111 protein-coding genes, 1 other RNA gene and 1 other annotated feature (2 of these 113 cut by a window edge) are annotated in these 115,343 nt (G+C 45.2%); of the genes, 93 read left to right on the top strand and 19 right to left on the bottom strand.

Annotation, left to right across the window (positions count from 1 at the left end; genetic code table 11):
• From dnaK to glyA, 6 genes are all read left to right on the top strand, one after another.
• Positions 1-377, top strand: partial view of a molecular chaperone DnaK gene (gene dnaK, locus ACSYSK_RS05550; protein WP_491714165.1) — the 3' portion only. It extends 1,486 nt beyond the left edge of the window; only the last 377 of its 1,863 coding nucleotides appear in the window; the start codon falls outside the window, past its left edge; it ends in the stop codon at positions 375-377.
• A gap of 137 nt (positions 378-514) precedes the next feature.
• Positions 515-1,639, top strand: a complete 1,125-nt coding sequence (dnaJ, locus tag ACSYSK_RS05545) for a molecular chaperone DnaJ (protein WP_491714164.1) — start codon at positions 515-517, stop codon at positions 1,637-1,639.
• 162 nt (positions 1,640-1,801) lie between these two features.
• The gene (locus ACSYSK_RS05540; protein WP_491714163.1) at positions 1,802-2,296 is read left to right on the top strand and encodes a nucleoside 2-deoxyribosyltransferase; all 495 of its coding nucleotides are present in this window, start codon (positions 1,802-1,804) and stop codon (positions 2,294-2,296) included.
• A gap of 32 nt (positions 2,297-2,328) precedes the next feature.
• Complete coding sequence (locus ACSYSK_RS05535) at positions 2,329-2,886, top strand: GNAT family N-acetyltransferase (protein WP_491714162.1); 558 nt, start codon at positions 2,329-2,331, stop codon at positions 2,884-2,886.
• A gap of 137 nt (positions 2,887-3,023) precedes the next feature.
• Positions 3,024-4,754, top strand: a complete 1,731-nt coding sequence (locus ACSYSK_RS05530; protein ID WP_491714161.1) for a pyruvate oxidase — start codon at positions 3,024-3,026, stop codon at positions 4,752-4,754.
• A 122-nt stretch (positions 4,755-4,876) separates the two neighbouring features.
• Positions 4,877-6,136, top strand: a complete 1,260-nt coding sequence (glyA, locus tag ACSYSK_RS05525) for a serine hydroxymethyltransferase (RefSeq protein ID WP_491714160.1) — start codon at positions 4,877-4,879, stop codon at positions 6,134-6,136.
• Here glyA and ACSYSK_RS05520 read toward each other — a convergent pair.
• Positions 6,126-6,623 (bottom strand): GNAT family N-acetyltransferase, encoded by a 498-nt coding sequence (locus ACSYSK_RS05520; RefSeq protein ID WP_491714159.1) that lies wholly within the window; start codon positions 6,621-6,623, stop codon positions 6,126-6,128. The genes glyA and ACSYSK_RS05520 overlap by 11 nt on opposite strands.
• Positions 6,624-6,714: 91 nt before the next feature.
• Here ACSYSK_RS05520 and ACSYSK_RS05515 point away from each other — a divergent pair, with 91 nt between their 5' ends.
• The 12 genes from ACSYSK_RS05515 to ACSYSK_RS05460 all read left to right on the top strand — a co-directional run bounded on the left by ACSYSK_RS05515 (position 6,715) and on the right by ACSYSK_RS05460 (position 19,261).
• Positions 6,715-7,554, top strand: a complete 840-nt coding sequence (locus ACSYSK_RS05515; protein WP_491714158.1) for an aldo/keto reductase — start codon at positions 6,715-6,717, stop codon at positions 7,552-7,554.
• A 417-nt stretch (positions 7,555-7,971) separates the two neighbouring features.
• Positions 7,972-8,592: a guanylate kinase gene (gene gmk, locus ACSYSK_RS05510; protein WP_491714157.1), complete on the top strand. Its 621-nt coding sequence runs from the start codon at positions 7,972-7,974 to the stop codon at positions 8,590-8,592.
• Positions 8,589-8,804 carry a DNA-directed RNA polymerase subunit omega gene (gene rpoZ, locus ACSYSK_RS05505; RefSeq protein WP_491714156.1) on the top strand — a complete coding sequence of 72 codons (216 nt, stop codon included), beginning with the start codon at positions 8,589-8,591 and terminating at the stop codon, positions 8,802-8,804. The genes gmk and rpoZ overlap by 4 nt, the downstream gene beginning before the upstream one ends.
• Before the next feature lie 93 nt (positions 8,805-8,897).
• Positions 8,898-10,100, top strand: a complete 1,203-nt coding sequence (gene coaBC / locus ACSYSK_RS05500) for a bifunctional phosphopantothenoylcysteine decarboxylase/phosphopantothenate--cysteine ligase CoaBC (protein ID WP_491714155.1) — start codon at positions 8,898-8,900, stop codon at positions 10,098-10,100.
• The gene (priA, locus tag ACSYSK_RS05495; protein WP_491714154.1) at positions 10,097-12,478 is read left to right on the top strand and encodes a primosomal protein N'; all 2,382 of its coding nucleotides are present in this window, start codon (positions 10,097-10,099) and stop codon (positions 12,476-12,478) included. The genes coaBC and priA overlap by 4 nt, the downstream gene beginning before the upstream one ends.
• A 56-nt stretch (positions 12,479-12,534) precedes the next feature.
• The gene (gene fmt / locus ACSYSK_RS05490; protein ID WP_491715868.1) at positions 12,535-13,491 is read left to right on the top strand and encodes a methionyl-tRNA formyltransferase; all 957 of its coding nucleotides are present in this window, start codon (positions 12,535-12,537) and stop codon (positions 13,489-13,491) included.
• Positions 13,478-14,824: a 16S rRNA (cytosine(967)-C(5))-methyltransferase RsmB gene (rsmB, locus tag ACSYSK_RS05485; RefSeq protein WP_491714153.1), complete on the top strand. Its 1,347-nt coding sequence runs from the start codon at positions 13,478-13,480 to the stop codon at positions 14,822-14,824. Before fmt ends, rsmB begins: the two co-directional genes overlap by 14 nt.
• A 24-nt stretch (positions 14,825-14,848) precedes the next feature.
• Complete coding sequence (locus ACSYSK_RS05480) at positions 14,849-15,577, top strand: Stp1/IreP family PP2C-type Ser/Thr phosphatase (protein ID WP_491714152.1); 729 nt, start codon at positions 14,849-14,851, stop codon at positions 15,575-15,577.
• Positions 15,577-17,010: a Stk1 family PASTA domain-containing Ser/Thr kinase gene (pknB, locus tag ACSYSK_RS05475; protein ID WP_491714151.1), complete on the top strand. Its 1,434-nt coding sequence runs from the start codon at positions 15,577-15,579 to the stop codon at positions 17,008-17,010. Before ACSYSK_RS05480 ends, pknB begins: the two co-directional genes overlap by 1 nt.
• Before the next feature lie 44 nt (positions 17,011-17,054).
• Positions 17,055-17,933 (top strand): ribosome small subunit-dependent GTPase A, encoded by an 879-nt coding sequence (gene rsgA / locus ACSYSK_RS05470; protein WP_491714150.1) that lies wholly within the window; start codon positions 17,055-17,057, stop codon positions 17,931-17,933.
• 27 nt (positions 17,934-17,960) lie between these two features.
• Positions 17,961-18,602, top strand: coding sequence for a ribulose-phosphate 3-epimerase (rpe, locus tag ACSYSK_RS05465; protein WP_491714149.1), 642 nt, complete (start codon positions 17,961-17,963; stop codon positions 18,600-18,602).
• Entirely contained in the window at positions 18,602-19,261 is a 660-nt protein-coding gene (locus ACSYSK_RS05460; RefSeq protein WP_491714148.1) for a thiamine diphosphokinase, read from the top strand. Before rpe ends, ACSYSK_RS05460 begins: the two co-directional genes overlap by 1 nt.
• Before the next feature lie 109 nt (positions 19,262-19,370).
• Here the strand turns inward: ACSYSK_RS05460 and rpmB are convergent, their stop codons facing one another.
• Positions 19,371-19,556, bottom strand: coding sequence for a 50S ribosomal protein L28 (gene rpmB / locus ACSYSK_RS05455; RefSeq protein WP_491714147.1), 186 nt, complete (start codon positions 19,554-19,556; stop codon positions 19,371-19,373).
• Between the two features lie 235 nt (positions 19,557-19,791).
• On the opposite strand from rpmB, the gene recG reads away from it, so the two are divergent.
• The 33 genes from recG (at position 19,792) to ACSYSK_RS05290 (ending at position 51,968) form a co-directional block, all read left to right on the top strand.
• Positions 19,792-21,828, top strand: coding sequence for an ATP-dependent DNA helicase RecG (gene recG, locus ACSYSK_RS05450; protein ID WP_491714146.1), 2,037 nt, complete (start codon positions 19,792-19,794; stop codon positions 21,826-21,828).
• Between the two features lie 20 nt (positions 21,829-21,848).
• Positions 21,849-22,871 carry a phosphate acyltransferase PlsX gene (gene plsX, locus ACSYSK_RS05445; RefSeq protein ID WP_491714145.1) on the top strand — a complete coding sequence of 341 codons (1,023 nt, stop codon included), beginning with the start codon at positions 21,849-21,851 and terminating at the stop codon, positions 22,869-22,871.
• 16 nt (positions 22,872-22,887) lie between these two features.
• The gene (gene acpP, locus ACSYSK_RS05440; RefSeq protein ID WP_491714144.1) at positions 22,888-23,130 is read left to right on the top strand and encodes an acyl carrier protein; all 243 of its coding nucleotides are present in this window, start codon (positions 22,888-22,890) and stop codon (positions 23,128-23,130) included.
• Positions 23,131-23,197: 67 nt separating this feature from the next.
• Positions 23,198-23,893, top strand: coding sequence for a ribonuclease III (gene rnc / locus ACSYSK_RS05435; protein ID WP_491714143.1), 696 nt, complete (start codon positions 23,198-23,200; stop codon positions 23,891-23,893).
• A gap of 20 nt (positions 23,894-23,913) precedes the next feature.
• On the top strand, positions 23,914-27,462 hold the full coding sequence (smc, locus tag ACSYSK_RS05430; RefSeq protein ID WP_491714142.1) for a chromosome segregation protein SMC: 3,549 nt from the start codon (positions 23,914-23,916) through the stop codon (positions 27,460-27,462).
• Positions 27,463-27,480: 18 nt separating this feature from the next.
• Positions 27,481-28,794, top strand: coding sequence for a signal recognition particle-docking protein FtsY (gene ftsY / locus ACSYSK_RS05425; protein WP_491714141.1), 1,314 nt, complete (start codon positions 27,481-27,483; stop codon positions 28,792-28,794).
• Positions 28,795-28,808: 14 nt separating this feature from the next.
• The gene (locus tag ACSYSK_RS05420) at positions 28,809-29,153 is read left to right on the top strand and encodes a putative DNA-binding protein (RefSeq protein WP_491714140.1); all 345 of its coding nucleotides are present in this window, start codon (positions 28,809-28,811) and stop codon (positions 29,151-29,153) included.
• Positions 29,153-30,595, top strand: a complete 1,443-nt coding sequence (gene ffh / locus ACSYSK_RS05415; protein WP_491714139.1) for a signal recognition particle protein — start codon at positions 29,153-29,155, stop codon at positions 30,593-30,595. The genes ACSYSK_RS05420 and ffh overlap by 1 nt, the downstream gene beginning before the upstream one ends.
• 85 nt (positions 30,596-30,680) lie before the next feature.
• A complete protein-coding gene (rpsP, locus tag ACSYSK_RS05410) occupies positions 30,681-30,956 on the top strand; it encodes a 30S ribosomal protein S16 (protein WP_491714138.1) in 276 nt (91 codons plus the stop codon).
• A gap of 9 nt (positions 30,957-30,965) precedes the next feature.
• Positions 30,966-31,214 (top strand): KH domain-containing protein, encoded by a 249-nt coding sequence (locus tag ACSYSK_RS05405; protein ID WP_491714137.1) that lies wholly within the window; start codon positions 30,966-30,968, stop codon positions 31,212-31,214.
• Between the two features lie 105 nt (positions 31,215-31,319).
• A complete protein-coding gene (gene rimM / locus ACSYSK_RS05400; RefSeq protein ID WP_491714136.1) occupies positions 31,320-31,835 on the top strand; it encodes a ribosome maturation factor RimM in 516 nt (171 codons plus the stop codon).
• Positions 31,832-32,563, top strand: a complete 732-nt coding sequence (trmD, locus tag ACSYSK_RS05395) for a tRNA (guanosine(37)-N1)-methyltransferase TrmD (RefSeq protein WP_491714135.1) — start codon at positions 31,832-31,834, stop codon at positions 32,561-32,563. The genes rimM and trmD overlap by 4 nt, the downstream gene beginning before the upstream one ends.
• A 105-nt stretch (positions 32,564-32,668) precedes the next feature.
• Positions 32,669-33,025: a 50S ribosomal protein L19 gene (rplS, locus tag ACSYSK_RS05390; protein WP_491714134.1), complete on the top strand. Its 357-nt coding sequence runs from the start codon at positions 32,669-32,671 to the stop codon at positions 33,023-33,025.
• 152 nt (positions 33,026-33,177) lie between these two features.
• A complete protein-coding gene (gene pyrH, locus ACSYSK_RS05385; protein ID WP_491714133.1) occupies positions 33,178-33,897 on the top strand; it encodes a UMP kinase in 720 nt (239 codons plus the stop codon).
• A gap of 2 nt (positions 33,898-33,899) precedes the next feature.
• The gene (gene frr / locus ACSYSK_RS05380; RefSeq protein WP_491714132.1) at positions 33,900-34,457 is read left to right on the top strand and encodes a ribosome recycling factor; all 558 of its coding nucleotides are present in this window, start codon (positions 33,900-33,902) and stop codon (positions 34,455-34,457) included.
• A gap of 105 nt (positions 34,458-34,562) precedes the next feature.
• On the top strand, positions 34,563-35,345 hold the full coding sequence (uppS, locus tag ACSYSK_RS05375) for an undecaprenyl pyrophosphate synthase (RefSeq protein WP_491714131.1): 783 nt from the start codon (positions 34,563-34,565) through the stop codon (positions 35,343-35,345).
• Complete coding sequence (locus ACSYSK_RS05370; protein ID WP_491714130.1) at positions 35,342-36,133, top strand: phosphatidate cytidylyltransferase; 792 nt, start codon at positions 35,342-35,344, stop codon at positions 36,131-36,133. Before uppS ends, ACSYSK_RS05370 begins: the two co-directional genes overlap by 4 nt.
• A 27-nt stretch (positions 36,134-36,160) precedes the next feature.
• A complete protein-coding gene (gene rseP, locus ACSYSK_RS05365; RefSeq protein WP_491714129.1) occupies positions 36,161-37,432 on the top strand; it encodes an RIP metalloprotease RseP in 1,272 nt (423 codons plus the stop codon).
• Positions 37,433-37,465: 33 nt separating this feature from the next.
• On the top strand, positions 37,466-39,169 hold the full coding sequence (locus ACSYSK_RS05360) for a proline--tRNA ligase (protein ID WP_491714128.1): 1,704 nt from the start codon (positions 37,466-37,468) through the stop codon (positions 39,167-39,169).
• 36 nt (positions 39,170-39,205) lie between these two features.
• Positions 39,206-43,552 (top strand): PolC-type DNA polymerase III, encoded by a 4,347-nt coding sequence (locus ACSYSK_RS05355; protein WP_491714127.1) that lies wholly within the window; start codon positions 39,206-39,208, stop codon positions 43,550-43,552.
• Positions 43,553-43,614: 62 nt separating this feature from the next.
• Positions 43,615-43,689, top strand: a sequence feature (ribosomal protein L21 leader region).
• Positions 43,690-43,704: 15 nt separating this feature from the next.
• On the top strand, positions 43,705-44,013 hold the full coding sequence (gene rplU, locus ACSYSK_RS05350) for a 50S ribosomal protein L21 (protein ID WP_491715867.1): 309 nt from the start codon (positions 43,705-43,707) through the stop codon (positions 44,011-44,013).
• Positions 44,014-44,015: 2 nt separating this feature from the next.
• Entirely contained in the window at positions 44,016-44,342 is a 327-nt protein-coding gene (locus ACSYSK_RS05345) for a ribosomal-processing cysteine protease Prp (RefSeq protein WP_491714126.1), read from the top strand.
• Between the two features lie 2 nt (positions 44,343-44,344).
• Complete coding sequence (gene rpmA / locus ACSYSK_RS05340; protein WP_491714125.1) at positions 44,345-44,626, top strand: 50S ribosomal protein L27; 282 nt, start codon at positions 44,345-44,347, stop codon at positions 44,624-44,626.
• 88 nt (positions 44,627-44,714) lie between these two features.
• The gene (gene efp, locus ACSYSK_RS05335; protein WP_491714124.1) at positions 44,715-45,272 is read left to right on the top strand and encodes an elongation factor P; all 558 of its coding nucleotides are present in this window, start codon (positions 44,715-44,717) and stop codon (positions 45,270-45,272) included.
• A gap of 15 nt (positions 45,273-45,287) precedes the next feature.
• The gene (gene nusB, locus ACSYSK_RS05330; protein WP_491714123.1) at positions 45,288-45,686 is read left to right on the top strand and encodes a transcription antitermination factor NusB; all 399 of its coding nucleotides are present in this window, start codon (positions 45,288-45,290) and stop codon (positions 45,684-45,686) included.
• 230 nt (positions 45,687-45,916) lie between these two features.
• Positions 45,917-47,272, top strand: coding sequence for an exodeoxyribonuclease VII large subunit (gene xseA, locus ACSYSK_RS05325; RefSeq protein WP_491714122.1), 1,356 nt, complete (start codon positions 45,917-45,919; stop codon positions 47,270-47,272).
• Positions 47,253-47,489, top strand: coding sequence for an exodeoxyribonuclease VII small subunit (locus ACSYSK_RS05320; protein WP_491714121.1), 237 nt, complete (start codon positions 47,253-47,255; stop codon positions 47,487-47,489). Before xseA ends, ACSYSK_RS05320 begins: the two co-directional genes overlap by 20 nt.
• A complete protein-coding gene (locus tag ACSYSK_RS05315; RefSeq protein ID WP_491714120.1) occupies positions 47,486-48,376 on the top strand; it encodes a polyprenyl synthetase family protein in 891 nt (296 codons plus the stop codon). The genes ACSYSK_RS05320 and ACSYSK_RS05315 overlap by 4 nt, the downstream gene beginning before the upstream one ends.
• Complete coding sequence (locus ACSYSK_RS05310) at positions 48,377-49,192, top strand: TlyA family RNA methyltransferase (protein ID WP_491714119.1); 816 nt, start codon at positions 48,377-48,379, stop codon at positions 49,190-49,192.
• Between the two features lie 17 nt (positions 49,193-49,209).
• The gene (locus ACSYSK_RS05305; RefSeq protein WP_491714118.1) at positions 49,210-49,668 is read left to right on the top strand and encodes an arginine repressor; all 459 of its coding nucleotides are present in this window, start codon (positions 49,210-49,212) and stop codon (positions 49,666-49,668) included.
• Between the two features lie 12 nt (positions 49,669-49,680).
• Positions 49,681-51,396 (top strand): DNA repair protein RecN, encoded by a 1,716-nt coding sequence (gene recN, locus ACSYSK_RS05300; RefSeq protein ID WP_491714117.1) that lies wholly within the window; start codon positions 49,681-49,683, stop codon positions 51,394-51,396.
• An 11-nt stretch (positions 51,397-51,407) separates the two neighbouring features.
• Complete coding sequence (locus ACSYSK_RS05295) at positions 51,408-51,653, top strand: DUF896 domain-containing protein (RefSeq protein WP_491714116.1); 246 nt, start codon at positions 51,408-51,410, stop codon at positions 51,651-51,653.
• An 84-nt stretch (positions 51,654-51,737) separates the two neighbouring features.
• Positions 51,738-51,968 carry a YneF family protein gene (locus ACSYSK_RS05290; RefSeq protein ID WP_491714115.1) on the top strand — a complete coding sequence of 77 codons (231 nt, stop codon included), beginning with the start codon at positions 51,738-51,740 and terminating at the stop codon, positions 51,966-51,968.
• Between the two features lie 111 nt (positions 51,969-52,079).
• On the opposite strand, the gene ACSYSK_RS05285 is transcribed toward ACSYSK_RS05290, so the two are convergent.
• Positions 52,080-52,715: a lysophospholipid acyltransferase family protein gene (locus tag ACSYSK_RS05285; protein WP_491714114.1), complete on the bottom strand. Its 636-nt coding sequence runs from the start codon at positions 52,713-52,715 to the stop codon at positions 52,080-52,082.
• Positions 52,716-52,803: 88 nt separating this feature from the next.
• On the opposite strand from ACSYSK_RS05285, the gene ACSYSK_RS05280 reads away from it, so the two are divergent.
• On the top strand, positions 52,804-53,553 hold the full coding sequence (locus ACSYSK_RS05280) for a tRNA1(Val) (adenine(37)-N6)-methyltransferase (RefSeq protein ID WP_491714113.1): 750 nt from the start codon (positions 52,804-52,806) through the stop codon (positions 53,551-53,553).
• Positions 53,546-53,815 carry a GIY-YIG nuclease family protein gene (locus ACSYSK_RS05275; protein WP_491714112.1) on the top strand — a complete coding sequence of 90 codons (270 nt, stop codon included), beginning with the start codon at positions 53,546-53,548 and terminating at the stop codon, positions 53,813-53,815. The genes ACSYSK_RS05280 and ACSYSK_RS05275 overlap by 8 nt, the downstream gene beginning before the upstream one ends.
• A gap of 250 nt (positions 53,816-54,065) precedes the next feature.
• Here the strand turns inward: ACSYSK_RS05275 and ACSYSK_RS05270 are convergent, their stop codons facing one another.
• On the bottom strand, positions 54,066-55,439 hold the full coding sequence (locus tag ACSYSK_RS05270) for an ISNCY family transposase (protein WP_491715866.1): 1,374 nt from the start codon (positions 55,437-55,439) through the stop codon (positions 54,066-54,068).
• 312 nt (positions 55,440-55,751) lie between these two features.
• Here ACSYSK_RS05270 and rpsB point away from each other — a divergent pair, with 312 nt between their 5' ends.
• Entirely contained in the window at positions 55,752-56,543 is a 792-nt protein-coding gene (gene rpsB, locus ACSYSK_RS05265; RefSeq protein WP_491714111.1) for a 30S ribosomal protein S2, read from the top strand.
• A gap of 87 nt (positions 56,544-56,630) precedes the next feature.
• The gene (gene tsf / locus ACSYSK_RS05260; protein ID WP_491714110.1) at positions 56,631-57,509 is read left to right on the top strand and encodes a translation elongation factor Ts; all 879 of its coding nucleotides are present in this window, start codon (positions 56,631-56,633) and stop codon (positions 57,507-57,509) included.
• 210 nt (positions 57,510-57,719) lie between these two features.
• Here the strand turns inward: tsf and ACSYSK_RS05255 are convergent, their stop codons facing one another.
• Positions 57,720-58,994 (bottom strand): ISL3 family transposase, encoded by a 1,275-nt coding sequence (locus tag ACSYSK_RS05255; protein ID WP_491714109.1) that lies wholly within the window; start codon positions 58,992-58,994, stop codon positions 57,720-57,722.
• Between the two features lie 211 nt (positions 58,995-59,205).
• Complete coding sequence (locus ACSYSK_RS05250) at positions 59,206-60,084, bottom strand: hypothetical protein (RefSeq protein ID WP_491714108.1); 879 nt, start codon at positions 60,082-60,084, stop codon at positions 59,206-59,208.
• Between the two features lie 131 nt (positions 60,085-60,215).
• On the opposite strand from ACSYSK_RS05250, the gene lysA reads away from it, so the two are divergent.
• Genes lysA through ACSYSK_RS05230 form a run of 4 tightly spaced genes read left to right on the top strand, consistent with a single transcriptional unit; the run spans position 60,216 to position 64,197 of the window.
• Entirely contained in the window at positions 60,216-61,496 is a 1,281-nt protein-coding gene (gene lysA / locus ACSYSK_RS05245; RefSeq protein WP_491714107.1) for a diaminopimelate decarboxylase, read from the top strand.
• A 35-nt stretch (positions 61,497-61,531) separates the two neighbouring features.
• On the top strand, positions 61,532-61,852 hold the full coding sequence (locus ACSYSK_RS05240; RefSeq protein ID WP_491714106.1) for a metal-sulfur cluster assembly factor: 321 nt from the start codon (positions 61,532-61,534) through the stop codon (positions 61,850-61,852).
• Between the two features lie 18 nt (positions 61,853-61,870).
• On the top strand, positions 61,871-62,824 hold the full coding sequence (locus ACSYSK_RS05235; protein WP_491714105.1) for an ABC transporter permease: 954 nt from the start codon (positions 61,871-61,873) through the stop codon (positions 62,822-62,824).
• Positions 62,821-64,197, top strand: coding sequence for an RsmB/NOP family class I SAM-dependent RNA methyltransferase (locus tag ACSYSK_RS05230; protein WP_491714104.1), 1,377 nt, complete (start codon positions 62,821-62,823; stop codon positions 64,195-64,197). The genes ACSYSK_RS05235 and ACSYSK_RS05230 overlap by 4 nt, the downstream gene beginning before the upstream one ends.
• Before the next feature lie 52 nt (positions 64,198-64,249).
• Here the strand turns inward: ACSYSK_RS05230 and fni are convergent, their stop codons facing one another.
• Genes fni through mvk form a run of 4 tightly spaced genes read right to left on the bottom strand, consistent with a single transcriptional unit; the run spans position 64,250 to position 68,314 of the window.
• Complete coding sequence (fni, locus tag ACSYSK_RS05225) at positions 64,250-65,278, bottom strand: type 2 isopentenyl-diphosphate Delta-isomerase (RefSeq protein WP_491714103.1); 1,029 nt, start codon at positions 65,276-65,278, stop codon at positions 64,250-64,252.
• A gap of 21 nt (positions 65,279-65,299) precedes the next feature.
• A complete protein-coding gene (locus tag ACSYSK_RS05220) occupies positions 65,300-66,376 on the bottom strand; it encodes a phosphomevalonate kinase (protein WP_491714102.1) in 1,077 nt (358 codons plus the stop codon).
• A complete protein-coding gene (gene mvaD / locus ACSYSK_RS05215) occupies positions 66,373-67,368 on the bottom strand; it encodes a diphosphomevalonate decarboxylase (protein ID WP_491714101.1) in 996 nt (331 codons plus the stop codon). Before mvaD ends, ACSYSK_RS05220 begins: the two co-directional genes overlap by 4 nt.
• Positions 67,349-68,314, bottom strand: a complete 966-nt coding sequence (gene mvk / locus ACSYSK_RS05210) for a mevalonate kinase (RefSeq protein ID WP_491714100.1) — start codon at positions 68,312-68,314, stop codon at positions 67,349-67,351. Before mvk ends, mvaD begins: the two co-directional genes overlap by 20 nt.
• Positions 68,315-68,489: 175 nt before the next feature.
• Between mvk and ACSYSK_RS05205 the strand changes: the two genes are divergently transcribed.
• The 6 genes from ACSYSK_RS05205 (at position 68,490) to nth (ending at position 75,809) form a co-directional block, all read left to right on the top strand.
• Entirely contained in the window at positions 68,490-71,255 is a 2,766-nt protein-coding gene (locus ACSYSK_RS05205; RefSeq protein ID WP_491714099.1) for a helicase C-terminal domain-containing protein, read from the top strand.
• A 60-nt stretch (positions 71,256-71,315) separates the two neighbouring features.
• The gene (locus ACSYSK_RS05200; RefSeq protein ID WP_491714098.1) at positions 71,316-71,807 is read left to right on the top strand and encodes a cell wall elongation regulator TseB-like domain-containing protein; all 492 of its coding nucleotides are present in this window, start codon (positions 71,316-71,318) and stop codon (positions 71,805-71,807) included.
• A gap of 18 nt (positions 71,808-71,825) precedes the next feature.
• On the top strand, positions 71,826-73,013 hold the full coding sequence (locus tag ACSYSK_RS05195) for a pyridoxal phosphate-dependent aminotransferase (RefSeq protein ID WP_491714097.1): 1,188 nt from the start codon (positions 71,826-71,828) through the stop codon (positions 73,011-73,013).
• An 11-nt stretch (positions 73,014-73,024) separates the two neighbouring features.
• Positions 73,025-74,326 carry an asparagine--tRNA ligase gene (gene asnS / locus ACSYSK_RS05190; protein ID WP_491714096.1) on the top strand — a complete coding sequence of 434 codons (1,302 nt, stop codon included), beginning with the start codon at positions 73,025-73,027 and terminating at the stop codon, positions 74,324-74,326.
• A gap of 117 nt (positions 74,327-74,443) precedes the next feature.
• On the top strand, positions 74,444-75,151 hold the full coding sequence (locus tag ACSYSK_RS05185; RefSeq protein WP_491714095.1) for a DnaD domain protein: 708 nt from the start codon (positions 74,444-74,446) through the stop codon (positions 75,149-75,151).
• A 4-nt stretch (positions 75,152-75,155) separates the two neighbouring features.
• The gene (nth, locus tag ACSYSK_RS05180) at positions 75,156-75,809 is read left to right on the top strand and encodes an endonuclease III (protein ID WP_491714094.1); all 654 of its coding nucleotides are present in this window, start codon (positions 75,156-75,158) and stop codon (positions 75,807-75,809) included.
• Positions 75,810-75,975: 166 nt separating this feature from the next.
• Here nth and ACSYSK_RS05175 read toward each other — a convergent pair whose 3' ends face one another.
• On the bottom strand, positions 75,976-78,264 hold the full coding sequence (locus ACSYSK_RS05175; RefSeq protein WP_491714093.1) for a transglycosylase domain-containing protein: 2,289 nt from the start codon (positions 78,262-78,264) through the stop codon (positions 75,976-75,978).
• A gap of 18 nt (positions 78,265-78,282) precedes the next feature.
• Complete coding sequence (gene recU / locus ACSYSK_RS05170; RefSeq protein ID WP_491714092.1) at positions 78,283-78,906, bottom strand: Holliday junction resolvase RecU; 624 nt, start codon at positions 78,904-78,906, stop codon at positions 78,283-78,285.
• Positions 78,907-78,992: 86 nt separating this feature from the next.
• Here recU and ACSYSK_RS05165 point away from each other — a divergent pair, with 86 nt between their 5' ends.
• The 18 genes from ACSYSK_RS05165 (at position 78,993) to iolG (ending at position 95,027) form a co-directional block, all read left to right on the top strand.
• A complete protein-coding gene (locus ACSYSK_RS05165; protein ID WP_491714091.1) occupies positions 78,993-79,538 on the top strand; it encodes an SLOG family protein in 546 nt (181 codons plus the stop codon).
• 80 nt (positions 79,539-79,618) lie between these two features.
• On the top strand, positions 79,619-79,957 hold the full coding sequence (gene gpsB / locus ACSYSK_RS05160) for a cell division regulator GpsB (protein ID WP_491714090.1): 339 nt from the start codon (positions 79,619-79,621) through the stop codon (positions 79,955-79,957).
• 10 nt (positions 79,958-79,967) lie between these two features.
• An RNA gene (gene rnpB, locus ACSYSK_RS05155) (RNase P RNA component class B) lies at positions 79,968-80,336 on the top strand.
• Between the two features lie 71 nt (positions 80,337-80,407).
• Entirely contained in the window at positions 80,408-81,538 is a 1,131-nt protein-coding gene (locus ACSYSK_RS05150; protein ID WP_491714089.1) for a THUMP domain-containing class I SAM-dependent RNA methyltransferase, read from the top strand.
• Positions 81,538-81,921: an EbsA family protein gene (locus tag ACSYSK_RS05145; RefSeq protein ID WP_491714088.1), complete on the top strand. Its 384-nt coding sequence runs from the start codon at positions 81,538-81,540 to the stop codon at positions 81,919-81,921. Before ACSYSK_RS05150 ends, ACSYSK_RS05145 begins: the two co-directional genes overlap by 1 nt.
• 10 nt (positions 81,922-81,931) lie before the next feature.
• The gene (locus tag ACSYSK_RS05140) at positions 81,932-83,677 is read left to right on the top strand and encodes a formate--tetrahydrofolate ligase (RefSeq protein WP_491714087.1); all 1,746 of its coding nucleotides are present in this window, start codon (positions 81,932-81,934) and stop codon (positions 83,675-83,677) included.
• 22 nt (positions 83,678-83,699) lie between these two features.
• Complete coding sequence (gene lspA / locus ACSYSK_RS05135) at positions 83,700-84,143, top strand: signal peptidase II (protein ID WP_491714086.1); 444 nt, start codon at positions 83,700-83,702, stop codon at positions 84,141-84,143.
• On the top strand, positions 84,140-85,033 hold the full coding sequence (locus ACSYSK_RS05130; protein WP_491714085.1) for an RluA family pseudouridine synthase: 894 nt from the start codon (positions 84,140-84,142) through the stop codon (positions 85,031-85,033). The genes lspA and ACSYSK_RS05130 overlap by 4 nt, the downstream gene beginning before the upstream one ends.
• A gap of 80 nt (positions 85,034-85,113) precedes the next feature.
• Positions 85,114-86,079, top strand: coding sequence for a LysR family transcriptional regulator (locus ACSYSK_RS05125; protein WP_491714084.1), 966 nt, complete (start codon positions 85,114-85,116; stop codon positions 86,077-86,079).
• A 43-nt stretch (positions 86,080-86,122) separates the two neighbouring features.
• Entirely contained in the window at positions 86,123-87,046 is a 924-nt protein-coding gene (locus tag ACSYSK_RS05120) for a manganese-dependent inorganic pyrophosphatase (protein ID WP_491714083.1), read from the top strand.
• Between the two features lie 212 nt (positions 87,047-87,258).
• Complete coding sequence (locus ACSYSK_RS05115) at positions 87,259-88,017, top strand: DeoR/GlpR family DNA-binding transcription regulator (RefSeq protein ID WP_491714082.1); 759 nt, start codon at positions 87,259-87,261, stop codon at positions 88,015-88,017.
• Positions 88,018-88,031: 14 nt separating this feature from the next.
• A complete protein-coding gene (locus ACSYSK_RS05110) occupies positions 88,032-89,186 on the top strand; it encodes an aminotransferase class I/II-fold pyridoxal phosphate-dependent enzyme (RefSeq protein WP_491714081.1) in 1,155 nt (384 codons plus the stop codon).
• A gap of 20 nt (positions 89,187-89,206) precedes the next feature.
• Positions 89,207-89,980, top strand: coding sequence for a glutamate racemase (gene murI / locus ACSYSK_RS05105; RefSeq protein ID WP_491714080.1), 774 nt, complete (start codon positions 89,207-89,209; stop codon positions 89,978-89,980).
• Positions 89,981-89,992: 12 nt separating this feature from the next.
• Positions 89,993-90,508 (top strand): GNAT family N-acetyltransferase, encoded by a 516-nt coding sequence (locus tag ACSYSK_RS05100; protein WP_491714079.1) that lies wholly within the window; start codon positions 89,993-89,995, stop codon positions 90,506-90,508.
• Positions 90,509-90,803: 295 nt separating this feature from the next.
• Positions 90,804-92,183 carry a sugar porter family MFS transporter gene (locus ACSYSK_RS05095; protein ID WP_491715822.1) on the top strand — a complete coding sequence of 460 codons (1,380 nt, stop codon included), beginning with the start codon at positions 90,804-90,806 and terminating at the stop codon, positions 92,181-92,183.
• Between the two features lie 48 nt (positions 92,184-92,231).
• Positions 92,232-93,041, top strand: a complete 810-nt coding sequence (locus ACSYSK_RS05090; protein WP_491715821.1) for a sugar phosphate isomerase/epimerase family protein — start codon at positions 92,232-92,234, stop codon at positions 93,039-93,041.
• Between the two features lie 19 nt (positions 93,042-93,060).
• Positions 93,061-93,969, top strand: a complete 909-nt coding sequence (iolE, locus tag ACSYSK_RS05085; RefSeq protein ID WP_491715820.1) for a myo-inosose-2 dehydratase — start codon at positions 93,061-93,063, stop codon at positions 93,967-93,969.
• A gap of 44 nt (positions 93,970-94,013) precedes the next feature.
• Positions 94,014-95,027, top strand: a complete 1,014-nt coding sequence (gene iolG / locus ACSYSK_RS05080; RefSeq protein ID WP_491715819.1) for an inositol 2-dehydrogenase — start codon at positions 94,014-94,016, stop codon at positions 95,025-95,027.
• A gap of 370 nt (positions 95,028-95,397) precedes the next feature.
• On the opposite strand, the gene ACSYSK_RS05075 is transcribed toward iolG, so the two are convergent.
• Positions 95,398-96,177, bottom strand: a complete 780-nt coding sequence (locus tag ACSYSK_RS05075; RefSeq protein ID WP_491715818.1) for a DeoR/GlpR family DNA-binding transcription regulator — start codon at positions 96,175-96,177, stop codon at positions 95,398-95,400.
• A 220-nt stretch (positions 96,178-96,397) separates the two neighbouring features.
• On the opposite strand from ACSYSK_RS05075, the gene iolB reads away from it, so the two are divergent.
• The 6 genes from iolB to ACSYSK_RS05045 are packed head-to-tail and all read left to right on the top strand — an operon-like array spanning position 96,398 to position 102,858.
• Complete coding sequence (gene iolB, locus ACSYSK_RS05070; protein WP_491715817.1) at positions 96,398-97,216, top strand: 5-deoxy-glucuronate isomerase; 819 nt, start codon at positions 96,398-96,400, stop codon at positions 97,214-97,216.
• Between the two features lie 11 nt (positions 97,217-97,227).
• Positions 97,228-98,196: a 5-dehydro-2-deoxygluconokinase gene (gene iolC, locus ACSYSK_RS05065; protein ID WP_491715816.1), complete on the top strand. Its 969-nt coding sequence runs from the start codon at positions 97,228-97,230 to the stop codon at positions 98,194-98,196.
• A 14-nt stretch (positions 98,197-98,210) separates the two neighbouring features.
• Positions 98,211-100,124, top strand: a complete 1,914-nt coding sequence (gene iolD / locus ACSYSK_RS05060) for a 3D-(3,5/4)-trihydroxycyclohexane-1,2-dione acylhydrolase (decyclizing) (protein WP_491715865.1) — start codon at positions 98,211-98,213, stop codon at positions 100,122-100,124.
• 13 nt (positions 100,125-100,137) lie between these two features.
• Entirely contained in the window at positions 100,138-100,998 is an 861-nt protein-coding gene (locus ACSYSK_RS05055; protein WP_491715815.1) for a class II fructose-bisphosphate aldolase, read from the top strand.
• A gap of 3 nt (positions 100,999-101,001) precedes the next feature.
• Positions 101,002-101,391 (top strand): tautomerase family protein, encoded by a 390-nt coding sequence (locus ACSYSK_RS05050; protein WP_491715814.1) that lies wholly within the window; start codon positions 101,002-101,004, stop codon positions 101,389-101,391.
• A 12-nt stretch (positions 101,392-101,403) separates the two neighbouring features.
• On the top strand, positions 101,404-102,858 hold the full coding sequence (locus ACSYSK_RS05045) for a CoA-acylating methylmalonate-semialdehyde dehydrogenase (protein WP_491715813.1): 1,455 nt from the start codon (positions 101,404-101,406) through the stop codon (positions 102,856-102,858).
• 51 nt (positions 102,859-102,909) lie between these two features.
• On the opposite strand, the gene ACSYSK_RS05040 is transcribed toward ACSYSK_RS05045, so the two are convergent.
• Positions 102,910-104,610 carry an NFACT RNA binding domain-containing protein gene (locus tag ACSYSK_RS05040; RefSeq protein ID WP_491715812.1) on the bottom strand — a complete coding sequence of 567 codons (1,701 nt, stop codon included), beginning with the start codon at positions 104,608-104,610 and terminating at the stop codon, positions 102,910-102,912.
• A gap of 131 nt (positions 104,611-104,741) precedes the next feature.
• Here ACSYSK_RS05040 and ACSYSK_RS05035 point away from each other — a divergent pair, with 131 nt between their 5' ends.
• The 3 genes from ACSYSK_RS05035 (at position 104,742) to ACSYSK_RS05025 (ending at position 107,337) form a co-directional block, all read left to right on the top strand.
• A complete protein-coding gene (locus ACSYSK_RS05035) occupies positions 104,742-105,155 on the top strand; it encodes a MarR family winged helix-turn-helix transcriptional regulator (RefSeq protein WP_491715811.1) in 414 nt (137 codons plus the stop codon).
• A gap of 153 nt (positions 105,156-105,308) precedes the next feature.
• A complete protein-coding gene (gene lepB, locus ACSYSK_RS05030) occupies positions 105,309-105,902 on the top strand; it encodes a signal peptidase I (protein ID WP_491715810.1) in 594 nt (197 codons plus the stop codon).
• A 631-nt stretch (positions 105,903-106,533) separates the two neighbouring features.
• Positions 106,534-107,337 (top strand): 2-keto-4-pentenoate hydratase, encoded by an 804-nt coding sequence (locus tag ACSYSK_RS05025; protein ID WP_491715809.1) that lies wholly within the window; start codon positions 106,534-106,536, stop codon positions 107,335-107,337.
• Between the two features lie 67 nt (positions 107,338-107,404).
• Here the strand turns inward: ACSYSK_RS05025 and parC are convergent, their stop codons facing one another.
• Together parC and parE are read right to left on the bottom strand one after the other, a co-directional pair.
• Positions 107,405-109,846 (bottom strand): DNA topoisomerase IV subunit A, encoded by a 2,442-nt coding sequence (gene parC / locus ACSYSK_RS05020; protein ID WP_491715864.1) that lies wholly within the window; start codon positions 109,844-109,846, stop codon positions 107,405-107,407.
• Positions 109,843-111,831, bottom strand: coding sequence for a DNA topoisomerase IV subunit B (gene parE, locus ACSYSK_RS05015; protein ID WP_491715808.1), 1,989 nt, complete (start codon positions 111,829-111,831; stop codon positions 109,843-109,845). The genes parC and parE overlap by 4 nt, the downstream gene beginning before the upstream one ends.
• Positions 111,832-111,989: 158 nt before the next feature.
• Between parE and plsY the strand changes: the two genes are divergently transcribed.
• Entirely contained in the window at positions 111,990-112,613 is a 624-nt protein-coding gene (gene plsY / locus ACSYSK_RS05010) for a glycerol-3-phosphate 1-O-acyltransferase PlsY (protein ID WP_491715807.1), read from the top strand.
• A gap of 66 nt (positions 112,614-112,679) precedes the next feature.
• Here the strand turns inward: plsY and hslU are convergent, their stop codons facing one another.
• The 3 genes in view from hslU to xerC are tightly spaced (at most 45 nt apart) and all read right to left on the bottom strand, a layout consistent with a single transcriptional unit that may run on beyond the window.
• Positions 112,680-114,092, bottom strand: coding sequence for an ATP-dependent protease ATPase subunit HslU (hslU, locus tag ACSYSK_RS05005; protein ID WP_491715806.1), 1,413 nt, complete (start codon positions 114,090-114,092; stop codon positions 112,680-112,682).
• Between the two features lie 45 nt (positions 114,093-114,137).
• Positions 114,138-114,680: an HslVU peptidase proteolytic subunit gene (gene hslV / locus ACSYSK_RS05000; RefSeq protein ID WP_491715805.1), complete on the bottom strand. Its 543-nt coding sequence runs from the start codon at positions 114,678-114,680 to the stop codon at positions 114,138-114,140.
• 23 nt (positions 114,681-114,703) lie between these two features.
• Positions 114,704-115,343: the 3' portion of a tyrosine recombinase XerC gene (xerC, locus tag ACSYSK_RS04995; RefSeq protein WP_491715804.1), read on the bottom strand. It continues 257 nt past the right edge of the window; only the last 640 of its 897 coding nucleotides appear in the window; the start codon falls outside the window, past its right edge; its stop codon occupies positions 114,704-114,706.

Below are 115,343 nucleotides of genomic sequence, written 5' to 3'. Positions count from 1 at the left end.
ACGATAAGAAACGCAAAGAAGAAGTCGATTTGAAAAACGAGGTCGACCAGTTGATCTTCCAAACTGATAAGACCTTAGATGAAGTTAAGGACAATAAAGTAATTACTGAAGACGAAACTAATAAGATCAAAGAGGCACGGGACGCTTTGAAGAAGGCGCAAGAAGCTAATGACGTCGCTGACATGAAAGCTAAAAAGGACGAATTGAATAAATTAGTCCAAGATATGTCGGTTAAGTTGTACCAACAAGCACAACAGGCGCAACAAGCTAACGGCGATGCAGCAGCAAAAGGCGACAACGCTAGCCAAGCAAACGATGGCGACGGTCAAACTGTCAATGGTGATTTCAAAGAAGTCGACCCAGATGATCAAAAATAAACCTGTCACTGACTAAATCTAGTTACTGATAGGGATAACAATAAAGGGACCGGGACAAAATTAGTTTTGGCCCGGTTCCTTTGTTTCATGTTTTTGTGCTAAACTTAAAGGCAGGAAAATCAGTTTGGAGGATAGAGATGGCAGAGCAAAAAGATCCATATCAAGTTTTAGGGGTCAGCAAAGACGCGTCTGAAGCTGAAATCAAAAAAGCTTACCGTAAAATGTCTAAAAAATACCACCCAGACTTAAATCACGAGCCGGGGGCGGATGAAAAATTTAAGGAAGTTAACGAAGCTTACGAGATTTTGAGTGACCCGCAAAAAAAGGCGCAATATGATCAATTCGGTGCGACCGGACAGCAAGGTGGCTTTGGTGGCGGCGGTTTTGGCGGCTTTGACCAGGGCGGTTTCGGTGATTTCGGTGGCTTTGATGATATTTTCAGCTCTTTTTTCGGTGGCGGTGGTCGCTCTCAGACACAAAATGCCCCCCGTCAAGGCAGAGACCTCCAGTATTCAATGCATTTAACCTTTGAAGAGGCGGTCTTTGGTAAGAAATCAACGATCGAATATAGTCGTGCGGCTTTGTGTAAAACCTGTAATGGGAGCGGTGCTAAACCGGGAACGAGTCCCCAAACGTGTTCTAAGTGTAACGGTCGCGGCTATATTCAAGCGCAGCGCCAAACACCACTGGGCAGGGTTTCGACGCAACAGGAATGCCCGCAGTGTCACGGAACCGGTAAGGAGATCAAGGAAAAATGTCCGACTTGTTACGGTTCGGGTCACGTCAAGGAAAAACACGCAGTGGAAGTCAATGTCCCTGCAGGGGTAGAAGACGGTAACCAGATGCGTTTGCAAGGACAAGGAGAGGCCGGAACTAACGGTGGCCCTTACGGTGATTTGTACATTGTCTTTACCGTGGCGCCAAGCAAGACCTTTAAGCGTGATGGAGCGGAGATTTATTTGACCCAGCCGATTTCTTTTGTGCAGGCGGCTTTGGGAGCTGAGATCCAAGTGCAAACACTGCACGGTGACGTCAAACTCACGATTCCGGCTGGCACGCAGACCAATACGACCTTTAAGTTACGGGGCAAGGGTGCGCCTAAACTGCGGGGTAGTGGAAATGGTGATCAGCGGGTAACGGTCAAGGTGGTTACGCCGCAAAAGTTGAATCATAAACAAAAAGAAGCTTTGCGCGAGTTTGCGGTAGCTTCGGGCGAGAAGGCCAACGGCGATAAGTCGATTTTTGACCGCTTTAAAAAATAAAGTTACCGAGTGTAATTAAAAATAGTATCACGGAGTGTTAATTAGGGCTTAAGGCAAACAATGTTTTGTCTTGAGCCTTTTTGTTTTGAAGTTATGACTAGTGCTTGTTTTTACTATTAAACTTCCGTAGAATAGTAATTAATTTATTGAGGGGTGAAATTAATGACCAAACAAACTGAAATTCCAGTTGCACCAGTAAAAGCCTATATTGGCTGTTCGTGGTTTAACGATATTCAAGTCCAGCACATGAATGCGGGGTTGGCGGCAATTGAAGCTAACCCGACCGTCAACCGCCAGTTTTCTCATTATCCACTCGACTTTCAGTATAATGACCTCGATGTTAACGAGCATCCGGAGCTGATGGATGATATTGAGTGGCAGGTTCAAACTTACCGGGCCGATATTGCGGGGATCGAGGGAACAGATCTAGGTATCATGTTGTACAACCCGTCATTTCCGGACGACGGGATCGCCTACGAATGTGGCGTGTTGACCGCATTGCATAAGCCGGTAGTTTTAGTGGTGCCAGATAACGATAGCGCAGCGCTTAATTTGATGTTGGCTCACGGCGTAACAAGGATCATCAAGTTAGCGCAACTGGCTACGTTTGATTTTCGTCACGTTTCGTTAGGGACTTATCACGGTAAGGTAATTTAAGAAGTTGGTTTTGTTTTTTACTAAGGAGTTTAATGATGGTTAAATTAGTTGCTAGTCGACCGGGAGAAGCAGAGTTTGAACAGATTTATCAGTTGTATTTAGCATCTTTTGCTAAAATTGAACGTTATCCGACTAAAATTTTCTTGGAACGGATCGGGACGCCACAAGTCCAGTGTTGGGGAGTTTATGACGATCAAACGGCTGCTTTTGTGGGCTTAGCGTATTGTATGTCTTATGCGGATCTGACTTACGTGGGCTTCTTAGCGATCGTGCCGCAATTACGGGGAGCGGGTTACGGCAGTGCCACTTTAACGGCATTAAAACAACAGTATCCTACTCAGCGTTTGTGTTTACTGATCGAAGAAGTTGCCCCGCACTATGCTGACAATGATACGCGGCAACGGCGGTTAGACTTTTACCGGAAAAATGATTTTGAATTAGCGCCTTTCAAGATCAAAGAAGAAGGCGTGCGTTACGATTTCTTGCTTTTACACGGACAGTCGGTTTGTTCTCAGGAATATTTACAACTGATAGCCGACTACGCGGGACCGGAATACGCACAAAAACTGCAGTCGCGAGTAATTGACTAATTAAAGAAATTTTCAATTGATTGTGAAAATTAACTGAAAATTTAGTGACGGCGCAGGCTAAACTTTTGAAAATACTAATCATTTGCGCTAGAATACATTGTGCACAATTCTTTTTTATTTAAGGAGAGAGAAATTACATGAAAAATGGTGCTGATAGGTTAGTAGAGGTCTTAACATCATGGGGAGTAGACCACGTTTATGGTATTCCCGGCGATTCGATCGACACCACTGTCGATGGGATCCAACGGCAAAAAGATAAGATCAAGTTTATTCAGGTCCGCCACGAAGAGGTTGGGGCGTTGGCCGCAGCCGCTGAAGCTAAGTTGACCGATAAGTTAGCTGTTTGTTTGTCGATCGGTGGTCCCGGGGCTATTCACATGCTGAATGGTTTGTATGATGCTAAGATGGACCACGCTCCCGTGTTGGCTTTATTGGGCCAAGTGGAGTCCCACTTACTGAACACCGATTATTTCCAGGAAGTTAATACGCAAAACGTTTTTGAAGACGTGGCGGTATATAACAAGTTAGTCACTTCGGTGGATCATTTGGCAGAAACCGTCGATGAAGCGATCAAAACGGCTTACGCTAAAAAGGGAGTTGCCGTATTGACGATCCCAGACGATATTCCGCAGCAAAAACTAACGACCGCCTTTAGTGCGTCTGCAGCAGATTTTAAGGTCAACAAGCCACAAGTTGATGCTGACCAAGTTGCCGCTGCCGTTAAGTTACTCAATCAAGCTAAACACCCGATCGCTTTATTTGGTACGGGGATCAAGCATGCTGGTAAAACGATGCAAAAATTCGTGGAAGAATACCAGATACCATTCGTGCAAACCTTGCCGGCTAAAGGAAGCATCGCAGACGATCACCCGAATTCTCTGGGACAGGTCGGTAAGTTAGGCACCAAGCCAGCTTACGAAGCGATGAAAGCTGCCGATCTAGTACTGTTAGTCGGAACTAACTATCCTTATGTCGCATATTTGCCGAAACCGGGTCAGGCTAAGAGTATTCAAATCAACCTAGAAGCTAGTCATCTGAACAAACGCTATCCCGCTGATGTAGCCATTTGTGGTGACGCTAATGACGTCATTGCTGATATTATGGCAGCAGGATTGCAGCCAAGCGATGGTAAATTTTTAGCAAGTTGTCAGGCTAAAATGTCCCAGTGGAATTCTTGGATGCAACCGAAAAAAGAAATGGATGGCGCTAAATTAGCTCCTGAAGCTTTATTTGCTTACGTACAAGAGACAGCTGCAGCCGACGCAGTCTTTTCGATCGACGTGGGGACCGCAACTTCGTGGAGTTCGCGCTTTTTGCCAGTTAGTCAACAGCAAAAATACGTGATCTCGGCTTGGTTGGGGACCATGGGCTGTGCACTTCCTGGTGCGATCGCCGCTAAGCAAGTTTATCCGGACCGCCAAGCAATTGCGATCAACGGTGACGGTGCGTTTGCGATGGTGATGGAAGACTTTGTCACTGCCAGCAAGTACAAGATGCCGTTAATCGACATCGTGTTGAATAACCAGAAATTAGCATTTATTCAGTACGAACAACAATCTGCAGGACAGTTGAACTATGCGATCGATTTGGCGGACATGGATTATGCTAAGTTTGCAGAAGCTGCTGGCGGCGTCGGTTTTAACGTCAGCACGTTAGCTGAGTTCAAAGATGCATTGCAACAAGCCTACAAGATCACCGATCGTCCGGTTTTGATCAATGCTTATGTGGCCGACGATGCTCCGTTACCGGGAAAAATCGTGACTAGCGAAGCCAAGGGTTACATGAAATTTGGTACTCAGTACCTGCAACAAGAAAAAAAAATTCCTAGTTTACCACCGATGAAAGACATCATGCGTCAATTCATCTAGAAGTGAACGTTAAGTGATGAGGGAGTTGTGGCGATGATTTCGCTGCAGCTCCCTTTTTTTACTGTTAATTAATGTATAATTTGTTATCATATGTTAATAACGGCGTAAAAGGAGTTGGACAGATGAATAATTACCAAGAGGCGGATCCAAAATTATGGCAGGCGGTGGCGGCCGAACAGCGGCGCCAGGCACAAAATATCGAATTGATTGCTTCGGAAAACATCGTTTCGCCAGCGGTGCGGGCAGCACAAGGCTCGGTGTTGACTAATAAATACGCCGAAGGTTACCCGCAGCACCGTTATTACGGTGGCAACGAGTACGTCGATCAAATTGAACAGCTAGCGATCACAAGGGCTCAAAAATTGTTTGGTGCGCAATACGTTAACGTTCAGCCGCATTCGGGCTCCCAGGCTAATCAAGCAGCCTACGCGGCATTTTTACGGCCCGGAGATAAGATCTTGGGAATGGACCTAAATGCCGGCGGGCACCTTTCTCACGGGGCCCGGGTCAATTTTAGCGGCAAGCTTTACCAGGCTTATTCTTACGGGTTAGACGCTCAAACTGAACTGTTGGATTATGCTGAAATTTTGCGGATAGCACGTGAAGTCCGGCCGCAAATGATCGTCGCCGGTGCTTCGGCATATAGTCGGATCATCGACTGGCAGCAGTTTCGCCAAATCGCAGACGAAGTGGGCGCTTATTTGATGGTCGATATGGCACACATTGCGGGGCTGGTAGCGACGGGGTTACATCCTAGTCCGGTTGGGATCGCTGACGTGGTAACGACAACTACGCATAAAACATTACGCGGGCCGCGCGGCGGGATGATCTTGTCCCAAACAAAATACGCTAAAAAAATCAACTCGGCGGTATTTCCCGGTATCCAAGGCGGTCCGCTAGAACACGTGATCGCAGCTAAGGCCGTGATGTTAGGCGAAGATCTGCAACCCGCATTCAAACAGTATTGCAAACAAGTGATCAAAAACGCACAAGCGATGGCTGCGCAGTTTGCAGCTTCACCACTTGTGCGGGTAGTATCGGGTGGAACGGATAATCATTTATTGACGCTCGACCTAACTAAGACGGATTTAAACGGCAAACAAGCCCAGGAATTACTAGATTCGTTAGGGATCACTACCAATAAGGAGGCATTACCCAACGAAACACTCAGCCCCACGCAGACTTCGGGTATCAGGTTAGGGACACCGGCGGTCACTACGCGCGGTTTTGACGAACAGGATAGTCAAAAAACGGCGCAACTGATCCTGACGGCGCTTAAATACCATGACCAGCCGGAAAGATTAGAACAGGTAAGAGCAGGGGTCGCACAACTGACGAGCGCGCACCCGCTGACTGATTTTTTAGCACCAATTATTTTTTAAAATGGCGGCCCAAAATCGCGAGGTCTAAGTACTGATCGTCAATTTCAGCGACTTGAGGCAACAGTCCCCAGCGCTCAAAGTGATACTTACTAAAAAGTGCGATACTGGGTTTGTTTTGGGCAAAAATAAAGGTCACTAAATTTTGCAGTCCTAAATTGGGTAACTGAGAAAAAACAAATTCTAGTGCTTGCGAACCGATTTTTTGGTGGCGAAAGGCCTCGTCGAGGTAAATGCTGAGTTCGGCGGTCTGGTGATAGGCTACGCGCCCGTAAAAGGCTTCGAGGCTGATCCAGCCGACTGTTTGTTTGCGGTCATTGGTGATGACCCATAGGGGGTATTTGTCAGCTGAGAACTGTGCGAACCAGGGCTTTCGTTGTGCCACGCTCACTGGGGTAATGTCAGCCGTAATGTTATGGGCAGGGATCGCCTGGTTGTAAATTTCTACTATCCGGGGTAAGTCCGTTGGTTGTGCAATCTTAAATTTCATCGTTTTTCTCCTTTACTGTTAATTATAGCGGACTGGTAAACAATTGCTAGTGTAATGAGAGTATAATAGGGGAAACGAAAGGAGAGATTTTATGACTGTTAAAAATTTGACGTTAAACGACGGCTATCAGATCCCGGAAATCGGCTTAGGGACTTATCAGTTAAAGGGCGCCGTGGGCTGTCACCAAATCATGGCCGCGATCCAAGCGGGTTATCGCAGTTTGGACAGTGCGACTAATTATGATAATGAAGGAATCGTCGGGCAGGCTGTCCGCAGGTCGGGGATCGCGCGGTCACAATTTTTTATTTCGTCTAAACTTCCCGGTAAATATCATCACTACGATGACGCGTTAAACGCGATCAGCGAATCACTCGCTAGGATGGGGCTGGAGTATTTCGATTTGTTTTTGATCCACTGGCCACTACCTAAGCGTGGTTTATACGTCGAAGCGTGGCAGGCGTTGGTTACCGCTCAGAAGTTGGGCTTGATCAAATCGATCGGTGTTTCTAATTTTGAACCGGAACACCTAGACAAAATTTACGACAAGACCGGCGTGATGCCTGCCGTTAATCAAGTCGAAGTTCATCCTTACTGGAATAACGAAAGGATGCTTGTTGCCGACCAAAAACGGGGGATCTTAACGGAAGCTTGGAGTCCGTTAGGTCGCGGTAGTCAGGCATTAACGGAAGGCGTGGTGCAAAAATTAGCTGCTAAGTACCATAAAAATGCCGGGCAGGTAATTTTACGCTGGCACTTACAGCGCGGGATCGTGCCGTTGCCTAAAGCCGCTAGTTTACCGCATCAAAAAGCCAATTTAGCGGTCGACGATTTTGCTTTGACCGGAGATGAGATGAGTGCCCTTAACGCGTTGAGTAAAGCTGACGGGCGAATCGACGGTCAGGATCCAAACGAATACGAAGAGTTTGATTAAAGTTGGAAAAATCCTGATAAATCAGCATTTATTACGTGATAAAATAATTTGACCTTAAAAATGACTCAAACAGGTACTAATTTTCCATATATTTGGCAAAATTAATACCTGTTTTTAATATTATCACGGGTAAGCCAATTAAGTTCGGCTTTACTTCCCAGCTAGGTTAGTGCTTGTTGACTCCGCAGCTTTCATAATTGCGCTCCGTCAAGCCAGCAGTCTAGGTCCTAAGGACATCTCACAACAAATCCAAGTGCAGGATTTGCTGTTCAGTTCCACTTAGTCCACGACTGCTAAGCGGCTTGACTCCGCAGCTTGGTTGTGAAAATACTTTTATTTCTTAGTCGCATTGCTTGAAAAAAAACTGAAAAAAGTTCATTATAGTAGTTAAATACTTAAACTAAGGAGTTTTCATGCATGTCTAAACGAGGAATGTTGATCGTCCTTTCGGGACCATCAGGAGTGGGGAAGGGAACCGTGAGAAAGGAGATCTTTTCTCAGGCGGGAAATAAATTTGACTATTCGATTTCAATGACTACCCGGAAGATGCGCCCCGGTGAAGTTAACGGACGGGATTACTATTTTGTTTCTAAAGAAGAGTTTGAACGAGAAATCGAACAAGGAGACATGCTAGAGTACGCTTCTTATGTTGACAACTATTACGGAACTCCGTTAAAATATGTTAATGAAAAGCTGGATAACGGCAAGGACGTTTTTTTAGAGATCGAGGTCAAAGGAGCCATGCAAGTCCGGCGTAAGGTTCCCGATGGCTTGTTCATTTTCTTAACGCCGCCGGACTTGATGGAACTGCGCCAGCGGATCATTCACCGGGGGACCGATGACATGGAAACAATTAATAAACGCATGAAAACGGCCGTGAAAGAGATCGAAATGATGCAAAATTATGATTACGCGGTGGTTAACGACGAGGTCGAGCGCGCCGCCGAAAAGATCAAAACGATCATTCGCGCTGAACGCTGGCGGGTAAAACGCTTTTTACCAGACTATAAAAAACAATTAGGAGATGCTTTCAAATGATTCTATATCCTTCTGTTGATAAATTATTGGAACAAGTTAATTCACGTTACTCGTTGGTGATGTTGGCGGCCAAACGGGCTCATGCCTTGGATGCAGGTGCGATGCCGCTACTTAGTAAGTATACTTCCGATAAAAACGTCGGCCGTGCTTTAGAAGAAGTGGAGGCGGGTAATTTGAAAATTGCTGACCCGCAAAAAGACGACATTAAATAGAAATTAGCTGGTTGTAAGATTCGCGTGCGGCGGATCTTTTTTTATTATGCTAAAATTGTGCTGTACTAACTAAATAAGTGAAGGAAAATTTTTATGGATAAACCAAAAAAGGTTGCTGTTTATTTGACAGGCGGGATCGCGGCTTACAAAGCAGTTGAATTTATCAGGATACTGGTGAAAGAAAAAATTGCTGTGCGCGTCGCAATGACCCACGCGGCTACTGAATTTATCAGTGTGCAGACCGTTGCGGTTTTGAGTCAACACGAAGTCGCTACGGATTTTGCCGCTAGTCAACAAGGAGTTGTTGGCCACATCGAATTAGCGCGGTGGGCCGATTGTGCGGTGGTGGTCCCCGCGACAGCCGACGTAATTGCTAAAATGGCACTGGGACTGGCTACTGATTTTGTCACGACCACGTTACTAGCCACCGCTAAACCTAAATACGTGATCCCGGCGATGAACGACCAGATGTGGGCTGATCCCGCGACACAACGCAATTTAGCGACACTACGCGCCGACGGAATCGCCGTGATGGACCCGGCCCGTGGCTTTTTGGCCGAAGGTTATGCAGCAAAAGGCCGGCTGCCAGAGCCAGCAGAAATTTGGCAATGGTTACAAGCGCACTTTGAGCAAGACCAAGATCTAGCTGGCACTCAAATTTTAGTGACGGCGGGACCGACGATAGAACCGCTCGATCCGGTGCGTTATTTAAGCAATCGTTCCAGTGGCAAGATGGGCTATGCCTTGGCAAGAAAGGCCGCTTCACGGGGAGCACAAGTGACCTTGATCAGTGGACCGACCGCGCTGACGCCACCTGCTGGCGTTACCGTAGTGAATGTAACTAGTGCAAACGAAATGCAACGCGCACTTGACGTTCGTTTTGCCGCTAGCGACGTGGTGATCATGGCAGCCGCTGTGGCCGATTACCGCGTAGCGACAGTTGCCAATCACAAAATTAAGAAAAATGAAGAGACGCTGCAGCTGAATTTGATCAAGAATCCCGATATTTTGGCACAGTTAGGAAAACAAAAAACTAACCAGCTGATGGTCGGTTTTGCGGCGGAAACTAACGATTTACTGGCTAACGGCGCACAAAAGTTGCGGGCTAAAAACTTGGATCTGCTGGTATTAAACGACGTTTCTCGGGCCGACATCGGTTTTGATGCGGACCAAAATGAAGTTTATTTACTGACACAAAAGCAAAAGCCGCAACTGGTAGCGAAGGATAGCAAGGACCAAATTGCTGCGCGGGTGTTAACTAAAGTCACAGAATTAATGCAAAGAGGAAATTCATGAAGTACGCACAAGTGATCGTCGATGTTGCCACCATGCAGACTAATAAACCTTATACTTATGCGGTTCCGGCGAAGATCAAAGTGATGCCGGGGATGCGGGTAGTGGTGCCGTTTGGTAAGCGTGATGTTTTAGGCTTTGTAATTCAGCTGGGAAATGAGCAGCCGGAATTTGCCGTCAAAGAAATTAAGATGGTGCTGGATTTTGCCCCGGTGTTAAACGCTGAAATGTTGAGTTTGGCGCGTTGGTTGGCACAGTGGACGTTTTCGTTTATGATCACCTGTCTGCAAGCGATGCTGCCTTCCGCGTTAAAAGCCAGTTACGTTAAAACCGTGCGCCTCTTGACTGATGAAGTCAGTCCCGCGCTCCACCAACTTTTTGCGGGCAAAAAAGAAATCGTGGTCAAAAACTTGTCACTGGCGCAATACCAAGAGATCCTCCGGCTTGTCAAGGAGCACAAAGCGGAGGTATTGCAGCACGTAGCCAGTAAAGCGCGGGCCAAAAAAGTTTCAGTTTTGACCATTAAACTAAGTGATGAACAAAATTTGGCGGCTCAAGAAAAGTTGCCGGCCAATGCGGTCAACTTGCGTAAGATCTTACAGTTTTTTCACGACTCAAACGTACAGCAAGTGGAACAAAGCCAGTTGCTTAAACAACTACACGTTTCTAACGCGGCGATCAATAACGCCGTGACTAAGGGCTGGCTGGCTAAAAAGCAGGTAGAAAAATACCGTGAAGTGGCGACAGCGGGACCGAGAACCGCGCCGCAAAAGTTACAACCCGCGCAGCAAAAAGCGGTCACAGCGATTTTAGCAGCGGTCAGTGCAAATCAAGCGGCGACTTTTTTATTGCAAGGAGTGACGGGCAGCGGCAAGACCGAAGTTTATCTGCAAGTCATGGCGGCGGTTTTGCAGCAGGGTAAAACTGCGTTGATGCTGGTACCAGAAATTTCACTGACCCCACAGATGGTTCAACGAGTGAAGTCGCGTTTTGGTACGCAGGTCGCAGTTTTGCACAGTGGTTTGTCTCAAGGCGAGCGCTACGATGAGTGGCGGAGAATAGAGCGGGGGCAAGCTAGCGTGGTGGTCGGCGCGCGTTCCGCCATTTTTGCACCGCTGACCAAGATCGGCGTGATCATTATGGACGAAGAACACGAGACCAGCTATAAACAAGAAGATATGCCCCAGTATCACGCACGGGATGTGGCGTTAAAACGGGGACAGTGGCACCATTGTCCGGTAGTTTTAGGCAGCGCGACTCCTTCTTTAGAATCCCGGGCACGCGCGCAAAAGGGGGTTTATCGTTGGTTACGCTTGGATACCAGGATCAACGGCGCACCGTTACCACAAGTCAAGTTGTTAGATATGCGTCAAGAGCTCAAAAAAACACAGGCAAGTGATATTTCCCAACCGTTATTAGGTGCGATCAAAACGCGGCTTGAACGCCACGAACAGGTGGTCTTGATGCTTAATAAGCGGGGTTATTCTGCCTTTGTAATGTGCCGGCAGTGTGGTTTTGTTTTGAAGTGTCCCAACTGTGATATTTCGTTGACCTTACACATGGATACGCATTCGATGAAGTGTCACTATTGCGGACACGAAGAGCCGTTGTTACAAGAGTGTCCGAGTTGTGGCAGTCACAAGATCCGTTCTTATGGAACTGGTACCCAAAAAGTAGAAGAAGAGTTGCACCGTTTGTTACCGGGTGCGCGTATTTTACGGATGGACGTTGATACCACTAAACGCAAGGGGGCCCATGCGGCGTTGTTAAAAAAATTCGGTGAACACCAGGCTGATATTTTGTTAGGAACGCAGATGATCGCTAAGGGATTGGATTTTCCTGCGGTGACTTTGGTGGGGGTGTTAAATGCCGACACGAGCTTGAACTTCCCTAATTTTCGGGCTAGTGAACGAACTTTCCAGTTGCTGACGCAGGTCAGTGGTCGCGCGGGGCGGGCCGATAAGGAAGGCGCGGTCTTGATCCAGACTTTTAATCCCGAGCACTACGCGATCCAACTGGCACAAAAACAGGATTACGAACGATTTTTTGTGACCGAGATGAATATCCGCCACAGGATCGGTTACCCGCCGTATTATTTTACGATCCAGCTGACTACTAGTCACCCGACAGAAGAAGTGGCGGCTAAGAAGATTTTTGAAATTTACGGTCAGTTGCAACGAATCCTGTCGCCCCAGGCACGGATATTAGGGCCGACGCCCAAGCCGATCGCGCGCATCAACAATCGGTTTTATTATCAGTTAGTGATCAAGTATAAAAAAGAGCCACGGTTAGCTGAGTTTTTGCAGCAATTGCTGGTCAAAAATCAAAAGCAGCGCCAATTACAACTAAAAATTGACCGTGACCCACTAGATTTCATTTAGGATAATGAGGTATATTGAGGTTACTTGTTAATTCAGTAGTAGAAATGAGGAAAATGATGACATCAATTGTTTTTATGGGGACCCCGAAGTTTGCCGTTCCCATCTTAGCGGGGTTACTCGCACAAAATTACGAAATTAAAGGGGTAGTCACGCAACCCGATCGGCTGGTAGGACGTAAGAAAAAACTGCAGGCTTCGCCAGTCAAACAGCTCGCGCAAAAGCATGACTTACCAGTATTACAGCCGGAAAAAATCGGTGGTAGTTCGGAAATGGAACAAATTATTGCGTGGCAACCGGATCTGATAATTACCGCGGCTTACGGGCAGTTTTTGCCGGAGCGACTGCTAAAGAGTGCTAAAATTGCGGCGGTCAACGTTCATGGTTCACTATTACCTAAGTACCGTGGGGGTGCTCCCGTTCAATACGCGTTGTTAGACGGAGCTAGTGTTACGGGGGTCACTTTGATCTACATGGTCAAAAAAATGGATGCCGGCGCGATGTTGGGGCAAGCCCAATTACCGATCATGCCTAGCGATGATACCGGTACGTTATTTGCTAAACTCAGCGTGCTTGGCCGTGATCTCTTATTAGAAAAATTGCCACCGCTGATTGCCGGTCAGCTGACTGCTAGCCCGCAAAACGAAGCAAAGGTGACTTTTGCACCGACGATCAAATCCGAACAAGAAGAATTGACCTTAACGTTAACGGCCCAACAAATCGACTGGCATACTAGGGCGTTGCGGCCACAGCCGGGGGCCTATTTTAGTAATTTCAACGGGCAGCGCACGAAGTTATGGCAAGTTGAACCGCTGAACTCAAAGACCGACTTGCCTAGCGGTACGGTGGTGACGGTGACTAAACACGAATTGCAACTGGCGGCCGGAGATCACAGCGTTTATCGCGTATTAGAGTTACAACCGGCTGGTAAACAGCGCATGCCGATCACCGCTTATTTAAACGGCAGCGGGCACGGAATCAAGCAAGGGCAGGTATTGATCAGTGACGAAAAATAACTGGCAGAATAATCCGCGTTACTTAGCGCTCGAAACGTTGCTCAAAGTGCAGCAAAAAAAAGCCTATTCTAACCTATTATTAAACCAAACGATCGCGCAAAGTCAGCTATCGTTTCAAGATAAGCATTTATATACAACATTAGTTTACGGCGTTTTGCAAAATAAACTAACGCTGGAATTTGACTTGCGTCCTTACATTAAAAAGCCGCAAAAAGTGCTGTTATGGGTCAAAATTTTGTTGGCCATGGCCGTTTATCAAATGCAGTACTTAGAACGGATCCCGGACCGAGCCGTTTTTAACGAAACCATTGAGATCGCTAAACACAAAGGACACGAGGGGATTCGCCGGTTTGTGACGGGGGTGTTACACGCGATTCAGCGCAACGGCTTGCCTGAGATCACGCAAATTGCCGATCCGCTATCAAGGATCAGCGTAGCTACGAGTACACCTTTATGGCTAGTCCAACGGTTAAGTGCTGCTTACGGGCAGGAACAAACCAACTTACTGTTGCAAAAATCATTACAGCCACCCAAACAAAGTGTGCGTGTTAATTTAGCTAAAGCAACCGTGCAAGAGGCCACCGCGGCTTTGACTAAAGAGGGATTCCAAGTACGACCTAGTGTCGTAGCTAGTGCCGGATTATTGGTTAGCGGCGGTTTTGTCCCCCACAGTGCGGCTTACCAGCAAGGGTTGGTGACCGTGCAAGACGAAAGTGCGATGCTCAGCGTGGAAACGATGCAAGTTGAACCGCAAGACCGGGTATTAGATGCTTGTGCTGCTCCCGGGGGAAAAACGACACAGGTTGCAGCTCAGTTAGCAGCAACTAACCACGTTTGTGCGTTAGATTTACACGCACATAAGGTCAAACTGATCGAGCAAAATGCTCAGCGCTTGGGTTTGGCTCAGCAAATTGCAGCTCAGGCCTTGGATGCTAGGCAGGCCGCTACTCGCTTTGCTCCTGGTAGTTTTGACCAGGTATTAGTAGATGCTCCTTGTTCTGGAATCGGTCTTTTGCGCCGTAAACCAGAGATCAAGTACGAAAAAAGTGCTCAGGATGTAGCTAATTTAGCCCGGGTACAATTAGAGATCTTATCTGCTGTTGCCGATTTGGTCAGTTCCAAGGGACGCTTGACTTACAGCACTTGTACGATCATGCCGCAGGAAAATCAGGAAGTGATCACCCAATTTTTAGCACAACATCCTGATTTTACGCAGGTCAAAACGGTAACTACTAAAAAACTAAAGGATGATCGTGAGGAATTAGCTTTAACGGTCTTGCCGCAAGATTTTGATTCGGATGGCTTTTTTATCGCGACATTATTAAAAAAATAGGGCCTAACAATTGGGGAGTTAGCTATGAAATATGCTTATCGCAGTGACATCGGCCGGGTACGCCACAAAAATGAGGACTACGTCGGCTTTTTTCAAAATTCTCAGGGAATGATCTTGGGATTAGTGGCCGACGGGCTAGGGGGACATTTAGGCGGAGAAGTTGCGTCTGAAATGGCGGTTTCACACATCGGTGCGCAGTTTGAAAAAACTACTTGGCACGCCGTCAGGGATGCTTTAGTTTGGATGCAAGACCAAGTAGCGCAGGAAAATAGTCTGATTTTGGCCTCTGCGACCCAGAAATTAGCGGGCATGGGGACCACGTTAGTTTGCGCGTTGCTCTTTGAAGAAAAATTACTGATCGCAAACATTGGTGATAGTCGGGCTTATTTATTTACGGCCGGCAAGCTACGGCAATTGACGCAAGATCATTCGTTAGTCAACGAAATGGTGCAGCGTGGAGAGATCAGCGCGGAACAAGCCAAACACCACCCGCAAAAAAATTTGGTGACACGCACCTTAGGTGTTTCCGCCGATGCGCGTTTAGACCAACAGGTGCTTGATTTGCCGACCGGCCAGTTGTTGTTGTGTACCGATGGCTTGACCAATATGGTAACAGACGAACAGATCGCACGAGTTTTAAGCGGATCGCAGAGTTGTGATCTTAAGTGTCAGCAGTTAATAGATTTAGCAAATCAAGCTGGCGGCCACGATAATATCACCGTATTATTATTAGAACTTGAGGTGACGCACTGATGTCGCCGGGATATGTTTTAAGTGGTCGTTACCGGATCGATGCCAATCTGGGTGAAGGTGGAATGGCTAATGTCTTTTTAGCCTATGACTTAATTTTGCACCGCAATGTGGCTGTGAAATTATTGCGCTTGGATATGAACGACGATCCGGCTGCAATCAGACGTTTTCAGGGCGAGGCGATGTCTTTGACCGAACTCAGCGACCCCCACATTGTTGATATTTATGATATTGGTGCTAGTCAAGGAATGCAGTACTTAGTGATGGAATACGTTCCCGGGATGAATCTCAAACAGTACATTAAGCAAAATTATCCCTTTGAGCTGACGTGGGTAGTTGAAATCATGGAACAACTGTTGCAAGCAGTTGAGGTTGCCCACAGTCACGGGATCATCCACCGCGATCTCAAACCCCAAAACGTCTTATTATCGGCCGAAGGCAACGTTAAGGTGACCGACTTTGGGATCGCGGTCGCGGTGGCGCAATCGACGATGACTAAAACCAATACCGTTTTAGGTTCGGTCCATTATATTTCGCCCGAGCAGGCCCGTGGTAGCCTGGTCAACCAGCAGACTGATATTTATTCACTAGGGATCATTTTATTTGAGTTGTTGGCCGGACGCGTGCCGTATCAGGGGCAATCTGCGATTTCGGTGGTGATGAAACACTACCACGAAAAGATGCCGTCGGTAAAAGAAATTCGCCCGGAGATCCCCCAAGCGTTAGAAAATGTTATTTTACACGCTACGGCTAAGGAATTACGGGATCGTTATCACAGTGCAAGCGAGATGGCTCGTGATTTGAGCAGTGTTTTTGCCGCTAGCAGGCGAGATGAAGCTCCCTGGCAGCCTACGCCCAGTAGTACTGCAGAAGAGGAAACTAAGGTTTTAACTAAAATTGCGGATGAACCCGCACCCGGATCACAAGTGAAGCCGAAACATTCTAAGAGAAAAAAACTGTTATTAGTACTGTTGTTATTTTTAGTATTACTAGTCGGTACCAGTGCGGCCCAGTTGTTAGCCGTCCGCAACGTGATAGTTCCTGATCTGCGGGGAGTCAGTAGGCAAACGGCAATCGCTGACTTACACAGTAAGAAACTAAAAGTAGGTCATATTAGGTATTTAAAAAATAACCGCTATTACCGGGGACAAGTGATCCGGTCGGTCCCACCGGCTAAAGATGAGGTGCGCGAGGGTACTAAAGTTGATCTGCTGATAGCGGCGGGGCCCCAGAAGGTCCGTTTTAAAAATTATACCGGTGAATCGTACGAAGAGGTCAAAAAAGAATTGACTAGGCGTGGGGTGACCGTGCGTTATGAAAATGAATATTCGCTGTATACCACCCCAGGTAAGATCATTAGCCAGAGTATTCCTGCGGGTAAAAAAGTGCTCTTACCTAAGACGACGGTCGAATTTGTGGTTGCTGAGCGGTATTAATAACGGCAAATGTCATTAAATTGAAATTAAAAGCGAGGTAGCTAGTGAAAACAGGGAGAATTATTCAGTCTTTGAGCGGTTATTACGATGTTTTAGTGGACCAGCAAGTTTATCGGACCCGTGCACGCGGCAATTTCCGCAAAACAAAAGTGACGCCGCTAGTCGGTGACCTAGTAGAATTTAAGGCGGCAAATCAACGGGAGGGGTATTTGTTACGGGTCTTGCCCCGGCAAAATCAGTTAGTTCGCCCACCGGTAGCTAATATTGATTTTGCGATCGTCGTTACCGCTTGTAAGGAACCGACACTGACGACTAATTTGTTGGACAGACAGTTATTGAGCTTGCAGGCCCAAAAAATCACTCCGTTATTATACTTTTCCAAGGTGGACTTGTTGAGCGTAGCAGAGGCTGAGCACTTAGAAAAACTGGTCAATTATTACCAAAAGTATTACTCTTGTTATAGTGCCAGTCACCCGGTAGCAGCTAAGATCAGTGAGTGGCTGAGCGGATGTGGCATGACCGGAGTGGTAATGGGGCAAACGGGTGCGGGCAAATCGACGTTTCTCAATTTGTTAGTGCCCCAGTTAAAATTAGCGACGGCACCGATCTCACAGGCGTTAAGTCGGGGAAAGCATACCACCAGAAAGGTGAGCTTGTTTCAAGTCGGGCACCAATTATTAGCGGATACTCCCGGCTTTTCGTCTTTTGAACTGAGAGATGTGACTAAAGAACAGCTCCCCGAATTGTACCCGGATTTTACCGCGCTGCAGTCGCAGTGTCGTTACCGTGGTTGTTTGCATTTAAAAGAACCTCAGTGTGCTGTCAAACAGGCGGTGGCAGCTGGTAGTTTGTTAAAGAGTCGTTACGATAATTACGTCGCATTACAAACACAGCTGGCACAACAAAAGCCTAAATATCGCTGAAGATCAATCATTTAAGGAGTTGTTATCATGAAAATTGCACCATCGATTTTAAGCGCCGATTTTGCTAACCTAGCTCGGGATGTGAGCGCTGTTGCTACGGCCGATTACTTGCACATCGATATCATGGACGGCCATTTTGTGGCGGACCTGACGTTTGGCCCTAACGTAGTGGCTGCGTTGCGTCCGCACTCCCAGTTGCTATTTGACTGTCATATGATGGTAGCTGATCCCGCCAAATACATTAAGCCTTTAGCGGCTGCGGGAGCTGATATGGTTGGCGTTCATGTAGAAGCAACGCATCATTTACATGCGGTACTGACCCAAATCAAGCAGTCTGGGATGAAAGCTAAGGTAGTTATTAACCCGGCAACTAGTGTAGCCGCGATCGTTGAAGTGTTACCGCTAGTCGACGAAGTTTTGGTGATGACCGTCGATCCCGGACTAGGGGGGCAGCAATTTTTGCCGGAAACGGTTCACAAGATCGAACAGCTCGCACATTACCGCCAAAAATTTAATTTCGAGATCCAAGTCGATGGGGGCATCAACGACCAAACGATCGTGACTGCTAAACGAGCCGGTGCGACTGTTGCCGTTGCGGGCTCTTACATTTTTGGTGCTGATAAATCGCCTCAAGAACAGCTGGCAACGTTAAGAAAAGCGGCCGAGTAATGGGGGCGGTTAATTTATTAGTTGGCGGTCCGCCCGATCAGTGGCCGGTTGATTTGGAGCAGCATTTACGCACTGCTAAGGCAGATGAGGTCTGGGTCGGCGCGGATTACGGCGCGGTCCGTTTGGTGCGCGCTGGTATCAACCCCGTGTTAGCGGTGGGAGATTTTGACTCGTCCACTAAAAAAGAGGTCGAATTAGTTCAAGAAAAGAGCAAGCATAGTGTGGTCTGTCCTAAAAAAGAAGACATCACCGACACGATGCTCGCGTTGCGTTATATTAAACAGGAGCTTAAGTTTGATCAGATCGTGATCTACGGGGCGACCGGAGCACGTTTGGACCAATTTTTAGCGAACCTGTACTTTGTTTTTATGCCTGAATTTGAACCGCTAGCTCCTAAAATCAGTTTACGGGATCGCTGGAATGATATTTCCTTTTTTACTCCCGGAGTACATACGCTGCAAAAATTACCGGCGACTAAGTACTTAGCGTTTGTTGCTTTGAGTCCGGTGGCGGAGTTAACGTTAAAAAACGTTAAGTACGAAGTGACTAAACAAAATTATCCCACGCCGATCGCCTTGTCGAGTAATGAATTCGTGACGGATACGGCGCAATTTTCGTTTACTAAGGGAATGATCGCGGTTATTCAAAGTCACGACTAAAAATTGGTGCCAGGGCCGCTTGAGGTAACAGGATCAAGTGATAGTTGAGAAAGAAGACACAAAAAAGGACCGAGACAAAATTACTTTTGCCCCAGTCCTTTTTTGTGTGTTAAACGCGGGTAACCTTGCCTGATTTTAAAGCACGGGTCGAGACCCAAACTCTTTTAGGCTTACCGTCTACTAAAATACGGACTTTTTGTAAATTAGGTTTCCAACTTCTGCTAGTTTGGTTTAAAGCATGAGAACGCTTCTTACCAAAAGTGGTTTTACGACCAGTAACATAATCTTTAGCCATTAGATAATCCTCCCTCCGAAAACGTAAATCACTAGAATAAATTATCATAATTGCTGTTAAATTGCAAGAATTTTGTGTAAAGTAAAATTACTTGGCAACCTTAAAGACCAGCTTCTAGCTAATAGTAAAAGCGTATGGTAAAATGAAAAGATGAATATTTAAAGACGAGGTGACTGGCGCGGTTAAAAATAACTGTTCACCGCAACAACAAGGATAATTTTAGTGAACACGGGAGATGGGTAGCGTGGTAGATTTGCAGGATTCCCCTGCGGTATTAAAGGGGGTCGGTCCTAAAAAGTTAACGGCCATCAATAAATTAGGAATTAATACGATCGATGACTTACTGACTTTTTATCCCTTTCGCTATGAAGATTTCAGTACTAAAAAGCTTGGTGAATTAGCACCACAACAAAAAGCGACCGTCAAAGGAACGGTGGTTTCCGAACCGATTTTGACCCGGTTTGGCTACCGCAAGAGTCGCTTGAATTTTCGCTTACTGGTAGAAAAAGACGTCGTTTTAGTTACTTTTTTTAATCAGCCGTATTTAAAAAAACAAGTCGTGGCCGGTTGTCAGGTTGCAGTTTACGGGCAGTATAATGCTAAACGCCAGGCTATTAATGGGATCAAATTATTTACTAAACAGACGACGCAAGATTTTGCTGGGGTTTACCGGTCCAACCAAGAAATTAAACCAAGTGCGATCAAGCAGTTAGTTAAGCAGGCTTACGCTCAGTACCAACAACTATTAGTCGATATTGTTCCGCCTGGTATCGAGCAGAAATTTCGCTTGGAATCCAGGCGCCAACTGATTCACGATATGCATTTTCCGGCTACCGCCAAAGCGGCACAATTAGCCCGTCGTTCCGCAATTTTTGAAGAGTTTTTCAAATACGAATGTGCGCTGCAGCTGCTCAAAAGAAATGATCGCGCTAAGCCGGGACAAGCGCTGATTTACGACAACGACGCTTTAAGTAAATTCATTGCGACGCTGCCGTTTGAGTTGACGACGGCTCAAAAGAAAGTGGTTAATCAGATTTGTCGGGACTTACGTCAGCCGGTGCAAATGAACCGGCTTTTACAAGGCGATGTTGGTGCGGGCAAAACGGTCGTGGCCGCGATCGCGATGTACGCGACGATCAGTGCGCAGCTGCAGTGTGCGTTAATGGCGCCGACCGAAATTTTAGCGCAGCAACACGCTGAAAAATTAGCGCGCCTGTTTACTCCTTTTGGCATTAACGTGGCTTTGCTGACCGGCTCGAGTACTAATAAAAGTAAAGAAGAGCTACTAAGGCACCTGGCAAGCGGAGAGATCAACTTGGTGATCGGAACCCAAGCGCTGATCCAGCCTAACGTAACTTTCCACGACCTGGGATTAGTGATCACAGACGAGCAACACCGCTTTGGCGTGCGGCAGCGCGAGGCGTTGCAGTTCAAGGGGAAAAATCCCGACACCTTAGCGATGACGGCGACCCCGATCCCGCGGACCTTGGCGCTAACGACTTACGGGACGATGGATATTTCCGTGATCGATGAGTTGCCTAAAGGAAGGCGCCCGGTCGTCACGAAGTGGTTTTTAAAAAAGCAGGAAAATAACGCCTTACATTTTTTGGAACAGCAGTTACACGAAGGGGTTCAGGCTTACGTAGTCTCACCTTTGATCGCTGAGTCTGAAATGATGGACTTGCAAAACGCCCAGGAAACTTACCAACAATTAAGTGCTTACCTGGCACCGCATTTTAAGGTGGGGTTATTACACGGACAAATGAAGAGTGCCGATAAACAGCAGGTAATGCAGGATTTTAAGGAGCATAAATTTTCCGTGTTGGTAACGACCACTGTGATCGAAGTCGGCATTGACATTGCCAATGCAACCGTTATGTTGATTTTAGACGCAGAGCGTTTTGGTTTAGCGCAGTTGCACCAACTAAGAGGTCGCGTTGGGCGGGGCAGCCAGCAATCTTATTGTTTACTGGTAAGCGACGCTAAAAGTGATTATAGTAAAGCGCGGATGGAAACGATGGTCGCGACTAACGACGGGTTTAAAATCGCCCAAAAAGACTTGGAGTTGCGTGGTCCAGGTGAAGTAATGGGGGCTAAGCAATCTGGTTTACCCGATTTTAAGGTCGGCGATCCGGTGGCTGATTTAAATATTTTACAGGCTGCTAATCAAGAAGCACAAACGCTGTTAGCCGCACCTGATTTTTTACAAGACCCGGCCAACGGACCATTATTGCAGTACTTAAGACGCACACTACCTAGTGATTTTGATTAATGATAAAAGGAAATGATAAGATGAAAATAGCAATTGATGCCATGGGCGGCGACAACGCACCTGCAAGTGTAGTTGCAGGTGTCGAACTAGCCCGCGATGAATTTTTGGACGTAGAATTTGTATTATTTGGTGATAAACACCAAATCGACCCGTTATTGCACCACACGGAGCGGATCACGTTGGTACAAGCCGACGAAAAAATTGAGATGAACGATGAACCCGTCCGGGCCATCCGGCGCAAGAAAAAGTCGTCGTTAGTGATGGCGGCGCAGGCCGTTAAAGAAGGACAGGCCGATGCACTATTTTCGTGTGGTAATACGGGGGCATTACTAGCAGCGGGACTGTTATTAGTGGGGCGGATCAAGGGCATCATTCGTCCCGGGTTAGTTTCCACTTTGCCGGTGATTGCGGGCGACCAGGCGGATTCATTTAACCTGCTAGATAGCGGGGCTAATGCGGATAGTAAACCCGAACAGCTGTACCAGTACGCCTTATTAGGTAAATATTACGCGACCAGCGTTCGGGGGATTAAAAATCCGCGGATCGGGCTACTCAACAACGGGACGGAGCCGCATAAGGGCAGCAAATTGACCTTAGCGGCTTATCAGATGATCGCCGCAGAAGAAACGATCAATTTCGTTGGTAACGTGGAAGCCCGCGACCTGTTGACCGGGGTGTGCGATGTCGTGGTGGCCGATGGTTTCACCGGCAACGCGGTGCTAAAAGCAATCGAAGGGACTGCTTCTGCTATTATGCACTTGTTTAAAAACACCTTGCTAAGCGCCAGTCCGACCGGGAAATTAGGAGCACTGCTACTGAAAAAAGACTTAAAGAGCTTGCTCACGACAGTCGATCAGTCACGTTATGGCGGAGCGGTGCTGTTAGGAACTAAGGCTCCGGTAGTTAAGGCTCACGGGGCAAGTGATGCCAAAACGATCTATTATACGTTAAAGCAGATCAGAAGTATGTTGGAAAATGAAATGGTGCCGCGTTTTAGTACTTATTTTGCCCAACAACAGGCTAAAGCAGACGATAACCAGTAATTAAGGAGTGACAGAAATGACTAAACAAGAAATTTTTACCAAAGTTGCACAAATTATTGCGGACCGTTTTTCGTTGCCCGCTGAAAAGGTAACTAACGAACTGAACTTTCAGGCTGATTTAGATGCGGATTCGATCGACATTGTCGAGTTGGTGTTGGAATTAGAAGACACTTTTGGAGCGGAGATCTCCGACGAAGACGCCGAGAAATTAACGACCGTCGGGCAGGCAGTTGATTTTATCGCCCAACACCAAAAGTAAGCAAGAAACTGGCTGTTAGTGCCAGTTTTTTTAACAGGTGAACTAAAGGAAAAAGGAAGTAGTCGAATTGATAATTGGTTTAGAGCGCCATTTAAAAGAAAATTTTGGGATCGATTTTGCCGATCCTGCGTTATTAGACGAAGCTTTTACGCACGCTTCTTACGCTAACGAGCACCCACAAAAAGATTTAAAATACTACGAAAGAATCGAGTTTTTAGGCGACGCAGTCATGCAGTTGTGCGTTTCCGAATACTTATATAAACGTTACCCGATGATGCATGAAGGACAACTGTCGCGTTTACGGGCGGCGATCGTGTGTGAGGATAGCTTTAGTAAATTTGCCAAGGAATGCCACTTTGACGAATACATCCGGCTGGGCAAGGGCGAAGAAAAGGCCAATGCTAGGCAGCGTCCTTCTTTATTATGTGATATTTTTGAAGCGTTTATCGGCGCGTTGTATTTGGACCAGGGGAAAAATAGTGTAGTCACTTTTATCAGTAAAGTGGTGTTTCCTAAATTGGACTTAGGTTGGTTTGATCACTTCTTTGACCACAAAACCGAGTTGCAAGAACTGCTGCAGCAACACGGTAAGTGCGAGATCAAGTATGAATTACTGGGGCAAACGGGGCCGGATAACGCTAAGATTTACCAGATGGCGGTTTATGCTAACGGTAAAAAGTTAGGCACGGGTAGCGGTTCGGCTAAAAAAGCGGCGGAACAAGCTGCGGCTAACGAAGCCTTACACCGGCTGCAAAATAAGTAAGCATTAGGGAGGAACTCTGTTTGAAACTAAAGGCGTTAACGCTGACTGGCTTCAAATCTTTTGCAAACCCCACCAAAATAGAGTTTAAAGAGGGATTGACTGGGATCGTTGGTCCCAATGGTAGCGGTAAAAGCAATATCGTCGATGCTTTGCGGTGGTGTTTAGGTGAACAGTCTAGTAAAAGTTTACGCGGGTCTAAGATGGCCGATATTATTTTTAGTGGCTCGCAGACTAGAGCCGCTTTAAACCGGGCTGAAGTTGTTGTGGAATTTGATAATCAAGACCACACTTTAAGCAAACAACCGCCCGTAGTGACGGTCACTAGGCGTCTTTATCGCTCCGGAGAAAGCGAATTTTTGTTGAATCAGCGTAAGGTCCGCTTAAAAGATATCAACGACCTGTTGTTAGATACCGGGATCTCCCGGGATTCTTTTGCGATCATCTCACAGGGCAAAGTTGAAGCAATTTTTAACAGTAAGCCTGAGCAACGGCGCTTTTTGGTCGAAGAAGCGGCGGGGATTTCTAAGTATAAAATTAAAAAGCAACAGGCTAAACAACAATTAGTACAGACCGAAGACCACTTGCAGCGCAGTAATGACATTATCGTAGAATTGGCGCGGCAAAAAGAACCGTTAGAAAAGCAGGCAAGCATTGCGCGTGATTATTTGGCACAAAAAAAGCAATTCGCGCACTATGATCTAAGTCAGACCGTATTGCAACTCGAACAGCAGCGAAAACAGAGACAAGAAAACCAACAACAGATTCACCAACTGACTGCTGACTTGCAGCAACAAACTGACTTGCAGCAGGAAAAAAAGCACCAAGTGCAACAATTAACTGACCAGCAAACGCGCTTAGAACAACAATTAAGCACCTTACAGGCAAGGTCATTACAGTTAGCGCGTGAACAGGAAAGAATGACCGGACAAACCGAAATGACGCGTCAGCAAAAAAGTTTTCATCACCAACGCCAACAGGAATTACTGACACAGATCAGGGAAAATCAAAGTGATTTAGCCGCTAGTCAAAAACATTGCTTGCAGTTGCAAAAAAAGATACAGGCAACACAAAAACGACTCCAACAGTTGACCGCTAGTCAGGCTGCGTTGAACGTGGTGGACGACCAGGATGCTTTGCAACGAGAAATTACTGAATTGCAACAACAAAATGGCACACAGCTGCAAGAGCAAGCTGCGTTAGCTAGTAAGGTAGAGTACTTAACACAGCAAAAGCAGCAACAAAAAGCCGAACAGGTACAAACGACTACGGCTTACCGGCAGCAGCAAAAACAATTGGCTGCTAGTCAAAAACGCCTTACCGCTAGTCAAAAAGAAGCTGCGACTGCGCAGCAACAAAGTACACAATTGGCTGCTGACTTACAACAGCTCAACCAAAAATACCAAGAGCAACAGCAACAACTGACGACGCACCAAAAACGCCGGGAACAAGCGGAAGCCATTTTGCAACAGGCAACGGCCCAGCTCAAGGCGCTGCAGCAAATTTCTGCTAATTATTCGGGGTATTACGAGGGTGCTAAAAATATTTTACGGGCTAAAAAACAACTGAACGGCATCATCGGTTCCGTAGCCGAGGTGCTAACGGTCCCCGCTAAATACGCGCTGGCGGTTGAAACGGCGTTAGGCGGACAGCTGCAACAGATCGTCACGACCGATGAACAGGCGGCTAAAGAAGCCATTGGTTATTTAAAAAAGAACCGGCTGGGCAGGGTGACCTTTTTACCCCGACAAACTATTCGTCCCCGGCATTTATCCGCTAGTCAGCGGCAATTATTAACTGGACTGCCGGGCGTTTGTGGTATCGCTAGTCAGTTAGTGACGGTAAGTGCGGGTAACGAAAACGTTTTGGCTTATCTGTTGGGGGCCACGGTCGTTACGACTGATTTAACCGCCGCGATCAAGACCGCTGCGGTGTTGCATCATCAAGTCAGGATCGTGACTTTGACCGGTGAGTTGTTAAACGTCGGCGGCTCGCTGGCAGGTGGCAGTAATAAGCAGCGTCGTTTAGGCTTATTAGAGCAAAAACAACGCCCCCAAAAGTTGCAAACTGAAATTGCGACGATGCAACAAAAAATAGTACCGCTCAGGGAAACTACCCGTAAAATGACCGCGCAACTGGCGGAGTTAGCCCAAAGAATAGCACAGTTGCAACAACGACAACAGCAACAACGTCAGCAACAACAGGAGACAAAAGAACGGCTGTTGCAGGCTCAAGCCGATGGGCAACACCAAGAAGAAAAATGCCAAACACTGATCCAAAAAAGCAAACAGCAACGACAAGCTAGCCAGCAACAACAACAAGAATTGCGCCAACTAAAATACCAACAAGAGCAGGTTAAGCAGCGGTTAGAACAACTGCAACAACAATTAAAGCTCAAGCAAAAGGCAAGTTTGACGGCTCAAAGTTCGCAGCAATATTATCACGAACAACAAGCGCAGTTAAAACAAAGTGTGGCACTGGAGCAGCAAAAACAAGCTGCGCTGCAGGTGCAAGAAAAAGAAGTTCAAAACCAACAGACTAGGTTACAACAGCTGCTGGCAAAGCAGCAGTCTACCTTGCATAAATTGCAGACCCAAACAGATGCCAAGCAACAACAAGGACGTGATTTGGTTGCTAAGTTGGCCAAGATCAAAAAGCAATACCAAACCGCACAGCACCAAACGCAGGAATTGGAAGAGCAAAAACAGGAAAATAAGCAGCAGATTGATACAAAACAGCGGCAGCTAGAACGGGCTAGTCAGCAACGACAAGTCACGCAAAATCGGCTAAATGACGTGCAAGTAGCGCAAAGTAAGGTGGAAACGCTACTCGATCAAGCAATAGAAAAACTCGCACAAAAATACCAGTTGACTTATGAAGCGGCCCGCCAGCAAGAATTAGCAACTGACGAACAAGAGATTGCCCGCCAGTTAAAACTATTGCGATTAGGAATAGCCGATTTAGGAGAAGTAAATGTGGGTGCAATTGACGAATACTCACGGGTAAAGGAACGTTTTGAATTCTTGCAACGGCAACAAAACGACCTTTTAGTGGCTAAAAAACAGTTGGAACAAAGTATGGCAGAAATCGACGTGACGGTCAAACGCAAATTTAAGCAGGCATTTGATCAGGTAGCGGCGGCCTTCGCGCAGATTTTCCCGGTGATGTTTGAAGGGGGGGCCGCGCACTTAACGTTGACGGAGCCGACGGACCTCTTGCAAACTGGCATCGAGATCACCGCACAACCGCCTGGTAAAAACGCCCGCCAGCTGAGCTTACTTTCGGGAGGCGAAAAGACGCTGACGGCGATCACGTTATTATTTGCCGTTTTGCGAGTCAAGCCCGTGCCTTTTGTGATTTTGGATGAGGCCGAAGCGGCGTTAGACGAGGCTAATATTGACAGGTACGCGCGTTATTTGCAAAAATTAGACCAGCAAACGCAATTCATCATTATTACCCACCGCAAGGCAACGATGATGCAAGCGGACACCTTGTATGGAGTCACGATGCAAGAGTCTGGGGTTTCACAGGTAGTCTCGGTGGCAATCAAAGATATCATAGCAGACAAGTAGGTAAGGGAGGTTTTTTAAATGGGACTTTTTGATAAGCTAAAGAAAGCCTTTGGTGGGGGTAAACAAGACGAAAAACCGGTTACCACCAAAGAGCAGCAAGTACCAGTTGAAAAACAAGAAGAACAAAAAACACCTCAAAATGATGTGCCCAAAACGGCACCGGCACAACTGCAGGAAACTGAAGCTGACCAACAACCAGCAGCAGTGGCAAAATTACAAAGTACGCAAAAACCAGCAGAGCCCAAGGAAGTGACAACTAAGCCGGAACAACCGCCAGTAAGTGAGACCGTGACCCGGCAGGCTGAGCCAGTTACTAGTACAAAAACGGCGCCAGCAGATGAAGTATCACCAGAAACGGCACAGCGGTCACAAGAAGAAACGACTGCCGGGACTGATGAACTTTACGATCAAGGACTGACTAAAACGCGTCAGGGTTTTGGGGCGAAGATCAATGCGTTACTGGCTAATTTTCGTCACGTCGACGAGGATTTTTTTGAGGATTTAGAGGAAACTTTGATCGAAGCCGACGTGGGATTTGACATCGCACTTAAGATCAGCGGGGAACTCCAAGACGAAGTTAAGTTGCGCAACGCTAAGACAAAGGCTGAAGTTTCCGACGCGATCGTGGAAAAATTGGTCGATCTCTACGAAGAAGACGGTAAAAACGAGGATAACGCGTTACAGTTTGCAACCAGCGGACCTACCGTGTTTTTATTTGTCGGAGTCAACGGGGTCGGAAAGACTACCACGATCGGTAAATTAGCTTATAAGTACCGTCAAGAAGGCCAAAAAGTTTTGGTAGCGGCGTGTGACACTTTCCGGGCCGGGGCGATCGAACAGTTGGCTGAGTGGACCGAAAAAGTGGGAGTCGACATCGTGCAAAAACCGGCGCAAAGCGATCCTGCTGCGGTTGCTTTCGATGCGGTCCAAAAAGCACAACGAGAAAATTACGACATTTTACTGATCGACACGGCTGGCAGGTTGCAAAACAAGGTCAACTTGATGAACGAGTTGGCTAAAATCAAACGGGTAGTCAAACGGGAATTACCGGATGCACCCCAAGAAGTTTTGCTGGCATTAGACGCGACGACGGGGCAAAACGCTTTGACGCAGGCCAAACAATTTAAGGAAGTTACCCAAGTTACCGGGATCGTCTTGACCAAACTGGACGGTACCGCGCGCGGCGGGATCGTGCTTGCAATCAGACACGAATTGCACTTACCGGTCAAACTGGTAGGATTAGGAGAGCAAATGGAAGACTTACAGCTATTTGTTCCCGAAAAATTTGTCGTCGGTTTATTTAAAGATTTGATCGCGCACCCAGCAGATTAGTGGGAGATGGTGGCATGGAACTTGCAAAAACTAACCGGATCAACGCGTTGTTTGACTTTTACCAGCCATTACTGACGCAAAAACAGTTAGCTTACTTAGATGAATATTACCGTAATGATTACTCGTTAGGCGAAATTGCCGCCAATTTTGCGGTTTCACGCCAAGCCGTTTATGATAATATTAATAGGACTGAGAAAATACTGGAGTCTTATGAAGCAAAATTGCACTTATACCGTGATTTTTTGCGGACCAATCAGCGCTTAGACCGGTTAGTTAAATACGCACAGCAAACTTATCCGACCGACCATAAACTATTAGCACTGATCACTAAATTGGATTCAGAAAGCGAGGAAGACTAATGGCATTTGAAGGACTAACTCAACGACTGCAAGATGCGTTGGGCAAATTACGGCGGAAAGGTAAGATCAGTGAAGCTGACGTTAAAGAAGTAATGCGTGAGATCCGCTTGGCTTTGCTCGAAGCCGACGTTAATTTCACGGTCGTTAAGGATTTTATCAAAAAGATCCGAACACGGGCGGTGGGCGCCGAAGTCCTAGAAAGTTTGACGCCCGCACAACAGATCGTCAAGATCGTCAACGAAGAACTGATCAATGTCATGGGCCAAGAAGCGGTCCCGTTGAACCAGGCGCCTAAAATCCCGACGATCATTATGATGGTGGGGTTGCAAGGGGCAGGTAAAACGACCACGGCTGCTAAATTAGCGTACCGGTTACAAACCGAAAAACAAGCCCGCCCGTTACTGGTAGCCGGTGACGTTTACCGTCCGGCCGCTATCGACCAGTTAAAGCAATTAGGCGAACAGCTCTCTATCCCTGTTTTTGAAATGGGCACGACTGTCAGTCCGGTCGAGATCGTTCGTGAGGCCTTAAAACAAGCACAGGCGGATAAAAACGATTACGTCCTATTGGATACGGCGGGGCGCTTACAGATCGATGCTAAGTTAATGCAAGAGTTAAGCGAGATCAAAGAGCTGGCGCACCCGACCGAAATTTTGCTGACCGTTGATGCGATGACCGGGCAAAATGCGGTCGAAGTGGCGAATGGCTTTAATGAACAACTAGATGTTACGGGCGTCGTTTTGACTAAATTAGATGGCGATACCCGGGGCGGTGCCGCCTTATCTATTCGGGCTGTGACTGGTAAGCCGATCAAATTTATTGGTCAGGGCGAAAAAATGACCGACCTCGATGTCTTTTATCCCGAACGGATGGCTTCACGTATCTTAGGGATGGGCGACATGTTGACCCTGATCGAAAAAGCGCAAAAAGATTATGACGAGCAAAAAGCGCTAGACCTGCAAGAAAAGATGAAGGCCAACTCGTTTGATTTTAATGACTTTTTGGAACAGCTAGACCAGCTCAATAAAATGGGACCGTTAGAAGACGTCGTCAAGATGATCCCAGGGATGGCCAATAATCCGGCGTTAAAAAACGTGAAGGTCGATCCTAAAGACATGGAACACACCAAGGCGATCGTTTATTCGATGACCAAACAGGAACGCGAAGATCCTGATATTTTGAAACCAAGTAGGCGGCGGAGGATCGCTGCTGGTTCGGGGCGTCCCGTTCAAGAAGTCAACCGGCTGATCAAGCAGTTTAAGCAAATGCGCGATATGATGGCTAAGGTTTCTAATGGCAATTTTGCCGGCTTAGAAAATGTCTTAGGCAACGGAATGTCGGGCAAGATGGCCAAGATGTCGATGAGTAAAATGGCACGCAAGAATAAAAAACGTAAATTAAAGAAATTAAAAAAGGCACGTAAGGGTAAGAAACGAAAGTAATTTACGGCTGTCAAGAAATTTTACTTTACAGGATAGCAAATTGCTGGTATGATTATTTTTGTTAAATTAATTTGGAGGTAATAGTATGTCAGTTAAAATTCGTTTAAAAAGAATGGGTTCTAAAAAACGCCCTTTTTACCGGATCGTAGTCGCTGATTCACGGGCACCACGTGACGGCCGTTTCATCGAAAACGTGGGAACTTATAATCCGTTACAAGATCCTGAAGCAGTTACTTTAAAAGAAGAACGGATCATGAATTGGTTACAAAACGGCGCACAACCATCAGATACGGTGCGCAATATTTTGTCACGCCAAGGGATCATGAAGAAGTTCCACGAAAGTAAATTAGCTAAGAAATAGGGTTATTAAATGAGCGAAGCAGACGTGAAACAATTGTTGATTACGATCATTAAGCCTTTGCTGGCTCAACCAGATGCAATTCAAATCACGACGCAACATGAGGGTCATTTTGTCGATTTTAGGTTGGCCGTAGCGCCGGCAGATGTCGGGCGGATCATCGGCAAACACGGGCGGATCGCGCAGGCGGTGCGAGCTGTTTTATACAGCGTACGTTTGCGTGGCACGGACCGCATTCGTTTAAGCATTATTGACCACTGATTGTGTGTTTTGAGGTGCACTTAGTTATTATTGACGAACACAATAAAGGAGCCGAGACAATTTAGTGTTGTCCCAGCTCCTTTTAGTATTTCGCGGGAGGTTAAAATGGATTATTTTGACGTGGGACGAATCGTGAACACGCACGGGATCCGCGGCGAGGTCAAAGTTTTAGCGACGACCGATTTTGTGCGCGAGCGTTTTAGCGTGGGACAGGTAGTTTACGCGCGACAAAAGGGGCTACCGTTAGTTAAACTGACCATCAAATCTTGGCGGTCGCAACGCCAGTTTGAAATGCTGGCCTTTAACGAGATCACGGATATCAATGAAGCCGAAAAATACAAGGGTGCCACCTTGCAGATCGCTGCTAGCCAACAACAGCCGCTAGGACAAGGCGAATATTATTATCACCAGATAGTAGGCTTAACGGCGGAAACCGTAGCGGGCAAACAATTGGGAGTAATTTCCGATATTATGCGTACGGGTGCTAATGACGTGTGGATCGTTACCACCCCTAATCATAAACAAATTTTACTACCGGTGATCAAAGACGTGATCAAAGACGTTCAGTTAGCCCAACAAAAAGTGATCGTTGAGTTAATGGAAGGAATGGATGAACAGTGAAGATCGACATTTTAAGTTTGTTTCCGGAATTATTCACGCCTTTTTTAATCTCATCGATCGAAGGTAAGGCGCAGGCTAAGGGAATCGTTGACGCCCAAGTCACTAATTTTCGCGACTTTACTAACGATCGGCAAAATCACGTTGATGATTATCCCTACGGTGGCGGGGCTGGCATGTTGTTGCAAGTCCAACCGATTTTTGCGGCGTTAGATGACGTAGCGGCCAAACGCGGTGGTTTGGGACGGGTGATTTTATTAGATCCGGCGGGAAAGAAGTTCGACCAAAAAGAGGCCGAAAAATTAGCGACCGCAGAGCAGTTGACTTTTATTTGTGGCCATTATGAAGGTTACGATGAGCGGATCAAAACCCGGGTGACCGACGAGTATTCGCTGGGAGATTTTATTTTGACCGGCGGCGAGATCGCGGCAATGGCGATGATCGATGCGATCATTCGGTTGTTACCTCAAGTCTTAGGCAACGCGGAATCAAAAAACGAAGAATCTTTTTCGATGCAGTTACTGGAATATCCGCAGTATACGCGACCAGCCGACTTTGCGGGAATGAAGGTGCCCGAGGTGTTGTTATCGGGTGATCACGGTAAGGTGGACGCCTGGCGGCAAAAAGAAGCGCTACGGAAAACCTATTTACGCCGGCCGGATCTTTTAGCCAACTATCAGCTGTCGGCTCAGGAAGAAAAATGGCTGCGTGAATTTGAAACGGAAAAATGAATTTACAAATCAGCTGGCTTATGCTATGATAAAACGTGGCTGTTGCCATAAAAAACGATATTCCGCTGCAACTGACATGAATATCGGTGAAGGGAAGAAAAATCAATGTCAGTAGTTAGTCCATTAATTACAGAAATTACTAAGTCACAATTACGTGATGATATTCCTGCTTTTCGTCCGGGAGATACGGTCAGAGTGCATGCGCGGATCGTCGAAGGCAAACGGGAAAGAATTCAGATGTTTGAAGGCGTTGTGATCAAACGCCGCGGCGAAGGCATTTCTGAAACTTATACTGTTCGTAAGATCAGTAGCGGTGTTGGCGTGGAACGGACATTTCCAGTTCATAGTCCCCGTGTTGACCAGATCGAAGTCTTACGTCATGGTCGAGTACGTCGTGCTAAACTGTATTATTTGCGTGACCGTCAAGGTAAAGCTGCGCGGATCTCAGAACGCCGGCGTTAATAAAGAGATTGGCCCCTTGGTTGACAAGGGGCTTTCTTTTTGCATAAAACTGATTTGTCACAATTTAATTTAGCGGCGAGAACCCGCGGTACAATTTAAGGTTAAACTATGCTAAAATTGACATAATAATTTGGACGTTTAGGAGGAACAAGATGGCAGTTAAATATCAACGGGTAATTATTAAACTTAGCGGCGAGGCTTTAGCCGGCGAACAAGGCAGGGGAATTAATCCGCCCGAGATCCGCAAGGTTGCCGAAGAATTAAAGGAAGTTTATGATTTGGGAGTTGAGATCGCGATCGTGGTCGGCGGCGGTAACATGTGGCGCGGAGAAGCCGGTGCACAAATGGGCATGGAACGCGCGCAAGCCGATTATATCGGAATGCTGGGGACGATCATGAACGCGTTAGCTTTGCAAGATAACTTAGAAAAAATAGGAGTTCCAACGCGGGTACAGACCGCAATTGAGATGCGTCAGATTGCCGAGCCTTATATTCGCAGAAAAGCGATCCGGCACTTAGAAAAAAAGCGGGTCGTGATCTTTGCGGGCGGAACTGGTTCACCGTATTTTTCTACGGATACCACGGCTGCATTGCGGGCTTCTGAGATCAACGCCGACGTTATTTTGATGGCTAAAAATGGGGTCGACGGGATCTATTCAGCTGATCCGCGGACCGATGAAACTGCGCATAAATATCAGAAGTTGACCCATATGGACGTGATCAACAAGAACTTACAGGTCATGGACACTACGGCGTCTTCTTTGGCCATGGATAACGACGTTCCGTTAGTCGTATTTAATATGAACGAACACGGTAATATCAAACGCGTAGTATTAGGTGAAGAGTTAGGAACTACAGTGGAAGGAAGATAGTAATGAGTAACGAAGTGATCACGGCCGGTCGCCAGAAAATGACTAAGGCAGAAGAAGCATTACAACGAGAATTAGGTAGTATTCGTGCGGGACGCGCCAATGCTAGTTTACTTAATCGGATCACGGTGGAATATTACGGCACCCAAACGCCACTAAACCAATTAGCGCAGATTTCGGTGCCAGAAGCACGGGTGTTAATGGTCACACCATACGATAAATCAGCACTAAAGGAGATCGAACGTTCGATTTTGGCTTCGGATTTGGGTATTTCTCCGGCTAACGATGGCAGTGCGATCCGGTTAGTGATCCCTCAATTGACCGAAGAGCGGCGCAAGGAACTGGCTAAAAAAGTCAAGGCCGTTGCTGAGACCGGCAAAGTGGCAGTGCGTAACGTTCGGCGAGAAATGATGGATACTTTGAAGAAACAACAAAAAAATGGTGATTTGACCGAAGACGAACTGCGTAATTTGGAAAAACAGGTCCAAAAAGCAACAGATGACTCGATCAAAAACGTAGAAGAGATCACAGCTGCTAAGGAAAAAGAAGTTTTAGCACAATAAAAACTAGTTAAGCAATCAAGAGGCTAGCCTAGAAAAACTAATTTTTCTGTAGACTGCCTCCTTTTTGTTTTTGTGATAATCTACCTAACAGTAGGAGGAAAATTTTTGTTTAGTAAAAAATTATCACCCACGAACTCACCGGAAGTGGAGCTAACGACCAAAACGCTTCCCGCACACGTCGCGATCATTATGGACGGCAACGGACGCTGGGCACAAAAGCGGCACTTGCCAAGAATTGCCGGGCACAAACGCGGGATGGAAGTAGTCGAAGTGATCGCTAAGGCCGCTAGTCAAATTGGCGTTAAAGTGTTAACTTTGTACGCATTTTCGACCGAAAATTGGCAACGTCCCGCCGCTGAAGTCAATTTTTTAATGGACCTGCCCGTTAAATTTTTTAACCGGTTCGTTCCCGAATTGATTGCTCATAACGTCCGGGTGACGGTGATGGGAGACACTACACAATTACCGACTAAAACGCAAACGGCCGTTAGTGAAGCAATCAGACAGACTAAAGATTGTACGGGAATGATCTTAAATTTCGCTTTAAATTATGGCGGACGTACGGAAATCGTGCGGGCCGCGCAAAAAATTGCTACCCAAGTTGCTGCCGGAAAATTAGCGCCAGAGCAGGTCGATGAGACTGCTTTCGCGCAGCAGCTGGATACGACCTTTTTGGGTGCCTACGCCGAACCGGACCTGGTGATCAGGACGAGTGGGGAAAAACGGATCTCTAATTTTTTACTGTGGCAGATCGCCTACAGCGAATTAGTTTTTACTCCTGTTTACTGGCCTGATTATCAGCCGGCAGACCTCACCGCTAATATTGCAGAATACCAACAAAGAAACCGCCGCTTCGGTGGTTTACAGAAAGGGGCCAACTCTAAATGAAACAACGCGTAATTACGGCCGTGATCGCGCTGATTATCTTTATTCCCTTACTTTTACTCGGGAAAACACCTTTTGAACTTCTAGTAGTGTTACTCGGTTTAGTGGGGATTTCTGAAATCTTGATGATGAAAAAAAAGCTCTTGGTTTCGTGTGCAGCCTTGTTAGCCTACTTATTATTGTTAGTACTGATCGTCCCGCAGTCATGGCTGAGTTTTTTGCCTTCCGGTTTTTCGAGTTTAAATCTCAGTTACTTGTTAATGCTAGCGATCTTATTACTAAGTGTTTTTACGCGCAATCGTTTTACTTTCGACGATGCAGGGGCACTCGTTTTAGGGGCCCTTTACGTTGGCTGGGGCTTTCATTACCTGATAGTAGCCCGGGCTGCTAGCCTGTGGCTGGTGTTATTTGCTTTACTGACAGTTTGGATCACCGATAGTGGTGCTTATTTATTTGGCCGTCAATTCGGCAAGCATAAGTTAGCTCCTCATATCAGTCCGAATAAAACCTGGGAAGGTTCGATCGGTGGGACTTTAGCTGCGGTAATTTTAGTGGGACTTTATGCTTATTTCTTACGAGCTGATTTTAACTATCATTTTGGAATTTTACTGTTACTGATCTTGGTATTTTCTGTTGCCGGTCAGTTGGGCGACTTAGTCGAATCCGCGTATAAACGTTTTTACGGCGTCAAGGATTCCGGTAAGATTTTACCCGGTCACGGTGGCATATTAGATCGGTTTGATTCACTGTTATTTGTATTACCATTGATGCATTTTTGTGGTTTGATTTAAATTCTGATCAGGATAGGAGCAAATGCGATGATTCTCACAATTGTGGTTTTTATTATTGTTTTTGGTGTGATCGTGACTGCCCACGAATTTGGCCACTTTATCAGCGCCAAAAAAGCGGGGATCTTGGTGCGCGAATTTGCGATCGGAATGGGACCTAAGGTTTTTGCTTACCATAAAAATAGTACGACTTACACGATCCGGATCCTGCCGTTAGGCGGTTATGTACGCATGGCGGGACTAGAAGACGACGATGAAGTGTTACAAAAGGGGATGCCCGTTAAGTTGCTTTTGGACGAGCAGGGTAACGTGCAAAAAATCAATACCAGTCAAAAAGTCACGCTGGTCAGCGGTATTCCGCTTGCAGTCACCGAATGGGACTTACTAGATCAACTATATGTTTGTGGCTACGAAAATGGTGACGAAGAGCAATTAAAGCGTTTTACAGTCAACCGGGATGCTTTGATTATCGAAAAAGACGGTACGGAAGTCCAGATCGCACCGCGAGATGTTCAGTTTCAGTCCGCCAGTTTACTTAAAAGGATGATCACTAACTTTGCCGGACCGTTGAATAATTTTATCTTGGCGATCTTAGCTTTTATCGTGATCGCTTGCCTGCAGGGAGGAGCGGTCAGTACGATCAACGGCGTCGGTAGCGTAGTCTCTCATTCCGTGGCGCAAAAAGCGGGTTTAAAAGCGGGAGACCGGATCGTGAAAGTTGCCGGGCAGACGACGAATACTTGGGAACAGGTCGCTACTAAGATTAGTGAGCGTCCGGGACAAAAAACCAAACTGACGCTTAAACGTGCTGGTACTACCAAAGAGGTCACGTTGGTCCCACAGGCTAAAAAAGAAAACGGACAAAAGACCGGTGTGATCGGGATCACTGCCGGGCAAAAAGTAGACCATTCGTTAGGGGCGATCATCGGTTACGGTTTTAGCCAAACTTACGTGGTAATGAGCTCTGTTTTTCACGCACTGGTAAATATGCTACATGGTTTTAGCCTCAACGATTTAGGTGGCCCGGTAGCGATGTATTCGTTTACCAGACAGGCGGCCCAGTACGGTACGATCAGTGTGATCAACTTACTGGCATTTTTGTCGATTAACCTGGGGATCATCAACCTGTTACCGATCCCGGCGTTAGATGGTGGCAAAATATTGCTTAATATTATCGAAGCCGTGCGGGGCAAACCACTTGATCCTAATAAGGAAACCTTGATCACGTTAGTTGGTTTTGGTTTCATGATGATCTTAATGGTTTTAGTTACGTGGAACGACATTCAGCGTTACTTTTTCTAGCAGTAACGAGCGACGAGAGGAGAATTATTAAAGATGAAACAATCACAGTTATTAGTGCCGACATTAAAGGAAGTTCCTAGCGATGCGGAGGCCGTTAGTCACCAGCTATTATTGCGGGCGGGCTATATCAAACAGGTGACGGCAGGGATGTACGCTTATTTGCCCTTAGCTCAACGGGTATTACAACGACTTTCTGACATCATGCGCGAGGAAATGGAAAAGATCGGTGCGGTTGAAATGCTGCTACCGGCGGTGATCCCAGCCGAATTGTGGCAGGAAAGTGGTCGCTACGAAACTTACGGGCCGACGTTATTTAAATTAAAAGACCGGCACGAACGCGACTTTATCTTGGGACCGACGCACGAAGAAACGTTTACCATGCTGATCCGCGATTCCATTAAATCATATAAAAAATTACCACTGATACTTTATCAGTTGCAGATGAAATACCGGGACGAAAACCGACCTCGTTTTGGCTTGTTACGGGGACGGGAATTTTTAATGAAGGATGCTTACTCGTTTAATATCGATCAGGAAAGCCTCAACGTTAGCTTTCAGCAAATGGACCAGGCTTATATCCAAATTTTTAAACGGATCGGCTTAAACTTTAGGAGTATCGTGGCCGATTCGGGAACGATGGGCGGCAAGGGCTCTAAAGAGTTTATGGCGATCGCTGACATCGGGGAGGATACCGTGGTTTACTCCGATACCAGTGATTACGCGGCTAACTTGGAAATGGCTAAGAATTTGCGGGTACAAAAAAAGTCGCACGAAACTCCTAAGGAGTTGCAAAAAGTGGCGACTCCCGGGGCAAAAACGATCGATGAAGTGGCGCAGTTGTTACAGCTCGATAGTCAAGAAGAGATCAAGACCTTGTTATATATTGCGGACGAAAAACCAGTAGTCGTTTTGTTGCGGGGTAACGACCAGTTAAACGAAGTCAAATTAAAAAATTACTTGGACGCCGATTTCTTGCGCCCAGCAGAAGAAAGTGAAGCCGTTCAGTACATGGGTGCTAGTTTTGGTTCGCTGGGTCCCGTAGGCATTGACAACCAGTTGTTGGTGTTAGCGGATCTGGACGTGCAAGGAATGGCAAACGTGGGTGTTGGTGCTAACGAGGACGGCTACCACTACTTAAACGCCAATCCTAAGCGTGATTTTCAGGTCAGCGAATACGTCGATTTACGTTTAGTGCAAGAAGGCGATTTGTCTCCAGACGGCGAAGGAGTCTTAAAATTTGAACCGGGAATTGAAATTGGACACATCTTTAAGTTAGGCGACCGTTATTCGCAAAAATTGCAGGCCACTGTGTTAGACCAAAATGGTAAGCAGGTCCCGGTCCAAATGGGTTCTTATGGTATCGGAGTTTCACGGGTGTTAGCGGCGATCGTAGAACAGCATCATGATGAACACGGGATCATTTGGCCCCGCAGTGTTGCCCCGTTTGACGTGCACGTGATCCCAGTTAACGTTAAAAATCAGACCCAAGCTCAACTTGCTAAGGAGATCACGCAACAACTGCAAGAAGCAGGCTACCGGGTATTAGTAGATGACCGCAAGGAACGCGCCGGGGTCAAATTTGCGGACGCCGATTTGATTGGGATCCCGGTCAGAGTAACGGTCGGTAAAAAGGCGCAAGAAGAAATCGTTGAGCTTAAAATGCGCCAGAGTGGTGAAACTTTGGAAGTCAAGCAAGCAGAATTGCTAAATTCGTTAGCAATTTTGTTGAAAAAATAGTTAAGTTTTACTAGGTTTAATCAAAGGAGTTTGACCGTGGAACTTGCACAAGAAGAATTATTTACTAAACTGTTACAGCAGTTAAAATGGCAGCCAACGCCACAGCAAAAAAAATACTTTAAGCAAGCGGCGATCACTAAAGTTCAGGTGCATACGAAATCTAAAAGGTGGGACTTTTTTATCACATTACCAGAGATCTTGCCTTTTGCACTGTTCACGGAATTTAGCGAACGATTAGATACGGCATTTAAAGACATCGTCGCTACTAAATTGTATTTGCAAGTCGAAGATCCGGTAGTTACCGATCAGAATTTGGGCGATTACTGGCAGTGGGTCGTTTTGCATAGCGGGATCAAGTCTAACTTAGTTAATAGTTTGTGTCGCGGCAAAGTCCCTTACTTACAGGATAAACGAGTGATGCTGCTGGCCGAAAATGAAGTGATCAAACAGTTTTTGGTGACCCAAGCGCTGGGGCCGATCGAAGCGACTTACCAGCAAGTTGGTTTTCCCCGCCAGCACCTAACTACTTTGATCGATGAAACCGCGGCGCAGGCTAAGATTGCTGAGTACCAGGAAAAAAAGGAACAAAATGACGCGCAGTTGACCCAAAAGGCGTTAGCGGCGATCCAAAAACAAAGTCAAGCACACCCTAAGAAAAAAAGTGCGTCTGCTCCGGTGACGGGGCTGGTGCAACTCGGCAAAAAAATCGCCGATAACGTGACTGTTCGCCAGATGGCAGACATTACGGAAGAAGAGCGTTCTGCAGTCATTGAGGGTTATGTTTTTTCTAAGGAAGTCCGTGTTTTACGTTCTGAACGGCAGTTACTGATCTTAAAGGTGACTGATTATTCTTCGTCGTTTGTGGTGAAGAAGTTTTCGCGTGACGAAAACGACGAAGCCTTGTTTGCCGCTTTAGCCGAGGGTGATTGGGTCAAGATCCGGGGAAGCGTGCAAGAAGATAACTACATGCATGAGCTGGTGGTCAATGCCTATGATATCAATCAGGTCAATCATCCGGTGCGTCAAGATCAGGCTGCAAAAGACCAGAAAAGAGTCGAATTACACCTGCATACTAATATGAGTTTGATGGATGCGACCAATAGTATTACCGATTACGTGGAACAGGCGGCTAAATGGGGGCAACCTGCCATTGCGGTCACTGATCACGGAACGTTACAGGCGTTTCCGGAGGCTCACAGCGCGGGACAAAAAAACGGAGTTAAGATTTTATACGGGGTCGAAGCTAACGTGGTCGATGATGGGACTCCGATCGCGTATAATGAAGCCCACCAGGAATTAAAACACGCCACTTACGTAGTGTTTGATACCGAAACGACGGGCTTGTCCGCGCGCTACGACAAGGTGATTGAATTATCTGCCGTCAAAATGAAAGACGGTGGGGTGATCGATCAGTTTGAGGAATTTATCGATCCCGGTCACCCGTTGTCACAAACGACGATCAACTTGACGAGTATTACCGATGAAATGGTGCGCGGCTCTAAGAGTGAAGCCGAGGTTTTTCGGCTATTCCAGGATTTTTGTCAGGATACGATCATCGTCGGGCATAACGCCACTTTTGACGTGGATTTCATGAACACGGGGTATGCGCGGCATAACTTACCGTTGATTTCTCAGCCGTGGGTCGACACGTTGCCGCTGGCTCGTTTTTTATACCCGGAAATGAAAAGATTTCAATTAAATACGCTAGCTAAGAAGTTAAATGTCAGTCTGGAACACCATCACCGGGCGATCTATGATGCCCAGGCGACCGGCTTTATTTATTATGCGATGCTCAAAGAAGCACAAAAGAGATTTCAGATCGAATATCACGATCAGTTTAACGAACACGTCGGAGAAAACGATGCGTATAAAAACGAACACCCGTTTCACGTGACGATCTTAGCGCAGACCCAAGCAGGACTGAAAAATTTGTTCAAGGCCGTTTCTGCGGGGATGACGGATTACTTTTACCGGGTGCCACGGATCCCTCGTTCGGTGTTAGATAAATACCGTGAGGGGCTATTGTTGGGCTCTGCTTGTGCGGACGGTGAAGTTTTTACGGCAATGATGCAAAAAGGCTACGATTTCGCTAAGCAAAAAGCTCGTTACTATGATTATTTAGAGATCCAACCCAAGCCGCTGTACGCGCCGTTGTTAGAAAGAGAATTGGTCAAAGATAACGCTAATTTGGAAGAGATCATTTCTAATATGGTGGAGCTGGGCCATGAGCTGAAGTTACCGGTAGTAGCGACCGGCGACGTGCATTATTTAAATAAAGAAGACGGTATTTACCGTAAAATTCTGTTGCATTCACAGGGGGGCGCGAACCCCTTAAACCGGCTGCAACAGTTACCGGATGCTCATTTTAGGACAACCGATGAAATGTTAGCCGAGTTTGCTTTTTTGGGCGAGAAAACCGCTCAAGAAGTCGTCGTGACCGCGCCGAATAAACTCGCGCAGTCTTGTGACGAGATTTCTCCGGTCAAAGATAAATTGTATACTCCTAAAATTGAGGGAGCCGAAGAAGAATTACAGTCGCTAACGATGAATAAGGCCCACGAATTGTACGGTGAACAGTTACCTGAAGTGGTAGAACAGCGCTTAAAAAAGGAATTGAATTCGATCATCGGTAATGGATTTGCGGTCATTTATTTGATCTCACAAAAATTGGTGTATAAGTCTAATAAAGACGGGTATTTGGTAGGTTCTCGGGGGTCAGTTGGTTCTAGTTTAGTAGCGACGATGTCTGGGATCACCGAAGTTAATCCCTTACCGCCTCATTACCGGTGTCCTAAGTGTTGTTTTAGTCAGTTCTTTACTAAGGGTGAGTATGGTTCCGGTTTTGATCTGCCCGATAAGGATTGTCCGCAGTGTGGAACAGAACTGGTCAAAGACGGGCACGACATTCCCTTTGAGACCTTTTTAGGATTTAAGGGCGATAAGGTTCCGGATATCGATTTGAATTTTTCCGGGGATTACCAGCCGATCGCGCATAACTATACCAAGGTCTTGTTTGGTGAAAAAAATGTTTACCGGGCCGGCACGATCGGCACCGTGGCGGATAAAACCGCTTATGGTTACGTGAAGGCCTACGAACGTGATACGGAACAGAGTTTGCGAGGAGCCGAAGAAGACCGTCTAGCTAAGGGGGCTACCGGGGTCAAACGAACTACCGGGCAGCATCCCGCGGGTATCGTGGTCGTGCCGGATTACATGGACATTTACGATTTTACTCCGATCCAGTACCCGGCAGACGATGTGACTGCCGCTTGGAAAACGACTCACTTTGACTTTCATTCGATTCACGATAATATTTTGAAACTCGATATTTTAGGTCACGATGATCCGACGATGATCCGGATGCTCCAAGACCTGTCTGGTATCGATCCTAAAACGATCCCGACCGATGATCCCGGAGTAATGGCACTGTTTTCGGGAACCGAAATTTTAGGGGTGACGCCCGAGCAGATCCAGTCCAAAACGGGTACGTTGGGGATTCCCGAATTCGGGACCCGCTTTGTTCGTGGAATGTTAGAAGAAACCAAACCGACGACTTTTTCCGAATTACTGAAAATTTCTGGTTTGTCGCACGGCACGGATGTTTGGCTGGGAAACGCCGAAGAACTAATTAAAAATAAGGTAGTCGAAATGTCCGATGTCATTGGTTGCCGGGACGATATTATGATGGATCTGATCCATATGGGGTTAGAATCCGATTTAGCGTTTAAAGTCATGGAACACGTTCGTAAGGGTAAAGGGATCCCTGATGACTGGCAAAAAACGATGCGTGATACTAAAGTACCTGAATGGTATATCGGAGCTTGTTTGAAAATCAAATACATGTTTCCTAAAGCTCACGCGGCGGCTTACGTGCTGATGGCGCTGCGGATCGCTTATTTCAAGGTCTATTTTCCGTTGCTGTATTACGCAGCTTATTTTTCGGTGCGTGCCGATGATTTTGAAATCGTCGCGATGGCTCACGGTAAAGCTGCCGTTAAAGAGCAGATGCACGAGATCAATGCCAAGGGTAACGATGCGACCGCGAAAGAAAAGAACTTACTGACGGTACTAGAAATTGCCAACGAGATGTTGGAACGGGGCTACGAATTTAAAATGGTAGACTTAAAACATTCAGCCGCGGCCGACTGGCTGATCGTTGACGAGCAAACTTTACTGGCTCCGTTTTCGGCGCTTCCAGGATTAGGAGTTAACGTGGCCCAGCAGATCGTTGCGGCACGCGAGGAAAAAGAGTTTTTATCTAAAGAAGATTTAGCTACGCGGGGCAAAGTTTCTAGTACGCTGATCGACTATATGACGGAAAATCACGTTTTAGACGAACTGCCCGACGAAAATCAGTTGAGCCTGTTTGATAATTTATTTTAAACGTTAGGTAATTGACTTATGACTTGCTTTTTGGTAACATAAGAGCGTTGTATTTGTGCATGTCACAACTGCAACCGCACGGCTTTCAGTTTAAGTACGGTGAAACGTCACTGAAAACGGCGAGTCTAGGTTTAAAGGGAGGTGCACTATCGATGTACGCTATTATTAAAACTGGTGGTAAACAATTTAAAGTTGAAGCTGGTAGTACTATTTACGTAGAAAAATTAGCAGTTAATGCGGGTGACAAGGTGACTTTCGACCAAGTAGTAATGCTTGGTGGTGATAAAACAGTGATCGGCACACCATTAGTTACTGGTGCGACCGTCACGGGAACTGTTGAAAAACAGGGTCGTGCTAAGAAGGTCGTTACCTTTAAGTATAAACCAAAGAAGCATAGTCATACTAAGCAAGGTCATCGTCAGCCTTATACCAAGGTTGTCATCGATGCGATCAACGCTTAAAGATGATCAAGGCGCATTTTAGTTACCACCAGCAATCTATTTCAGGTTTTGACTTGACAGGACATGCTGGCTCCGGTCCTTACGGTTATGACATCGTTTGTGCCGCGGTTTCTGCTTTGGCGATCAATGCGGTCAATAGTCTAGAACAGTTGGCTCAAGCCAAATTACAGGTGGTAACGGATGAGAAAAATGGTGGTCTCCTGCAGGTAACAGGAATTGCTGGTGATAATCAGGCGGCGCAGTTATTGGTACGCAGCTTGTTGTTGGGTTTACGTGCAATTGCTCAAAATTATCAGGACTACTTTGAAATTGACACTGGAGGTGTTTAGTAATGTTAATGAACTTACAATTTTTCGCCCACAAAAAAGGCGGTGGCTCGACCGCTAACGGGCGTGATTCCCAGTCTAAACGACTAGGTGCTAAAAGAGCCGACGGTCAAACCGTTACGGCTGGTTCCATTTTGTACCGGCAACGCGGGACACGGATCTACCCGGGAGTTAATGTTTCGATTGGTGGCGACGACACTTTATTTGCTACAAGTGCTGGCGTTGTTAAATTTGAGCGTAAAGGCCGCGACAAAAAGAAAGTTTCCGTTTATCCGGTGGCTGAGTAATTAACGATTGTAAGCCGGGATTCCGTGAGGGGTCCCGGCTTTTTGTGAAATTTGTGCGGTGAATCAGGTAAATGCAGGAGGAGTAAAAATGATTTCAGTAAATGATTTTAAAAATGGTTTAACGATCGAATTTGATGGTGGCTTGTGGCGAGTAGTTGAATTTCAACACGTTAAGCCGGGAAAGGGTTCCGCATTCGTTCGTTCAAAGCTTAAGAATTTGCGGACTGGTGCTGTTCAGGAAAAAACTTTCCGTGCGGGCGAAAAAGTACAACAGGCTCAGATCGACCGCAAAAAGATGCAGTATTTGTATGCCGATGGTCCTAGCTACGTTTTCATGGACACAGAGACTTACGAACAATTAGAATTGCCGGCGGAAAAAATCGAAAACGAACTGAAGTTTATGAAAGAAAACATGGTAGTCAGCATTATCATGTTTGGTTCCGAAACTTTGGGCGTTGAATTGCCAAACGTGGTAGAACTAGAAGTAACGGAAACGGAGCCGGGGATTAAGGGCGACACGGCTTCGGGTGGTTCCAAGCCAGCAACGATGGAAACAGGTTTGGTTGTTCAAGTTCCATTTTTCATCAATGAAGGCGATAAATTGACGATCAATACGACGGATGGAACGTATATTTCTCGGGCATAGTAAAGGGGAAATTTAATGATTACGCGACATGCGATCAGGCAGGCTGCTTTTCAGGCTTTATTTGCTTTGCAAAGTAATCCCGAAGCCGCGGTTGCGGTAGTTTGCGCCCAAGTGGCACAAACTAGTTTGCACACGGATGAAGTGCCGGAGTATATGCTGCAATTAGTGGAAGGCGTGACTGCTAAGCAAACGCAGTTAAATGAGTTGCTTACCCGTTATTTAAAACCGGGCTGGCAGTTAGCACGGTTGAGTAAAACGGATTTAGTGATCATGCAGTTAGCGGCTTACGAAATGACCGAGGTGGCAGAAGTGCCTCCTAAAGTGGCGCTCAATGAGGCTTTGGAATTAGCGAAGACATTTAGTGATGAACAGGCGCGCCGTTTTATTAATGGTGTTTTATCCAATTTAATGTAGTTAAGGGAAGTTGTGATGAAAGTTAATTTGTCACAATTTCCTTTTTTGCTGGAGTAATTTTCACATTAATTGTTGGTGTGCGAGAAGCAACTACCAATTGCGTATTGGGACAGACGAGTTACAGAATTTTTGGGCTAGCGTGTTTCCCGGGCAGTTTGGCTATTAAAGTTGAACGGCAATGTGCTAAAATTAAAGTAGTATTTATCTGTACCAGTCGAAGGAGTAAAGCGATGGAATCGAAGTACTTAACGGTTACTGCCCTAACTAAATATTTACACCGCAAATTTAGTGGTGATCCTTACTTACGGCGGGTCTTTTTAACGGGGGAGATCTCGAATTTTCGCTTGCGGCCGCGACACCAGTATTTTAGTTTGAAAGACGATCATGCTAAGATCGACGTGGTCATGTTTCAGTCGAGTTTTAGTAAAGTCAAGTTTAAACCCGAAGAAGGAATGAAGGTCCTAGTTAGCGGGAGGATCGACCTGTACGAACCTAACGGCACGTACCAGATCATCGTGGAAAGTATGCAGCCTGACGGTGTCGGGGCACTTTACCAGGCTTACGAGCAGTTAAAAAAGAAACTGGCACAAGAAGGACTGTTTGCGGCGCCTAAAAAAAAGCTGCCTCGTTTTCCGCGGCGGATCGCGGTCATTACCAGTCCTTCAGGAGCTGTCATTCGCGATATTATTACTACTACTAAACGCAGGTACCCCATCGTTCAGTTAGTGTTATTTCCGGCGGTCGTACAGGGAAATCAGGCTGCCGCTTCACTGACCGCGCGCTTAAAAGAAGTTGCGGCGAAAGGAAATTTTGACGTGATCATCATTGGTCGGGGGGGCGGTTCGATCGAAGACTTGTGGCCGTTTAACGAAGAGCAGGTCGCCCGGCAGATTTTTGCTAGTCAGATCCCGGTGATCTCTTCGGTAGGCCACGAGACCGACACGACGATCGCTGATCTAGTGGCTGACGTCCGGGCAGCGACACCGACGGCCGCTGCGGAATTAGCGACTCCGGTATTGAGCGAAGAAATTTTAAAATTAAAACAGCAGCGGTTGCGGTTGATTCAGGCTTTACGTAGCTTATTGCAGCGGGCCCAACAAGACGTAAACAGGTTACAAAATTCGTATATTTTTAAGACTCCGGCACACTTATACGAAGGCTACGTCCAAAAGTTAGACTTCTTACAAACTAGGCAAAATCAGGCCTTGCAACAAAAAATCAAGCAAGCTCAAAGTGATTTGCTGCAGTTAAAGCTGCGGTTGCGGGCAGTTAGCCCAGCCAAAGACGTCACGCTAAAACAGCAACGCGTATTTGAGCTGAGTGAACGCTTAAAAAAGGCGCAAAAGACAATTTTAGTTACTAAAAATAACCTAGTAGCTCAAAAAGTACGGCAATTAAACTCTTTAAGTCCGTTGGCAGTAATGGGGCGGGGATACGCGTACGTTAATGTTAGCGGTCAGCTAGTTAAGAGTACGGCTCAGCTACAGCTCGGACAGCAAATCAAAATCAATTTGAGCGACGGTTCCGTTTTAGCCCAAGTGTTAGAGATAAGTGAGGAAAAAAAGCATGGAAAACACGCAGAATAAGGCATCTTTTGAAGATAATCTAAAAAAATTAGAACAGATCGTGACCAAATTGGAGACGGGCGATGTTCCCTTAGAAGAGGCACTGGCTTCGTTTCAAACGGGGGTCGCTTTAAGTCAAGAACTGCAAAAAACGTTGACCGATGCGCAAGAAACGTTGACTAAAGTGATCAGTGAAAATGGTGACGAACAAGTGTTTGAACAGGAAGAAACTAAATGACACAATTAAAAAAATTGCAAGAACAACATTTACCGATGTTAAATCACTTATTAGCGGAGTACTTGGCTGGTTTAAAGTGTACCTCTAAGTTAAAAGAAGCAATGACTTACTCGGTGATGGCTGGTGGCAAACGAATCCGTCCGCTGATCATCTTTGCGGTTTGTGCTGCGCTGAAAAAAGAAGTGACGACTCCGGTCTATGTGACTGCGGGAAGCTTAGAATTACTGCATACCTATTCGTTGATCCACGATGACCTGCCGGAAATGGATAACGATGATCTGCGCCGGGGCAAACCGACTAATCACAAGGTTTTTGGGAGCGCTATGGCGGTGTTAGCCGGCGATGGGCTGTTGACGGCCGCGTTTGGTTGGTTGGCTCAAGCCGAAATTGCGCCGCAAACTAAAAATCAATTATTATCTCTGTTAGCGCAGGCTGCTGGACCCGAAGGAATGGTCGATGGGCAGGCCAGAGACATTGAAGGTGAACAGCAAAAATTAAGTTTAGCCCAGTTAAAGGTAGTACACGCGCATAAAACCGGTGCGTTACTGCGCTATGCGTTCACTGCCGGGGCGATTTTAGCCCAAGCGACAGCCGTCCAGCAAAAGCTATTAGCCGCATTTGGTACCAGTTTTGGCCTTGCTTTCCAGATTTACGATGATATTTTGGACGTCACGTCAACGGCGGAGCAATTAGGTAAGGCCGTGCATAAAGACCAGACCGAACATAAAAATACTTATCCGGCTTTGTTGGGTTTGTCGGGAGCTAAAGAGCAGTTGCAACAAACGCTAACGCTAGGACGCCAGCAACTGCAACAATTACAGCGGTCAGGCGTAGATACGACTGTTTTGACGGAATTATTATTATATTTTGACACGGGTAAAGGGTAAATGAAAAAAGAACGAATAGATGTATTATTAGTACAGCAAGGTTTATTTGCTAGTCGCGAGCAGGCTAAACGCGCGGTAATGGCTGGCGAGATCTTAGGTGCTAACGAAGAACGCTTAGATAAACCGGGAATGAAAGTTGCTAGTGACACCAAGCTGCATTTTAAGGGGACTAAGTTGCCTTACGTTAGTCGCGGTGGCTTGAAACTGGCTAAGGCTCTGCAGGTATTTAAGTTGAATTTAACTGATCAGATCGTATTAGATATCGGCGCTTCGACCGGCGGTTTTACCGACGTAGCCTTGCAAAACGGGGCAAAACTAAGTTATGCATTAGACGTGGGGACGAACCAGTTGGCGTGGAAATTGCGTCAGGACCCGCGGGTCATAGTGATGGAAAATACTAACTTCAGGTACGCACAACTCGCTGATTTTACGGCGGGACAGCCGACTTTTGCGACGATCGATGTTTCCTTTATCTCTTTACGGCTGATTTTGCCGCCGCTCAAGCAGATCATCGCTGCGGGAGGAACAGTCGTGGCGTTAGTCAAACCTCAATTTGAAGCGGGCAGGACTCAGGTGGGAAAACACGGTCTAGTCAAAGATCCGGCGGTCCACCAAAGCGTACTTACCCAGATCAGTGACTTCGCTATTCAGACCGGGTTTGACGTGTGCGGTTTAGATTTTTCACCGATCACTGGCGGAACTGGTAATATCGAATTTTTACTATCCTTAAAAGAAGCGCCGATCCCCGGAAATAACTTACTACAGGTCAGGGCCTCTCAGGTAGTAAAACGAGCACATGAAGTCTTAAAACACTGAAGAAAAGCGTGGGTTTAATGAAGAAACAACAACGTCAACAGCTATTGCGGCAAATTTTGACCCAGATGACTGTTTACCGGCAAGAAGATCTGGTACGACTCTTAGCGCAACAAGGGATATCTGTGACTCAAGCGACCGTTTCGCGAGACGTACAAGAAATGCACTTACTTAAAGTCCCGGTGGCTACGGGCGGTTACCGTTATACTTTGCCTCACGATGAAAATGTTAGTATCGAAAAAAAATTAGCTAAAATATTGCGCACCGTTTATTTGAATTCTGCTTTTCAGGAGCATCTCTGCGTACTAAACGTCCAGTCTGGCAACGGCCCCGCGATTACGGGGTTGATCAAAAAGCTAACGTGGCCGGAAATTTTTGCGTGCATTGGTGACGATGAAACTATTTTGGTAGTCGTAAAAGAAGGGCACAATGCAAGTGAGCTGCACGATAAATTTTTAACTTTGATGCAAACAAATTAGGGGGAAAACGGGATGCTAAAGAGTTTAACGATCCATAATTTTGCGATCATCGAGAAGATGCAAGTTGATTTTCAGTCTAAGATGACGGTCCTGACCGGTGAAACCGGTGCGGGCAAATCGATTGTGATCGATGCTTTAGGTTTACTAGCGGGCGGACGGGGCTCCGCGGATTTTATTCGTAAGGGTGAAAAGAAAGCCCTGATCCAAGGACTGTTTAGTTTACCGGCGGCTGCCCCGGCGTTTAAGATCCTGACTGAGATCGGCATTGAATTTACCGATGAAGACCTGATCTTGCAGCGAGAAATCACGCGCAACGGGCATAACGTTTGTCGAATTAACGGCGAACTGGTCAACTTGACGATGCTCAAAAAAGTAGGCGAGACCCTGATCGATATTCACGGACAAAACGAGCACCAAGAACTGATGCACCCGGAAACGCACATTGAATTACTGGACAGTTTTTTACCCCAAGTTGCGCAGTTAAAACAACAGTACCAAGAACAATACCGTGCTTACCGTAAACAACAAGAGATCTTAACGCGCCGCGAAGAAAACGAAAAACAGTGGGCGCAGCGTTTGGATATGTTACAATACCAAGTAAACGAAATTGCAGCCGCCCAACTAAAGGTAGACGAAGAGGAAAGTTTGACCGCGGAAAAAGAACAACTAGATAACTACCAGACGATCCACGATGCCTTAGAAAGTAGCTATCAGGCTTTGACCGGTGGGGAATACGATGCGTTGGGGCAAGCTGGCGTAGCGATGGAAGAAATGACCAAAATCAGTGACTTGGCGGATTCTTTTCAACAGATCGCACAAAAAGCGACCGATTCATATTACGGGTTGTTTGACGTGGTCCACGATATTTCTAACCAGTTAAGTGTTATGGAATGGGACGACGAACGTCTTGATCAAATCGAGCATCGTTTAGCCGATATTTATCAGCTGAAGAGAAAATACGGTAATTCGATCGCCGAAATTTTGGAATATTACGAGAAAATCAAACAAGAGCTAGAGCGGATGCAAGACACCGAAGAAGACGCTACCCAGCAAAAGCAAAACGTGGCACTCTTACGGCAAAAAGCGCAGGCGACCGCGTTGTTACTGTCACAAAAACGGCAGAGTACGGCACGCAAACTCGAAAAAGCCGTGCATCAAGAGTTAGCGGCACTGTATATGGATAAAGCGAAATTTAAGGTCAATTTCTTACCCAATCCCGGAGAAAAATTGGATTCTCAGGGACTGGATCACGTTGAGTTTTATATTCAAACTAATCCGGGAGAAGCGATGGGACCGTTGGCTAAAATTGCTTCGGGCGGAGAATTGTCGCGGGTAATGTTAGCCTTGAAGACGATCTTTGCCCACCGTCAGGGCGTGACAAGTATTATTTTTGATGAGGTCGACACCGGGGTCAGTGGGCGCGTAGCCCAGGCGATCGCCGAAAAAATCAGTCGGATCTCGTTGAATTCTCAGGTGCTGTGTATCACTCATTTGCCCCAAGTTGCGGCACTGTCGGTGCACCATTATTTAGTGACTAAAACGATCCGTGAAGGTCGCACGGAAACGGCGATCAAAGTATTAGCTCCCAAGCAACGGGTAGAAGAGATCGCGCGCATGATCTCCGGTACGGAAATCACACCGTTGACCAGGCAACACGCTACTGAATTGTTAGCTATGGCCCAACAAACGCGTAAAAAATTAGCGCAAGTAACCGAAATTAAAGAATAGGAAGTGAGTAAATGGCGGGGATCCCGGCAGAATTGATCGCGCGAATCAACGAATTAGCGCGCAAACAAAAGAAGACAACGTTAACGCCGGCGGAAAAAGCAGAACAAAAAAAGTTGCGGGCTCAATACCTTCAACTTTTCCGGACGGGCTTTAAGGAACGTATCGAGATGATGCAAGTTTATGACAAGAAAGGCAAGGAAGTCACACCGCAAAAAGTAAAAGACATTCAGCGTCAGCGAGGCTTGCGTGACGACTGAGTCAAGAAGTTAAGGTTTATTTTTACGGTCAAATTGTGTAAACTTAAAGAGTTACTTGATAATGATATGAAAGGGGTACAGTAGATGTCTACTGGAATTTGGATCTTATTGCTGGTAGTTGCACTTTTAGTAGGAGTTGCGGGTGGCTTTTTTGCGGCACGCAAGTACATGGAAGATTATCTGAAAAAAAATCCGCCGATCAACGAACAGATGTTACGGCAGATGATGTTGCAGATGGGTCAAAAACCTTCTGAAAAGAAGCTTAATCAGATGATGACTACGATGAAGGCCAGTTATGGTAAAAGTAATAAATAATGCTTGCTAGTTGGTCGTTACTAAAAACGGACCGCGATTAGATTAGCACTTGCGCAAACAAAAGAGGGCTGGGACAAAAATTTGTCCCAGCCCCTATATATTTGATTTGCTCTACGACCGTGGCGCCTTGGTTTTAGCGATGTCGACGTATTTAAACGTCGGGTCGATCTGTTGGTCTAAGAGTTGAAATTGACTTTCTAATTGACCCAATAACTGTTTTTGGTACTGTTCGTTGACTTTACCTTGAAGAGGATAAACGGGATCGCCGAATGCCACCGTGACCTTGTGGCGCGAAAAGAGCCGTTTAAAAGACAAGGGTCCCTGATAAACGACCGGGACGACCGGGACGTTTGCCAGTTTAGCAATCAAGGAAACGCCGCCCTTCATTTTTTGGGAGTGGCGCGTTCCCGAAGGAAACATGATCAAGGCGATGTCTTTTTGGCGTAACCAGCGGACGGGAATTTTGATTGCAGAAGGGCCCGGATGCTCACGGTCGACGGCAAAAGCGTTGGCATGTTCCATGATCCAACGTAAAAACGGGTTGACGAATAATTCTTTTTTGGCCATGAAACTGCAATTTTTGGGGGCGACGCCTAACGCGAAGTACAGCATATCGAACCAGGTCCGATGGGGCCCGGCGAGAATGTAATTTCCCTGAGGCAGCTTTTCTTGGTTAAGGTAATGACTGTTGCCGTTAACGAGTGCAAACACGATTTTGGCAACTAGTCGGACTAATTGATAAAACATTGACTGGTAATTCCTTTCTTGGTGCTCACATTTTAGTATGCAAAATTTTGTTCCAACTTGCAAGCAAAGTAATTGATTGGAGGTAGAAATGACGACAACTCTAGTTAACGAAGACGAACGAGTCGACCAACTATTCGCTAACGGGATCAAAGTGATTCAAAGCGACCGCGTCTTTTCTTTTTCACTGGACGCCGTTTTACTAGCGGCTTTTGCTCGTCCTGTTCGTAAAATACAGGGCAAGATCGTCGATTTATGTGCGGGAAACGGGGCGGTGGGGTTATTTTTAACCCCGAAAACGCCAGCGCAGATCGTGCAAGTTGAATTACAACCGCGCTTAGCTGATATGGCGACCCGCAGCATTCAGCTCAATGACTTAACGGAGCAAATACAAGTGCTAAATATCGACTTAAAAGACAGCTGGGAACATATCGCTAAGGATTCGGTGGACACGATCACCTGCAATCCACCGTATTTTCCGGTCACTGAAAATAGCGTGCAAAATCCGAATCACTACTTAGCGTTAGCGCGCCACGAATTGGCTACGAACTTAAAAACGATCATTAAGATCAGTAGTGGATTACTGAAAATGGGCGGCAAACTTTTTTTGGTGCACCGCCCCGAGCGCCTGCAAGAAATGTTGCAGTTGTGTGCGGCTTATCGTTTGGCACCCAAACGGATTAGGTTAGTTCACCCCAAAGGGGGACGGGAAGCTAACATGGTACTTTTTGAGGCCATTAAGGACGGCAAACCGGGGGGGCTTCGTTTCGAGTCTCCGTTATTTGTCTACGAGCAAAACGGTGAATATACTAAGGAAGTCAGGCACGATTTATATGGATAAAAAGTTTTATTTTTACGTGTTATTGTGTGCGGACGATTCTCTTTACGGTGGTTTTACGACCGATTTGAATGCCAGAGTCGCGACTCATAATGCGGGAAAAGGTGCTAAGTATACCCGAACTAGGCGCCCAGTTAAGTTGTTATACCACGAAAATTTTGCGACTAAATCAGCGGCACTAAAGGCTGAGTATGCTTTTAAACACCAGTCGCGTGCCCGTAAGTTAACGTATTTAGCTGCTCACGGTTGCAAAATTACTTTTTAGTGTTTATTTACTGTCAATCGTTTTTGAAAATGTCTCAAAAAAATATAAACATTAGCGAGTAATTAGCGCTCAAGCCGCTGGGCTATCTCCCTCTGAAAAAAGGGGATGCTCAGCTTTTTTGTCAGTCGAAATGGTTGCCTAACACACCGCCTCACAGAAGGTCAAGGGTAAAATAAACGGCTACGCCGCCCTTGACCTCTGTAAGGCGATGTGTTGCTTTAATCTGAGTCGACCGACGAAAAAAGCTGTGCTAAGCGTAGCGCTCCTGTTCAAATTCTGCTTGTGTGATCCCGCGTTTAGCTAAATAGCGGTTAAAACTGGCTGCTTTCCAGGGATGCGAGAGCGGTGGAATGTAATTTCTTTTCGCTTTTTGTTTTTGAGGTACGGCGTCGAATTCCTGGGATCGTAACTCATGTGCCGCTAAGCGACGCACACGATATAAACCTTCAGCGATCGAAGCGTACAATTCACCGTCAAAGGCTTTGATAACCAACACCTCTGTCCCACGTTGAAAATAAACTCCTTTTCCAGTCGATGTGACCGGTAAATAAGCCTGTTTATGGAATGAAAAGTGATTACCTGTATTGATCTTACGAGTAGTTAAAGTGCCCAAAATTAGATTTAATTTAGTTGTTACGGGTGCTTTTTCCATCACTGATGTGGTATCATTTATCGGTAGGGCAAACTGCGCATTGTATCTTTCGATGTAGGAATCTAGGAATACATTGGCCGCAGCTAGCGTAGCTACTTGATGAATACGTAATTCAGTGATTAGGCGAGATTGTAGCGTTTCAAAGAGACGCTCAACTCGCCCTTTTGCTTGTGGAATAGAACTGGTCGAAATCTTAGTTCCAAGTTGTTGACAAGCATAACCAAATTGCGTAAAAGTATCATTTTCAACCTGTTTTTGGTGTTTGCGTTGATATTCAAATACCGTTCGCCGATCACTGAAAAATTCATATGGAATGCCATAATTGGTTAGGATCTGATGGTAAACGTGGTAGTAACCCTTGAGGGTTTCTTGATGATCGAAGTAAGCACCAACGATAGTTCCAGTTGCGTCATCAATTGCCACGTGTAAATGACTTTTTTGCTTGCCGAACCATAAGTGGTCACTAGCGTCAATTTGGATTAATTCGCCAAAATATTTTTTACGTGGGCGACTAGGGTGAGTTTCTCCTGGAATTAAAATTTTATCTGATTTAGCGACTGCTTTAGTTTTCATAGCTTGTTTTCGGAGCTTTTCTCGGTGCAGTCGTTTGGTTCGCCGATGAGCCTTAGGCGATAAGATATTCGCTTGTTTTAAGATATTAGCGATTGTTGACCGACTGAATTTAAGGCCCTCATGTTCGGCTAATAATTCCGTAAAATGAGTGAAATTAGCGCCGACGTATTTTGTTTGATACAGTTCAACGATAGTTGAACGTGTTGTTTGGGAAAGTGCGTGCTTGGGCTTTTTCAAACGATTTTGGTGAATAAAAGCTGATTTACCAATTGTTCTGTAACGGACAAGTAACCGATCGATCTGACGTCTGGTTACCCCTAGTTGAACCTCAGCTCTAGTTTTGGGCATTTTACCTTCAGCTACGTTTTTGATAATTCGATATTTGTGTGCTTCTTTCATCGTTAAGTAAACCTTTCTCATAAGATCCTCCGCTGTATAATTTGCCTAATTATTTTGGCAGAAGCGGAGGAATTTTTCTAGTTATTTGAGACATTTTCTCGTGTGATTACTTAAGACATTATCAGATGTGAATGACAAAAATTACTTTTTAGTGTTTATTTACTTGAAAAAAGACTCGCCTTCGCCTATAATATAAAAGGTTATTTTGACCAATTCACACCTCGCGTGCTGGCTAAGCGGTGCTTAAGGCGACTTAAGTTCTTAGTAAATGAGCGTGGGGGCGGAAAAAAACTATATTGGAGGTACTTTTAAATGGCAGTTATTACCATGAAACAATTGCTTGAAGCAGGTGTTCATTTTGGACATCAGACACGGCGCTGGAACCCGAAGATGAAAAAATACATCTTCACGGAAAGAAACGGGATCTATATCATCGACCTGCAAAAGACGGTCAAATTGATCGATAAGGCCTATGATTTTATGAAAGAAACCGCTGCTAACAACGGCGTGATCTTGTTTGTCGGCACTAAAAAGCAAGCACAAGATTCGATCCAAGAAGAAGCTACCAGAGCCGGTCAGTACTACGTTAACCATCGTTGGTTAGGCGGTACTTTGACTAACTGGGATACGATCCAATCACGGATCAAACGTCTCAAAGACTTAAAGGCAATGCAACAGGATGGTACGTTTGACCGTTTGCCTAAAAAAGAAGCTGCTAAGTTAACTAAGCAAGCTGAAAAATTAGAGAAATTTTTGGGTGGGATCGAAGACATGCCTCATTTGCCAGATGCTGTCTTTATCGTTGACCCGCGCAAAGAAAGAATTGCGGTCAAAGAAGCACGTAAGCTCAATATTCCGATCGTGGCGATGGTCGATACTAACGTTGATCCTGATGAAATCGACGTTAAGATCCCGTCTAACGACGACGCTATCAGAGCCGTTCGTTTGATCACTTCGAAGATGGCTGATGCAATCATCGAAGCTAACCAGGGACAAGAAAATGATGAAGTCACTGAAGAGACCTTTGGCAAAGCAGAAGAAAAGGTTGCTTCACTCGAAGACATCGTACAAGCTGTAGAAGAAAACAACGAGGACCATCAATAAGAGCATTATTTAGGCTGTCTACGCTATCGGGTAAGTTTGCCTATGGTGTTGGCAGCTTTTTTAAAGTCAGAATAAGGAGGCCATAAAATGGCAAAAATTGCTGCTTCAGAAGTTAAAAAGTTACGTGATAAAACGGGTGTAGGAATGATGGACGCTAAAAAGGCGTTGGTCGCAGTTGAAGGCGACATGGACAAGGCCGTTGATTTCCTCCGTGAAAAAGGAATTGCTAAAGCCGCTAAGAAAAGTGACCGTGTTGCTGCCGAAGGTTTGGCTAGCGTTGCCGTTGCTGGCAATACAGCAGTGATCGTAGAAGTTAACGCCGAAACAGACTTTGTAGCGCAAAACGCGCAGTTCAAAGACCTGGTCAAGAAAACCGCAGAAACGATCGTAGCACAGAAACCGGCTGACGTTGAAGCCGCATTGAAATTGAGCACCGATAAGGGAACGTTAAACGACGATTACATCGAAGCTACTCAAGTGATCGGTGAAAAAATCAGTTTACGGCGGTTTGCCTTAGTAAACAAAGAAGACGGCGACCATTTCGGTTCTTACTTGCATATGGGCGGTAAGATCGCTGCTTTGACCGTGTTGCAGGGTGCCGACGATGACACTGCTAAAGACATTGCGATGCACGTAGCTGCGATCAATCCGCAATACGTCGACCAAGAGCAGGTCCCAGCGGATCAAGTAGCTCACGAAAAAGAAGTACTGACCGTTGAAGCTCAAAACGAAGGTAAGCCGGAAAAAATCATTGCAAAAATGGTGACGGGCCGCTTACACAAGTACTTTGCCGAAATTACGTTAGATGCCCAGGATTTTGTGAAAGATCCTGATCAAACGGTCGGTAAGTACGTAGCCGCTAAGGGTGGCAAAGTTAAGGAATTTGTTCGTTACGAAGTTGGCGAAGGGATTGAGAAAAAAGTAGAAGACTTCGCAGCCGACGTAATGAGCCAGGTAAAAGGCTAAACCATTAGCTGAAAAATTAAGGTTCTTTGTCAACTAGTGTTGATGGAGAATTTTCCAACCACTTAGATCAAAATTGGTCTAGGTGGTTTGTTGTTTTTAAGTCGTTTTTTGTTTTTAATTAATTTCACTTTTAATTTTTAGTAATTTAGGCGTGTTTTCCCGCTTTTAACGTACACTAAATAAGCCTCCTACTTGATCAAATTTTTTGAATTAATTCAGTATTGAAAGCTTACTGGTACATTCTAAAATGACCCGTAACTTGAAATTAAACCAGTTTCTAAAACCAAAACTCGTCCGTTTAATCCCTTTGATCTTACGGTTCATGCCCTCCAAGGGGCCGTTACTATAGCGATACCGACAACTATTTACCACTGCCACCAGATTCTTCTTGAGCGATTTTATTGGCTGGTCAAATTCATTATCTAGCTTATGGTAATTACTCAATGTGGTAATTATTGTTGCACTATCGTGTTCTTTGAGCGCCGTTAAAATTTTTTGGTAGACTTCATAAGCTGCCTTGAACCCGGAATCTAGCTCTAACCCTTGATAGACCAAACGAACGTCAGTATCAGTGCGCTTGATTCCTGGATGATAACGCAGTTTAACGGCCTCAAGGTCGTTAAAATTTTTTAAAAATAAACGCCAATAACGCTTCAACAGCTTATATTCAAACGAACTTTTGGGATACTTTTTCATTACGCGAGTGCGCATTGAATTCAGCGCACGGTTTAACATCTGTACAATATGAAAACGATCAACGATCACTGCTGCTTGCGGAAAAAGTTCAGGAATAAATTTAAGATAAGCCGCGTTTAAATCGACGACTACTGTCTTTACTTTATGGCGCTCTGTCAGGGAAAATTCCTGAAAATAAGCTTTAATCTCGCGGGTCGTGCGCCCGGGTAAAATATCCAATAATTCATGAGTATCGGCGTCCATTACAATAAAACTATAGCCGTGACCCATGACTTTGATTTCATCGAATAACAGGTGAGCTGGTAGAGTTGTTGGTTTAGCGACTAGTAACTGCTGATTATCTTGGTTGATAAATCTTTGGACGGTACTGGCACTGATCCTAAAACGCTGGGCAATTTCATGTAAAGCCACGTTTTTGGTTGCCTCTAGGGTGATCATTTGATGGACCGTTCTAGAAATTTGACAGTGTGACGCCACTAACGAAGTTTGTGCCATCATTGTAGTTTGACAGTGGCGACACAAAAAGCGTTGCTTTTTAAGTGCTAAATAAAGTGGGTGGTGAGAATCAGCACACAGCTGAACTAAGGTAGATTTTAATCCATGTTTGACCACTTTTCCTGTGAAACCGCAGTTTAAACAGCGGTTAAGTGAATAAGTCAGATTAGCGTGAAATACAAGAGCTGGTTTCTTTTTGATAATTTCCTGACTGAGGGGATATTTTTCATCAAAATTGATGTTTTTATCTGTAATTCCGAGCCAAAGTTTGATAAGATAATTTGTGGAAAGCATTGCCTTCATTCCTTTCAATTGGTTTTGGTCGACTTAATTGTAACACGGAAAAGCGCAATGCTTTTTCTTATACCTAAATTTAAATTGGTATACAAAAAAACAAGCATTGATTTTTCGTCATCAACACTTGTTAGTATAGAACCAAAATTAATGAAGGGACTGGGCAAGTTTTTTGTCTCAGTCCCTTCTTTGTGTTTAGCGAATTGCTATGTTACAGTGTGAGCACTTGTTGCTGTCTGCTAAAAATTACCTGTTGTGCTTGTAGTCGTTGCACTAGGTCGTCCAGTGTGGCGGAAGGAATTGCCAGTAAACGTAATTTTTGCGCGGGAATGGTCAACGGGTCAATAAAAGAACAATTAGTACTGGCAGTTTTTTGTTCGATCACCGCTGCTTGGTGTTGTTCGCTAGCAATCGTGGGGTAAAACGCCCGCAAGAGAGCCGCTGTCGGAGCATTCCACTTGATGCTGTAGCCTGCTTGTTGAGCACTCTGGTTAAACCGGCGCAATCGCTGGGGATTCCAAGGTGAAAAGTAGGCCGAGAGTTGCCCGTGATTTTTGCGGCAGAATTTGGCAAACATTTCTTGAATACCATTTTCTGATAGCAGATTTTTTTGGAGACTAGCGGTTTTCATTTGCTGGTCAAAAAGCAAATAATCTAGTTGTGTGAACATTTTTTGCCAGTGCTTATTTCTTTTTTGGTGCTGGCCGCGCGGTTCAAAGGTACTACAGTAGCCTGCTGAGTGTTGTGGTCCCACTAATAAGACGGCAAAGCTGCCGTAGCTCGGATCATCGCTGGGAAAAAGCGTTAATTTGAGGTCGGCTAAAAATATGGGTGTATCATAGGGTAAGATCTTAACGTTAGTTAGCTTAGCATTAAATAAATTACTCCGCGCTAATTTTTGCAGCAGGTGGTAGATCTCAAATGAAGTATAGATCAGTTGTTCTCCCCGGTAAGCGTGCAAAAAGGCCCGTGTTTGCGGATCCAACTGCGTGAGCAAGACTGTGTCTTGTGCGCCAATAGGGGTGCTGACTAACGGGTCACAAACTAGGTTGATGTGGGGCGTGTGAAAAATGGTTGCATTACTTGCCATGATACCAGCTCTTTTCTTTAGCATTCAGTCAGTATTTTACCATAAAAATACGCGGGACTCATTTTGCATTTGTCCGTAATTTTAGGTAAGATACAGGCAACAATAGAATTTAACGATAAGAAGGTTACGCAATGAATTGTAATTCAGAGGGACACTTAACGATCGGGCAAGTCGATGCTTTGCAACTAGCACAGCAATATCAAACCCCACTAATTGCTTACGATGTGGGACAGATCAAAGACCAAATCAGGTCATTTAAAACTGCTTTTGCGCAAGCCGGGCTTAAATATCGTTTAGTGTACGCCAGCAAGGCTTTTAGTGCGGGGGCGATGTATCGTTTGGTCAGAGATGCTGGCTTGGGGTGTGATGTAGTTTCCGGCGGGGAGCTATACGCCGCGTTAAAATCCGGTATGCCTGCTGAAATGATCGAATTTCACGGTAATAACAAACTACCGCAAGAATTAGCGGAAGCGGTCGACCACCAGATTGGCTGTATCGTGCTCGATAATTTTCATGAGATCGAATTACTGGGGCAAATTTTACACCAAAAAGACCGGCAGATCAGCGTGATGTTGCGCATTGCACCAGGAATCGAGGCCGAAACGCACCGTTACATTGCAACTGGACAGTCAAATTCTAAATTTGGTTTTGACTTGCAGTCCGGACAGGCGCAGGAAGCCTTACAACGGGTCTTGGCTGAGCCTCGAATGAATGTGCGCGGACTACACTGCCACATTGGCTCGCAAATTTTTTCCGTAGAGGGCTTTACCATGGCTGCCACTAAAATGATAGCCGTGTTGCAGCGCTGGCATTCTGAGTATGATTTTACCGCAGAAGTCTTAAACCTAGGCGGCGGTTTTGGGATCCGTTATAATGAAGAAGACCAGCCCTTAGCTCCCGCCACTTTTGTCCAGCAGATCTGTTCTGTGGTGGAAGAAAAAAGTCGTCAGGCAGGCTTGCCAGTTCCTGAGATTTGGTTGGAACCCGGGCGCTCGCTGGTAGGCGAGGCCGCTACGACCTTATATACAGTCGGTTCCAGTAAAAAAGTTCCCGGAATTTGTAATTTTATCGCGGTAGACGGGGGAATGGGTGATAATATCCGCCCGGCTCTCTATCAGGCTAAATACACGGCCTTTAAGGCGGCAACTCCGCACGCAAAAGCGGTCCAGCAGGCAACGGTCGTGGGCAAATACTGTGAATCGGGCGATGTGTTGGTACACGATTGCCCGTTACCAGCTGTGGTTGCCGGTGACATCTTGGCAATTCCTGCGACCGGAGCGTATGGTTATTCGATGGCTTCGACTTATAATCGTAATGGGCGGCCCGCGGTAGTTTTTTGTGAAGACGGTAAATCCCGGTTAGTGCTCCGAAGGGAAACTTATCAAGACATGATGGCTTACGAGCAAGACTGATTAGTTTGACTGGTAAAATTAAGGAAGTGGACTAAATGACGCAACGAGATCTAACAGCAGTTAAAGATGACATTTTAGCACGGTTAGAAACGGTCGTTGATCCCGAATTAGCAATCGATATCGTTAATTTAGGATTGGTTTATAATATTGATTTGGACGATGCTGGGACCTGCAAGATCGAAATGACGTTAACGACTATGGGCTGTCCGTTGACTAACGTATTAACGGACATGGTAAAAGAGGCCTTAAAGCCGCTCCCCGAGGTCAAGAACGTTGTAGTGGAATTTGTCTGGGAACCCCAGTGGACGATCGCGCGGATGACACGCTATGCTAAAATCGCACTGGGGATCAATTAAATTTTAGGAGTCGATCGTTTGTTTAGAAATAAACTGTTTGTAGTGGTCTATACGGCACTACTGGCCTTTTTGAGTGTTTTTATTTTTACTAGGATCCAGGCTCGCGATGCCTTAATCCAGTTGGACCAGCATAATTTATCGTTAGATGCCTATCAAGTGACACTCAAACACGATATGTCGCTGGCTGAATTTAACCACCAGTTGGCCACCAATACTAAGATCAATAATATTCAGGTGCATTACCAGGCTAAAAAAATTAAGGACCTGACTTACTTTTACGGTAAGGGCAATTACCAAACACCGCCACTACTAGCGGGTAATTTCTTTTCTAAAAATGATTTTACGTCGTCTTTGAGCGTGGTCGTGGTGGGAAAAGACCTGCAGTTATACCAACCTAAAGACCAAAAATACCTCAAGATCGGTCAGACTTACGTGCCGGTGATCGGGGTGATGGGAGGCAAGTTACCTTCGGCGCTTGACCGGCAGATCTTTGTCGCTCTTTCGCAAAATTTAGCCCAACAAATTAGTACTAAGGATTGCCGGATCATGATCGACGGCAACCAAAAATTAGCACCCGCCGTTTTGCAGGCTAATTTACCGCTTAAAAGTATTCACAAGATCAGTACTAAAGAAGTGGCTAAGACTTCACTGCTCAAGGCCCATGGCTGGCAGTTAGCGGGCTTAGTGGCGGTCTTGTTAGCCTTGATACTCGAAGTTGTTTTGTGGGTAATTGCGGCACGCAGCGTTTATCTAAAAGTAACTGGGATCTTAGCCAGTCGGTTTTGTTTTGCCGAGTGGGAAAACTTTTCACTATACAGCGGTTTAGGAATGTTATTAGGAGCATTTAGCGGCAGTTTAGCGTTTAGTTTACACTCGTATGGCGGCATGGTCTTGTTTGTGGTTGGTTCGTATGCCGTAGGTAGTTTCTTATTTTTAATTTTGGGATGGAGAGGAATTGTAGGAAGACGATGAAATTACCCGCAGAGTTTGTTAGTAAGTATGAAAAATTATTAGGAAAGCACGCGGCTGATTTTTTCGCTAGTTTTGCGGATGAAGTCCAAAAGGGCTTTCGTTTAAACCCGTTGAAGGAAAATTACCGTCAAGTCGACTATTCGTTAGCACAGCCCGTAGCATATGCGCCGACTGGCTATTACGGTCACGTCAGCGGCAATTCGTTAGCGCATCAGAGTGGCTACGTCTACAGTCAAGATCTCAGTGCGATGTATGTCGCTCAGGTGGCAGACGTGCAGCCCGGAGAAAAGATTTTAGACCTTTGTGCTGCTCCGGGAGGAAAAGCGACCCAGTTAGCTGGTTTATTACAAAATCAGGGGTTACTGGTAGCAAATGAGATCAATCATAAACGTGCGCAGGTGTTAGTGGAAAATTTGGAACGGATCGGGGCGCGCAACACGGTGATCTTAAACGAAGAGCCGGCTAATTTAGTCCCCGTTTTTGCGGGGTATTTTGATAAGATCTTCGTTGATGCGCCGTGTTCCGGGGAAGGATTATTTCGTAAGGACCCCAGTGCTATTCAGTATTGGAACAGTGATTATCCGACTAAATGTGCTACCCGACAACTGGCGATCCTAACGACGGCACTCCAACTGTTACGTCCGGGAGGACAGATAGTTTATTCGACTTGTACTTTTGCGCCGGAAGAAGACGAGCAGGTGATGGTTCGTTTTTTGCGGGAGCATGAAGACTTGGAACTGCTACCGATCAAGAAATATCCGGGGATGGACGACGGCCGCCCGGATTTTGCTGATGGTTCTGCCTGGCTAAAACGCGCTGTACGCTTGTGGCCTCATCATTTTCAAGGTGACGGGCACTTTATTGCTTTGATCCAAGACCGGCGTGCGGCAGTGCAACCAGTTCGGCGCGTGCGTACCAAAAAACGCGCTAAAAAGACGGCCGCTGGCCTGACTAACGAGCAGTTTCAACTGTGGGAACAGCTGCGGTCGCGTTTATTTCCTACTTTGCAGTTGTCTAAAAATGAATTGCACTGCGTGGGACCGTATTTGTACTGGTACTCTGCTAGCTGGCCGGATATTTCCCGCTTGAAATTTATGCGGCCGGGAATTTTACTAGGAGAATTTAAGAAAAAGAGGTTCGAGCCGGCTTATAACCTGGCGTTACTGTTGCATCCCAGTGAATGCCAGGCGGTTTTAGCGGTGACTTACGAACAGTGGCAACTTTACGTGCAGGGGATGACACTGTCACTAAGCGAGCCGGTTGCTCCCGGCTGGTACTTACTAGTCTGTGAAGGCAAACCTTTTGCGTTTGGTAAGGTAGTCGGGCAGACGGTTAAGAATTTTTTCCCCAAGGGATTAAGGATACATCAATAATGAAATTGGCTATTACAAATTTGCTGGTTAGCGGAATTTGTAATAGCCAATTTTAGTAATTAAGTTGTTCTTGAAAGCTTAGTAGTGCGGGACTTAGGATAAAGCGTTGTTCGTGTAGTTCGGCTACCGTGCGACACCCCAATAAAAGCATCAACTTGGCAATCTGTTTTTTAAAAGTGATGACCAGCTCTTCCAAGGCATCGTCTCCTTCTTTAAGTAAGACGTGTAAAAATAACCCGGAGATCCCCACGTTATCGGCGCCTAATACCAGGCACTTAACGATGTCTAGTGCGGTCCGGATCCCGCCGGAAGCTGTCAGTGAAAATTTTGCCCGCCACGGTCGTGCCGCTAATAAAGTTTGCGCGGTCGTTAACCCCAGTTGCGCAAACGACACGTATTCTTTACGGGGGCGCCGCTGGTTTTCGATTAGGTTAAAGTCAGAGCCGCCGCTTCCCGCTAGGTCGACGTACTTAACGCCAATTTGGTGTAACTGGCGCAAGGTCGCAGGACTCATCCCCATTCCGACTTCTTTAACGAGGACGGGAACGGGGCAATCACGAACGATCTGGGCTAAGTTTTTCAACCAGTAAAAGGAGCGTTCACCTTCGGGCATCACGAGTTCTTGTGCGGGATTTAAGTGTAACTCGATTGCGTCGGCCCCCAGCATTTCGACGGCTCGGAGTACCGCGGGTAATTGCTGAGCCGCACTTAAATTGCCTAACACTAATTCGTGCGGGGCAGTACGCCTGACGACTTGAAAACTAGCTTTAACCGTCGGGTCCTTAAGTGCGATACTTTGCGAGCCTGTTGCCATCGCTAGGTGTTGACGGGCAGCGATCCGGGCCAAACGAGCGTTGATCTTTTCCGTCTGCGGACTGCCACCGGTCATTGCATTAATGAAAAAAGGAGCAGCAATTTTTTGTCCCGCTAAGGTCGTAGTTAAATCAACGTCCGCTAACGCCAGCTCGGGTAAACTGGTAAATAACAGTTGAATCTCTTCCAGTTGGGTAGCTGCGACTGGGCGATAATTTTTTTCGGCGATGATGACGTGTTCGTCTTTACGGTGAGAGTGCGGATCCATGAGCCTTCCTCCTAACGGTGGTTATTCATCAACGTTGTGCACCCGAAACAATAACGGTTCGATGTTGAACTGGCGCCACTGTGCGAAGAGTTGCGCGACGTCGATTTTACGGTCGATAATCACGATCCCACAATCGCCACCACCGGCGCCGGAAGTTTTAGCCGCGCCACCTAGGTGTTCTGCGCTTTGAATCAGGTGTTTGAGCTTAGGGGTCTCGATTTCAAGGTTGATAAATTTCCCTAAATTAGCCAGTAAACGGCGGTTTTCCCGCAATCCTTTTTGAATGACGGATAGCGATTTTTGGTGAAAACCGCTGATAATTTGTTCGATACAAGCCTTGCTTTGTTGTAAGAAGGCCGTGTATTTTGCCTGCTTGTCGTCTTTTTTAAGTTCGACTTCGTCCACTAAATGTGAGGTCGAAGCCGGCGAACCGGTCCACCCAATCAGTAAGTTTAAGTTAGCAGGCGGAGTCAAATTTTCGATCTGTAACTGGGGCCACTTTAACTCGACCAATTGATTCAAGGTGTACTTGTGGCGTGCCGTTTGTAACCAGTTACGGTCAAAGGAATGGTAAGCGATAAAACCGCCGTAAACGCTCGCGGCGATGTCGCCTAACGAGCCGTTTCCTTGGACTTCGAAATGAGCAATCGCTGCGAGTTTAAACAATTCGTCTTTAGTAACCGGTAGGTGATAAAACAAACACAGCGCTTTGACGGTCGCGACCGTGACGGCGGCTGATGAACCCAAGCCGTATTTTTTACCGTCCGGACTATCGAGTTGACTATCGATCTTTAAGTGATAGCAACGTAATTTTTGTCCGCAGTTTTGGGCGTATTCTTCGGTTAAGCGAATGCCCGATAAAATATAGTGAAAGGGATTATCGCGGTTATCGACCACGATTTGATTTCCCTGACGTTTCCAGAGAATAGTTTGTTCGCGGTACTGGCGCGAAATGATCGAGCCGTTGTCATCTTGACTTTCTTCTACTGTAACGTGAACAAATTGGTCTAATGCGACGAGGATGGCTGGATACCCAGTCTCGACTACCGCATATTCGCCGGCGAGATATAATTTGCCGGGAGCTTTGACCTTAATCAATTCATCATGTCCTTTCCCGGATGATTTGTGACTAATGCAGCACCTGGACCGGGGGCTGCAACTAATAAATTTGCGGCTGCAAAGTGCTGGCTTAGCCGCTTTAATATAACACTGAGGTCTGATTTTTGACAAATTACTTTAACGTTTGGCCCGGCATCGATGGTGTAATAACAGTGAATACCGTTGGCCCGTAATTGTTCGACCACCTGCATCGCTACCAGCGTTTGGGGCTGGAAGTAATTGAAATGTGGGGTGGCACTGAGATTTAAGGCGTGCATTTTTAGGGCGTTACTTTCAGCGATTTCACCAAAACTGGTAAAATCTTGCTGGCGTAAGGCTTCTTTGATGGCATCCAAGTCTTCTTGTGCCGTTTTGACCCAGTCTCGATAATAAGGTGAGGTGGCGACTACGCTTTGCATCCCCTGGCGTGAAGCAATTTTTTTAGGTGCATCATCGACGACAACGGCGATCACGCGTAACTGCCAGTCGTTTTGAACGGTAAGGGGACGCGCGTAGGAACTGTGGTCATCGTGACCGGCGACCCATTCGACAAAGCCACCAAAAATAGACCGGGTGGCAGAGCCTGAACCCCGGCGTGCGATCCGCGAAAGTTGTGTGGGTGAATACTGACAGCCACTAGCCGCAGTCGCCGCTACGGCTAACGCGGCGTACGCTGACGCCGACGAAGCTAGTCCCGCGCCCGTTGCGACGTGGTTAGTCGAAGTGATCAGGGCGTAACGGGTCTGTCCGGTCAACTGGCGGATAAAATTCATAAAATTAGTAATTTTAGTAGCGTGTTGGACTACCTGACCGTTTAAGATCAACCGGTCGGCTACTAAATCATCTTGGTAGTCCACCGTAGTTTGAGTGTAAAAGCGATCGAGCGTTAGGGAAAGAGAACTATTCATCGGAAGTATCAGTTCCGGGTCTTTTTTACCCCAATACTTGATCAGTGCGATATTAGTATGTGCTTTAGCTGTTGCTGGTTGCATGTCGATCTCCCTCAGACGCCAAAGGTTGAATAAAGCATTTGGCGACACCATTTTGTAGCATAAGCTGTGCTAATTGTTGGGCGCTAGCTAGGTCTGGCAGTAAGTTGATGAAACAGCCACCTAGGCCGCCACCTGTCAGTTTACTACCTAACGAACCGTTTTGTCGTGCTAAAAACATTAACTGTTCCAGTTGCGGAGTGCTGACTTGCAATTTTTGCAGTTCTTTTTGGGCACGTTGTAAGGAACTACCTAACCCCGCGAGGTCGTCGTTGGCTAATTGTTCACGGACGTCACGGGTCACTTGGCCTAGGCTAGCTAACGCGCGGTCTGCTTGTTGGGGGCAGCGCCGCTTAAAATCACGAACGATGCCGATCGCTTGGCTGGTTTTTCCCTGAACACCGCTGTCGCAGACTAGCAGATAGGCGTGCAAGTTGATCGGCAAAGTCCGCAGTTCCTGGTCGCGAATCAGCCACAAAGGCACGTCACTAGCGACCGTTGCGGCATCTAAACCGCTGGGATTTTTATGGGTATCACGTTCGGCGATCGCCGCTAGCTCCAACGTTTTTTGGTTGGTCAGTTGCTGGTGAAACGCACTGTAAAAGGCCCTAATCAAAGCAACGGCTACCCCGGCTGAAGAGCCCATGCCACGTTGCGGTGGGATCTGGCTGCTTAACGTTAGGGTAAAGCCGTTTTGTTGGTAGTTAAATTGACGTAATAAGACGGTCAGCAAGTGTTTGATCCCTGCCATACTAGCGGGCATTTGTGCCAGTGGTCCGGTAAAACATTCGCTGGTAAAAAATTGCTCGTGCCCAGCAGTTAAGCTCAAAACGGCTTTAACTTGGATCGCGCTGAGCGGCAAGGCAATTGCTGGCTGACCATAAACTACTGCGTGTTCACCGGTCAGAATAATTTTGGCGTGGCTTTTTCCGTTGCCATCTTGTGCCACTGTGAAATCATCCTTTCGTTTTCAAATCAGGATAAAGCATAACAATTATACATTCTTCGCTTCTGCTAGACAATGGTTAAACCTCAAATGAGGGCTTTAGCGGTAGACAAATGCGTAAAACACTGGTAACATCAACGATTGGTAAGTGTTAATTAATAATAGAAGTGGTGAAAAAATGAGTGCAAAAATCTACGCGGTAGTTGACCTTGAAACGACTGGGACTGCCCTAGACGGTGACAATCGCATTATTCAGTTTAGCTGTGTGTTTGTCCAACAAAAAAAGGTGGTCAACCATTTTTCAACTTTGGTCGACCCGCAAAGAAAAATTCCACCGGAAATCGTGCAGTTGACTAAGATCACCGATCGTGACGTTGAACACGCCCCGACCTTTGCCGAAGTCGCCGGCACGATCTACGCGTTATTGCAAGATACGATTTTTGTTGCCCATAACATCACTTTCGATTACCGCTTTTTGAATTATGAATTGCAACGAGTGGGTTATCCCGAATTGGATCTCAAGGGCATCGACACCGTACAGTTGACTCAGATCGTTTTTCCGACTTTGCCTTCATACCGATTAGTTGACCTCAGCTCCTTTTTTGGGATCGAACACGACCAGCCACATAACGCGTTGAGCGATGCGAGTTCGACGGCGCACCTTTTTTTACGGGTGCAAGAACGATTATCTCATTTTCCAGTCACACTATTACAACGACTGGCGACGATGGGCAGTGTTACTTACTATGATACCGGTGATTGTTTTCAGGAAGCTTACCAGCAGCAAAAAAACGTCAAGCTGCCTGCCGACTTAGTGGCGATCAAGGGGATCGTTTTGCAACGACCAAATACGATCACGCCTACGCTTCTTCCGGCTTACCCGCAAACGACGAAGGCTAAACAAGAGTTGTTTGGCGAGCAGCTGGAGTGGCGCCAACACCAAGTGGAGTTAATGGATGAACTTGCGGCATTTTTAAGCAGTGACGAGCACTTAAAGGTGATCGCAGCCCCGACGGGAATGGGCAAAACACTGGGATACCTGTTACCTAGCGCTTATTTAGGGCAGCCGAACCAGCAAATCGTGCTCAGCACGGCTACGAACGCCTTGCAAACACAGCTGCAAGAGCAACTGATACAGTTAAACGCTAAGGTGTTGCCGTTTTCTTGCCAGTTCGTTTCATTGAAAGGCAATAGTCATTATTTGGACTTGGAGAAATTTTACCAGACGCTTTTTGTTCCCCAAAACCAACATGCGCGGCTGTTACAGATGAGAATCTTGGTGTGGCTGGCGCAGACTAAAACGGGCGACTTGGCCGAATTACACCTGACCCAAATGCAAGACCCGTTATTTAAGACGATCAAACACCGCGGCGTGGCTGGTTTAGACCCATACAGTCCTTTTTATCAGGTCGACTTTTTACGACGCAAGGAACAGCAAAAACGGCAAGTCGGTTTGGTACTCACCAATCACTCTTATTTATTAAATCATGCTGAAGAATTAGCTGGCTTTGCGACGGCTGTGATCATCGACGAAGCGACTCATCTGGGACTAGCAGCCTTGAAAAACAACCGGGTGACCTTTGATTTTGATCAGAGTAAGATCTTAACGGATACAATGTTAGTTCAAATGCAATCACAGCAGTCGTTTTCGTTTAGCAACCTGTGTGCCGCCGGCTTTTTGACCGGCAAGGAATTTCAGCACCTACTATCCGTGGTTCGGGTGTTGGACACGTTAGTTCCGCAGGTCAGGGAATTATTGCAACAAAAGTATTTGGGTCCATCCGTGACGGGGTATACCGAAAAGGTCCTAGTTTTATCTAAATTAAGGGGCTTTATCAAGGAACACTTGCCGGTGATCAAGCAGATCTTGCACGCCCAACAGCAGGTGCAAAAAATGCAAGAGCAACTGGCCAGGCGTTTTGACCAGCAACAAAAACAGCACCACTTGAGTTTAAGTGCAGTCGAATTATTGAAATCTTACCTTTCTTTAAGCGCACGGTTAAACGAATTGCCGTGGGAATTACTGGACTTGACGACGGTCGAACAGGTTCAAGATGAAAACGAAATTTTGTGGCTAAGTTTAGCGGATGTCAGTGGGGCACACCTGCGTTTGCACAGGGGATTGTTTGCGACCACAGCATTTTTAGCACCTAAGTTGTATAATTATTTTGATCACGTGGCGTTATTAGGCGCGAATTTAGCACTGCCGCAGGTGAGTTCGTACCTGCAAAAAACGTTAGATTTACCCGTAAAAACGCCGGTCAGCAGTTATCCCAGTCTATTTGATTACCACAGACAAACGCTTGCCTTACTCGCTAGCGATGGTGTGGCGGTCACTGCGGGGGAAGACTATGCAGATTATTTGGCACAAACGCTTGCTGAAGTCTGCTGTCAGGTCCCCAAACAGACTTTAGTGTTGTTTAATTCGTTAGAAATGATCGCTCAGGTCTACCACCGCTTGCAACAACTAGGACTGGTCCAAAAAAGAAATGTGTTAGCTCAAGGCATCTCCGGTGGCGCTGAAAAACTGAAAAAACGCTTTGTGATGGATCCCAAACAGCAGGCAATTTTACTAGGAACGGGAAATTTTTGGGAAGGCATCGACTTGCCGCAAAATAAATTAGAGTTGCTGGTCGTTACCAGGTTACCGTTTCAGGCCGCGCAAACGCCGGTCAACCGGGTGCGTTACCAAAAAAGCGAACAACAGGGGCAAAACGCTTTTCACGCAATTGCCTTGCCAGAAGCGGTACTTAAGTTAAGTCAGGGCTTTGGGCGGTTGATCCGCACTAAACACGACCGGGGGGCGTTTGTCTTATTGGACTCACGGATCCTGACTAAAAATTACGGCACGGCGTTTAGGGCTTCGTTTCCAGCAACGGTTACATTGCAGGAAGTTAAAACGCAAGAAATAGCACCAAAGTTAGCCACTTTTTTTAGAAAATAATTTGAATCGGCGCAATTGCTTGCTATAATTACTATAAATAGGATAAGGATCAGTGAGTTTATGAAAGAAAAAAAAGGATGGCTTTACCTCTGGCTGGCACTATTAGTAATGGTGCTGGTAGTTGCTTTTTTTATTGGCGGGATGTTATTGCCTCAAAAACAAACCGAAAGAAAAGCAACGATTCTGGCGCAACAACACGTTCACTTGCACGCTAAATCTGCTTTTTATACCTATCACCGGGCACAAACTTACTACGCGATCCGCGGCCAAGATCAACATGACCGGCAGATTTATGCGGTAGTTTCCGCTAAGGGCGACCGGATCACGGTGTTGGCCGCTGACGCGGGGATCTCGGCACAGCAAGCCCAACAGGTGGTGACCGACCAACACCCGGATCTGCAAAAGATCACGCACGTTGCCTTAGGCTTGGAACACGGGCATCACGGGCAAAAACCAGTCTGGGAAGTTACCTATTTGAATGCTCACGGCAAGCTGTGTTATGATTTGTTATCCTTTAAAACAGGGAAAATCAGTCAAACGCTCACAGTTTAATTTCGGGGAGATGATCTAATGAAACTAGCACAACGGGTCCAAAATTTAGCATCATCAGCTACATTAGCGCTGTCGGCACAGGCCAAAGCGATGAAAAAACAAGGAGTCGACGTCGTTGATTTAACGGCTGGGGAACCAGATTTTCCGACACCTAAGGCGATCAAACAGGCGGCAATTACTGCCATCGAAAAGGGACAAGCCGACTCTTACACGGCTGCAAGCGGGATCCCTGCTTTGCGCCAAGCGATCGCAACGCGAGTCAACGAACGGTATGCCACGAACTGGACGGCGGAAAATGTGGTCGTCACTACTGGTGCTAAATTTGGTTTGTACTTAGTCTCCCAGGCTTTGTTGGAACAAGGCGATGAAGTCTTATTACCAGTTCCTTATTGGGTCAGCTACAGCGAACAGATCAAATTAGCGGGTGCTACCCCGGTTTTCGTGACGGCAAGTGCTGCAACTGGCAAGGTCACGCCTGCTCAGTTGGAGGCTAACCGCACGGCGCACACCACAGCGTTGTTGTTAAATTCACCGCAAAACCCGACGGGCGCGGTTTATGACAAAGAGGAGTTAGTTCAGATCGCCGACTGGGCACGCCAACACGAGATCACGCTGATCACGGACGATATTTACGGTGACTTAGTTTATAATCAGACCGCATCCACGTCGTTGTTTGCGCTCAAACAGGTTGCGCAGCAAACAGTTTTGATCAATGGCTTTTCTAAGTCGTACGCGATGACTGGCTGGCGGGTCGGTTATGTCGTTGCGCCCAAAGAACTGACTGCTAAACTCAGCGCTTTATTGAGCCAAACGACTAGCAATTTGAGCGCTGTTAGTCAGTATGCTGCACTGGCTGCGTTACAGGGACCACAAGACGAATTGGAAAAGATGCGGGCTGAATACGAACAACGCTTAAATCACTTTTACCCGTTGCTAAGCGCATTGCCCGGCTTTAAGTTTAATTTCAAACCCGCCGGTGCGTTTTACTTTTTCCCGGATATTAGTGAAGCTTTAACGCTCACAGGATTTAGTAGTGCCCAAGAATTTACTACGGCCTTACTGCAAGAAGCGCACGTCGCGGTCGTATTTGGCGAGGCCTTTGGTATGCCGGGACACCTGCGTTTGAGTTATGCCGCAGCACCGGCGCGTTTTAGTCTGGCCCTTGAAAGAATCAACAAATTTATGCAAGTACATATGCATTCTTAGGAGGAAATTCAGTGGAAAGAATTAGTATTATTGATGCTAACAAGCACGTTAACGAGAAAGTCAAGCTTGGAGTGTGGCTGACTAATAAACGTTCAAGTGGAAAAATTGCCTTTTTGCAATTACGTGATGGCACGGCTTATTTTCAGGGAGTCGTAGTCAAAAATAACGTGACTCCGGAAGTTTTTGCATTAGCTAAGGAAGTTAAGCAAGAAACTAGTATGGAAATTACCGGGGTGATCCACGAGGATTCACGTTCTCATTTTGGCTATGAAATCGAGATCGAAGACCTCCAAGTAGTGGGACAAAGTGAAGATTACCCGATCACGCCTAAAGAACACGGGACCGATTTTTTGATGGATCACCGCCACTTATGGCTGCGTTCTAAAAAACAGTTCGCTAACATGCAGATCAGAAACGAATTGATCCGGGCAACGTACGAATTTTTTAACCGGGAAGGCTTTATCAAATTCGATGCGCCGATCTTAACCGGCAGTGCTCCGGAAGGGACTACCGAATTATTTCATACCGAATATTTCGATAAGGATGCTTACCTTTCACAATCGGGACAGCTGTACGCGGAAGCAGGAGCGATGGCTTACGGCAAGGTCTTCACTTTTGGGCCGACGTTTAGGGCCGAAAAATCTAAGACGCGGCGGCATTTGATCGAATTTTGGATGATCGAACCCGAGATGGCATTCATGCACCAAGAAGAAAGTCTGGAACTGCAAGAACGCTACATCGCCTTTTTGGTACAAAATGTCTTAGATCATTGTGATTACCCGTTGCATATTTTGGGGCGGGATAAAGAATTGCTGAAGACCTATACTCAATTACCGTACCCGCGCATTTCTTATGACGATGCGATCAAATTGCTGCAAGAAAGCGGCAAGTTTCCCGATTTAACGTGGGGCACTGATTTTGGTTCGCCGGAAGAGACTTATTTGGCAGACCACTTTAGCAAACCGGTATTTGTGTTAAACTACCCGAAAAAAATCAAGCCGTTTTACATGAAGCCTCATCCTACGAGAGACGATGTCGTGATTTGCGCCGACTTATTGGCTCCGGAAGGCTACGGTGAGATCATCGGCGGCTCCGAACGGGCAACAGATCCGGACTACTTGGAAGAACAGATCAAAGCTTTTGGTTTAAACGAAGCCGATTATCAGTGGTACTTAGATTTACGCCGCTATGGTAGTGTGCCGCATTCAGGTTTTGGGTTGGGGTTAGAACGAATGGTCACTTGGATCACGGGTGAAAACCATATTCGTGAGTCGATCCCGTTCCCACGGATGCTAAACCGGATCTACCCGTAATAGTAGTATTTAAGCTAGTGTAAGAAATAGTAAAGAAAGGGGACTAGGACAATTTTTGTCCCGGCTCCTTTTTTAATGAGTCAGAGGAGAAAATGAGTCAGAGGAGAAATGGTAACGATGGACGAAATTTTTGCTCAGTATGTACAGCAAGGACAGTTGAGTATCTCTAAGATGGTGCTGTTTAATTACCGCAATTTGGAGATGAACGATACCGAATTTATGCTGTTTTTACAGATCACAAGTGACTTACAGGCGGGGCGAGATTTTCCGGACCTAGAAAGTATCGCCCGTAAAATGAAGCTCAAAAGTACCGCAGTTTATGATTTGGTACACGGGTTGCTGGCGAAAAAATTGCTGACCATTACGCCGGTGAGCGGTGCTACGGGCAAAAAACATGATTGTTACAGTTTTGCTCCCCTATACCATAAGTTAGCCGCGGTGGTGCAGAGTAAAGAGACCACTAAAACACAAAACGAGCAGTTAGTTAAACAAGAAGAATTATATAATCAAATAGAAGCCGAGTTTGGCCACCCATTATCGCCAATGGAAATGGAAATGATCGATTCTTGGCTCACCAAGGATCACTATGCGCCCGAATTAATCACGGCGGCTTTGCGCGAAGCGGTTTTGAGCCGGGCTTACAGCTTAAAGTATATCGATAAGATCTTGCTGAACTGGGAGAAAAATAACATTAAAAGTGTTGCGGACCTGACGCAGTATCAATTTAATCGCCGCCAAAAAGCCGCGCAGCCAGTCGCAAAAAAGCAAGGCAGTCAGACTAAGCCCTATATTCCTCTCTATCACTGGTCAGGGCAAAAGGAGTAAACTAATGCTATCTAGTACACAAACGGTTGCTGCCATCAAAAAGATGGGAGCAATTTATCCTAATACTAAAACAGCGCTGCATGCTGAGTCTGCCTTTCAGCTGTTAGTTGCAGTCATGTTGAGTGCCCAAGCGACTGATAAGGCGGTCAACTTGGTGACGCCAGCACTTTTTGCCGCTTACCCGACCCCGCAAGACTTAGCGCAAGCAGACGTAAAAACAGTTCAGGGTTACATTAAAAGCATTGGCTTGTATAAAAATAAGGCTAAGTACCTCGTTCATTGCGCACAACAGCTGGTGTCTGATTTCGACGGGCAGGTTCCTAGTGGGCTGGCGGAATTGACCTCCTTACAGGGAGTAGGCAGAAAAACGGCGGATGTGGTCAGGTCGCAGTGGTTTGGCATCCCCGCGATCGCCGTTGATACTCACGTCAGCAGGATCACGCGGCGCTTGGCGATCGTGCCGCCAGAGGCCACACCGCTACAGATCGAAAAAATTCTGATGCAAAAATTGCCTGAGAATTTATGGAGTGCCGCGCATCACTATTTGATCTCGTGGGGCCGTAATCAGTGTATGGCACGTAATCCTCGCTGTGCGACGTGTCCGTTGTTAGAGATTTGTCAGGAAGGGCAAAAAAGAGTTGGTAAGAAAAACTGCTAGTAGTTGAACACATATTTACTGTTATTTACGGAAATACTAAAACGAGGCTGGCTTTTTGGAGCGCGACTAATCTATACTTGCAAGAAAATAAAATACTAAAAGGGGAGCTGGGACAAAACGAAGTTTTGTCCCAGCTCCCCTTTTTAGCTAATTTTTCAGCAACTCGTTACTGTTGTGTGGCAGGAGCGGTTGGCTCGGTGGTAGTATTATTCTCGTTTGCCGGCTGTTCACTAGCGGAATTAGCGCTCGTGCTGGTGCTCGATTGGATGCTAGCGGACGACGATTGTTCGCTAAAGCTACCTGAACTGGCAGAACTACTGGAAGAACTGCTGGAACTTTCTTCACTAGAACTATAGTGTTCTTTAGGAGTACTTTCTGCTTGGTCGTAACCACTGCTTTCTGCGGCAGTGCTATTATCGCCGTCGCCCAAATACAATTCCCGCACGCCGTTGATCATTTTAGCAACAACGTCGCTGGGACGCTGCCAGTCACTGTTAGAAACGTTTTGTGACAGATAAACCATTAAGGCACGGTAAATTAACGCCGCTAACTGGACGGAATGCTGATCGAGGTAATTTCCTTGCCGGTAAGGGTGATCGTAGCCGACCCAAATGGAAACCGAATAGTGCTTGGTAAAGCCGTTAAACCACGAATCCATCGAAGCCGTGGACGGAAACTGGGCTGCAATATCGGCAGGATAGGCGTTCGTCCCGGTCTTCCCGGCCTGATATAGTCCAGGGATAGCTGCTTTAGTGCCGGAACCCTGGGGAGAATTGATGACTCCCTTTAGCATGTCGGTGATCATGTAAGCAGTAGCTTCTTGCATGGCCGGTGTACTTTGGATGGAGTAGTCTTTAATGACACCGTCTGGGGTTTCGATCCGGTTAATGTAAGACGGCTTGAAGTAAGTACCGCCGTTAGCAAAAGCACTGTAGGCCGCAGCATTTTGCAAGGTAGACGACGGTAAGCCGATCCCGTTTTGTAATTCTAGTGTCTTTTTGTATTTAAAACCTAATTTGCTAATAAAATTCTGCGCTCTGCTGACACCGACCGCCGATAGGGCCCGAATCGCGGGAACGTTGCGGGATTCGACTAGAGCGTTGCGCATCGTCATCGTTCCCTTATAGCGGTTATCAAAATCTCTTAACTCGATCTTGGTACCAGAATAGGTGTACGGGGTATCTTTGATCGCGTGATTAGTAGCCCAACTGAGGTATTCGATCGCCGGAGCGTAGTCCATTAATGGTTTAGCCGTCGAGCCATTCGTGCGGTCGGTTTGGACCGCGCGGTTTAACCCGTAAGTGACGTCACCGGTTTTCCGACCACCCAGCATTGCGACCACTTTGCCGTTGTTAGGGTTGACCACGGTTGAAGCAACCTGCAAATTATCGTCCGGGAAAGAAACGTAATCGGAAGTATTGGCGATCTCATAGAGTTTACGCTGGATCTTCATATTAATATTGGTATAGATTTTCAAGTTAGATTTGTACGGGTTGTAGCCTTTTTTTTGCACATCTGCCAAAACCTGTTTGATGTAAGGATCGGCGATCTTGGCATTCATATTGTTTTGCGGCGCGTCGTGAGCCGGTAATAATCCTTCGTTTATATCTTCTTGCTTAGCACTGAGCGACTGGCTGCTACTGATTTTATGGTTGGAAACCATCGCGTTTAAAACTTCGTTGCGCCGTTCTTGCGCTAGTTTAGGATTAGAATAAGGATTATACTGAGAAGGAGCGTTAGGGATCCCGGCAATCAGCGCGGTCTGTGCCAGGTCCAATTGCTTGAGGGTTTTACCGTAATAAAATTTAGCGGCCGTTTGCATCCCAAAAGAGCCGTAACCCATAAAGACCTTATTAACGTAGAAAGTTAGTATTTGATTTTTGGAGTAGGTTTTATCTAATTTACGCGCCATCCATGCCTCTTGGGCCTTGCGCTTAAACGTCTGGTCGGATTTTTTGGTGGAGAAAAACGATAACTTGATCAACTGTTGGTCTAAAGTGCTTCCGCCTTGTAGGCCGGAAGAACCGGTCAGGTTAGCGATAGCTGCGCCGCCGATCCGTTTTAGATCCAGACCGTGGTGCTGGTAGAAACGGCGGTCTTCGATGCTGACGATCGCGTCTTTTAGTTGCTGGGGTACATCATCGGAATGAGCGTAGATGCGGTTTTGGGTCCCCAAAGACGTGATCTTGTGGTCGGAAGCGTCGTAAATGGTGGTAGAGCCGGTACTCTTTAATTCCGCTTCATTTAATAACGGCGCACTTTTGGCGTAGGAAAAAAAGAGTGTCGCGCCACCGGCTAGTACAATGATGAAAAGTAAAAATAAGGACCAGAAAAAAGTGGACCAGAAATGGTGCTTTTTACGCGGCACGGGGCGTCGGCGTTGCGGGCGTCTTTGGGGCGCACCGTTTCTGGGACGTTGTTTAGTCCGCGAATATTGTGGCTTTTGTTTACTCATGATTAAAACCGAACTCCTTTAATTAATCTTGTTGGCGATCAAAGCGTCGACTGCTTGTAAATAAGCAAGCCGTGGGGCGATCTGATATGAAACGGGCAAGCCGTGGGCTTTGATCTGCTGGTAAGGGATCGATTTACGTCCCGTTTCCTGCTGGTCCCAGTATGAAAATAACAGGGACGCAGGCATAACAAAAATTTGGTGCAGCACGGAAAACTTAACAATCGTAAAACAGATCCCGCCTTGTTTGGCGCAGGCCTTCAAGTGGTCGATTTGGTGTTGGTGAAAGTTATTAAGCGGAAAAGCGGTTTTTTGCCGCGTTTCTTTGGCTTCAAAATCGACGTAGTAGCCCCGGTAAACTCCGTTATAATCGGTAGTCGATGCTTGTTTGAAGTAGGCTTCTTTAATGACTGCCGCACTTCTTTTAGGGTAACTGACGTTCACGATCTGAATCGGCAGTGGCTTTTTGTGGATCACCGCGATCTCGTGTTGTAAGTAATACTGATTACTAAGGTTGATCTCTTGTTCTAATGACATCCCGCGGTTACCATAATTGGTTTGATGAGCAACTGTTAGCGTATTTTTTTTACGGGGCAAATTGCTATTTTCATGATAAACTTGTCCGTTGGGATAATGTTTGATCATTTACTTCACGCTCCTATGCGCTTAATTATAACATTGAAGTGGGTCGGGGCAAAGTTTAGCACCAAGCAACTAAGGAGGTTGAAGCGATGAGAGTATGGGTGACGGGCTATCGTAATTATGAGTTAAATATTTTTCGCCCGGCAGATCCGAAAGTCAAGGTACTAAAAGCAGTGCTTGCTGCTGAAATTGAACGGTACGCTGCTAACGGGGCCCAGTGGTTTTTAACTGGTGGCCAGTTGGGAGTCGAGCAGTGGGCGGCCGCAACGGTTTTACACCTAAAGGAAAAAGACCCGACGCTAAAAATAGGAATGATGTTGCCTTTTAGTGCTTTTGGTAGTCAGTGGCAAGAAGGCAAACAGCAAAAATTAGCGGCATTAAAACAGCAGGCCGATTTTTGTGCGACGGTCAGTCACCAACCATACCGTTCGCCTCAGCAATTACGTAATTACCAAAAATTTATGCTGACTCATAGTGAAGCGGCGATCCTAATTTACGATCCCGAATTTAGCGGCAAGAGTAGTTACGATTACCAAGCAATTACCGCCCACCAAGCCAATAGTGAATACGAATTAGACCTTTTAAATATGGACGATCTGCAAGAGGCAGCCGAACAATTAGCGGATCAAGACTAGCTCATGCTTGTATTTTAATAACTAACTGGTATAATGGTTATTGTTAATGGATCAAGTTCCTTTAAGATGGGGTGCAAATCATGGAAAATATTAAGCTGACGCCTAAAGAAATTGTTAATAAACATTTCAAGCCTAAGATGCGCGGTTATGATTCCACGGAAGTCGATGAGTTTTTGGATGATGTGATCCAAGACTACGAGACTTATGCCAAAGAAAATCAGCGGTTACGGGCAGAAAATGACCGCTTGGTTAGTAAAGTTGATGACCTTACTAAACAAGTGGCGGTTGGCAATTCCAGTCAGACGACGCATTCTGCCACCAATACGACAAACATCGATATTTTGAAACGCTTGTCGAATTTGGAACGGCACGTTTTTGGTGCCCAACTTAATGACAATGATCAAGGAAATCAGTTTTAACTAGTTACGGTTTTTCTGGTAATCGCGGCCTGTTTTTACAGGCTGAGGAAAGTCCAAGCTTACACAAGCTGCGATGCTTGTAGTGTTCGTGCTTGCTGAAAAAATAAGGCAAGGGATCCTAACGGATTACGGCAGATAAAAGGACTAAAGCTAACGCCAAGTCCGAGTAGTCTTGAAAAGTGCCACAGTGACGAAGCAGTTGGGAAAACCCAACTGGTGGAACGAGGTAAACCCCGCGAGTAGGTAACCCAAATTTATGGTAGGGGCGCTTCATGACGGAAATGAACTAATCATGGGGGTGGGTTTGACCCACAGATAGATGATTACCACCGATTTCGGTTTCCTGGACCGAATGACGTACAGAACGTGGCTTATAGAGAAACCGTATATCAGGAGCCGGGATAATTTATTATCCCGGCTTTTTTGCTAAAATCATTCAAAGGAGTCAAAATGCAAAAATACAATTTAATGGCCACCTGTGCCGCGGGCATCGAGGGCGTTTTAGGAAACGAATTACGCCACCTAGGCTATCAGGTGCAAGTTCAAAACGGCAGGGTCAATTTTACGGGCACGTTAGTCGATATTTTACGGACCAATTTGTGGTTACGTACGGCCGACCGGATCAAAATCAAAATCACTCGTTTTCAGGCCCGCACTTTCGATGAATTATTTGAACAGACCAAAGCAGTTGCCTGGGACCAGTTTTTACCGTTGGACGCGGCTTTTCCAGTCAATGCGCGTTCGCAAAAATCGCAGTTACACCACGTTCCAAGTATTCAGGCGATCGTTAAAAAGGCGATCGTTTCGCAGATGGCGACTGCTTATCACCGCAGGACGCGTTTCGCGGAGACTGGGGCAGTTTTTCCGCTAGAAGCGATGATCAATAAAGACCAAGTAATGCTAGTGTTAGACACGACTGGTAATAGTTTGTTTAAACGGGGCTACCGTGAAGATAAAGGCGAGGCCCCGCTAAAAGAGAACATGGCCGCCGCCTTAGTGTTACTGGCACACTGGTATGCAGAAATGCCGTTCGTCGATCCGGTCTGCGGTTCGGGTACCTTGCCGATCGAAGCGGCGTTACTGGCGACTAATACCGCGCCGGGACTACAACGCCATTTCACTTGCGAACAGTGGCCGTTTTGGGAGCAAAAAGAAGATGAGAACTTACGCCAACAGGCACTAGCCGCGCGTAAATTGGACTTAGACTTGGCAATTGCTGGTTACGATATCGACGGACAAATGGTCGCGTTAGCGCAAAATAACGCACAACGAGCTGGCGTGTTAGCACAGATTAACTTTAAGCAGCTGGCCGTCAAAGATTTTAAAACGACGGCTAAAAATGGGGTAATAGTGGCTAACCCGCCGTATGGAGTCCGGTTAAGCGACCAGCAAAAAGCCCGGGAGTTATATCAGCAAATGGGAGTAGTTTACGCCCCGTTGACGACTTGGAGCAAGTATATTTTGACCAGTGACTTGCAGTTTGAAAAAGCCTATGGAAAAAAAGCGACGAAACGTCGTAAGCTCTATAACGGGGCGTTACGCACGGATCTATTTCAGTATTGGGGTAAAAAAGAGAAATAATGAAAGAAAAATATTATTACCAACCCGATTGGCCGACCAGTGTGATCTGTTGGTCCTTAACGGCACTGATCGGTTTGTTAGGCATTATTTTGTGGTTAGAGATCACGGTCATTCAGCTATGGACGGTGCTTTTTTTACTCCTGTTTTTGGTGGTGGCCGCTTTACAGTTATGGTTACGTCGTTTAGAGGTAACGGCTACCAGCTTAAATTTGAAACGGGTGATTTCGGCTAATAACCGCCAAATTTTACTGACGGATATCACCACGATCCAGGTAGCACGCTTTTCGCTAAGGGTTCAGACCAATTACGGCACGTATCAGTTATTGCTACGGCCCCGAGATGTTACGCGGTTGAGCACCGAATTACAACAAATAATAAATTAGGAGTGATCAAATGAAAACAGATTTAGAAATTGTGCAAGCTAATCAGCCTTGGCCCATTCAACAGGTTGCACAAAAAGCGCAAATCCCACTGACAGAAATAGAAACGTACGGTGATAATAAGGCTAAATTACACCTTTCACTAGCACCCGAAGTAACGCCCAAACCATCTAAATTAATATTGGTAACGGCGATGTCACCGACACCAGCCGGAGAAGGTAAGACTACCGTTACGATCGGGTTAGGGGATGCGTTAGCGCAGTTGCACCATCAAACGATGATCGCGTTACGGGAACCTTCATTAGGTCCGGTAATGGGAATGAAGGGCGGCGCGACTGGTGGTGGCTATTCGCAGGTGGTTCCCATGGAAGAGATCAACTTGCATTTTACCGGCGACTTGCACGCCTTGACGAGCGCTAATAATTTACTAGCGGCCCTGATCGACAATCATATCTATCAGGGAAATCGTCTTGGATTAGACCCACGGCGGATCGTTTGGAAAAGAGCCTTGGACATTAACGACCGGGCATTACGCCATTTGGTACTAGGTTTGGGTGGAGCTACCCAGGGTGTGCCGCGCGAAGAAGGCTTTGACATCACTGCCGCTTCGGAATTGATGGCCGTTTTATGTCTGGCACAAGACCGTGCTGACCTTAAAGCACGGGTAGGCCGGATAGTGATCGGCTATACCTACGAGCAAGAACCGGTAACGGTCGCTCAGTTAGGTGCGACGGGTGCGCTGTGTGCGTTGCTCAAAGAAGCATTACAGCCTAATTTAGTACAGACACTAGAACACACACCAGTCTTAATGCACGGGGGACCATTTGCTAATATTGCTCATGGTTGTAATAGTATTTTAGCTACTAAAATGGCACTGAATTTAAGCGATTATACCGTAACTGAAGCCGGGTTTGGGGCCGATCTGGGGGCCGAGAAGTTCATGGATATTACGGGCCCGGTTTTAGGCAAAATGCCGGATGTGTTCGTTTTAGTAGTTACCTTACGGGCAATCAAATATCAAGGGGGTTCTGCGTTATCAGCAGTTTCGCAGCCTAATGAAGCAGCATTAAAGCGAGGATGCGCAAATATCCACCGCCACATTAAAGCACTCCAAAGTTATCAGGGCGATGGTAATCGTGAGGGTGCATCTCAGCAAATAGTAGTAGCAATCAATCGGTTTAGCACGGATACCCAAGAAGAATTAGAGCAGGTAGTAGCTTACTGTGAAAAGTTGGGGGTAAAAGCCGTGGTGACCGATTCATGGGCACAAGGATCAGCGGGAGCTATGGAATTAGCTCGCACAGTGGTTGCTGAATGTCCGCCATTCGAATTTAGTGGTTTTACCACTCCTTTATATGACGCCGATGAATCATTAGTTGATAAGATCGATCAGATAGCTAACCGTGTCTACGGTGGGTTTAGACCAAAAGATAAGAAGGAGTCGTGGTGGGAGTCAGAAAAGATCAAAGTAGAATATACGGCTAAGGCCAAGCGTCAGTTGGAGCACATCAAACAGCACGGCTGGGATAAACTGCCAGTGTGCATCGCTAAGACACAGTATTCTTTGAGCGATGATCCGCATCAATTGGGAGCTCCCAGCAACTTTACCATTCACGTGCGCGAACTGATTCCTAAACTGGGAGCGGGCTTTATCGTTGTTTTGACCGGTAATATTTTGACGATGCCAGGATTACCGGCTAACCCCGCGGCGGATCAGATCGATATTGACGCAGACGGGCGGATCACCGGTTTATTTTAGGTAGTAATAAGGGAGTTTTTGAATGCCACTTTATTTATTAGTGATTGTGCTCGTTGTTTTATTAGATCAGGGAGTAAAGGCCTATGTTAACGTTGCAATACCACTAAATCACAGTTTGGTGCTGTGGCCGCATGTTTTTTCGCTGGCTCACGTGCGTAATTTTGGCGCGGCGTGGAGTATGTTGTTAGGACAGCGCTATTTTTTCATTTTGATCTCGGTCGTGGCCTTGGCGGTGACGGGTTATTACCTGGTTAAATTGCGCCATAATTGGCCGTATGCGTTGGTATTGGCACTGATGATCGGCGGTATCTGTGGTAATTTTAGCGACCGCTTACGCTTAGGCTACGTGACTGATATGTTCGAGGTGAATTTTATCAATTTTCCGATCTTTAACGTTGCGGATAGTGCGCTAACGATCAGTGTGCTTTTATTGTTAATTTTGGTGCTAAAGGATGACAAACTATGAAAGAATTTACGATCAGCGACCAGCACGGGCGCCTCGACGTGGTATTAAGCCAGCTAATTAGCGATTATTCGCGTTCGACCATTAAAAAATTGATCACCCAAAAACAAGTGAGCGTCAACGGGCACCAAGAAAAACCACGTTATTTGGTGCGGCCGGGTGACCAGATCACTGTTACAGAACCCGAGATTCAACAACTGGACTTGAAGCCTCAAAATATTCCGTTAGATATTGTCTATGAAGACGACGACGTGTTGGTAGTTAATAAACCGGCGGGGATGGTAGTTCATCCCGCACCCGGACATCCGGACAAAACGTTGGTCAACGCCTTGTTGTATCACTGCCCGCTGTCACAGATCAACGGGACTTGGCGCCCGGGGATCGTTCACCGGATCGATAAGGATACTTCGGGCTTGCTGATGGTGGCTAAAAATGACCACGCGCATCGGTCTTTGAGCCAACAGCTAAAGGATAAAACTACTAAGCGTGAGTATTTAGCGTTGGTTCACGGCAATTTTAAAGAAGATCAGGGTACGATCAGCGCGCCACTGGGAAGAAGCCCGGTCAACAGACAAAAACAAGCGGTGGTCGCTAATGGGCGTCCCGCGGTCACGCATTTTACCGTGCTAAAACGCTACGCGGCTTACACGTTATTAAAATGCGTTTTAGAGACCGGTCGTACCCACCAGATCCGGGTCCACTTAAAATACATCGGGCATCCGCTGGCGGGCGACCCGCTGTACGGTTACAAACAGACTTTGACGGGAGTACCAGGACAGTATTTACACGCGGCAGTTTTAGGTTTCACTCATCCAGTTACGGGTAAAGAGCTCTTATTTGAAGCGCCATTACCCGCGGGATTTAAAAAAACGCTAGCGCAGTTAGCTGAATAGTAATTTATTACTGAATAAATAAGGTGTTTGGGTTATAATTTATTAATGATTAAATAAAATTTACTAAATGAGGAAGCACGATGTTAGAACAAGAGAATTTTTCCGCCCGAACACTAAACTATTTTTTGCAACTCGCTAATACAATGAGTTACACCAAGACTGCACAAAGCCTGGGGATCACTCAGCCGGCCTTGACCCAACAGATCAAAAAACTGGAAAAGATCGTCGGGGTGCCGTTATTTTACTCGACAAATAAAAAATTACACCTCTCGGATGCAGGCTACACGATGCTTGATGCCGTTCACCAGATCAATTCGACGTTAAACCAGGCGATAGACGAGGTACAACAGAGTACGGATGCGACTAAAGGACAGATCAATATTGGAATTTTGTCCGCGGTCGACTATCATTTCTTGTTGGCTTTTACGTCGAGTTATTACCAACAATATCCCCACGTGCAGTTAAAATTGTATTCGGTCAGCCAAAAAGAAATGTGGGAAGGCTTGGAAAATAACTGTCTTGACCTAGCGATCACGTACCTGCCGGAAAAGAATCTTCGTTCTAAAAGCACTTACCAGACACAGCTAATTTTTCCGGAAAAATTGTTTTTGGTGCACCGTAACGAGAAATGGCGCAATAGAAAACAGGTCCGTTTAAAAGAAACGCTCGTTCATTCGTGGGCTTGTTTCCCGCAGCGTTCTTACCTGCAAGAAAAACTGGTGGCGGCTTACCAGGAGGCGTTATTGACCATTCCGCAGCCGGTGATCTACCTCACTCAGCCTAATTATTTAGTAGATTTTGTAACTCAAACGGGGAGTTATGCGGCGCTACCATCATCGTACTTATTTAACAGCGCGCAATCGGGGCAACAACGCGACTATTATTTAGCACTTTTAGTACCGCAAATTAAGTTTGAACTAGATTTTGTGTACCATAAAGACAAGGAGCAGATCCCGCGGATCAGGGCTTTTTTACTGGCCTTTAACGCGTATTTGCGCCAACAAAATTACGTGGAGCGCTTGACAGATTTCAATAAACAGGCGTAATCTCAGAATAGGTAAAATTATAGTTGAATAGGAGACTTAAATCATGAAAAAATTAGTTTTTGGTCATAAAAATCCGGATACGGATGCAATTGCTGCTGCGATAGCGTACTCGTACTTATTAAACCAGTTAGGTAACGATACCGAAGCCGTTGCCTTGGGTGAACCTAACGACGAAACTGCTTTTGTTCTGCAAAAATTTGGCGTTAAAGCACCGCGGGTGATCACTAAAGCAGCACCTGAAGTCCAAGAAGTCGTTTTGGTAGATCACAACGAAAAACAGCAAAGTGTTGCCGATATTGATGATGTTGCAGTTACGCACGTGATCGACCACCATCGGATCGCTAATTTTATGACCGCAGCTCCGTTGTATTATCACGCTGAGCCGTTGGGTTGTTGCAGCACGATCGTGTTCAAAGAATTTCAGGCACACGCCGTTCAGATCCCTAGTAAGATCGCTGGCTTGATGCTTTCTGCAATTATTTCTGACACGTTATTGTTCAAATCACCGACTACGACGCAAACTGATATTGACGTTGCTAAGAAACTAGCCGAGATCGCTGGCGTTGATTACGAAAAATACGGCTTAGAAATGCTTAAAGCAGGAACTAATTTAGGGACTAAGACGGAAGAAGAACTGATCACGGCCGACGCTAAAACGTTTGAAATGGGTGGTAAGACGCTACGGGTAGCCCAGGTCAATACGGTCGATCTAGCCGAAGTTTTTGCTAGGGAAGAGCAGCTCAGTGCTGCAATGCAACAGCAGAGTCAACAAGACGGCTATGATCTTTTCTTACTGATGGTCACTAATATTTTGGATTCCAATACTCGTTTATTAGTATGGGGACAACCACAGGACTTAGTAGAACAAGCTTTTGGACACAAGTTGGCTGCTAATAAAATGGACTTGCCGGGCGTAGTTTCACGGAAAAAACAGGTAGTACCACCGTTAGAAAAAGTTTTCGGCTAAGACGGTTTTACCAGCGAGTTGGTTCACTAATATTGTTTAAGGAAAGCGAGACTGATAGGGTCGCGCTTTTCTTTTACTCTCGAATTGATTACTAACATTTGTTAATTATAAAATGTTACTTTAACTAAACTTAAAAACAAACATTTAAACTTCATTTTACAGCCGGAAAAACATATAATATACCTAGCTACTAAAACTTGGAGTGATTTTCTGTGAGTCAGGAAAAAAGAATTGAACTAATTAAACAGCTACTAGAGCAACGACAAGAATTATCGACAAAAGAAATTATGCAAGAATTTGGGATCTCCCAGGACACCGCCAGAAGAGACATTGTTTTACTAACTAAAAGGGGCGAGGTCAAGCGAACTCATGGCGGCATTTTGCCCTTAGATTTTGGCAGAAGCGTACCGAATTATCAGAGTAGGTTGTCTCGTTTTACTAAACAAAAAACTAAGATCGCCTTGACCGCGCTGAATTATTGTCAACCGCGTCACGTTTATTTTATGGATTCTTCGACGATTTTGTTAAAAACGTGCCAGAGCCTGAACATTCCGGTTACGGTGGTTACGCATTCGCTAGACAACTGCATTGCCTTAGCCCAAAACAACAAGGTTACCGTGAAGATCCTAAGTGGTACTTTAGATCACGAAAATCGCTTCTTTTATTCCAACTTAGCAATGTCAGAATTGCAAAACATCGTTTTTGATACCGCATTTGTGGCTGCTTCGGGGATCGATGAAAATGGAATTTATTTGTTAGACCAAAGCGACGCGGAGATCGTCGGATTAGCAGTCAAACGGGCGCGCAAAGTAATTTTAGTCGCCGAACATCAAAAATTTGTCAACAATTCTTATTACCGTATTTGTGACTTGTCAGCAATTTCGCTGTTTATTACCGACCAAATGCCGACTAAGGAACAGTGCGCTTTATTCTCACCGCAAACAGAAATTAAAGTCGCTCAGAATTTATAAAGGAAGTGGAGCTCATGGAATTTAATCACCGAGTTACAGGTATTGCTATTTCGGATATTCGCCAGTTTGATACGGAAGTTTCGGCCATTCCGGGGATCATTAAATTAACCCTAGGCGAACCGGATTTTAACACGCCGAAACACATCAAGCAGGCTGCCATCCAAGCAATCAACGACGATCAGTCTCACTACACGCCTAACGCGGGGATCCCACAGTTACGACAGGCAGCGGCGACATATTACAATGAAAAATACCAGTTGAATTATCAAGCCGATCAAGTAATCACTACGATTGGTGCGACCGAAGCAATCGAAATTGCCCTGCAAACCATTTTAGAGACTAATGATACGGTGATCATCCCGACTCCAGTTTTCCCAATTTACACGGCGATCACTAAGCTTAACGGCGGTAATGCTTTAGAAGTCGACACCAGTGCTGAACAATTCGTTTTGACTGCGGCCAAACTCGAAAAGATCATTGAACGACACCAAGATGAACACCTTAAAGCATTGGTTTTAGTTTATCCTAGCAACCCAACGGGAGTGACGTACTCAAAAGAAGAGTTGCAGGAATTAGCGACCGTGATCAAGAAACATCACCTGTGGGTATTGTGTGACGAAATTTACGCGGAATTAACTTATAATGGCGCACACACTAGCCTAGCACAGTTGTTACCCGAGCAAGTCTTGATGGTGACCGGCTTATCTAAATCACATGCCATGACGGGCTGGCGCGCGGGCTTTTTACTGGGACCGCAGCGTTTCATTGATCAAGCAGTCAAAGCTCACCAATATTTAGTGACTTCGCCGCCAACTAGCGTTCAGTTTGCTGCTTTAGAGGCTGTAACTAACGGTAAGCAAGACAGCGAGCGGATGAAGCAGGAATACTTACAACGCAGGGATCTGATGTATCAAAAACTAACTGCCTGTGGCTTTCAAATTGCTTCACCAGACGGCGCATTTTACCTGTTTGCTAAAATTCCGGCAAAATTTGGCACCGATTCATGGGCCTTTGTCCGGCTCTTAGCTAAAAAAGCGCGGGTAGCATTGATTCCGGGGATATCTTTTGGTCCCGGAGGAGAAGGGTACGTGCGGATCAGCTACGCGGCTTCGCGGGAAAATCTGACCGAAGCTGCACGCAGGATCAAAGAATTTATTGACCATAATTAGTAAACGAATAGGTGATTATCATGGAATTAAACGCGAATGCTCCGGTCGGAGTTTTTGATTCAGGTGTCGGCGGGATTTCGGTGTTAAAAGTTTTGCACCAAAAATTGCCGCACGAAGACTTCCTTTTTTACGGTGATTCGGCTAATGCTCCCTATGGCACGAGGCCTGCTAGTCAAGTATTGACTTTAAGCCACAACGTTGTTCGTAAATTGCTGCAAAAAAAAGTTAAGGCCATAGTGATCGCTTGTAATACCGCTACTAGTGTCGCAATCAGCCAGTTACGACAAACGTACCCGCAGTTGATTTTAGTCGGGATCGAACCGGCGCTAAAACCAGCAGTTGAACTCAAAAAAAATGCTCGGGTAGTAGTAATGGCGACTGCGTTAACTTTAAAAGAAGCTAAATTTACGGCGGCACTGGCAAAGTATCACGACCAAGCGCAGATCAGTAAAGTCCCGGCACCCAAATTAGTGGAATTTGTCGAGCGTGGGGATTTGACTAGCACCGAACTCAAAACTTATTTAACAACGTTATTAGCTCCGTACCAAGGAAAAACGGACGTAGTAGTATTAGGCTGTACGCATTTTCCCTTTGCTCAAAAAATGATTCAAGAAATTATGGGGCCAACAGTGCAACTGATCGATGGCGCTGAGGGAGTTGCTAAGCGTTTGACAGAACAACTTGACAGCCGTTTTTTGTTACAAAAAAATACGCATCAAGGACAGGTGAGTTTTGCTAATAGCAATCCTGATCCGCAAGAAATTGCTTTAAGCCACCGCTTATTTGAACTGTAAAGGGAGGTCATCATGGATTTTAGGTTAGCACAATACCAAGACTTACCAGCGATGATGCCCCTTTTTAAACGCGCACGTTCGCTGTTAAAAGCAGATCATATCCCACAATGGCAAGAGGGATTCCCGAACCAAGGCACGTTCATCGCTGACATCGCCAACCAAGATTCTTTTTTGCTGTTTAAAAACAAACAGCTTGCGGGAATGGCAGCCTTAAAAGCGGGACCAGAACCTTCATATTCCCACGTAGAACAGGGAAATTGGCATTATCCGGGTGCTTATTATGCGATCCACCGGTTTGCTGTTGATCCGAAGTTAAGCGGTCAGCATTTAAGTCAGGAACTGTTTGCCGCATTGTTTGCACAGTTACAAACGAAAAAGTGTGACCAAGTCCGGATCGACACGCATCCTGCTAATCAGCGAATGCAACACGTGATTAAAAAAGCCGGTTTTCGGTATGCAGGAATACTGCATTTAGTTAATGCTGTTGGCGATAATGTTAGATTGGGTTATGATTTAGTGTTGGAATAAGTTATTTGAAAAACAGGTCGAAGGTAAGGTTGAATTTAAACAAAAAAACTGGCTTTAGCTGGTTAATTGAAGCAAAATAATCTAGTAGTATTCACAATTCGTTTTTAAAATACTTAAAGTTCTTTAATGAGCTTTAGGTATTTTTTTCTGTTTGTAAAAATAATTTAATGTAATCGCTTGCAATAATTATTAAATAGCATTATGATTATTTTGTTGGTAATTTTATGTAATTTATTGGTTATGTTTTGGATGATTAGTTGTTATCGCTCGCTTGTTATAGAGGAGAGTGTTTGCCTTGGAAAAAGCTAAGAATCATCGCAAAAGAAAATTCCCCGCGTGGTTAATTTATTTTTTTGGTGCCCTAGGCGGATTTATGTTTGGGTACGATACAGGAGGGATTTCTGGTGCATTATTATACATTAGAGGGGACTTACATCCTAGTACCGTAATGGAAGGCGCAATTGTTAGTGGAGTTACTTTAGGTGCTATTTTTGGTTCTTTCTGTTTTGGTATTCTTTCTGACCGTTTTGGTAGGCGTAAATCGATTCTAGTAATTGCAGTTCTATTAACAATTGGAAATGTTGGTTCCACATTTCCACCTAATTCTGTAGTTTTAGTACTATTCAGAATTATTATTGGTCTAGGTATTGGTGGTGTTTCCGGGATCGTCCCAACATATTTAGCAGAACTTGCTCCAGCGGCAAAACGAGGAATGATTACTGCTATTAATGGGATTATGACTGCTACGGGGATGCTAACTTCCTACGTTGTCGATCACGCGTTATCGTTCACTGCTGACTGGCATGGTATGCTTGGCTTCGCAATTATCCCATCAGTAATATTACTATTTGGAATGTTTTTTATGCCAGAGAGTCCTAAATGGTTGGCTTCTAACAGAACTATGAATGAGGCTGAAGATGTATTAAGGATGACTTATTCTGACGAAGAGGAAATCAAAAAAGAACTCTTCACTATGGATTATATGGCTAAAAAACAACAAACAAAAGAAAAGGGCAGTTTTGCGGACTTTAAAGAGCCAGTTGCTAGACATCTATTGATGATCGGAATTATGTTAGAAGTTTTCCAGCAACTTTCAGGTTGTAATACAGTTTTCTATTATGCACCAACAATTTTTAAACAAGCCGGTTTTGCCAATTCAGTTTCCTTGTTGAGTACGATATTCATTGGAATAGTTAATTTGATTATGACTATTGTAAGCGTTTTATTAGTGGACCATTTAGGTAGAAGAAAGTTGATGCTGGCGGGTAGTTTGTTTATGAGCCTGTTTTTATTCTTAAATGTTGTCGCTAGTTATATTTCTCCTAAGCTGATGATTGTCTGTTTAGCATTATTCATGGTTTCTTACTCTAGCACTTGGGGTTGTTTAGTTTGGGTAATCATCGCAGAAATCTTACCACTAAAAATTCGCGGACTTGCAATGGGAATTAGTGCTGCTTCTAACTGGATTGTTGACACCTTAGTATCTTTCTTTTTTCCAATTGTTGCAGGAGCTTTTGGCTCAAGTATTATTTTTGTCTTCTTCGGCATTATGTGTTTCATCAGTTTCTTGTTTGTTAAAAAATACTTACCTGAAACGAAAGGTAAAACTTTGGAAGAAATTGAACTTGATTTTAAATTTGACAAAAACTTTGATGATCAGTCAAATGCAAACTAGGTATTAGCTAGGTAATTACTACTGTTTCTTGATACGGAGGTCTTTATAATGAGAGATTATGGTGTATGTTTGTGGACTTTTGGCGAAAGAGGATTAGCAGAAAAATGTGAAATAGCAAAATCAATTGGTTTTAACGGTGTCGAAGTCCAGGGGAATTTGCAAGATGACCCACTACAAGTTAAACAGACAGTAGAGCAAGCTGGACTCAAAATTTTATCGATTACACCCGAAGATGTGGATATCGGAAGTACGGATAAAAAAGTGCGTAAGGCTGCTGTTGAGTATTATTTAAATTTAATCGATTGGGCAGAGAAATTAGGAGTTCCACGTTTTTGTTTACACGGTCAGGTCGGTAAAATCAACTGGGAAAAGACGTTAGCCAGTCATTGGGAAAAACTGGTTGAATCCACCAAACAAATTATGAGTAAGGCCGAAAAAGCCGAATTGGAAGTAGTTTATGAAGTCTTAAATCGTTATGAAAATTATCAGGTATTAACGGCTAAAGAGGGCTTGAAATTAATTCAAGAAGTTAACAGTCCTAACTTAAAATTACTTTTAGATGCCTATCATATGAACATTGAAGAACCCGATCCAGCACAAGCTATTACAATAACGGGTAGCCATTTAGGAGTTTATCACATTGCTGATTCTAACCGTCAAGCAATCGGTAATGGCCATACAGATTTTGCGGCTCAGTTTGCCGCACTCAAAAAAATTAACTACGATGGACCATTAATCATGGAAATGAGCGCAGCTGGCCCGAATCCATTTACACCCATGAAAGAAGGTGATTATTTAACACAAGTAGTTGGTTACTATAAGCAGAGTTTAAAGATTTTAAAACAAAATTTCAACTAACAGAAAAGGGGTAGTTACAGTGGCTTCAGATATTCACAATGATATTAACTATGGAATTGCACCAATCGGTTGGCGAAATGACGATATTCCTTCAATTGGTAAAGAAAATAATTTACAGCAGCTTTTAAGTGATATTGTAGTTGCTGGATTCCAAGGAACAGAAGTTGGTGGTTTTTTCCCGAGCGCTAAAGAACTTAATTATGAGTTAAGTTTAAGAAATTTACGTATTGCAGGACAGTGGTTCAGTAGTTTCATCATTCGGGATGGTATTGATAAAGCAGCTAAAGAATTTGAAAAGCAATGTCGTTTTTTGCAAGCTGTGGGTGCTCATGTAATCGTAGTTTCTGAACAAACTTATACAATTCAAAGAGATGACGATAAGTGTATTTTCAAAGATAAACCATATTTTAGTGATGCCGAATGGGAGCAAGTTTGTTCTGGTATGAATGAGTATGGAAAGATTGCTAAGAAATATGATATTAAAGTTGCTTATCACCATCATTTAGGTACTGGTATTCAAACATTTGAGGAAACCGCACGCTTGATGGATAATACCGACCCTGAATTAGTTGGTCTATTATTTGATACTGGACATATTTATGTATCTGACGGAGATTGTATGCAATTGCTGAATAAATATATTGATCGGGTCGTTCATGTACATTTTAAAGATGTTCGAGCTAATAAAGAAAAAGAATGTCGAGAAAAGAACATGAGTTTTCAAAATTCATTTTTAAATGGCATGTTTACGGTACCTGGTGATGGTAATATTGATTTTAAACCAATTTTCCAAGCCCTTGTTGAACATAATTATCATGGATGGATCGTCGTTGAAGCAGAACAAGACCCTAAGAAAGCTAATCCGTTAGAAATGGCACAAAAAGCTAAGAAATACTTAAATACTGAATTGTTTTCAATGTTTAAATAATTAATTATTTAAACTTATTAAATTTTTAAGGGGAGTAGATTTTAATGAAAAAAATAAAATTAGGTATTATCGGTTTAGGTCGAATTGGTCAAGTACATTTGGATCATATAGCTACTTTAAGAGATTATTTTGAAGTTACGGCATTAGCTGATCCGATTTATCCGGATTTAGCTGAACTAGCTGCAAAATATGATGTTCCAGTTCATACTAAAGAACCACAAGAAGTAATCGACAGTGATAATGTTGAGGCAGTATTAATTACTTCTTCAACTGATACACACGTTAAATTTATTAAAGCAGCTGCTAAGTCTGGAAAAGATATTTTTTGTGAGAAACCAATTGATGCAAATATTGACAATATTAAAGCTGCTTTAAAAGTAGTGAAAGAAAACCACGTTAAGTTACAAATTGGTTTAAATCGGAGATTCGACCATAACTTTAGCACCGTCCATCAATACGTTGCAGATGGAAGAATCGGGACACCACAATTGGTATTAATTTCTTCACGTGACCCAGAACCGCCTTCTATTGATTATATTAAAGTTTCGGGGGGACTTTACAATGACATGATGATTCATGATTTCGATATGGCTCGTTTCTTATCCCAAAGTGAAGTTACAGAATTGTACGCTACTGGAGCTAATTTAGTAGATCCCCAAATTGGTGAAGCTGGTGATATTGATACGGCCATCGTCTCTTTGAAGTTCGCTAACGGAGCATTAGGTGTGATCGATAATAGCCGCCAAGCAGTCTATGGTTACGATCAAAGAGCTGAAGTTTTTGGTGATAAGGGCAGTGTAGCAACTGAAAATGATCGCTTAAGTAATATTAAATTTGAGGATAACAATGGGGGACACTTAGATAAAATCCATGATTTCTTCCAAACGCGTTATACTCAAGCCTATATTGATGAATTAAAAGAGTTTCATGATTCGGTTACCGAAAACAAGCCGTTGATTGTTTCGGGAATTGATGGTTTAAGGGCTGCTGAATTAATTCAAGCTGCTAATGAATCTTTGAAGACTGGTAAACCTGTTAAAGTTAAATTGAACAATTAATTGTTCAGTAGTTAATTGAATTGCAACTAAAATTCAGAGAAAAGAGATATCAATTTTACAATCTTCTAGCAAAACGGTTTGATTCTGCGATAACTTTCTTTAGTAATTAGCGTTCAACATCTCACACCTTAACATGCCAATCACAACTAAAAGGAGCTTGCTCCAGACCGTTTGGACTAAAAAATGATTAACAAAAGCACTAGTAATCGATGTAATATGATTGCTAGTGCTTTTTAGTTGTCCCCCCCTAGAAAACAACGGACTGCTTTGTGGTGCCTTAGTTGCGTTTCGCAAAGCCTTATAACTACTATCCTACCTGCTCTCAAATCAGTCTAGGCCTGAATAGTAACCACTTTTGTCCCAGCTCTTTTTAGTCTGCTGGCGTCAGTAGCTCAACATGGTGTTCTTTTAGGTATTCCCGATATTTTTCTGGAATATTGGCGGTTGAAATCAACACAGTAAAATCGGCTAAATTGGCATATGTTAGTAATGCGGTTTTTCCTAACTTAGTATGATCAACTAATAAAATGTTTTTTTGCAGTAAGTTAGTACGAGATTTCTGGATTACTTTTTCTTTAATTTTAAATTCACTGAGGTCGGAATTAGTAACGCCGTTGCTAAGTGAGACCGCCGTCGATGACATAAAAGCTTTGTTGATATTATAGTGCTCAAACAGTGCGTTTGCTTCAGTACCGGTAAATGACTGTGTACGGGTATTAAACTGACTGCCGACAACAAAAAGATTGATATTATCTAAGCGAGATGCGGCATCAACGATCTGCAGGCTGTTAGTCATCAACGTGAAGTTAAAATCAGTTGGTAAATATGCTGCCATTTCGGCTGTAGTAGTCCCTGAATCAATGAAAATCAAATCATTTTTAGCTATCAATTGGGCAGCGATTTTACCGATTTTCTTTTTTTCCGTAACGGTCCGGCGATGGCGCTCCGAATAATCTACCAGTGCACTTTCCTCAACAACAGTTACTCCACCGTAGACTTTTTTAAAACGGTGATCTTTTAATAACTCTGCTAAGTCTCTTCGTAAAGTATTTTGCGAAATGTTAAATTTTTGGGCTAATTCTTTCATGGAAACAGTATGTGACTGTAAAATATAGTGCGTCATTTCTGCTAATCTTTTTTCTCTAATCATATGATTTCCCATCCTCATATCAAAATAATCAGTTGATTATTTAACTTATTGTTGGTAATTGTATCATAATTTCATCTTCATTCCCAAATTTACTCACATAAAAATGATTATTTATTGTATTTCGTTGACTATTATTGTTATATTATGGTTGTGTTTTGGGTAAAAGTGTTGTAACATGATGGTGTGATAACATACTGCAATTAGTTAGGAGGAGATGTTGATGAAACTACTTTATCGTGCTACTTCCAAGCAATTAAATGCTGGTGTAATACAATTACAAAATGTTGATGAGACTAATTCACCAATGAAATATACGGCGCTTAAGGTTTTATTGCTGAGTCAAGGGGCAACTTACAGTGAAGAATTGCCCACAAAAGAAGCCTGTGTGATTGCTTTGGCTGGTAAAGTGACCGTGACAACCGAAAAAGAGAAATACGAAAAAATTGGTCAAAGAAAATCGATCTTTGCTAAAATTCCGACCGATTCGGTCTATGTCGGTGTTCATAATAAGCTAACGGTCACGGCCATTGATGAACAAGCTAAAATTGCCGTTGTTTATTCACCGACTCAACACAAATTACCAGATCGGTTAATTAAAGGAGATATTCACCAGGTTGAACATCGCGGTAAGTATAATATCAAGCGAACCGCACAAAATATTTTACCGGATAGTGTTGCTTTTGCCGATAAATTATTAGTTGTTGAAGTTTATACGGATGCAGCTAACTGGTCGAGCTATCCGCCTCATCGGCACGATCGCCAAAATTTACCGGAAGAATCATACCTAGAAGAGATTTATTACCATGAAATTAACCCACAAGATGGTTTTGTCTTTCAGCATGTTTATACTGATGACAAAACGTTAGACGAAACGATGACGGTCAATAATTCGGACGCAGTGATCGTTCCTAAGGGATATCATCCAGTAGGAGTTCCTGATGGCTACGATAGTTACTACTTAAATGTCATGGGCGGTCCGGTACGTGAATGGAATTTTCATAATGAAGAAAAATTTGCCTGGCTGTTAGACAGAAAGTAGGTGTGCGGATAATGAGTAAAAAATACGATTTGATAGCAATCGGGCGTGCTGCTTTGGATTTAAATGCAGTTGAGTATAACCGCCCAATGGAGCAAACTAAGTCATTTGCCAAATTTGTCGGGGGCTCTCCGGCCAACATCGCGATCGGCTCCGCTAAGCTGGGGCAAAAAGTCGGTTTTATCGGTAAGGTTTCTGCTGATCAACACGGCAATTACATTACACAATACATGGCAGACTCGGGTGTTGACACCAGTAATCTGGTTAAAGACGATGAAGGGCATAAAATTGGTTTGACTTTTACGGAAATTAAAAGTCCAAGTGATTGTAGTATTTTGATGTACCGCGATCAAGTAGCTGACCTTTATTTACGGCCAGCAGAAGTTAATGAAGACTACCTGGCACAAACTGAACGGTTAGTAATTTCGGGAACGGGATTAGCGCAAAGTCCGTCAAGAGAAGCGGTACTAAAGGCATTGTCACTTGCTAAAAAATTAGGCGTTGAGGTTATCTTTGAATTGGATTACCGCCCGTATACTTGGACAAACGAAGAAGAAACGGCGATTTATTATCAAATTGTCGCTCACCAAGCGGATATCATCATTGGAACCCGGGATGAATACGATATCTTGGAAAAGCGGCAGGGAAACACTAACGAACAAACTGTAGCGGAACTTTTTCACTATTCCCCGCAGCTAGTGGTGATCAAAGTAGGAGCTAAGGGCTCATTTGCGTACGAAAAAAACGGTAAAGTCTACCAGGGGCATCCGTATAAAGCCAACGTGTTAAAAACTTTTGGTGCGGGTGACTCATTTGCCGCCGGTTTTTTATATGCTTACAGCCACGACTTAGGAATTGAAAAAGCGCTGAAATACGGTGCAGCTGCTGCTTCAATTGTGATTAGCCAGTTGAGTTCATCGGATGCGATGCCTACCGTAGAACAAATTGAGGCTTTCTTGCAGACTGCACAAGAAATTAGTTAGGAGGCTGAGTTATGATGCAAAAGACTATCCGTTTAACTACCGCACAAGCAATCGTTAAATTTTTAAATCAACAGTATATTGACATCGATGGAAAAGTCACTCCCTTTGTCGCTGGGGTTTTAGGGATCATGGGACACGGGAATGTTTTAGGATTAGGGGAAGCGCTCATCAACGACCCGGGACACCTAAAAGTCTATCAGGGTCACAACGAACAGGGAATGGCTAGTACCGCGATCGGTTTTGCCCGTGAAAAGCTCAAACGGCAAATTTATGCGGTGACGGCTTCATCAGGTCCTGGATCGGCTAATTTTGTAACCGCTGCCGGAAACGCTTATGCCAACGGGGTCCCTATCTTATTTTTCCCGGCTGATACCTTTGCTACCCGTCAACCAGATCCAGTTTTACAACAAATAGAAGTCGATCACAGTGCCGCGACTACCACCAATGACGCGTTAAAACCCGTTTCTAAATATTGGGACCGCATTCAGCGACCAGAACAAGTGATGTCAGCACTACTTAAGGGTTTTACCATTTTAACGGATCCCGCTACGGCCGGGCCGGTAACGATCTGCTTACCGCAAGATGTCGAGGGTGAAGCCTATGATTATCCGGCTACTTTTTTTCAAAAAAGGATTCATGTCGTTAAAAGGATTTTACCTAGTGCAGAAGAAATCCAGACTGCTAGCAAGTTGATCAAACAAAGTCAATATCCTGTGATCGTTGTCGGAGGCGGGGCTAAATACAGCGATGCGGGCGCAGAAATTCAGCATTTTTCTGATAAATTTAATATCCCGGTAGTAGAAACTGCTAGTGGTAAATCTGCGCTTCCGGCTAATTTTAGTAACAACTTAGGAGGTGTCGGGGTTTTAGGAACGGCAGCTGCTAATAAAGCAATTATCAAGTCAGATTTGATAATTGGTGCCGGTAGTCGCTATACGGACTTTACTACCTCATCAAAAACTTGGATAGACCCAACCAAGACTAAATTTATCAACATTAATTTAAATGCACAACAAGCTATTAAATTTGATGCATTGCCAGTTGTTGCCGACATTAAAGAGACATTCATAAAATTGACCGCTGGTCTAACAAATTATCACAGTTCCTTCACTGATCTAGCCGCTTTAAAGGAAGAATGGCAAGCAGAAAGAACCCGCTTAGCCCAAACCAACTATCGGCAACCCAATTTTGAGCCGGAAATTGCAGCTCATTTTGACCAAGCAAAAATGGCGCAGTACGTTCAAGATTTAGGAACTGAGTTTACTCAGACCGAGGCCGTTATTACTCTAAATGAAAATGTTGCTGCCGATTCAGTGATGGTGGCTGCCGCAGGCTCATTACCCGGAGATGTTCATCGTTTATGGAATGCAAATGTTAAAAATACTTACCATTTGGAATATGGTTATTCGATGATGGGTTATGAAATTGCAGCTGCATTAGGTGTGAAGTTAGCTAAACCCGAGCAAGAAGTTTACGCTTTAGTCGGGGATGGCAGCTTTTTAATGCTGCATACCGAATTAGTAACTTCATTACAGTATGGCAATAAAATTAACGTAGTGCTATTTGATAATTCCGGTTATGGATGTATTAATAACCTGCAAATCTCTCACGGCAATAGTAGTTTCTTAACGGAACAAATTGCGCCTAACGGTAAAATTATGAATATTGATTATGCTAAAGTAGCGGCTGGTTATGGAGCCAAGTCTTACCATGTCACCAACAAAAAAGAATTGCTCACAGCAATTACAGACGCCAAAAAACAAACAGTTTCTACTTTAATTGATATTAAAGTTTTACCTAAAACCATGACTCATGACTACGATAATGCTTGGTGGCATGTGGGAGATCCTGCAGTTTCAGTGTCTGAAACGGTTACTGCTTCTTACCGTGATACTCAAGAACACCTAAAAGATGCATTACGTTATTAAAGGAAGTGAGTGAATGGCATTAGTCGCTGTTAGTGAATTGGTCAAAGACGCGCAGAAAAAGCATTATGCTTTAGGACATTTTAATATTAATGGCTTTGATTGGTTAACAACTTATTTAAAAGTCGCACAAGCAACCCAGACCCCGTTAATCGTGGCCACCTCAGACAGAATAGTGGACCAACTGGGAGGATTTAACCATATCAGCAATATCGTACATTTTATGGTACAAGAATTAGGGGTGACGGTTCCTATTGTGTTGCATTTGGATCACGGTCTAACCGAACAACGAGTGATCGCAGCCATTGATGCCGGTTATACTTCCGTCATGTTTGATGGCTCCCGGTTATCAATTCAAGAAAACTGTCAAATTACTACGGAAATAGTCAACTATGCCCATAATCGTCAAGTATCCGTGGAAGCAGAAATTGGGGCAGTTGGCGGTAACGAAAATGGAGTGATCAGTGGTATTAAATATGCTAGTTTAGCAGATGCGCAGCAGATGGCAGCCACAGGAATCGATACGCTGGCGGCTGCGTTAGGTTCTGTACACGGGGACTATACGGGTAAACCAAACTTAAATTTTTCCCGGATGAAACAGATTGCACGAACAACTAAGCTACCATTAGTTTTACACGGTGCTTCCGGCATTCCCCCCGAGCAAATTCAAGCAGCAATTAAAATGGGGACCGCTAAGATCAACATTAACACCGAAGTCAATTATGCTTGGATCAAAGCAATTAGAGCTAGCGTAACGGCCGCTAATGTAGGTCATGAACCACTACCGCTCTTACAAGCGGGAAGAGAAGCGATGAAAAAACTGGTAATCACCAAGCTCAAAGAATTTCACGTTTTAGGAAAAAGTAAGGAGAAATAAAAAATGCCATTAGTTAGATTTGATTTACTTAAGGGACGTAAAAAAGAAGATATTCAGCAAATTTTAGATTTAACGCAAGAAGCAGTAGTTAATAATTTTAAAGTTCATGTTAGGGATCGCTACCAAATCGTAACCCAACATGAACCGGACGAAATGATTGCATTAGATACGGGGCTGGGTTTTGAGAGAAGCAAAAATATGCTGATCATGTCTGTTACTAGTCGTCCCCGTAGTCGGGATTCGATTATCAATTTTTATCAAGAAGTTACTCAAAAATTAAGTGCAGCTGATTTGGTCGCGCCTAATGATCTGATGATTAATTTTACCATCAACGGCGATGTTGATTGGAGTTTTGGCTTTGGGAGGGCACAATTTATCACTAATGAATTATAAGGAGTGAATGTAATGAACGAAGTAAGAAAACTGAAAAATTATGTTAATGGTGAATGGATCACACCTACTACTGATAAATACTTGGACGTGATCAATCCGTTGGATGAACAAAAAATTGCTGAGTTACCTCTTTCTAACACGGACGATGTCGCTGCCGCGGTAGATGCTGCTAGCGCCGCGTTTCCCGCATGGAGTAAGATGCCCGTTAATAAACGAGCAGAAATTATGTTTAATTTTCAACATCTACTGGTAGCCAACAAGGAAGAATTGGCCAAAACAATTACCCTGGAAAATGGCAAAGCCCTGAGCGAATCTCGCGGAGAAGTTCAGCGCGGGACCGAAAACGTTGAATTTGCTGCCGGTGCTCCCACTTTGATCCAAGGTGATACAGATGCAACAGTTGCTACTAACGTGGAAGTCGCTAATTATCGTTATCCTTTAGGGGTAGTAGCGGGAATCACACCGTTTAATTTTCCAATGATGGTCCCTTGTTGGATGTTTCCAATGGCGATCGTAATGGGTAATACTTTTGTATTAAAACCGTCCGAAAAAGCGCCGCTGTTAACGGAAAAAATCGTAGAAATGGCAACACAAGCCGGGGTACCTAAGGGAGTTTTAAATGTCGTTTATGGCGCACATGATGCGGTCAATGGTATTTTAGATCATCCAGACATTAAAGCAGTTTCGTTTGTTGGTTCAAAAAATGTAGCTGAATATATTTATCAACGTGCTAGTCAAAACTTAAAGCGCGTCCAAGCACTGGGAGGTGCTAAAAACCACACCGTGGTGTTAAAAGATGCCGATCTTGATGATGCGGTTGATAAAATTATTAAGTCATCGTTTGGTTCTGCCGGAGAACGGTGCATGGCGACAGCTGTGATCGAAGTCCAAAATGAAATTGCCGAGCAGTTTATTGCTAAATACGTTGCTGCAGCCCAAAAAGTCAAGATGGGGTCGGGATTAGACGAACAGAATTTCTTAGGACCAGTAATTCGTAAAGATGCCCAGGAAAGAACTTTTAATTACATTGATCAAGGTGTTAAAGAAGGGGCTAAATTATTATTAGATGGACGAAAAAATATTCCGGGAAAGGGGTATTTTGTAGGACCAACGGTTTTTGATCACGTTACTACTGATATGACGCTTTGGCAAGACGAACTGTTTGCTCCCGTAGCGTCTATCATGAGAATTAAGGATGTTAAAGAAGGAGTTATGATCGCTAATCAGTCGGAATTTGCCAATGGAGCCTGCATTTTTACTGACAGTGCCAGCGATATTCGTTATTTCCGGGAAAATATCGCTGCCGGAATGATCGGGGTTAATCTCGGTGTTCCTGCACCAATGGCCTTCTTCCCGTTTAGCGGCTGGAAGCATTCTTTCTTCGGCACGCTAACGGCTAACGGAAAAGACAGTGTTGATTTTTATACCCGTAAAAAAGTAGTAACTGCACGTTATCCGCATAACTAAATAAAAAAAATAGACCACACTAGCCCTTTGTAGGCTGCGTTGGTCTATTTTTTATTTAGTTTTACTCTGCAACAACGGTGCTAAGTTTTGCGCAGTTGGCGTCACGTATAACGTTTTTTGTCCTTCGTAGATCACGTATCCCGGCTTAGCGCCGTTGGGTTTTCTAATTTTAGCAACGGGCACGTAATCGACCGCCACGTTGGCAGAATTGCGTCCCTTGGAAAAATAGGCCGCTAGCAACGCAGCCTGCTCAAGTGTTGCCGCACTGGGAGCGTTACTCTTGACTATTACGTGAGAACCGGGAATGTTTTTAACGTGTAACCAAAAATCGGTCTTAGCCGCAGTGTGCAAAGTCAAGCGGTCGTTTTGCAGGTTATTTTTGCCGACCATGATCGGTGTGCCATCGCTTGCCTGAAATTGAGCAGGGTGGTTCGTAGGCTTCCTTCTCGCCGTTTTTTTAGGCTTCTTTTTGAGGTAGCCCTCTTTTTGCAATTCCGTGCGAATTTCTGGCAGGTCTTCTGGTTGAGCGAGTTCCAAGGAACTGACTAATGATTCTAAATAATCGATTTCTGTTTGTGTTAATTTAATTTGCTGGGTCAAAAAACTAACCGCATTTTTTAACTTTTGGTACTTTTTAAAATATTTCTGCGCATTTTGTGCGGGAGATAGCTGGTTAGATAAACTGATCTTTATTTCTCGTTCGTTGTCATAATAATTAGGCAGCGTAATCGTCGTCATCCCGCGTTTTACTTGGTACAAATAAGTAGTAAGCAATTCTCCTTTGACCCGGTAGTCCGTCGCATTTTCCGTGGCCTGGAGCTCTGCTTGCTGCTTTTTTAATTTGCGCTTATTTTTACGTAAGTTATTATTGACGATATGGATCAATTCGGTGCCTTGTTGACGGACGCGATCTTGTTGGGCCTTTTGTTGGTAATAATGGTCCAATAAGCTGCTTAAACTCGGATAGTTAGCAACCACCTCATAAGTTCCCGCACTAAAACTGAAGTCTCTTTTACCATTGGCCAGCAAAATTACCGGCACAGGCGTACTAGTTTGGTGCAAAAAGTCAGCGTAGGCTGCTTGCGGCTCGGTACTGGCATGCAACTGATCGGCTAATAATAGCGCTGAAAGAAACGAAAATCCCTGGTAGTTGTTCATTAGTTGTTGCGCTAAAACGTCTCTATTTGGAAATTGGCGTAACAATTCTAGGTATTTGGTCTGCTTTGAAGCAAACGGATCGATTTTATCTTGTTGTGGCGGGCGGTGGTAGCTAACTCCTGGTAAAATAGTCCGAAACCGGTCTTGGAGCGCCGTCACGTGTTTAATAGCTGCTAATATTTTTTGCGTTTTTTGGTCAAGCAAAATTAGGTTACTATAGCGTCCCATGATTTCGATACTTAATAAGAGGGGAAGCTGGTCACCTAGTTCATTACGTGTTGCAAAGCTGAAATAAAAGACCCGGTCATTATCCAACTGGTAAATGTCTTGTAATTTAGCACCTTCTAAGTATTTACGCAAGACCATCGTAAATTTAGTAGGGGTAGTCGGATTAGCGTACGGAATCTGCGTCAGTTGCATCCGGGCATAAGCTGGGTGTGCGGATAGCAGCAAAGAGTAATTTTGGCGTTGAGCTCTGATCGTTAAAATTGCTTCATTATCGTACGGTTGCGAAATTTTAGTGATCCGCCCACCTGCTAGCGTAGTTTTTAGCTCTTTTACCATTGCTCGCCCAAATAAGCCATCAAAAGCCATGTTGTTCATCTCTTTTCCAATAATATGCTAGTCATATTTTACGCTTTATTAAACTTAAGGGCAATTTATTAACCGGTAAATACGTTGTATAATTGATTTTGTAATATACAATTAAAAGGAGAAAATGACAGATGAAGGAAAATTTAGCAGTACTGCTAGAGATCAGTAAAGTTTACCAGCAAAAATTACAAAATGTCGCTCGTAAAAACTCCTTAACGATTGCCGAATGGCAATTATTACAAAAGATCGCTGCTGGCCAATTAACACAACATCAATTAGCACGAACGACTAACCGGGACCCATCGACCTTAAGCCGCCAGTTGGGACGTTTGCTAACTAAAAAGCAGTTACAATTTACCAGATTAACTCCCGCTAGTGTCCGCAAAGAATACCAGCTAACTGCAACGGGAAAAAGTAATTTAGAGCAAATGAATCAGGATTTTGCGACTTTTCACCAACAGGTTTTTGCCGTTTGGAGTAAAGAAGAACTTAACTTGTTACAAATTTTATTGAACCGCTTACGAAATAGTTTGACTCAAGTATAAGTGATTTAGCAACAATATTGTAATATGCAATAATATTTTTGTATATTACAATATTAAAATTAACCGTAATTTAAACGTGCAGTCCTTTGAGAATCACTTTTTATATTCTATAATGGATGAGTCAACGATCAATCAGTAAAGGGAATGGATAAAATGAGCAAATTCAAAACATTTATGAGCTATTTATGGCCGATCATTATCGGGTTACTGATCGCCGCAGTTATTAAGACTTTTTGGTTTTCACTGGCAAACGTCAATGGAACTTCGATGGCTCCCAACTTACACGCCAACGAACGGGTGGCTTTACTAAAAAAAGCACATATCAGACATAATTCAGTTATTATTTTTAACGCTCAAGGAGTTGACCACCAAAGTCCGGATGTCACTAAAAGATCTAAATACGTTAAGCGTGTGATCGGAATGCCAGGAGACCGGATCGAATATCGAAGTAACGGTGATCTGTACGTCAACGGTAAGTTTAGCTCTCAAAGCTACATCACAAAGCAACAGCAAAGGACAGGGACACTAAACTTATCACCATACATGCAGCCGGCTGCTAAAGTGACACTAGGAACAGGTAGAACGTTTAAAGTTCCTAAAAACAAATACTTTGTTTTAGGAGATAATCGTAAAGTTTCAAATGACAGTCGTTATTACGGATTCGTGCCGCAAAGCAAAGTAGTTGGTGTTGCTAAAGTGTGGCCGTGGAATAATAAACGTGTGTTGATCAATTCATTTACAAATTAAATCAGAGTCACGGTCCAAGATATAGCCAGCAAAAAATATTGCTGGCTATTTTTTGCTAAATTAAGGTTGCCGGGGCGGTAACTTTTTAGCACTATACTTGTTATAATGTATATTATGTAAACTAGATAATTAAAAAATTAGCAGTAGCACCCCTCCCATGCAACAGTTATCATAGCAACGTTTTAATCAATTGTTGAGCGCTAATTTTACGCTAACTAATTGATTTTTTTGCACCAACAGTCTTGACAAATTAAAATTCAAGTTGTAAATTACATTCAATAATTAAATTAAAATTAAATCAAATGACAGGAATTTTAATTTCAGTTCAAACAGCCAGAGAATTTGCCAAACCGGTGCAAGGCAATCTGTTTGCTAAGATTAATGATCATCCTGTAGATGTCAGACTGAATTTACAGTAAGTTTGACCGGTCAATTACCATTAGCAAATTCTCAAGTCGTAGTTTTCTCGCTTTAGTAGCGCGCACTAGAGTTGTCAACTGCGAAAAATCAAGGTGGTACCGCGTTGATTAGACGCCCTTAGCAATTTATTTTGTTAGGGGCGTTTTTATTTTAATTTAATCATTGTTCACATAATAAATTCAAAATAACGAACTTACAGGAGGAATTTACCATGACTAATACACTAACAAACTTGACCGCAGACCAAAAACAATTAGCACAAACTTTATACCAAGCTTACACTAGCAAGCAGCCACTGGACCAACAAAAATACGCCAACGTTTTAGATGATATCGAAGATGCTTACAAGGTACAATACGAATTGACCCAGTTGAAAAAAGAAGCAGTTGGTGGCTATAAAGTTTCCCTTACCAGTAAAGAGACCCAAGATATGTTTGAGTCCGACTGCCCTCTTTACGGTGCGCAAGTAGCCAGTCATTTCGTCGCCTCCCCTGCTAACTTTACTAGTGACCAGTTAATGGATCCGTTAGCCGAAGTTGAACTAGTCTTCAAGGCGACCCAAGATTTGTCTGCCGACGATGACCTCAAACAATTGATGGCTAAAACCACGGTCGCTCCCGCCGTAGAAGTTCCAGATTCTCGTTTCGCCGACTGGTTCCCGGGACTATCTAAGTACTTAGTCGTTGCCGATGCCGCAGTTGGCGGTTACGTCGTATATGGCCATGAAGCTCCTACTACCGCAGTTTTTACTGATGAAGATGACGTAGCTTCGGTTACTTGCCAACTTTTCCACGACGAAAAACACTTAAAAGACGGCGCGGCCACTGAAGTCTTAGGTAATCCGCTACTTTCCTTACAGTGGTTAGTGCAGAAATTAGCCGCTCAGGGAATTAAATTTACCACGGGACAACGGGTCTCCAGTGGAACTTTCTTGTTACCAGAACATGTTACGAGTGGTACTTGGAAAGCAGAATTTAACCACGGTTTAGGTAACGTAGAAGTACGCGTTAAATAAAAAAATAAGAATACTACAAAAAAGACGAGACACGTTAACTTTTGTCTCGCCCTTTTTTTGGATTTTATTATTCTGTCAGCTGCCCTACTTCGACCCATTTCGGTTGCCCCTGTGTCGTCGTATCGATCACAAACGAACCATTAGAATAACGATCGCTTAACGGGTGCTCTTTAGGATCAATGCTGAGCTGTTCGCCGGTATCAGTCGTAATTACTAAAGTTTGGTCCGTACCAACTAACTGTACCACATTGATCCGGTGCGGGTTGCGTTTTAGTTCACGTAAGACCTGAACACCGCGCCGCGCCCGGGTAGTTAACGGTACTTCGGTCACCTTCATGCGTTTGAATGCTCCGCGCTGCGTAAATAGCGCAACTTGACTGGCTTCGTTGACGAGCAAAACGCCAACAAGATAGTCATCTTCTTTTAAATTAATGGCCTTAACACCAGCGGCCTGCTTACCACTAGTCGGAACCTCGGCTAATATATAGCGTAAGCCGTAGCCCTTGTTAGTGATACACAAAACTTGTTGGTCTACTGCTGCTTCTTGTTGGTAATCCGCTAAAATCACCCTGTCGGCTGGCGTTTTTAATTTCATAAACTGACTAGCACGGGAACGATACGTCCGCCCCGGTTGTAGGTTACTCAAATCAGTCTGCTTGATATAGCCCTCTTTAGTCGCGAAAACAAACTTGCCGCCAGCATCTAACTGGGCAAAACAATAAACCTTGATCACAGTTTCATCGCTAGCCAGCCCGACCGTTTGTGACAAATGCTCGCCGGTGTCCTTCCAGCGCGCCTCTAATATCTCGTGAACCGGCCGGTAGATCATGTTGCCTTTATTAGTCAAAATAAAGAGGTGTGCCAGCGTATTAACGGTTGCGTTATAAACTACCTGGTCTTCTTTTTTCAAACCGTTTTCGGCATCGCCTGAGGCCTTAAACGAGCGCAAAGACGACCGCTTCACGTAACCATCGCGTGAAACCAAAACCCGCACGTCTTCATCGGCAACTAGTACGGCGGTTTCAATTTGCAGGTCCTCTACTTTTTCTTGGATCTCCGTTAACCGCTCCGTACGGTATTTACGTGCAACTCCTTGCAACTCCTTTTTGATCACTTTGTCCAACTCCTGCGGGTCGGCTATGATCTTTTGGTAATTAGCAATATTTTTTCCTAACTGTGCGGCTTCTTGGCGCAAGGCAGTAACGTCCGTATTCGTTAAGCGGTATAACTGCAAAGACACGATCGCTTCGGCCTGTTTACTACTAAAGTCAAATTTTTTAACCAAATTATCCTTCGCGTCTTTTTTATTTTTCGATGCGCGGATAGTCTGGATCACTTCGGTTAAAATCGATAAGGCTTTGATCAGACCGGCAACGATCTCTTCTCGTTCCTGTGCTTTGTGCAGTTCAAAACGCGTCTTCTTAGTAGTCACATCGCGTTGGTGAGTCAAATAAGCCGTTAAGATCGTCTTTAGTCCAACATGTTCTGGTCGTTTATGGTTGATTGCGACCATATTGAAATTATACGAGATCTGCAGGTCCGTGTTTTTAAAGAGATAGTTTAAAATTCCCTGTGCATCGACGTTTTTTTTCAGTTCGACGACGATCCGCAGTCCTTCCCGGTCACTTTCGTCTCTGACTTCGGCGATCCCCTCTACTTTTTTCAGTAAACGTAATTCGTCGATCCGCTTAACTAAAACAGCCTTATTGACTTCATACGGAATTTCGGTTGCTACGATCTGCTGTTTACCACCGCGTAACTCTTCGATCTTAGTCCGCGAACGCACAACGACCCGGCCACGACCAGTTTCATAGGCCTGCTTGATACCCGCCGTTCCCTGTAAGATCCCACCGGTCGGAAAGTCCGGCCCCTGGACGAATTGCATCAATTCTGCTAACGTAGCTTGCGGGTGACTTAGTAAGTAAACTGCCGCGTCGATCGTTTCTCCTAGGTTGTGCGGGGGGATCTCGGTGGCATAACCGGCGGAGATCCCCGTAGCGCCGTTGACCAGCAAATTAGGAAAATGTGCCGGTAAAACGGTCGGTTCGTACTCGGTATCGTCGAAATTTAAGACCATTTCCACGGTCTTTTTATCGATATCGCGTAACATTTCTCCCGCGATCTCTGACAAACGGGCTTCGGTATATCGCATCGCTGCGGGGGGATCCCCGTCCATCGAGCCGTTATTACCGTGCATTTCGATCAGTGGGGCCCGTAATTTCCAGTCCTGGCTCAAACGCACTAACGCTTCGTAGATCGAAGAATCCCCGTGGGGGTGAAAATTACCCATCACGTTGCCCACAGACTTCGCCGATTTTCTAAACGCCTTATCATAAGTATTCCCGTCTTGCGCCATCGCAAATAAGATCCGTCGTTGCACGGGCTTTAAGCCGTCCCGAATATCCGGCAGCGCCCGTTCTTGGATGATGTATTTAGAATAACGACCAAAGCGTTCGCTCATTACCGCTTCAAGTGAAAGTTCTTGAATATTGGTTTGTTCCACCACTATTGTTCATCTCCTGGGTCTGATGTTTTTTGGTGTGCGCCTTCAACTGCGACAGTATCTAATAAGCTACCGTCTTCTTCTAAGGAGAACTTGACGTTTTTTTCGATCCATTTGCGCCGGGGTTCGACCTTATCGCCCATCAGCGTTGTCACCCTGCGTTCGGCCAACGCATCGTCGTCGATCTTAACTCTGACTAACGTTCTAGTGGCAGGGTTCATCGTCGTTTCCCACAGTTGGTCGGCGTTCATCTCTCCTAAGCCTTTAAAACGCTGTAAGGAATAGCCCTTACCACCTAGTTCTCGAATCGCCGCTTGTAATTCGGCTTCCGTCCATGCGTATTTGATCACGGGCTTTTGCTTAACGTTTTTTTGCACCTTATATAAAGGAGGCAACGCGATATAAACCCTGCCCGCGTTGATCATCGGGCGCATGTACTTGTAAAAAAAGGTCAGCAGCAAAATCTGAATATGTGCGCCATCGGTATCGGCATCGGTCATGATCACGATTTTATCGTAGTTAGCCGCTTCTAGGTCAAATTCAGCGCCCACTCCCGCACCAATCGTATAAATCATTGTATTGATCTCTTCGTTTTTAACGATGTCTTGTAACTTGGCCTTTTCGGTGTTTAATACCTTGCCGCGCAGGGGTAAGATCGCCTGAAATTTACGGTCACGTCCCTGCTTAGCCGAACCGCCGGCAGAATCTCCTTCGACCAAAAAGAGTTCGTTTTTCTTAGCATTTTTAGACTGCGCGGGGGTCAATTTACCCGAAAGTAACTGGTCTTTTTTGCGCCGCTTCTTACCGTTACGCTGCTCATCGCGGGCTTTACGGGCGGCTTCCCGGGCTTCCCGGGCTTTTAGCGCTTTACGCACTAAGTCCTGGGCAAATTCGCCGTTTTCCATCAAATAATACGTTAGTTGTTCACTGACGACCTCGTCGACGATACTGCGCGCGACCGGGGTCCCTAGTTTTTCTTTAGTCTGCCCTTCAAATTGCAATAACTCTTCGGGAACTCGCACCGAGATCACGGCGGTCAGCCCCTCACGGACATCGCTGCCTTCCAATTTTTTATCCTTGGCCTTGAGCAGGTCAACACTGTGGGCGTACTCGTTAAACGCCTTGGTCCACGCCGCCTTCATCCCGGCTTCGTGTGTCCCTCCGTCTTTGGTGCGCACGTTATTGACAAAAGACAACAAGTTTTCCGAATAACCGTCGTTGTACTGGGCGGCGACTTGCACTTCAATCCCGTCTTTAGTCCCGTCAAAATACATGACTTCCCCTAACGTGTCTTTATCTTCATTTAAGTACTGAACGAATTCCTTGATCCCTTCTTCGTACAAGAAAACGTCTTGGTGGTCCGTGCGTTCGTCGGTCAACGTGATCTTAACGCCCTGTAGCAAAAAGGCAGATTCCCGCAAACGTTCCGCCAAGATATCGTAATTATAGTGAGTGGTAGTAAAGATCTGCGGGTCGGGTTTAAAGGTCACCTCAGTTCCGTTAGGACGCTTGGTCGGCCCTAATTTGCGCAACGTTCCCTGCGGTTGACCGCCATTTAAAAAGTCTTCCTGGTAAGCAACACCAGCACGCACGGTTTTGACCGTCAAGCTAGTAGAAAGCGCGTTGACCACCGAAGCGCCTACGCCGTGTAAGCCGCCAGACGTTTTGTAGCCACCCTGACCAAACTTACCACCGGCATGCAGGACCGTAAAAATCACTTCGATCGTCGGGATCCCCGATTCATGGATACCTGTGGGCATCCCCCGGCCGTAATCACTAACGGTGACCGCATCATCTTCGTGGATCGTGACGTTGATTTCTTTGCCGTAACCAGATAAAGCTTCATCGACTGCGTTATCGACAATTTCGTATACTAAATGGTGTAAGCCATTAGAGTCGGTAGAGCCAATGTACATTCCCGGACGTTTTCTGACGGCCTCCAATCCCTTTAAAATTTGGATCGAGTCATCATTATATTTTGGCTGTGCCATCTTAGACTTCCTTTCCCCGTATTTAAAACAAGCATAATAGATTATAGCCGACATCCATCAAAAAGCAAATAAAATTATGTTTAGTCGTCCACTAATAATTGCCGCTCGCTACAGAAACTGCTAAAATTAATAAGATAATTTAAAAGGAGGTTTCCTTTTTGGATCCTAAGATTATTTGGATGCTGGGCTTAGGCTATTTATTAGGTTCAATTCCTTCTGGTGTCTGGATCGGCCAGCTTTTTTACGGCAAAGACGTGCGCAAATATGGTAGTGGTAATAGCGGTACTACCAACGTCTTGCGCGTTTTTGGTAAAAAAGCAGCAGCGGTCGTTTTTTTTATGGACATGCTCAAAGGTAGCTTGACCGCATTATTGCCATACTTCTTTCATTCTAACGCCAACGCGATGCTGATTGGACTAGCAGCGATCCTCGGCCACGTTTTTCCGCTTTTCGCCCATTTTCGGGGAGGCAAAGCCGTCGCCACCAGTGTCGGTGTCTTGTTGATTTATAACTGGCATTTCTTCGTTTTGGCCTGGTTAATGTTTATCATCTCGCTAGCTTTGACCAGTATGGTCAGCGTCGGTAGCATGATGGGCTTTACCGCCACCACGATCGGCTCTTTGTTTTACCATGATTGGGTCTTGACGGTCGTAGCGTTATTACTGACGATCTTTGTTTACCTCAGACATCTGCCTAACATCGGGCGGATCGTTACCGGCAAGGAAAGCATGCTGCCGTTTGGGCTGGGCTACTGGTACCGCCAAAAAAAGAACCAAAAATAATTTTTACCCTACATTAAAAAGGTGACTGAAGTTAAGCTAACTCCGGCCACCTTTTTAGTATCCTAATTACAAAATGTAACGACTAAGATCTTGGTCCTTAGAGATCTTACCGATTTTTTCTTCCACGTAGGCCTCTGTGATCGTGATCTCACCCATTTGCATGTCAGGTCCTTCATATAATAAGTCTGCTAGCAATTTTTCCAAAATCGTGTGTAACCGTCGCGCCCCGATGTTTTCCGTGTCGCGGTTGACCGCAAAGGCGATCTCGGCGATTTTATGAATAGCTTCGATCGTAAAGGTGACCGAAATGTTGTCGGTACCGATCAAAGCAATGTACTGCTTGATCAAGGCGTTATCGGGTTCCGTTAAAATTTTAACGAAATCGGCGACGCTCAAAGCGGCTAATTCCACCCGAATCGGGAAACGGCCCTGCAATTCGGCGATCAAGTCACTCGGTTTACTGTCCTGAAAGGCGCCGGAAGCAATAAATAAGATATGATCGGTGTCAACCGCCCCGTATTTAGTTTTGACCGTCGAACCTTCAACTATCGGCAAAATATCCCGCTGCACACCCTCACGAGAAACTTCTCCCGCGTTTTGTTGGGACTTAGACGTGATCTTATCGATCTCATCGATAAAAATGATCCCGGTATTTTCGGCTCGCTCGATTGCAGTGGCTGCTAATTGTGCGCTATTAACTAATTTTTCGGATTCCTCTTGCACTAAGATCTCCCGTGCATCTTTGAGCGCCATCGTCCGCGTTACTTTTCTCGGTGGAACTAGCGAACCCAGCATGTCTCCTAGATCCATTCCCATTTGTTCTAGTAACGGGTTAGCGTGATTTTCGGGCACAGGAGCATTGACTTGTAGGGTCACTTCCGTATTTTCTAGCTGGCCGCGTTGTAATTGTTCCCTAACTTCTTCTCTTTGCTGGGTAACTTGGGCACTGACGTTTTCTTCCGGGTTACGAAAAGCGTCTTCCGTCGGTAACTTCCCGTTTTGTAAGTCGTGCATCAACTGGCGAAAGTTTTCTTGCTGCGCGTTATTTTTACCCTCTTTATTGGGAACTAATAATTTGACCAAACGCTGGTCTGCGTTAGCGATTGCTTCAGAACGTACCTGAGTGAAGGTCGCCTTTTTTTCCATGCGGTAGGCGTCTTCTACTAAATCGCGTACCATCGATTCTACGTCGCGCCCAACGTAACCGACTTCAGTGAATTTAGAGGCCTCGACTTTAACGAAAGGCGCGTGGACGATCTTGGCTAACCGGCGGGCAATTTCCGTTTTACCGACACCAGTTGGCCCGATCATCAGTAAATTTTTAGGCGTCACGTCGGCTTGCATCGCTACGGGCAGTTGCATTCTGCGGTAACGATTACGTAAAGCCACGGCGATCGCTTTTTTAGCCGCATCCTGCCCGATCACGTAATGATCTAGTTCTTTGACGATCTGTTTGGGGGTTTTATCAAGTGGATTCATGTTAAACGGCCGCTTATAGCAGCCTGATTCTCCTTTCAGAAACGCTTATAATTGCTCAGCAACGATATTATGATTGGTGAAAATGTCAATGTCGCCAGCGATGTCGATCGCACTTTTAGCAATATCGATCGCTGACATCTCGGGAGCGTGTTTGGTCAAAGCCTTAGCGGCTGCCAGGGCATAGTTGCCTCCAGAACCGATTGCTAAGACATCATCATCGGGTTCGATCACCTCACCAGAACCAGATACTAATAACAAGTTTTTCTGGTCAATAACGATCAACAGTGCTTCTAGTTTTTGTAATTGTTGGTCACCGCGCCATTCTTGGGCTAACTCGACGGCGGCCCGTTGTAGATTGCCGCTATACTGGGTCAATTTCTTTTCAAACCGGTCTTCTAAATTAAAGGCATCCGCCACACTACCGGCAAAACCGACAACAACTTGGTCGTGATAGATCCGTCTTACCTTATGTGCGGTCCCTTTCATGATCACTTTTTCGCCCATTGTGACCTGGCCATCGCCTGCCATCGCGGTGTGTCCTTGATGACGCACGGCACAAATCGTAGTTGCTTCAAATGAAACTGTCATTGTTTTCCTCCTCGGATCAGTAATTAAGCGCGCGGAAAGAATTTACGGTAATCGCGCTGTAAGTGTTCTGTAGTAACGTGAGTGTAGATCTGAGTAGTCGATAAGCTACTGTGACCCAGTAATTCCTGAACCGTCCGCAAGTCGGCACCGTTACTTAATAAATGAGTGGCAAAAGTATGCCTGAGCTCATGCGGATGGATCGTCGTTTGCAAGGAACTGCGCTTGACGATTTGTTTTAAAATGTAAGTAACGCCGTTAGCCGTCAACTGTGCGCCATAATGATTAACAAAGACGTAATCGTGTTCTTGTTTGTATTTAGCCAGTAGCTCAGCCCGGACGGGAAAATAACGCCGCAAAGCCTGACGACAATAACGACCAAAAGGAACGTAGCGATCCTTGCCGCCCTTGCCGTGTAACAACATCGCCTGGGCACTAAAGTCAATGGCCCCAATAGTTAAGTTAATACACTCAGAAACCCGCATGCCGGTAGCGTACAGGGTTTCCAACAAGGCATTATCCCGAATTTGTTGGGGCTCATCACCTTGAGTAGCGGCAAATAGCGCCGTTAGTTCTTTTTCGTAAAAAAAATGAGGTAAGCTGCGCGGGCGCCGTTTTAATTGCACGTACGCAAACGGGTTAGTAGTTACCCTATCAGTTTTTAAT

The sequence above is a fragment of the Ligilactobacillus sp. ESL1201 genome, assembly GCF_058503265.1.
This window is presented reverse-complemented; position numbering and strand designations above follow the sequence as displayed.

Excerpts from the sequence above, each read along its gene's own strand:
- dnaJ (WP_491714164.1), top strand. The coding sequence starts at position 515 with ATGGCAGAGCAAAAAGATCCATATCAAGTTTTAGGGGTCAGCAAAGAC.
- ACSYSK_RS05540 (WP_491714163.1), top strand. The coding sequence starts at position 1,802 with ATGACCAAACAAACTGAAATTCCAGTTGCACCAGTAAAAGCCTATATT.
- ACSYSK_RS05535 (WP_491714162.1), top strand. The coding sequence starts at position 2,329 with ATGATGGTTAAATTAGTTGCTAGTCGACCGGGAGAAGCAGAGTTTGAA.
- ACSYSK_RS05530 (WP_491714161.1), top strand. The coding sequence starts at position 3,024 with ATGAAAAATGGTGCTGATAGGTTAGTAGAGGTCTTAACATCATGGGGA.
- glyA (WP_491714160.1), top strand. The coding sequence starts at position 4,877 with ATGAATAATTACCAAGAGGCGGATCCAAAATTATGGCAGGCGGTGGCG.
- ACSYSK_RS05520 (WP_491714159.1), bottom strand. The coding sequence starts at position 6,623 with ATGAAATTTAAGATTGCACAACCAACGGACTTACCCCGGATAGTAGAA.
- ACSYSK_RS05515 (WP_491714158.1), top strand. The coding sequence starts at position 6,715 with ATGACTGTTAAAAATTTGACGTTAAACGACGGCTATCAGATCCCGGAA.
- gmk (WP_491714157.1), top strand. The coding sequence starts at position 7,972 with ATGTCTAAACGAGGAATGTTGATCGTCCTTTCGGGACCATCAGGAGTG.
- rpoZ (WP_491714156.1), top strand. The coding sequence starts at position 8,589 with ATGATTCTATATCCTTCTGTTGATAAATTATTGGAACAAGTTAATTCA.
- coaBC (WP_491714155.1), top strand. The coding sequence starts at position 8,898 with ATGGATAAACCAAAAAAGGTTGCTGTTTATTTGACAGGCGGGATCGCG.
- priA (WP_491714154.1), top strand. The coding sequence starts at position 10,097 with ATGAAGTACGCACAAGTGATCGTCGATGTTGCCACCATGCAGACTAAT.
- fmt (WP_491715868.1), top strand. The coding sequence starts at position 12,535 with ATGACATCAATTGTTTTTATGGGGACCCCGAAGTTTGCCGTTCCCATC.
- ACSYSK_RS05480 (WP_491714152.1), top strand. The coding sequence starts at position 14,849 with ATGAAATATGCTTATCGCAGTGACATCGGCCGGGTACGCCACAAAAAT.
- pknB (WP_491714151.1), top strand. The coding sequence starts at position 15,577 with ATGTCGCCGGGATATGTTTTAAGTGGTCGTTACCGGATCGATGCCAAT.
- rpe (WP_491714149.1), top strand. The coding sequence starts at position 17,961 with ATGAAAATTGCACCATCGATTTTAAGCGCCGATTTTGCTAACCTAGCT.
- ACSYSK_RS05460 (WP_491714148.1), top strand. The coding sequence starts at position 18,602 with ATGGGGGCGGTTAATTTATTAGTTGGCGGTCCGCCCGATCAGTGGCCG.
- rpmB (WP_491714147.1), bottom strand. The coding sequence starts at position 19,556 with ATGGCTAAAGATTATGTTACTGGTCGTAAAACCACTTTTGGTAAGAAG.
- recG (WP_491714146.1), top strand. The coding sequence starts at position 19,792 with ATGGGTAGCGTGGTAGATTTGCAGGATTCCCCTGCGGTATTAAAGGGG.
- plsX (WP_491714145.1), top strand. The coding sequence starts at position 21,849 with ATGAAAATAGCAATTGATGCCATGGGCGGCGACAACGCACCTGCAAGT.
- acpP (WP_491714144.1), top strand. The coding sequence starts at position 22,888 with ATGACTAAACAAGAAATTTTTACCAAAGTTGCACAAATTATTGCGGAC.
- ftsY (WP_491714141.1), top strand. The coding sequence starts at position 27,481 with ATGGGACTTTTTGATAAGCTAAAGAAAGCCTTTGGTGGGGGTAAACAA.
- ACSYSK_RS05420 (WP_491714140.1), top strand. The coding sequence starts at position 28,809 with ATGGAACTTGCAAAAACTAACCGGATCAACGCGTTGTTTGACTTTTAC.
- ffh (WP_491714139.1), top strand. The coding sequence starts at position 29,153 with ATGGCATTTGAAGGACTAACTCAACGACTGCAAGATGCGTTGGGCAAA.
- rpsP (WP_491714138.1), top strand. The coding sequence starts at position 30,681 with ATGTCAGTTAAAATTCGTTTAAAAAGAATGGGTTCTAAAAAACGCCCT.
- ACSYSK_RS05405 (WP_491714137.1), top strand. The coding sequence starts at position 30,966 with ATGAGCGAAGCAGACGTGAAACAATTGTTGATTACGATCATTAAGCCT.
- rimM (WP_491714136.1), top strand. The coding sequence starts at position 31,320 with ATGGATTATTTTGACGTGGGACGAATCGTGAACACGCACGGGATCCGC.
- rplS (WP_491714134.1), top strand. The coding sequence starts at position 32,669 with ATGTCAGTAGTTAGTCCATTAATTACAGAAATTACTAAGTCACAATTA.
- pyrH (WP_491714133.1), top strand. The coding sequence starts at position 33,178 with ATGGCAGTTAAATATCAACGGGTAATTATTAAACTTAGCGGCGAGGCT.
- frr (WP_491714132.1), top strand. The coding sequence starts at position 33,900 with ATGAGTAACGAAGTGATCACGGCCGGTCGCCAGAAAATGACTAAGGCA.
- ACSYSK_RS05370 (WP_491714130.1), top strand. The coding sequence starts at position 35,342 with ATGAAACAACGCGTAATTACGGCCGTGATCGCGCTGATTATCTTTATT.
- rseP (WP_491714129.1), top strand. The coding sequence starts at position 36,161 with ATGATTCTCACAATTGTGGTTTTTATTATTGTTTTTGGTGTGATCGTG.
- ACSYSK_RS05360 (WP_491714128.1), top strand. The coding sequence starts at position 37,466 with ATGAAACAATCACAGTTATTAGTGCCGACATTAAAGGAAGTTCCTAGC.
- rplU (WP_491715867.1), top strand. The coding sequence starts at position 43,705 with ATGTACGCTATTATTAAAACTGGTGGTAAACAATTTAAAGTTGAAGCT.
- ACSYSK_RS05345 (WP_491714126.1), top strand. The coding sequence starts at position 44,016 with ATGATCAAGGCGCATTTTAGTTACCACCAGCAATCTATTTCAGGTTTT.
- rpmA (WP_491714125.1), top strand. The coding sequence starts at position 44,345 with ATGTTAATGAACTTACAATTTTTCGCCCACAAAAAAGGCGGTGGCTCG.
- efp (WP_491714124.1), top strand. The coding sequence starts at position 44,715 with ATGATTTCAGTAAATGATTTTAAAAATGGTTTAACGATCGAATTTGAT.
- nusB (WP_491714123.1), top strand. The coding sequence starts at position 45,288 with ATGATTACGCGACATGCGATCAGGCAGGCTGCTTTTCAGGCTTTATTT.
- xseA (WP_491714122.1), top strand. The coding sequence starts at position 45,917 with ATGGAATCGAAGTACTTAACGGTTACTGCCCTAACTAAATATTTACAC.
- ACSYSK_RS05320 (WP_491714121.1), top strand. The coding sequence starts at position 47,253 with ATGGAAAACACGCAGAATAAGGCATCTTTTGAAGATAATCTAAAAAAA.
- ACSYSK_RS05315 (WP_491714120.1), top strand. The coding sequence starts at position 47,486 with ATGACACAATTAAAAAAATTGCAAGAACAACATTTACCGATGTTAAAT.
- ACSYSK_RS05310 (WP_491714119.1), top strand. The coding sequence starts at position 48,377 with ATGAAAAAAGAACGAATAGATGTATTATTAGTACAGCAAGGTTTATTT.
- ACSYSK_RS05305 (WP_491714118.1), top strand. The coding sequence starts at position 49,210 with ATGAAGAAACAACAACGTCAACAGCTATTGCGGCAAATTTTGACCCAG.
- recN (WP_491714117.1), top strand. The coding sequence starts at position 49,681 with ATGCTAAAGAGTTTAACGATCCATAATTTTGCGATCATCGAGAAGATG.
- ACSYSK_RS05295 (WP_491714116.1), top strand. The coding sequence starts at position 51,408 with ATGGCGGGGATCCCGGCAGAATTGATCGCGCGAATCAACGAATTAGCG.
- ACSYSK_RS05290 (WP_491714115.1), top strand. The coding sequence starts at position 51,738 with ATGTCTACTGGAATTTGGATCTTATTGCTGGTAGTTGCACTTTTAGTA.
- ACSYSK_RS05285 (WP_491714114.1), bottom strand. The coding sequence starts at position 52,715 with ATGTTTTATCAATTAGTCCGACTAGTTGCCAAAATCGTGTTTGCACTC.
- ACSYSK_RS05280 (WP_491714113.1), top strand. The coding sequence starts at position 52,804 with ATGACGACAACTCTAGTTAACGAAGACGAACGAGTCGACCAACTATTC.
- ACSYSK_RS05275 (WP_491714112.1), top strand. The coding sequence starts at position 53,546 with ATGGATAAAAAGTTTTATTTTTACGTGTTATTGTGTGCGGACGATTCT.
- ACSYSK_RS05270 (WP_491715866.1), bottom strand. The coding sequence starts at position 55,439 with ATGAAAGAAGCACACAAATATCGAATTATCAAAAACGTAGCTGAAGGT.
- rpsB (WP_491714111.1), top strand. The coding sequence starts at position 55,752 with ATGGCAGTTATTACCATGAAACAATTGCTTGAAGCAGGTGTTCATTTT.
- tsf (WP_491714110.1), top strand. The coding sequence starts at position 56,631 with ATGGCAAAAATTGCTGCTTCAGAAGTTAAAAAGTTACGTGATAAAACG.
- ACSYSK_RS05255 (WP_491714109.1), bottom strand. The coding sequence starts at position 58,994 with ATGCTTTCCACAAATTATCTTATCAAACTTTGGCTCGGAATTACAGAT.
- ACSYSK_RS05250 (WP_491714108.1), bottom strand. The coding sequence starts at position 60,084 with ATGGCAAGTAATGCAACCATTTTTCACACGCCCCACATCAACCTAGTT.
- lysA (WP_491714107.1), top strand. The coding sequence starts at position 60,216 with ATGAATTGTAATTCAGAGGGACACTTAACGATCGGGCAAGTCGATGCT.
- ACSYSK_RS05240 (WP_491714106.1), top strand. The coding sequence starts at position 61,532 with ATGACGCAACGAGATCTAACAGCAGTTAAAGATGACATTTTAGCACGG.
- ACSYSK_RS05230 (WP_491714104.1), top strand. The coding sequence starts at position 62,821 with ATGAAATTACCCGCAGAGTTTGTTAGTAAGTATGAAAAATTATTAGGA.
- fni (WP_491714103.1), bottom strand. The coding sequence starts at position 65,278 with ATGGATCCGCACTCTCACCGTAAAGACGAACACGTCATCATCGCCGAA.
- mvaD (WP_491714101.1), bottom strand. The coding sequence starts at position 67,368 with ATGCAACCAGCAACAGCTAAAGCACATACTAATATCGCACTGATCAAG.
- ACSYSK_RS05205 (WP_491714099.1), top strand. The coding sequence starts at position 68,490 with ATGAGTGCAAAAATCTACGCGGTAGTTGACCTTGAAACGACTGGGACT.
- ACSYSK_RS05200 (WP_491714098.1), top strand. The coding sequence starts at position 71,316 with ATGAAAGAAAAAAAAGGATGGCTTTACCTCTGGCTGGCACTATTAGTA.
- ACSYSK_RS05195 (WP_491714097.1), top strand. The coding sequence starts at position 71,826 with ATGAAACTAGCACAACGGGTCCAAAATTTAGCATCATCAGCTACATTA.
- ACSYSK_RS05185 (WP_491714095.1), top strand. The coding sequence starts at position 74,444 with ATGGACGAAATTTTTGCTCAGTATGTACAGCAAGGACAGTTGAGTATC.
- nth (WP_491714094.1), top strand. The coding sequence starts at position 75,156 with ATGCTATCTAGTACACAAACGGTTGCTGCCATCAAAAAGATGGGAGCA.
- ACSYSK_RS05175 (WP_491714093.1), bottom strand. The coding sequence starts at position 78,264 with ATGAGTAAACAAAAGCCACAATATTCGCGGACTAAACAACGTCCCAGA.
- recU (WP_491714092.1), bottom strand. The coding sequence starts at position 78,906 with ATGATCAAACATTATCCCAACGGACAAGTTTATCATGAAAATAGCAAT.
- ACSYSK_RS05165 (WP_491714091.1), top strand. The coding sequence starts at position 78,993 with ATGAGAGTATGGGTGACGGGCTATCGTAATTATGAGTTAAATATTTTT.
- gpsB (WP_491714090.1), top strand. The coding sequence starts at position 79,619 with ATGGAAAATATTAAGCTGACGCCTAAAGAAATTGTTAATAAACATTTC.
- ACSYSK_RS05150 (WP_491714089.1), top strand. The coding sequence starts at position 80,408 with ATGCAAAAATACAATTTAATGGCCACCTGTGCCGCGGGCATCGAGGGC.
- ACSYSK_RS05145 (WP_491714088.1), top strand. The coding sequence starts at position 81,538 with ATGAAAGAAAAATATTATTACCAACCCGATTGGCCGACCAGTGTGATC.
- ACSYSK_RS05140 (WP_491714087.1), top strand. The coding sequence starts at position 81,932 with ATGAAAACAGATTTAGAAATTGTGCAAGCTAATCAGCCTTGGCCCATT.
- lspA (WP_491714086.1), top strand. The coding sequence starts at position 83,700 with ATGCCACTTTATTTATTAGTGATTGTGCTCGTTGTTTTATTAGATCAG.
- ACSYSK_RS05130 (WP_491714085.1), top strand. The coding sequence starts at position 84,140 with ATGAAAGAATTTACGATCAGCGACCAGCACGGGCGCCTCGACGTGGTA.
- ACSYSK_RS05125 (WP_491714084.1), top strand. The coding sequence starts at position 85,114 with ATGTTAGAACAAGAGAATTTTTCCGCCCGAACACTAAACTATTTTTTG.
- ACSYSK_RS05120 (WP_491714083.1), top strand. The coding sequence starts at position 86,123 with ATGAAAAAATTAGTTTTTGGTCATAAAAATCCGGATACGGATGCAATT.
- ACSYSK_RS05110 (WP_491714081.1), top strand. The coding sequence starts at position 88,032 with ATGGAATTTAATCACCGAGTTACAGGTATTGCTATTTCGGATATTCGC.
- murI (WP_491714080.1), top strand. The coding sequence starts at position 89,207 with ATGGAATTAAACGCGAATGCTCCGGTCGGAGTTTTTGATTCAGGTGTC.
- ACSYSK_RS05100 (WP_491714079.1), top strand. The coding sequence starts at position 89,993 with ATGGATTTTAGGTTAGCACAATACCAAGACTTACCAGCGATGATGCCC.
- ACSYSK_RS05090 (WP_491715821.1), top strand. The coding sequence starts at position 92,232 with ATGAGAGATTATGGTGTATGTTTGTGGACTTTTGGCGAAAGAGGATTA.
- iolG (WP_491715819.1), top strand. The coding sequence starts at position 94,014 with ATGAAAAAAATAAAATTAGGTATTATCGGTTTAGGTCGAATTGGTCAA.
- ACSYSK_RS05075 (WP_491715818.1), bottom strand. The coding sequence starts at position 96,177 with ATGATTAGAGAAAAAAGATTAGCAGAAATGACGCACTATATTTTACAG.
- iolB (WP_491715817.1), top strand. The coding sequence starts at position 96,398 with ATGAAACTACTTTATCGTGCTACTTCCAAGCAATTAAATGCTGGTGTA.
- iolC (WP_491715816.1), top strand. The coding sequence starts at position 97,228 with ATGAGTAAAAAATACGATTTGATAGCAATCGGGCGTGCTGCTTTGGAT.
- iolD (WP_491715865.1), top strand. The coding sequence starts at position 98,211 with ATGCAAAAGACTATCCGTTTAACTACCGCACAAGCAATCGTTAAATTT.
- ACSYSK_RS05055 (WP_491715815.1), top strand. The coding sequence starts at position 100,138 with ATGGCATTAGTCGCTGTTAGTGAATTGGTCAAAGACGCGCAGAAAAAG.
- ACSYSK_RS05050 (WP_491715814.1), top strand. The coding sequence starts at position 101,002 with ATGCCATTAGTTAGATTTGATTTACTTAAGGGACGTAAAAAAGAAGAT.
- ACSYSK_RS05045 (WP_491715813.1), top strand. The coding sequence starts at position 101,404 with ATGAACGAAGTAAGAAAACTGAAAAATTATGTTAATGGTGAATGGATC.
- ACSYSK_RS05040 (WP_491715812.1), bottom strand. The coding sequence starts at position 104,610 with ATGGCTTTTGATGGCTTATTTGGGCGAGCAATGGTAAAAGAGCTAAAA.
- ACSYSK_RS05035 (WP_491715811.1), top strand. The coding sequence starts at position 104,742 with ATGAAGGAAAATTTAGCAGTACTGCTAGAGATCAGTAAAGTTTACCAG.
- lepB (WP_491715810.1), top strand. The coding sequence starts at position 105,309 with ATGAGCAAATTCAAAACATTTATGAGCTATTTATGGCCGATCATTATC.
- ACSYSK_RS05025 (WP_491715809.1), top strand. The coding sequence starts at position 106,534 with ATGACTAATACACTAACAAACTTGACCGCAGACCAAAAACAATTAGCA.
- parE (WP_491715808.1), bottom strand. The coding sequence starts at position 111,831 with ATGGCACAGCCAAAATATAATGATGACTCGATCCAAATTTTAAAGGGA.
- hslU (WP_491715806.1), bottom strand. The coding sequence starts at position 114,092 with ATGAATCCACTTGATAAAACCCCCAAACAGATCGTCAAAGAACTAGAT.
- hslV (WP_491715805.1), bottom strand. The coding sequence starts at position 114,680 with ATGACAGTTTCATTTGAAGCAACTACGATTTGTGCCGTGCGTCATCAA.